The 113,181-nt window shown below is 71.1% G+C and carries 103 protein-coding genes, 1 tRNA gene and 1 pseudogene (2 of these 105 running past the window's edge); 54 read left to right on the top strand and 51 right to left on the bottom strand.

From position 1 onward, the window contains the following. The 5 genes from AB1285_RS09230 to AB1285_RS09210 form a co-directional block, all read right to left on the bottom strand. On the bottom strand, window positions 1-635 hold the beginning of the coding sequence (locus AB1285_RS09230) for a DUF58 domain-containing protein (protein WP_370428734.1). It extends 673 nt beyond the left edge of the window; 635 of the gene's 1,308 nt are visible here — the first part of the coding sequence; its start codon is at window positions 633-635; its stop codon lies off the left edge, out of view. Further along, window positions 636-1,559, bottom strand: a complete 924-nt coding sequence (locus tag AB1285_RS09225; RefSeq protein ID WP_259953275.1) for an AAA family ATPase — start codon at window positions 1,557-1,559, stop codon at window positions 636-638. A gap of 97 nt (window positions 1,560-1,656) precedes the next feature. Further along, window positions 1,657-2,844, bottom strand: coding sequence for a DUF4350 domain-containing protein (locus tag AB1285_RS09220; protein ID WP_259953236.1), 1,188 nt, complete (start codon window positions 2,842-2,844; stop codon window positions 1,657-1,659). Further along, window positions 2,841-3,482 (bottom strand): DUF4129 domain-containing protein, encoded by a 642-nt coding sequence (locus AB1285_RS09215; protein WP_259953237.1) that lies wholly within the window; start codon window positions 3,480-3,482, stop codon window positions 2,841-2,843. Before AB1285_RS09215 ends, AB1285_RS09220 begins: the two co-directional genes overlap by 4 nt. Then, window positions 3,479-4,789, bottom strand: a complete 1,311-nt coding sequence (locus AB1285_RS09210) for a glycerophosphoryl diester phosphodiesterase membrane domain-containing protein (RefSeq protein ID WP_259953239.1) — start codon at window positions 4,787-4,789, stop codon at window positions 3,479-3,481. Before AB1285_RS09210 ends, AB1285_RS09215 begins: the two co-directional genes overlap by 4 nt. Window positions 4,790-4,884: 95 nt before the next feature. Here AB1285_RS09210 and mtrA point away from each other — a divergent pair, with 95 nt between their 5' ends. The 5 genes from mtrA to hpf all read left to right on the top strand — a co-directional run bounded on the left by mtrA (window position 4,885) and on the right by hpf (window position 10,494). Beyond that, window positions 4,885-5,565, top strand: a complete 681-nt coding sequence (gene mtrA, locus AB1285_RS09205; protein ID WP_025103044.1) for an MtrAB system response regulator MtrA — start codon at window positions 4,885-4,887, stop codon at window positions 5,563-5,565. Between the two features lie 7 nt (window positions 5,566-5,572). Continuing rightward, window positions 5,573-7,252 carry an MtrAB system histidine kinase MtrB gene (gene mtrB, locus AB1285_RS09200; RefSeq protein WP_280566175.1) on the top strand — a complete coding sequence of 560 codons (1,680 nt, stop codon included), beginning with the start codon at window positions 5,573-5,575 and terminating at the stop codon, window positions 7,250-7,252. After that, complete coding sequence (locus AB1285_RS09195; protein ID WP_370428735.1) at window positions 7,249-8,967, top strand: LpqB family beta-propeller domain-containing protein; 1,719 nt, start codon at window positions 7,249-7,251, stop codon at window positions 8,965-8,967. The genes mtrB and AB1285_RS09195 overlap by 4 nt, the downstream gene beginning before the upstream one ends. Before the next feature lie 91 nt (window positions 8,968-9,058). After that, window positions 9,059-9,706 (top strand): ComF family protein, encoded by a 648-nt coding sequence (locus tag AB1285_RS09190; RefSeq protein ID WP_366236525.1) that lies wholly within the window; start codon window positions 9,059-9,061, stop codon window positions 9,704-9,706. Window positions 9,707-9,837: 131 nt separating this feature from the next. Next, on the top strand, window positions 9,838-10,494 hold the full coding sequence (gene hpf / locus AB1285_RS09185) for a ribosome hibernation-promoting factor, HPF/YfiA family (protein WP_085607163.1): 657 nt from the start codon (window positions 9,838-9,840) through the stop codon (window positions 10,492-10,494). Window positions 10,495-10,558: 64 nt separating this feature from the next. On the opposite strand, the gene AB1285_RS09180 is transcribed toward hpf, so the two are convergent. Together AB1285_RS09180 and AB1285_RS09175 are read right to left on the bottom strand one after the other, a co-directional pair. Then, the gene (locus AB1285_RS09180) at window positions 10,559-11,884 is read right to left on the bottom strand and encodes a hypothetical protein (protein ID WP_259955246.1); all 1,326 of its coding nucleotides are present in this window, start codon (window positions 11,882-11,884) and stop codon (window positions 10,559-10,561) included. 72 nt (window positions 11,885-11,956) lie between these two features. Next, complete coding sequence (locus tag AB1285_RS09175) at window positions 11,957-12,589, bottom strand: PadR family transcriptional regulator (RefSeq protein WP_268776531.1); 633 nt, start codon at window positions 12,587-12,589, stop codon at window positions 11,957-11,959. A gap of 190 nt (window positions 12,590-12,779) precedes the next feature. On the opposite strand from AB1285_RS09175, the gene secA reads away from it, so the two are divergent. Further along, on the top strand, window positions 12,780-15,584 hold the full coding sequence (gene secA / locus AB1285_RS09170; RefSeq protein WP_187663732.1) for a preprotein translocase subunit SecA: 2,805 nt from the start codon (window positions 12,780-12,782) through the stop codon (window positions 15,582-15,584). Window positions 15,585-15,651: 67 nt separating this feature from the next. Further along, window positions 15,652-16,878 (top strand): pyridoxal phosphate-dependent aminotransferase, encoded by a 1,227-nt coding sequence (locus tag AB1285_RS09165; protein WP_268776529.1) that lies wholly within the window; start codon window positions 15,652-15,654, stop codon window positions 16,876-16,878. On the opposite strand, the gene AB1285_RS09160 is transcribed toward AB1285_RS09165, so the two are convergent. Both AB1285_RS09160 and AB1285_RS09155 read right to left on the bottom strand, forming a co-directional pair. Continuing rightward, window positions 16,769-18,049: an AAA family ATPase gene (locus AB1285_RS09160; protein ID WP_370428736.1), complete on the bottom strand. Its 1,281-nt coding sequence runs from the start codon at window positions 18,047-18,049 to the stop codon at window positions 16,769-16,771. The two genes, AB1285_RS09165 and AB1285_RS09160, sit on opposite strands and share 110 nt — an antisense overlap. Further along, window positions 18,046-18,666 (bottom strand): SAF domain-containing protein, encoded by a 621-nt coding sequence (locus tag AB1285_RS09155; protein ID WP_370428737.1) that lies wholly within the window; start codon window positions 18,664-18,666, stop codon window positions 18,046-18,048. The genes AB1285_RS09160 and AB1285_RS09155 overlap by 4 nt, the downstream gene beginning before the upstream one ends. A gap of 98 nt (window positions 18,667-18,764) precedes the next feature. On the opposite strand from AB1285_RS09155, the gene AB1285_RS09150 reads away from it, so the two are divergent. Continuing rightward, window positions 18,765-19,043 (top strand): helix-turn-helix domain-containing protein, encoded by a 279-nt coding sequence (locus AB1285_RS09150; protein ID WP_259955251.1) that lies wholly within the window; start codon window positions 18,765-18,767, stop codon window positions 19,041-19,043. A gap of 3 nt (window positions 19,044-19,046) precedes the next feature. Here AB1285_RS09150 and AB1285_RS09145 read toward each other — a convergent pair whose 3' ends face one another. Continuing rightward, window positions 19,047-19,661, bottom strand: a complete 615-nt coding sequence (locus tag AB1285_RS09145) for a hypothetical protein (protein ID WP_366244532.1) — start codon at window positions 19,659-19,661, stop codon at window positions 19,047-19,049. A 185-nt stretch (window positions 19,662-19,846) separates the two neighbouring features. Here AB1285_RS09145 and AB1285_RS09140 point away from each other — a divergent pair, with 185 nt between their 5' ends. Beyond that, window positions 19,847-20,233, top strand: coding sequence for an Rv3235 family protein (locus tag AB1285_RS09140; RefSeq protein ID WP_370428738.1), 387 nt, complete (start codon window positions 19,847-19,849; stop codon window positions 20,231-20,233). Window positions 20,234-20,257: 24 nt separating this feature from the next. After that, entirely contained in the window at window positions 20,258-21,742 is a 1,485-nt protein-coding gene (locus tag AB1285_RS09135; RefSeq protein WP_187663738.1) for a sensor histidine kinase, read from the top strand. 59 nt (window positions 21,743-21,801) lie between these two features. Here the strand turns inward: AB1285_RS09135 and AB1285_RS09130 are convergent, their stop codons facing one another. Further along, a complete protein-coding gene (locus AB1285_RS09130; protein WP_017203224.1) occupies window positions 21,802-22,050 on the bottom strand; it encodes a WhiB family transcriptional regulator in 249 nt (82 codons plus the stop codon). Window positions 22,051-22,279: 229 nt separating this feature from the next. Between AB1285_RS09130 and AB1285_RS09125 the strand changes: the two genes are divergently transcribed. Further along, the gene (locus AB1285_RS09125; protein WP_370428739.1) at window positions 22,280-22,666 is read left to right on the top strand and encodes a hypothetical protein; all 387 of its coding nucleotides are present in this window, start codon (window positions 22,280-22,282) and stop codon (window positions 22,664-22,666) included. Window positions 22,667-22,681: 15 nt separating this feature from the next. On the opposite strand, the gene bcp is transcribed toward AB1285_RS09125, so the two are convergent. From bcp to aroA, 3 genes are read right to left on the bottom strand one after another with little or no spacing between them, the layout of a single operon-like run. Further along, complete coding sequence (gene bcp / locus AB1285_RS09120) at window positions 22,682-23,155, bottom strand: thioredoxin-dependent thiol peroxidase (RefSeq protein ID WP_259955259.1); 474 nt, start codon at window positions 23,153-23,155, stop codon at window positions 22,682-22,684. A gap of 9 nt (window positions 23,156-23,164) precedes the next feature. Beyond that, window positions 23,165-24,235: a ribosome small subunit-dependent GTPase A gene (gene rsgA / locus AB1285_RS09115; protein WP_370428740.1), complete on the bottom strand. Its 1,071-nt coding sequence runs from the start codon at window positions 24,233-24,235 to the stop codon at window positions 23,165-23,167. A gap of 3 nt (window positions 24,236-24,238) precedes the next feature. Further along, entirely contained in the window at window positions 24,239-25,555 is a 1,317-nt protein-coding gene (gene aroA, locus AB1285_RS09110) for a 3-phosphoshikimate 1-carboxyvinyltransferase (RefSeq protein WP_259955261.1), read from the bottom strand. A gap of 66 nt (window positions 25,556-25,621) precedes the next feature. Here aroA and AB1285_RS09105 point away from each other — a divergent pair, with 66 nt between their 5' ends. From AB1285_RS09105 to AB1285_RS09095, 3 genes are read left to right on the top strand one after another with little or no spacing between them, the layout of a single operon-like run. Beyond that, window positions 25,622-26,284 carry a sigma-70 family RNA polymerase sigma factor gene (locus AB1285_RS09105; protein WP_025103063.1) on the top strand — a complete coding sequence of 221 codons (663 nt, stop codon included), beginning with the start codon at window positions 25,622-25,624 and terminating at the stop codon, window positions 26,282-26,284. Continuing rightward, window positions 26,281-26,526 (top strand): zf-HC2 domain-containing protein, encoded by a 246-nt coding sequence (locus AB1285_RS09100; RefSeq protein WP_025103064.1) that lies wholly within the window; start codon window positions 26,281-26,283, stop codon window positions 26,524-26,526. The genes AB1285_RS09105 and AB1285_RS09100 overlap by 4 nt, the downstream gene beginning before the upstream one ends. A gap of 50 nt (window positions 26,527-26,576) precedes the next feature. Then, a complete protein-coding gene (locus AB1285_RS09095) occupies window positions 26,577-27,878 on the top strand; it encodes a GNAT family N-acetyltransferase (RefSeq protein ID WP_370428741.1) in 1,302 nt (433 codons plus the stop codon). A 66-nt stretch (window positions 27,879-27,944) separates the two neighbouring features. On the opposite strand, the gene AB1285_RS09090 is transcribed toward AB1285_RS09095, so the two are convergent. Then, window positions 27,945-31,628 carry a multifunctional oxoglutarate decarboxylase/oxoglutarate dehydrogenase thiamine pyrophosphate-binding subunit/dihydrolipoyllysine-residue succinyltransferase subunit gene (locus tag AB1285_RS09090; RefSeq protein WP_187663744.1) on the bottom strand — a complete coding sequence of 1,228 codons (3,684 nt, stop codon included), beginning with the start codon at window positions 31,626-31,628 and terminating at the stop codon, window positions 27,945-27,947. 161 nt (window positions 31,629-31,789) lie between these two features. On the opposite strand from AB1285_RS09090, the gene AB1285_RS09085 reads away from it, so the two are divergent. From AB1285_RS09085 to AB1285_RS09075, 3 genes are all read left to right on the top strand, one after another. After that, window positions 31,790-33,244: a GuaB1 family IMP dehydrogenase-related protein gene (locus tag AB1285_RS09085; RefSeq protein WP_363444560.1), complete on the top strand. Its 1,455-nt coding sequence runs from the start codon at window positions 31,790-31,792 to the stop codon at window positions 33,242-33,244. 112 nt (window positions 33,245-33,356) lie between these two features. Next, window positions 33,357-34,676, top strand: coding sequence for a hemolysin family protein (locus tag AB1285_RS09080; RefSeq protein WP_060923227.1), 1,320 nt, complete (start codon window positions 33,357-33,359; stop codon window positions 34,674-34,676). Further along, a complete protein-coding gene (locus tag AB1285_RS09075; RefSeq protein WP_187663746.1) occupies window positions 34,673-35,734 on the top strand; it encodes a hemolysin family protein in 1,062 nt (353 codons plus the stop codon). The genes AB1285_RS09080 and AB1285_RS09075 overlap by 4 nt, the downstream gene beginning before the upstream one ends. A 59-nt stretch (window positions 35,735-35,793) precedes the next feature. Here AB1285_RS09075 and AB1285_RS09070 read toward each other — a convergent pair whose 3' ends face one another. Beyond that, complete coding sequence (locus AB1285_RS09070) at window positions 35,794-36,861, bottom strand: NADH:flavin oxidoreductase/NADH oxidase (protein WP_370428742.1); 1,068 nt, start codon at window positions 36,859-36,861, stop codon at window positions 35,794-35,796. Window positions 36,862-36,917: 56 nt separating this feature from the next. On the opposite strand from AB1285_RS09070, the gene AB1285_RS09065 reads away from it, so the two are divergent. From AB1285_RS09065 to AB1285_RS09045, 5 genes are read left to right on the top strand one after another with little or no spacing between them, the layout of a single operon-like run. Further along, window positions 36,918-37,748, top strand: a complete 831-nt coding sequence (locus AB1285_RS09065) for an ADP-dependent NAD(P)H-hydrate dehydratase (RefSeq protein WP_370428743.1) — start codon at window positions 36,918-36,920, stop codon at window positions 37,746-37,748. Continuing rightward, on the top strand, window positions 37,745-38,983 hold the full coding sequence (locus AB1285_RS09060; protein ID WP_370428744.1) for a hypothetical protein: 1,239 nt from the start codon (window positions 37,745-37,747) through the stop codon (window positions 38,981-38,983). Before AB1285_RS09065 ends, AB1285_RS09060 begins: the two co-directional genes overlap by 4 nt. A gap of 4 nt (window positions 38,984-38,987) precedes the next feature. Then, complete coding sequence (locus AB1285_RS09055; protein WP_187663750.1) at window positions 38,988-39,320, top strand: thiamine-binding protein; 333 nt, start codon at window positions 38,988-38,990, stop codon at window positions 39,318-39,320. Window positions 39,321-39,329: 9 nt separating this feature from the next. Further along, on the top strand, window positions 39,330-40,559 hold the full coding sequence (locus AB1285_RS09050) for an MFS transporter (protein ID WP_315637094.1): 1,230 nt from the start codon (window positions 39,330-39,332) through the stop codon (window positions 40,557-40,559). Window positions 40,560-40,568: 9 nt separating this feature from the next. Beyond that, entirely contained in the window at window positions 40,569-41,174 is a 606-nt protein-coding gene (locus tag AB1285_RS09045; protein WP_366236535.1) for an NUDIX domain-containing protein, read from the top strand. Window positions 41,175-41,180: 6 nt separating this feature from the next. Here the strand turns inward: AB1285_RS09045 and metX are convergent, their stop codons facing one another. After that, entirely contained in the window at window positions 41,181-42,386 is a 1,206-nt protein-coding gene (metX, locus tag AB1285_RS09040) for a homoserine O-acetyltransferase MetX (protein WP_370428745.1), read from the bottom strand. Window positions 42,387-42,492: 106 nt separating this feature from the next. Next, entirely contained in the window at window positions 42,493-43,815 is a 1,323-nt protein-coding gene (locus AB1285_RS09035; RefSeq protein ID WP_259955127.1) for a bifunctional o-acetylhomoserine/o-acetylserine sulfhydrylase, read from the bottom strand. A gap of 159 nt (window positions 43,816-43,974) precedes the next feature. Between AB1285_RS09035 and AB1285_RS09030 the strand changes: the two genes are divergently transcribed. Genes AB1285_RS09030 through AB1285_RS09020 form a run of 3 tightly spaced genes read left to right on the top strand, consistent with a single transcriptional unit; the run spans window position 43,975 to window position 46,092 of the window. Beyond that, the gene (locus tag AB1285_RS09030; RefSeq protein ID WP_259955126.1) at window positions 43,975-44,757 is read left to right on the top strand and encodes an SDR family oxidoreductase; all 783 of its coding nucleotides are present in this window, start codon (window positions 43,975-43,977) and stop codon (window positions 44,755-44,757) included. After that, window positions 44,754-45,473 (top strand): uracil-DNA glycosylase, encoded by a 720-nt coding sequence (locus AB1285_RS09025; protein WP_268776514.1) that lies wholly within the window; start codon window positions 44,754-44,756, stop codon window positions 45,471-45,473. The genes AB1285_RS09030 and AB1285_RS09025 overlap by 4 nt, the downstream gene beginning before the upstream one ends. A 4-nt stretch (window positions 45,474-45,477) precedes the next feature. After that, window positions 45,478-46,092 carry a GNAT family N-acetyltransferase gene (locus tag AB1285_RS09020; RefSeq protein ID WP_370428746.1) on the top strand — a complete coding sequence of 205 codons (615 nt, stop codon included), beginning with the start codon at window positions 45,478-45,480 and terminating at the stop codon, window positions 46,090-46,092. Between the two features lie 79 nt (window positions 46,093-46,171). On the opposite strand, the gene AB1285_RS09015 is transcribed toward AB1285_RS09020, so the two are convergent. The 6 genes from AB1285_RS09015 to AB1285_RS08990 form a co-directional block, all read right to left on the bottom strand. Further along, window positions 46,172-46,960 carry an ABC transporter ATP-binding protein gene (locus AB1285_RS09015; protein ID WP_268776512.1) on the bottom strand — a complete coding sequence of 263 codons (789 nt, stop codon included), beginning with the start codon at window positions 46,958-46,960 and terminating at the stop codon, window positions 46,172-46,174. Further along, on the bottom strand, window positions 46,957-47,748 hold the full coding sequence (locus AB1285_RS09010; RefSeq protein WP_187663759.1) for an ATP-binding cassette domain-containing protein: 792 nt from the start codon (window positions 47,746-47,748) through the stop codon (window positions 46,957-46,959). Before AB1285_RS09010 ends, AB1285_RS09015 begins: the two co-directional genes overlap by 4 nt. Next, window positions 47,745-48,614 carry an ABC transporter permease gene (locus AB1285_RS09005; protein WP_187663760.1) on the bottom strand — a complete coding sequence of 290 codons (870 nt, stop codon included), beginning with the start codon at window positions 48,612-48,614 and terminating at the stop codon, window positions 47,745-47,747. The genes AB1285_RS09010 and AB1285_RS09005 overlap by 4 nt, the downstream gene beginning before the upstream one ends. Further along, window positions 48,611-49,561 (bottom strand): ABC transporter permease, encoded by a 951-nt coding sequence (locus AB1285_RS09000; protein ID WP_259955117.1) that lies wholly within the window; start codon window positions 49,559-49,561, stop codon window positions 48,611-48,613. The genes AB1285_RS09005 and AB1285_RS09000 overlap by 4 nt, the downstream gene beginning before the upstream one ends. A gap of 16 nt (window positions 49,562-49,577) precedes the next feature. Then, window positions 49,578-51,095 (bottom strand): ABC transporter substrate-binding protein, encoded by a 1,518-nt coding sequence (locus AB1285_RS08995; RefSeq protein WP_187663762.1) that lies wholly within the window; start codon window positions 51,093-51,095, stop codon window positions 49,578-49,580. 92 nt (window positions 51,096-51,187) lie between these two features. Next, on the bottom strand, window positions 51,188-52,105 hold the full coding sequence (locus tag AB1285_RS08990; RefSeq protein ID WP_268776510.1) for an alpha/beta fold hydrolase: 918 nt from the start codon (window positions 52,103-52,105) through the stop codon (window positions 51,188-51,190). 177 nt (window positions 52,106-52,282) lie between these two features. Here AB1285_RS08990 and AB1285_RS08985 point away from each other — a divergent pair, with 177 nt between their 5' ends. The 3 genes from AB1285_RS08985 to AB1285_RS08975 are packed head-to-tail and all read left to right on the top strand — an operon-like array spanning window position 52,283 to window position 53,994. Then, window positions 52,283-52,759, top strand: a complete 477-nt coding sequence (locus tag AB1285_RS08985; RefSeq protein WP_370428747.1) for a carboxymuconolactone decarboxylase family protein — start codon at window positions 52,283-52,285, stop codon at window positions 52,757-52,759. Beyond that, window positions 52,756-53,490 carry a tyrosine-protein phosphatase gene (locus AB1285_RS08980; RefSeq protein WP_313366677.1) on the top strand — a complete coding sequence of 245 codons (735 nt, stop codon included), beginning with the start codon at window positions 52,756-52,758 and terminating at the stop codon, window positions 53,488-53,490. Before AB1285_RS08985 ends, AB1285_RS08980 begins: the two co-directional genes overlap by 4 nt. Window positions 53,491-53,523: 33 nt before the next feature. Continuing rightward, entirely contained in the window at window positions 53,524-53,994 is a 471-nt protein-coding gene (locus tag AB1285_RS08975) for an SIP domain-containing protein (RefSeq protein WP_370428748.1), read from the top strand. Between the two features lies 1 nt (window position 53,995). Here AB1285_RS08975 and AB1285_RS08970 read toward each other — a convergent pair whose 3' ends face one another. From AB1285_RS08970 to AB1285_RS08955, 4 genes are all read right to left on the bottom strand, one after another. Beyond that, on the bottom strand, window positions 53,996-54,439 hold the full coding sequence (locus AB1285_RS08970) for a Fe-S oxidoreductase (protein ID WP_259955110.1): 444 nt from the start codon (window positions 54,437-54,439) through the stop codon (window positions 53,996-53,998). Beyond that, window positions 54,436-55,239, bottom strand: coding sequence for an arginase family protein (locus AB1285_RS08965; protein WP_370428775.1), 804 nt, complete (start codon window positions 55,237-55,239; stop codon window positions 54,436-54,438). Before AB1285_RS08965 ends, AB1285_RS08970 begins: the two co-directional genes overlap by 4 nt. Before the next feature lie 62 nt (window positions 55,240-55,301). Then, window positions 55,302-56,045 (bottom strand): PspA/IM30 family protein, encoded by a 744-nt coding sequence (locus AB1285_RS08960; protein ID WP_187663768.1) that lies wholly within the window; start codon window positions 56,043-56,045, stop codon window positions 55,302-55,304. A gap of 59 nt (window positions 56,046-56,104) precedes the next feature. After that, window positions 56,105-58,135: a TPM domain-containing protein gene (locus AB1285_RS08955; protein WP_370428749.1), complete on the bottom strand. Its 2,031-nt coding sequence runs from the start codon at window positions 58,133-58,135 to the stop codon at window positions 56,105-56,107. A 122-nt stretch (window positions 58,136-58,257) separates the two neighbouring features. Here AB1285_RS08955 and AB1285_RS08950 point away from each other — a divergent pair, with 122 nt between their 5' ends. The 4 genes from AB1285_RS08950 to AB1285_RS08935 are packed head-to-tail and all read left to right on the top strand — an operon-like array spanning window position 58,258 to window position 61,828. Next, window positions 58,258-59,097, top strand: a complete 840-nt coding sequence (locus AB1285_RS08950; protein WP_268776506.1) for a DUF3097 domain-containing protein — start codon at window positions 58,258-58,260, stop codon at window positions 59,095-59,097. A 41-nt stretch (window positions 59,098-59,138) separates the two neighbouring features. Then, window positions 59,139-59,864 carry a tRNA (guanosine(46)-N7)-methyltransferase TrmB gene (gene trmB / locus AB1285_RS08945; RefSeq protein ID WP_268776505.1) on the top strand — a complete coding sequence of 242 codons (726 nt, stop codon included), beginning with the start codon at window positions 59,139-59,141 and terminating at the stop codon, window positions 59,862-59,864. Next, on the top strand, window positions 59,861-60,712 hold the full coding sequence (locus AB1285_RS08940; protein WP_370428750.1) for a CPBP family intramembrane glutamic endopeptidase: 852 nt from the start codon (window positions 59,861-59,863) through the stop codon (window positions 60,710-60,712). Before trmB ends, AB1285_RS08940 begins: the two co-directional genes overlap by 4 nt. Before the next feature lie 39 nt (window positions 60,713-60,751). Next, complete coding sequence (locus AB1285_RS08935; protein WP_370428751.1) at window positions 60,752-61,828, top strand: DNA polymerase IV; 1,077 nt, start codon at window positions 60,752-60,754, stop codon at window positions 61,826-61,828. Window position 61,829: 1 nt separating this feature from the next. On the opposite strand, the gene AB1285_RS08930 is transcribed toward AB1285_RS08935, so the two are convergent. The 3 genes from AB1285_RS08930 to AB1285_RS08920 are packed head-to-tail and all read right to left on the bottom strand — an operon-like array spanning window position 61,830 to window position 63,534. Then, complete coding sequence (locus AB1285_RS08930) at window positions 61,830-62,231, bottom strand: RidA family protein (protein ID WP_259953782.1); 402 nt, start codon at window positions 62,229-62,231, stop codon at window positions 61,830-61,832. Between the two features lie 44 nt (window positions 62,232-62,275). Beyond that, entirely contained in the window at window positions 62,276-63,109 is an 834-nt protein-coding gene (locus AB1285_RS08925; protein ID WP_259953783.1) for a mechanosensitive ion channel family protein, read from the bottom strand. A 38-nt stretch (window positions 63,110-63,147) separates the two neighbouring features. Beyond that, window positions 63,148-63,534 (bottom strand): SHOCT domain-containing protein, encoded by a 387-nt coding sequence (locus tag AB1285_RS08920; RefSeq protein WP_187663776.1) that lies wholly within the window; start codon window positions 63,532-63,534, stop codon window positions 63,148-63,150. Window positions 63,535-63,714: 180 nt separating this feature from the next. On the opposite strand from AB1285_RS08920, the gene AB1285_RS08915 reads away from it, so the two are divergent. From AB1285_RS08915 to AB1285_RS08905, 3 genes are all read left to right on the top strand, one after another. Next, the gene (locus tag AB1285_RS08915; RefSeq protein ID WP_187663777.1) at window positions 63,715-65,385 is read left to right on the top strand and encodes a SulP family inorganic anion transporter; all 1,671 of its coding nucleotides are present in this window, start codon (window positions 63,715-63,717) and stop codon (window positions 65,383-65,385) included. A gap of 103 nt (window positions 65,386-65,488) precedes the next feature. After that, on the top strand, window positions 65,489-66,472 hold the full coding sequence (locus tag AB1285_RS08910) for an FUSC family protein (RefSeq protein WP_370428752.1): 984 nt from the start codon (window positions 65,489-65,491) through the stop codon (window positions 66,470-66,472). A 90-nt stretch (window positions 66,473-66,562) separates the two neighbouring features. Continuing rightward, window positions 66,563-69,148, top strand: coding sequence for a LuxR C-terminal-related transcriptional regulator (locus AB1285_RS08905; RefSeq protein ID WP_429977464.1), 2,586 nt, complete (start codon window positions 66,563-66,565; stop codon window positions 69,146-69,148). A gap of 23 nt (window positions 69,149-69,171) precedes the next feature. Here the strand turns inward: AB1285_RS08905 and AB1285_RS08900 are convergent, their stop codons facing one another. From AB1285_RS08900 to AB1285_RS08885, 4 genes are all read right to left on the bottom strand, one after another. After that, complete coding sequence (locus AB1285_RS08900) at window positions 69,172-71,514, bottom strand: arylsulfatase (RefSeq protein WP_268776501.1); 2,343 nt, start codon at window positions 71,512-71,514, stop codon at window positions 69,172-69,174. A 121-nt stretch (window positions 71,515-71,635) separates the two neighbouring features. Continuing rightward, on the bottom strand, window positions 71,636-72,307 hold the full coding sequence (locus AB1285_RS08895) for a GAP family protein (RefSeq protein ID WP_370428754.1): 672 nt from the start codon (window positions 72,305-72,307) through the stop codon (window positions 71,636-71,638). Beyond that, window positions 72,308-73,987 carry a SulP family inorganic anion transporter gene (locus AB1285_RS08890; protein WP_370428755.1) on the bottom strand — a complete coding sequence of 560 codons (1,680 nt, stop codon included), beginning with the start codon at window positions 73,985-73,987 and terminating at the stop codon, window positions 72,308-72,310. Between the two features lie 123 nt (window positions 73,988-74,110). Next, window positions 74,111-75,247 (bottom strand): AI-2E family transporter, encoded by a 1,137-nt coding sequence (locus tag AB1285_RS08885; protein WP_232089217.1) that lies wholly within the window; start codon window positions 75,245-75,247, stop codon window positions 74,111-74,113. A gap of 127 nt (window positions 75,248-75,374) precedes the next feature. Here AB1285_RS08885 and AB1285_RS08880 point away from each other — a divergent pair, with 127 nt between their 5' ends. Next, window positions 75,375-77,882 (top strand): LuxR C-terminal-related transcriptional regulator, encoded by a 2,508-nt coding sequence (locus tag AB1285_RS08880; protein ID WP_429977463.1) that lies wholly within the window; start codon window positions 75,375-75,377, stop codon window positions 77,880-77,882. 13 nt (window positions 77,883-77,895) lie between these two features. Here the strand turns inward: AB1285_RS08880 and AB1285_RS08875 are convergent, their stop codons facing one another. After that, window positions 77,896-78,321, bottom strand: a complete 426-nt coding sequence (locus tag AB1285_RS08875) for a DUF6325 family protein (protein WP_187663785.1) — start codon at window positions 78,319-78,321, stop codon at window positions 77,896-77,898. A gap of 145 nt (window positions 78,322-78,466) precedes the next feature. Between AB1285_RS08875 and AB1285_RS08870 the strand changes: the two genes are divergently transcribed. The 5 genes from AB1285_RS08870 to AB1285_RS08850 all read left to right on the top strand — a co-directional run bounded on the left by AB1285_RS08870 (window position 78,467) and on the right by AB1285_RS08850 (window position 83,948). Further along, the gene (locus tag AB1285_RS08870) at window positions 78,467-78,901 is read left to right on the top strand and encodes a DUF6325 family protein (RefSeq protein WP_280565924.1); all 435 of its coding nucleotides are present in this window, start codon (window positions 78,467-78,469) and stop codon (window positions 78,899-78,901) included. A gap of 1 nt (window position 78,902) precedes the next feature. Continuing rightward, a complete protein-coding gene (locus AB1285_RS08865; protein ID WP_187663787.1) occupies window positions 78,903-79,244 on the top strand; it encodes an SHOCT domain-containing protein in 342 nt (113 codons plus the stop codon). Between the two features lie 29 nt (window positions 79,245-79,273). Beyond that, window positions 79,274-80,608 carry a hypothetical protein gene (locus tag AB1285_RS08860; RefSeq protein WP_187663788.1) on the top strand — a complete coding sequence of 445 codons (1,335 nt, stop codon included), beginning with the start codon at window positions 79,274-79,276 and terminating at the stop codon, window positions 80,606-80,608. 78 nt (window positions 80,609-80,686) lie between these two features. Beyond that, on the top strand, window positions 80,687-83,020 hold the full coding sequence (locus AB1285_RS08855; protein WP_370428756.1) for an arylsulfatase: 2,334 nt from the start codon (window positions 80,687-80,689) through the stop codon (window positions 83,018-83,020). 34 nt (window positions 83,021-83,054) lie between these two features. Further along, window positions 83,055-83,948, top strand: coding sequence for a formylglycine-generating enzyme family protein (locus AB1285_RS08850; protein WP_187663790.1), 894 nt, complete (start codon window positions 83,055-83,057; stop codon window positions 83,946-83,948). 19 nt (window positions 83,949-83,967) lie between these two features. Here AB1285_RS08850 and AB1285_RS08845 read toward each other — a convergent pair whose 3' ends face one another. Further along, entirely contained in the window at window positions 83,968-84,900 is a 933-nt protein-coding gene (locus tag AB1285_RS08845) for an HAD family hydrolase (RefSeq protein WP_187663791.1), read from the bottom strand. 157 nt (window positions 84,901-85,057) lie between these two features. On the opposite strand from AB1285_RS08845, the gene AB1285_RS08840 reads away from it, so the two are divergent. The 4 genes from AB1285_RS08840 (at window position 85,058) to AB1285_RS08825 (ending at window position 90,063) form a co-directional block, all read left to right on the top strand. Continuing rightward, a complete protein-coding gene (locus tag AB1285_RS08840) occupies window positions 85,058-85,267 on the top strand; it encodes a heavy-metal-associated domain-containing protein (RefSeq protein ID WP_370428776.1) in 210 nt (69 codons plus the stop codon). Then, a complete protein-coding gene (locus AB1285_RS08835; RefSeq protein WP_370428757.1) occupies window positions 85,267-87,522 on the top strand; it encodes a heavy metal translocating P-type ATPase in 2,256 nt (751 codons plus the stop codon). The genes AB1285_RS08840 and AB1285_RS08835 overlap by 1 nt, the downstream gene beginning before the upstream one ends. 23 nt (window positions 87,523-87,545) lie before the next feature. After that, window positions 87,546-87,806, top strand: a complete 261-nt coding sequence (locus tag AB1285_RS08830) for a YHS domain-containing protein (RefSeq protein WP_370428758.1) — start codon at window positions 87,546-87,548, stop codon at window positions 87,804-87,806. Window positions 87,807-87,873: 67 nt separating this feature from the next. Next, window positions 87,874-90,063, top strand: coding sequence for a heavy metal translocating P-type ATPase (locus AB1285_RS08825; protein WP_370428759.1), 2,190 nt, complete (start codon window positions 87,874-87,876; stop codon window positions 90,061-90,063). 29 nt (window positions 90,064-90,092) lie between these two features. On the opposite strand, the gene AB1285_RS08820 is transcribed toward AB1285_RS08825, so the two are convergent. The 6 genes from AB1285_RS08820 to AB1285_RS08795 form a co-directional block, all read right to left on the bottom strand. Continuing rightward, a complete protein-coding gene (locus AB1285_RS08820; RefSeq protein WP_268776495.1) occupies window positions 90,093-90,659 on the bottom strand; it encodes a hypothetical protein in 567 nt (188 codons plus the stop codon). Between the two features lie 2 nt (window positions 90,660-90,661). Beyond that, the gene (locus tag AB1285_RS08815; RefSeq protein ID WP_280565918.1) at window positions 90,662-91,810 is read right to left on the bottom strand and encodes a zinc-dependent alcohol dehydrogenase; all 1,149 of its coding nucleotides are present in this window, start codon (window positions 91,808-91,810) and stop codon (window positions 90,662-90,664) included. Window positions 91,811-91,910: 100 nt separating this feature from the next. Then, a complete protein-coding gene (nhaA, locus tag AB1285_RS08810) occupies window positions 91,911-93,197 on the bottom strand; it encodes a Na+/H+ antiporter NhaA (protein ID WP_363444464.1) in 1,287 nt (428 codons plus the stop codon). A gap of 61 nt (window positions 93,198-93,258) precedes the next feature. Continuing rightward, window positions 93,259-93,432: a hypothetical protein gene (locus tag AB1285_RS08805; RefSeq protein WP_164498170.1), complete on the bottom strand. Its 174-nt coding sequence runs from the start codon at window positions 93,430-93,432 to the stop codon at window positions 93,259-93,261. Between the two features lie 97 nt (window positions 93,433-93,529). Then, window positions 93,530-93,602 (bottom strand) — tRNA-Arg (locus tag AB1285_RS08800). A gap of 16 nt (window positions 93,603-93,618) precedes the next feature. Then, window positions 93,619-94,428 carry an SGNH/GDSL hydrolase family protein gene (locus AB1285_RS08795; protein WP_280565916.1) on the bottom strand — a complete coding sequence of 270 codons (810 nt, stop codon included), beginning with the start codon at window positions 94,426-94,428 and terminating at the stop codon, window positions 93,619-93,621. Window positions 94,429-94,521: 93 nt separating this feature from the next. Here AB1285_RS08795 and argS point away from each other — a divergent pair, with 93 nt between their 5' ends. Beyond that, entirely contained in the window at window positions 94,522-96,186 is a 1,665-nt protein-coding gene (gene argS / locus AB1285_RS08790; protein ID WP_366236550.1) for an arginine--tRNA ligase, read from the top strand. A 7-nt stretch (window positions 96,187-96,193) separates the two neighbouring features. Next, window positions 96,194-97,036: an LmeA family phospholipid-binding protein gene (locus AB1285_RS08785; RefSeq protein WP_366236551.1), complete on the top strand. Its 843-nt coding sequence runs from the start codon at window positions 96,194-96,196 to the stop codon at window positions 97,034-97,036. Between the two features lie 15 nt (window positions 97,037-97,051). On the opposite strand, the gene AB1285_RS08780 is transcribed toward AB1285_RS08785, so the two are convergent. The 4 genes from AB1285_RS08780 to AB1285_RS08765 are packed head-to-tail and all read right to left on the bottom strand — an operon-like array spanning window position 97,052 to window position 100,378. After that, window positions 97,052-97,786 carry an alpha/beta fold hydrolase gene (locus tag AB1285_RS08780; protein WP_187663803.1) on the bottom strand — a complete coding sequence of 245 codons (735 nt, stop codon included), beginning with the start codon at window positions 97,784-97,786 and terminating at the stop codon, window positions 97,052-97,054. A gap of 1 nt (window position 97,787) precedes the next feature. Further along, window positions 97,788-98,369, bottom strand: coding sequence for a TetR/AcrR family transcriptional regulator (locus AB1285_RS08775; protein WP_370428760.1), 582 nt, complete (start codon window positions 98,367-98,369; stop codon window positions 97,788-97,790). Next, a complete protein-coding gene (locus AB1285_RS08770) occupies window positions 98,362-99,252 on the bottom strand; it encodes an alpha/beta fold hydrolase (RefSeq protein WP_370428761.1) in 891 nt (296 codons plus the stop codon). The genes AB1285_RS08775 and AB1285_RS08770 overlap by 8 nt, the downstream gene beginning before the upstream one ends. 52 nt (window positions 99,253-99,304) lie before the next feature. Beyond that, window positions 99,305-100,378, bottom strand: a complete 1,074-nt coding sequence (locus tag AB1285_RS08765) for a YihY/virulence factor BrkB family protein (RefSeq protein ID WP_292796638.1) — start codon at window positions 100,376-100,378, stop codon at window positions 99,305-99,307. Window positions 100,379-100,524: 146 nt separating this feature from the next. Between AB1285_RS08765 and lysA the strand changes: the two genes are divergently transcribed. From lysA to prfA, 5 genes are all read left to right on the top strand, one after another. Beyond that, complete coding sequence (lysA, locus tag AB1285_RS08760; RefSeq protein ID WP_259954977.1) at window positions 100,525-101,943, top strand: diaminopimelate decarboxylase; 1,419 nt, start codon at window positions 100,525-100,527, stop codon at window positions 101,941-101,943. Window positions 101,944-101,964: 21 nt separating this feature from the next. Next, complete coding sequence (locus tag AB1285_RS08755) at window positions 101,965-103,269, top strand: homoserine dehydrogenase (RefSeq protein ID WP_370428762.1); 1,305 nt, start codon at window positions 101,965-101,967, stop codon at window positions 103,267-103,269. A gap of 5 nt (window positions 103,270-103,274) precedes the next feature. Next, the gene (thrB, locus tag AB1285_RS08750; protein ID WP_292796784.1) at window positions 103,275-104,240 is read left to right on the top strand and encodes a homoserine kinase; all 966 of its coding nucleotides are present in this window, start codon (window positions 103,275-103,277) and stop codon (window positions 104,238-104,240) included. A 164-nt stretch (window positions 104,241-104,404) separates the two neighbouring features. Further along, window positions 104,405-106,354, top strand: a complete 1,950-nt coding sequence (gene rho, locus AB1285_RS08745; RefSeq protein WP_363332875.1) for a transcription termination factor Rho — start codon at window positions 104,405-104,407, stop codon at window positions 106,352-106,354. Between the two features lie 8 nt (window positions 106,355-106,362). Beyond that, window positions 106,363-107,442, top strand: coding sequence for a peptide chain release factor 1 (gene prfA / locus AB1285_RS08740; protein ID WP_268776475.1), 1,080 nt, complete (start codon window positions 106,363-106,365; stop codon window positions 107,440-107,442). Between the two features lie 16 nt (window positions 107,443-107,458). Here the strand turns inward: prfA and AB1285_RS08735 are convergent. Together AB1285_RS08735 and AB1285_RS08730 are read right to left on the bottom strand one after the other, a co-directional pair. Further along, a pseudogene (locus tag AB1285_RS08735) lies at window positions 107,459-108,114 on the bottom strand (response regulator). Next, window positions 108,111-109,577, bottom strand: coding sequence for an ATP-binding protein (locus AB1285_RS08730; RefSeq protein WP_429977462.1), 1,467 nt, complete (start codon window positions 109,575-109,577; stop codon window positions 108,111-108,113). Before AB1285_RS08730 ends, AB1285_RS08735 begins: the two are co-directional and overlap by 4 nt. Before the next feature lie 328 nt (window positions 109,578-109,905). On the opposite strand from AB1285_RS08730, the gene AB1285_RS08725 reads away from it, so the two are divergent. Next, the gene (locus AB1285_RS08725; RefSeq protein WP_370428764.1) at window positions 109,906-111,450 is read left to right on the top strand and encodes a CitMHS family transporter; all 1,545 of its coding nucleotides are present in this window, start codon (window positions 109,906-109,908) and stop codon (window positions 111,448-111,450) included. Between the two features lie 27 nt (window positions 111,451-111,477). On the opposite strand, the gene epsC is transcribed toward AB1285_RS08725, so the two are convergent. Both epsC and cysK read right to left on the bottom strand, forming a co-directional pair. Further along, window positions 111,478-112,047, bottom strand: a complete 570-nt coding sequence (epsC, locus tag AB1285_RS08720; protein ID WP_292797914.1) for a serine O-acetyltransferase EpsC — start codon at window positions 112,045-112,047, stop codon at window positions 111,478-111,480. 8 nt (window positions 112,048-112,055) lie between these two features. After that, window positions 112,056-112,994 (bottom strand): cysteine synthase A, encoded by a 939-nt coding sequence (gene cysK, locus AB1285_RS08715; RefSeq protein WP_370428765.1) that lies wholly within the window; start codon window positions 112,992-112,994, stop codon window positions 112,056-112,058. A gap of 98 nt (window positions 112,995-113,092) precedes the next feature. Here cysK and prmC point away from each other — a divergent pair, with 98 nt between their 5' ends. After that, window positions 113,093-113,181, top strand: the start of a protein-coding gene (prmC, locus tag AB1285_RS08710; RefSeq protein ID WP_187663816.1) for a peptide chain release factor N(5)-glutamine methyltransferase. It continues 772 nt past the right edge of the window; 89 of the gene's 861 nt are visible here — the first part of the coding sequence; its start codon is at window positions 113,093-113,095; its stop codon lies off the right edge, out of view.

Genomic DNA, 113,181 nt, shown 5'->3' with positions numbered 1-113,181 from the left:
CGCCAGTCGATGGAGCGGACGTCGTCCCCTCGCACGTACTCCCGCAAAGAGTCGAACTCGGTGCCCTGTCCCCGGACCTGGATGCTGGTGTTCCCATCGAGCTCCCGCAGCCGCGCCAGCCGCGAAGGCAGATGCTTGCGCGAGGAGAAGGCGGGCAGCACACGGATCGCGCCACGGACGGGGTGCAGTGCCTGTCGGCCGGCGAGCCCCAGGGGACCGCGGGAACGAAGCACGACGAAGGCGCTGACGAGCTCGCCACGGCGTCTCGGGCGGAGGGGGATCTCCACGCGCCGCCGTTCCCCGGGCGGAATGCGCAGGTGCTGCCGTTCCGACGGCGCTCCCGCGGTGGGCTGCCACGCGTCGCGGAGCAGGACGTCGAGCGTCCGCGTCCCCCGGTTCTGCACCGCCACGCTGACCGGCACCTGCTCGCCGAGCCGGGCGCGCGACGGGACGCGACGGGTGACGGTCGCCGCGCGCGGGTCGCCGGCCAGGAGGACGTCGACGGCCACGAGGAGGAGGCACAGCCCGACCCACCCGCCCAGCACCGCGTACGGCGGAAACCCCGCCAGCCCGGTGAGGACCAGCGGCACGATGCCGACGGCGAGGGCGACGGCGAGACGGCCCGAGACGAACACCTAGATCGGCACCCGGGTCTGCTGGACCACCGATGTCAGCACGGCGTCCGCGGACACGCCCTCCATCTGCGCGTCAGGACGGAGCTGGAGACGATGCCGCCAGACCGGGACGAGCATCGTCTGCACGTGGTCCGGCGTCACGGCGGTGGAGGCGTTGAGCCAGGCCCAGGCCTTGGCCGCGGCGAGCAGTCCCGTCGAGGCGCGGGGGCTGGCACCGAGCTCGACGGAGGGGGAGTGGCGGGTCGCGCGGGCCAGGTCGACCACGTAGCCGAGTACGTCGTCGGTCACCTCGACCCGGGCCGCGGCCCGCTGGGCGGCGCGGATCTCGTCGGCGCCGATCACGGCCTCGACGCCCGTGAGCTCGCGCGGCGAGAAGCCCTGGGCATGGCGCCGGAGCACGGACACCTCGGCATCGCGTTCCGGCATGCCGACGACGAGCTTCATCAGGAAGCGGTCGAGTTGGGCTTCGGGCAAAGAGTAGGTCCCCTCGTGCTCGACGGGGTTCTGCGTCGCGGCGACGAGGAACGGGTCGGGCAGCGCGCGGCTCACGCCGTCCGCGGAGACCTGACGCTCCTCCATCGCCTCCAGGAGCGCCGCCTGGGTCTTCGGGGGCGTGCGGTTGATCTCGTCCGCAAGCAGGATGTGCGTGAACACGGGGCCCGCGCGGAAGTCGAACTCCCCGGTCCTGGCGTCGTAGACGAGGGACCCCGTGACGTCGCCGGGCATCAGGTCGGGCGTGAACTGGACGCGTTTGGTGTCGAGCCCGAGAGCCCGGGCGAACGACCGCACGACCAGGGTCTTCGCCACGCCGGGAACACCCTCCAGCAGCACATGGCCGCGCGCCAGGAGCGACACGAGCAGGCCGGTGACCGTGCCGGCCTGGCCGACCACCGCCTTGTCGACCTCGGTGCGGACGCGGTGCATGGCCTGGCGCAGCGCGGCGTCGTCGGCGGGACTGTTCTCGTCGGTCACGGGGTCTCCTCGGCTTCGGTCGGAAAAGGGGTGTGGGGCGGACGGATGGTCATGTGCCGCTCCGCGGGGACTGCGCGCTCGTCTCCACGGCGGTCTCGAGCTCGTCGAGGCGACGGGCGAGCGCGACGAGGGCGGCGTCGTCGGTGGGTGGAGGTCCCGACAGCAGGCTCTGCAGCGTGCCGCGCGGGATCCGGAGACGGTCGGCGGCGGCGTCGGCGATCTCGTCCGCGTCCGCGTGCACAGCCAACCCGAGTCGTCGGGCCAGTCGCCTCCGGGTGCCCTCCCGCAGTGCGTCCGCGGCGTGTGGGGCGTCCGCGGCCCTGGCCGTCAGCCGCGCGCGTCCGTGCATCGTCTCCGACGCGCGGACGGTCACCGGAAGGGTCTCCGCCACGAGCGGGCCGAAACGTCGGCCGCGGGCGAGGGCGACGGCCAGGCCCGCGGCGAGGAGCAGCAGGATCGCCGGGGTGACCCAGTCCGGGGTGAGGCTCCCGAGCGTGTCGGGGGTGGTGCCCTCGATGTCGGTGTCCTCGAACGACGGGACGTACCAGACGACCCGGTCGGTCTGCCCGAGCAGGGCGAGTCCGAGCGCGGCGTTGCCGTCCTCGGCGAGGGCCGCGTTGCTGAACAGCTTCACGCCCTCGACCACCGCGCGGTATCCGTCCCTCTCGTCGACGAGCACGGCCGCGGCATCGTCCTCGCCGAAGCACCCGGTCACGTCGTCCGCGGGGGAGAAGAGCCGATCAGGGCGGATGGCGCCGACTTCGGCGAACTCGGGGACTGCGCAGGTGGCTGTTCTCGGCGCGGCCGAACCCGACGCGTTCTCGCCGATCGCGAGTTCGGCCAGCAGATGCGTGCCTGTGGAGAGGAAGACGACGCGGTCGGCCGGCGCGAGGAGATCCGCCAGCGCGTCGTCGGAGAGCGTGTAGGGGTTGGTCAGGGCCAGCGTGGTGTCCTCGTCGAGGGCGGCGGCTGCCGCGGCCCGCGAGCGGACGACCTCGACCTCGACTCCCTGGTCCCGCAGCAGCTCGGCCAGGGCCAGGGCGCCGGTGCCGGACCGGCTCTCCGGATCGAGGGTGCCCCGCGCGCCGGGGCCGCTCGCCGCGAGTTGGGAGGCTGCGAGGGCGACCGCGACCACGAGCGCCGCGACGAGGAGCCACCCGAGGAGAGAGGCGGTCCGACGCCGCGGGCGCTCGGCGGTGGTGTCGACGGCGATCTCGTCCGATGCGATCGTCGTCACGCGGGCACCCCCTCGGGGCGGTGGGCGCGGAGGCGCTCGTCCGTCGCGGCGAGGTGCCGGTAGTCGTCCTCCGTGGCGGGATGCCGTAGGTAGCGCACGTCGTCGAAGGACGCGGCGGCCCGCCGCAGGGCGTCCGCCTCGTCGGTGAAGACCGCGCTCGCGGAGCGGGCGAGGGACTGCGCCGTCGCTCCGGGCGCCGGATCGATGAGGTCACGCTCGAGCAGGCTGCGGGCGATCGCGCGGTAGCGGAGCACGACCGCGGCGTCCCAATCGCTCTGGCGTGCGCTGCGCTCGGCGTCGGCGCGGAGCTGTGCCGCGCTGCGGTCGTCGGCGGCGCCGAGGAGGTCGCCGTGCGCGCGCCGGATCGCTCTCGAGCGTCGGGGGCGTCCCCACACGATCAGCGCGGTGACCAGAGCCGCGGCGATGAGCACCGTGACCACGATGAGTGCGGTCGGGCCGACGCTCGCCCCGTTCTCCCCGCTGAAGAGATCGGTGAGGAAGCGCATCACGTCGCGGGCGAGAAGGTCGAACCACGTGGGCTTCGCGTCCGCGTACCGCGGATTGGACAGCTCCTCCTCGGCCCAGCGTCGCGCTTCGTCCCCGTCCGGGACGAAGACGTCGTCGAACCGTCGCATCATGACGGCGGGGTGCTGCCCGGCGCCGTCCATCCGGCTGCGTCCTCGGCGGACGGCGGGGCGGGAGGGGCCGGTGCGGGCGGCGGCGGAGGGGCGAACGCGGTCGGCGCGGGAGAGGTCGGAAGAGGACCCGCCGCCCCCGGGAACGGCATCGGCGCCACGGGGGGCCCGCCATACGCCGGAGAGCCGTAGCCCTGGGACATCATCACGTGCTCCGGCACCTGCCGGGGCGGGGGAGCGCTGGTGACGGCACGGGCGGGATCGATCGCGAACGGGTCGCCGAGCTGGTCTTCCGGCACACCGAGGTCGCGGCGCTCCACGTGGGAGAGGAGCGTCTGGTCGAGTCCCTCGTAGCGCATCCGGCAGTCGAGGTAGACGAGCACGCCGCCGGTGCTCTGCACGACGATGGTGATCGCCTGCAGGATCAGCAGCAGCATCTGCGGGGCGAGGAGGGCGAAGACATACGCGATGACGGCGCTCGGCTCGCTGGACCCGGTCGGGGCGATGACCGTCCCGAGGAACGAGGAGAACATGGCGGTCGGGATGCTGACCACCTGCATCGCCAGGCCCATGATGAGGCTGATGAGGAAGGTCACGCCGAACGCGACCCAGAACCGGCCGCGGGTCAGGCGCCACGACCGCACGAACGCCTCCCGGAAGCGGGCCCGCTCCAGCACGAGGATCGACGGGACGAGCAGCAGCTTGGTCGACAGCCAGACCGTGAGCGGGATCGCCGCCAGGGCCAGGAGCACCACGACGAGCACGACGATGCCGATCATCTCCGGGGTGCCCCCGAGACCGCCGGCGATGAGAGCGGCGATGACGGCCGCGACGATCGCGAGGCCGCCGAAGAGCGCGAGCACGGAGAGGGAGGCGAAGCCGGCGAGCCGCCAGAAGGCCGGGGCCATGCGGCGCCACAGCATCCGCAGCGTGGCCTTGACGCCGACCGTCGCGTAGCCGACCTCGGCGGCCACCACCCCCTGCATGATCGCGGTGAACGCGACGGAGGCGAGCCCGACGACGAGGCCGGCGATGAGGTTGATGGCGATCGTGCCGGCGAACACGGCCTCGAAGTCGGGGGAGGAGGGGGAGACCGTCTCCAGCCGGGAGAACGTCGAGAACAGGACGAGCCCCATCACCCCGGCGGTGGCGACGACGACGATGAGCTGGATGACGACGGCGAACCCGAACAGGACCTTCGGGTTGTGCCGCAGCGCCGCGAAGGCCTTGCCCAGCAGCATGCCGAACGTCAGCGGATGAAGGGGGATGATGCCCTTCCGGGGAGCTGGGGTCCACGTCTGGCCGCTCACGGGCCTCCCTCCGTCGTGCGCTCCCATCGTGTCATATCCGGGCACTGAGGCGCAGACCTGCGGAGGGCGGGACTCGGTGCCATAAGGTAACAGTTATGACCTCACGCATCCTTGTGGTCGACGACGACACCGCGCTCGCCGAGATGATCGGCATCGTGCTGCGCACCGAGGGATTCGAGCCGGTGTTCTGCGCGGACGGTGCGCGCGCGGTCGACGAGTGGCGCGCGCAGCGCCCCGACCTGGTGCTCCTGGACCTGATGCTCCCCGGAATGGACGGCATCGAGATCTGCACGCGCATCCGCGCCGAGTCGGGCGTGCCGATCATCATGCTGACGGCGCGCAGCGACACGGCGGACGTCGTCCGCGGCCTCGAGGTCGGCGCCGACGACTACATGGTCAAGCCGTTCAACCCGAAGGAGCTCGTGGCCCGCATCCGCACCCGGCTGCGCCCGACGCCGCAGGCCTCCAGCGAGCAGCTGCGGATCGGCGACCTCACCGTCGACGTGGACGCGCACGAGGTGCGCCGCGGGACGACCCCGATCGCCCTCACACCGCTCGAGTTCCAGCTTCTCGTGGCCCTCGCTTCCAAGCCGCAGCAGGTGTTCTCCCGCGAGATGCTCCTCGAACAGGTCTGGGGCTACCACTACAAGGCGGACACCCGGCTCGTGAACGTGCACGTGCAGCGGCTGCGGGCGAAGGTCGAGCTCGACCCGGACAACCCCAAGATCGTCATGACGGTCCGCGGCGTCGGCTACCGCGCCGGCAGCGTCACCTAGGGACCCCATGGCCGCGACGACTGCGACCACGGCCGTCGCCGTCCTCCGCGACTGGCGCGGCTGGCCGGACGTGCTGGCGGCGCTGTGGCGGCGCTCACTCCGGTTCCGCACCCTCGCGATCACCCTCGTCGCCACGTCGCTGGCGATCCTCATCACGTGCGTCACGATGGCGCTGGTCATCCAGAACGACCTCTTCGTGTCGCGGAAGAACGTCGCGCTGGAGGATGCCCGCCGAGCGGTGGACCAGGCGCAGTCCCTGCTGGACGTGGCGGAGGTGGGCGATGACCCCGCCGCGCTCACCGATCTGTGGAACGGCATCCCCGACACCCTCTCGCGCACGTCGAGCGCCGACCTGCTCGCCGGCTTCAAGATCCAGGACGGCTCGGGGACGGTCCGGCTCAACGGCTTCACCGCCGGGCTCACGCCGGATCTGCTGAGCCCCGAGCTGCAGGCCAGGGTCCGCGAGTTCGACGACCGGCAGGCCTGGCAGTCCGTCGCCCTGCCCACGGAGGACGGCGGCGTCGTGCCGGGCATCGTCGTGGGGCAGCAGCTCCAGGTGCCGCAGGCCGGGACCTTCGAGATCTACTTCGCCTACGACCTCGCCGACGCCGACCAGACCCTCGTGTTCGTGCAGCGCACCCTCTGGATCGCCGGCATCGGGCTGGTGGCCATCGTCGCGGCCATCTCCTGGATCGTGCTGCGGACCGTGTCCACCCCGATCGTCCAGGCGGCCGAGACGAGTGCGCGGCTCGCGGCGGGCGATCTCGGCGTGCGGCTGGAGGTGCACGGCGAGGACGAGCTCGCGACGCTGGGGCGCTCCTTCAATGCCATGGCCGACAGCATCGAGGCGCAGATCAAGGAGCTCGGCGAGCTCTCCATGGTGCAGCAGCGCTTCGTGTCCGACGTCTCGCACGAGCTCAGGACCCCGCTGACGACGATCCGCCTCGCCGCCGACATGCTCAACGACCAGCGCGACGAGTTCGACCCCACGACCGCCCGCACCGCCGAGCTCCTGCACGCGCAGGTGCAGCGGTTCGACACGCTGCTGGCCGACCTGTTGGAGATCAGTCGGTACGACGCGGGGTCCGTGCAGCTCGAGCTGGAGGCGACGAGTCTCGCCCAACTCGCAGAGGACATCATCGAGCAGATGCGACCTCTTGCGGAAGGGCATGGCACGGAGATCCGCTTGGTGGCGCCCGGCGGCTACTCGCCGGTGGATATGGACCCGCGTCGTGTGCGGCGCGTGCTGCGGAACCTGATCGGCAACGCGATCGAGCATGGAGAAGGGCGTCCGGTCGTCGTCACGGTCGACAGCAACCAGCACGCGGTGGCCGCGGGCGTGCGCGACTTCGGGCTCGGGATGGACCCCGGAGACGCGGAACGCGTGTTCGATCGCTTCTGGCGCGCCGACCCGTCGCGGCAGCGCACCATCGGGGGTACGGGGCTCGGCCTGTCGATCGCCCTCGGCGACGCCACCCTGCACGGCGGCACCCTCGCCGTGTGGTCGGAGCTGGGGGTGGGCTCGCACTTCGTGCTGACCATTCCCCGCCACGACCGGGTGCTGGACGGCCCGAGCCCGATCTCGGTGGAGCCGCAGGAGCCCCTCACAGAACTCGGCGACGCGACGCAGCCGATCTCGATCGCCGAGACCTATTCCGATCTGCTCGACGGGAAGGACCAGTCATGAGCCCGCGCGCGAGGAGCCGATTCGTCCGTGGCGCCGCACTGGCGCTGGTCGCGCTGCTGCTTCCCGCGTGCGCCGGTCTGCCGACGAGCGGCGACGTCGCGGTCGGTCTCCAGCTGGGGGAGTCCCCGGACGACGTCGACGTGCTCCCCGTGGCTTCCGGTCCCGTTGCGGGGGCGGGCCCCGAGGAGATCGTCGAGGGGTTCCTCGAAGCCGGCATCACGACATCGGACAACTGGGCGACGGCTCGGGAGTTCCTGGCGCCTTCTCTGCAGCGCAGCTGGCGACCATCGGCGGGGGTCTCCATCGACGCTGGTCCCGAGGCCCGCACCCTCAGCTCGAACGTCCCCGACGACCAGGTGGAGGACGCTGAGGAGGCCGAGGTGCAGGTCCTCCTCGAGCTGGTCGCCAGCGTGGACGACTCCGGGGCGTACAGCGGTGCCCCCGGCGACTCGAGCGTGCCGTTCGCGCTCGCGAGGGGGGAGGACGGCGAGTGGCGGATCACCGAGGCGCCCGACGGCGTGGTGATCGACCAGAGCCGGTTCCCGAATGTGTTCGAGGGGTACTCGCTGCAGTGGTTCGACGCGCGCTGGTCCCGACTCGTCCCGGATATGCGGTGGTTCCCGCGACGCCAGAGCCCGGCGACGACCGTGACGCAGGCCCTCGTCAGCGGTACTCCGGCGGAGTGGCTCGATCCGGCCGTGCAGACGGCGTTCCCCGCCGACGTCCAACTGGCACAGGACGCGGTGCTCATCACGGGGCAGGCGGCCGAGGTGGCGCTGACCCGACCCGCGGCGAGCCTGGACGAGACCACGCTGGCCCGGATGCGCACCCAGCTGCAGGCCACGCTGAAGGCCGCGGGCGTGAACGTCACGCAGGTGCGTTTCAGCGTCGACGGCCGCGCGCTCGACGCGGGCGTCGTCGATGTCATCAGCACCCCGTCGGAGCCGGGGACGCTCGTGCTGAAGGACGGCAGGTTCGGTCGCATCGTCGGTGACGAGATCGCGTCGATCCCCGGGATCAGCGCGCAGATCCAGGCGGTCACGCAGCCGATCGAGGCGATCGACCTGGCCGCGGACGACGCGACCGCAGCGCTGCAGCTCGACGACGGCCACGTGTACCTCGCGACCGAGAACGGACGCAACGAGCTGGATGCCCGGTCCGGCCTCGTGCAGCCGTCCCTCGACCCCTACGGCTACGTGTGGTCGGTGCCCGCGTCAGCCCCGCAGGCGGTGCTCGCCGTCGGCCCCGATGTGGTCGGACACGAGGTCGCCGGCGCGTGGCCGAACGCCTCGTCCATCTCCGATCTGCGGGTCGCCGCCGACGGCGCCAGGCTCGCGGCTGTCGTCCGGGTCGGCGGCCAGCTCTGGGTGGTCGTCGCGGCGGTCGTCCGGGACGGCGCCGGTGTGCCCACAGAGCTCGGTGAGGTGCGACAGCTGCTCCAGCTCACCGAGCCGTCGACGGGGCTCGTCTGGCTGGGGCCCGATCGGCTGGCCGTGCTCACAGACTCCACGACGCCCCGTCTGATCGTGCAGCCGGTCGGCGGACCGGGCTCGGCCGAGAGTGCACCCAGCAATGCGGCGTCGATCGCCGGTGCCCGCACTCCGGCGGGTGTGCGCATCCTGGACACCTCGGGGCAGCTGTTCGCGCACGCGGGATCGGCGTGGCGGGAGGTGACGGAAGGCGTCTCCGTCCTGGCCACACGAGCCGGCGAATGACCTCTCCTGCACGGAACGGCCTCGGCGCCGATCGAGTCCCGCCACAAGGGGATGGCTCTCAGGAGCACGCGCCTGACGGCAGGATCTCGACATGGGGTTCACGACACGAGTGGGCGCGCTCGTCGCGGAGACCGGGGCGCTGCTGCTCGCGGCGAGCTGTGCCGGATGCGACCGGCCCGGCATCGTGCTCTGCGACAGCTGCCGGGTCGCGCTCACCCCGAGGCCGCGCGACGTGCGGACCCCGGGCGGGTTGCGGGTCCGCGCCGCCCTCGACCTGGACGGTCCGGCCGCTTCCTGCATCCGGAGTCTGAAAGGAGCGGGGCAGACCGCGTTGGGACGACCGCTGGGCGCCGCCCTCTCCGCCGTCCTCCTCCCTGCGGTCGGACCGGGAGTCTGGGTGATCCCCGTCCCGACCTCGCGGGCAGCCTTCCGTCGGCGCGGCTACCGCGTCCCTGAGCTCCTCGTCCGGTCCGCCGGTGCGGAGCCGCAGCGCGTCCTCGCTCTCACCCGTCAGGTGCGGGACCAGCGGGAGCTGTCTGCCGTCGCGAGGGCCGACAATCTCCGGGGCGCGATGCGCGCACGCCGACGAGGGCTCGGCGCACCCGCGGTCGTGGTGGACGACGTCGTGACCACGGGGGCCACGCTCGACGAGGCCAGCCGCGCCCTCGTCGCCGCCGGATTCGTCGTCGCCGGGGTCGTCGCGCTCGCCGCCACGCCGATGTCGGCCCGATCCGGATGAGGTTCATTGCAGACTCACCGGAGACACAGGGCCTCGGGCCGTGACATCGGCCGCGGGTCGGACTACGGTGGGGTGTCACAAGGCGACCACGGTCCGCCCTTGGCCGGGTGGACCGGGACAAGGAGGCAGCAATGGAAACGAGCATCGTGGGCGTCGGAGTGGGCATCACCGATCGCTTCCGCACCGTCGTCGAAGAGAAGATCGCCAAGATCCAGACACTCGCCGCCAAGGCGCAACGCCTGGACGTGAAGGTCACGCACCGGGTCTACCGCAACGGTCGGGTCCCGGACGAGACGGTCGAGTTGACGCTCGTCGGGAAGGGCCCCGTGGTCCGTGCCGAAGCGGTCGACGGCGACAAGTTCGTGGCGCTCGACCTCGCGATCGACAAGATGACCGAGCAGCTGCGCCGCGCGAAGGAGAAGCGCGTCGACGGACGACAGCATCCGCGAGGCCCGCACTTCGAGAAGGGCAGCGGTTCGCTCGAGGGCATCGACGTGCAGCCCGCCTCCGCCGAGGTGCTGCACGCCGTGGCGACGGGGAGCATCCCCGTGCAGAGCGAGGAGGAGGAGGACTACTCCCCGGTCGTCATCCGCACGAAGAGCTTCGAGGCGGAGTGGATGACGGTGGAGGAGGCCGTCGACCGGATGGAGCTCGTCGGGCACGACTTCTTCCTCTTCGTCGATGCGCGCACCGACCACCCGAGCGTGGTCTACCGCCGCAAGGGCTGGGACTACGGTGTCATCGCCCTCAGCACGCAGGCTCCGCCCGCTGAGGCGCTCGCCTCCTGACAGGACCGAGAACGGCCCGATCCCTGCGGGGATCGGGCCGTTCCCGTGTGAAGCTCGGGGGGCGTCAGTCGAAGATGCCGTCCAGGAGGCTGCCGATGACGAGCCCGCCGAGGATACCGGAGGCGAGGTCGCCGCCGCCCATGCCGCCGCCGCGACGGGGACCGCCGCCCCAGCCCCCGCCCCAGTCCTGGTCCTGCGGGCGCGAGGAGTCGATGTCCCGCTGTGCGAGCTGGAGAGCTTCCGCGGCGAGGTGGGCCACCCTGCGGGCCTGCGCCAGGGCCGCCTCGCGCGTCTCCTCGGCGGGCAGGAGAGCCGGCAGGTCGACCCGGAGCCGCTCGGCCTCGGCCAGACGCGTGCGGGCGTCGGCGCCGATCCATCCGCGGTGGCCGGCGATGAGGCCGCGGGCGACGCCGAGCTGCCGGTCGGCGTCGTCCATCGCGTGTTGCACCTGTGCGATGGACGGCAGGGGGTTCTCGGCCCGGTGTCGCGCCGTGGCGATGGCGTGGTCGAGGCCCGCGTTCGCTTCGCGCAGCTGGGAGAGCTCCGCGAACGGATCGTTGGGCTGCCCCGAGGGGGTGAGCGCGGCCAGAGCCGCCTGCAGCCGCGCGACGGCTTCTGCCACGGCGGGCGTGGAAGGAGCGGTCCGCGCGGCGATGAGGTCGTTGCGGGAGTCGGCGATGACCTCGGCCAGCGTCGACTCGGCGCGCAGCGCCTCGATCTCGAAGTCCTCGACGGCATCGAGCAGGGCACCGGCGCGGCGCGTCGCCTCGGTGGCCGTCTCCAGTGCGAGGTTCGCCTCCTCGTTCTGCTTCGCGGCACGGCGGCGCTCCGAGATGTCGGCGCTGTGGGTGGCGAAGCGGATCAGCTGCTCCGCCTCGGCGGCGCTCGCGGTGATCTGATGCATGGCGGAGTCGGAGTAGCGGGCGGACAGCCGGGATACGGTCTCGTCCGTCTGTGGGATGCGGGCGCTCAGAGCCTCCGCGTCGGCGCGCACCTGCGCGATGATCTCGGGCGCTCGCCGCACCTTCGCGACCGACTCCGCGAGCACGGTGGTCTTCTCATCGAGCAGGTCCTGGGCCCAGTCGCAGAGCTGCAGGATCCGCGCGTTCCGCGTGCGCAGTTCCTCATCGGTGTCCGGGATCTCGTCGTGGTTGAGCTGGTGGAGCTGGAACGCCTCCCGCAGGTGCGTCCGGACCGACAGCAGCGCGGCCTTGAGGTCGGACGTCAGGGACTCGCCGAGCTCGGCCTCCGCGAAGACGAGCTCGTCGGAGGTGGTACGGATCCGCTCGTCGGCGGCGACGAGTGCCTGCTCCGCGCGTCGGGCGAGGTCCGCGTCCTGCGCGGCGAGTTCTTCCTGTTCGCGTTTGCGTCTACCCCAAAATCCAGCCATGTGCTGATCCTAGTTTCCCCGGCACCCGCGCGGGCTGAGCATCCGCTCCAGGCGAACGGCCCGCCGCGGAGCTCAGGCGGGCACCGCGATGGCGTCCTCGCCGCCGACGGCCAACGGCGTCGCCTTCGCCGGACGTCCCCTCTTGGGCCGTTCGGTGGTCAGTTCCAGCGCCATCTCGGGGTGCGGGTGCTGCGCGAGCCGGGCCTCCGCCTGATCGAGCCAGCGGAGCTCGGCTTCCGCCGCGCAGATGAGGGAGTCGAGGACGAGCGACCACGCGAGGTCCTCGGGGCTGCCCGCCGCGAGCCCGGGGGAGGGCGTGCGGCGCAGCTCGTCCAGCCGCTGCTGTGAGGCGTCCCGCTGGCTGCGGAGGATGGTCGCGGCATCCACTCCGGGCAGCGTGGCGGCGACCGCGAGTTTCACGGCGAGCTCCTCGCGCGTCGCCGGAGCGCGGAGCACCGGGGCGGCGAGCCAGCGCGCCGCCTCGGCCGAGCCCGCTGCGGTGATGTGCCAGTAGACATGGCCGTGGTCGTCGGCCTCCCCGCGCTGGACGAGGCCGTCGCGCTCGAGTCGCTCCAGGGTGTTGTAGATCTGGCCGACGTTGAGGGGCCAGGTCGACCCGGTCCGGCGGTCGAACTCGTGGCGCAGCTGGTAGCCGTAACAGGGGCCCTGATCGAGGATGGCGAGCAGGCTCTGGCGTACGGACATGGCCGGTCTCCCGAGGATGGTGGATGGAAAGCAGTGCCGAGTATATGCATACCCGGCAATTTCACTGACGCGGCGCGGCGGCCGCCCTTGCAGGCGACGTGGAGGTCACAGCCCGGTAACATGGCAAAGCATGCCTGTCGCTCGCCTCGCGACGACCGGCGAATGACCCAATGACAGGGAGATGACATCCGTGGCGAATCCTCTTGAGAAGCTGCTGCGTGCAGGTGAGGGGCGGATCATCCGCCGTCTGAACCAGGTGGTGAAGGCGGTGAACGCCCTCGAGGAGGACATCTCCCAGCTCACGGACGACGAGCTGCGCAACGAGACCGCCGAGCTGCGCGCCCGGTACGAGAAGGGCGAGACGCTCGACCAGCTCATGCCGGAGGCGTTCGCCGCGGTGCGCGAAGCCGCGAAGCGGACGCTCGGCATGCGCGCGTACGACGTGCAGATCATGGGTGGCGCGGCCCTGCACCTCGGCAACATCGCGGAGATGAAGACCGGTGAGGGCAAGACCCTCGTCGCGACCTTCCCCGCCTACCTGAACGCGATCGCGGGCGAGGGCGTGCACGTCATCACCGTGAACGACTTCCTCGCGAGCTACCAGGCGGAGCTCATGGGTCGTGTCTACCGCGCGCTCGGCATGACGACGGGCATCATCGTGTCCGGGCAGACACCCGCCGTGCGCCGCGAGCAGTACGCCGCCGACATCACCTACGGGACGAACAACGAGTTCGGCTTCGACTACCTCCGCGACAACATGGCCTGGCGCAAGGAGGACCTCGTCCAGCGCGAGCACTTCTTCGCGATCGTCGACGAGGTGGACTCCATCCTCATCGACGAGGCACGCACGCCTCTGATCATCTCCGGGCCGTCGTCCGGTGAGGCGAACCGCTGGTTCGCCGAGTTCGCCAAGATCGCGCGCACGCTCGTCGCCGGTGAGGACTACGAGGTCGACGAGAAGAAGCGCACCGTCGGCGTCCTGGAGCCCGGCATCGAGAAGGTCGAGGACTACCTCGGCATCGACAACCTCTACGAGTCGGCCAACACGCCGCTGATCTCGTTCCTGAACAACTCCATCAAGGCGCTCGCGCTCTTCAAGAAGGACACCGACTACGTCGTCATGAACGACGAGGTCATGATCGTCGACGAGCACACCGGCCGTATCCTCGTCGGCCGCCGCTACAACGAGGGCATCCACCAGGCGATCGAGGCGAAGGAGGGCGTGCCGGTCAAGGCCGAGAACCAGACCCTCGCCACCGTCACGCTGCAGAACTACTTCCGCCTCTACGACAAGCTCGCCGGCATGACCGGTACGGCCGAGACCGAGGCCGCCGAGTTCATGTCGACGTACAAGCTCGGCGTCATCCCGATCCCCACGAACAGGCCGATGATCCGCAAGGACCAGCCGGATCTCGTGTACAAGAACGAGGCGGCGAAGTTCGCGCAGGTCGTCGAGGACATCGCGGAGCGCCACGCGAGCGGTCAGCCCGTGCTCGTGGGCACCACCAGCGTCGAGAAGAGCGAATACCTGTCGCGGCTGCTCGCGAAGAAGGGCGTCAAGCACGAGGTCCTCAACGCGAAGAACCACGCGCGCGAGGCGGAGATCGTCGCCCGCGCCGGTCGGCTCGGTGCCGTGACGGTCGCGACGAACATGGCCGGTCGAGGCACGGACATCATGCTCGGTGGTAACGCCGAGTTCCTCGCGGTGCAGGAGCTGAAGGCGAAGGGGCTCGACCCGGTGGAGACGCCGGAGGAGTACGAGGTCGCCTGGGACGAGACCTACGAGGCGATGAAGAAGGTCGTCGAGGAGGAGGCCGAGAAGGTCATCGAGGCCGGTGGCCTCTATGTGCTCGGCACCGAGCGCCACGAGTCGCGCCGCATCGACAACCAGCTGCGCGGTCGTTCCGGCCGTCAGGGCGACCCGGGCGAGAGCCGCTTCTACCTGAGCCTCACCGACGACCTCATGCGGCTGTTCCAGTCGGGTGCCGCCGAGGCGATCCTGGCCCGCACGAACTTCCCGGACGATGTGCCGATCGAGTCGGGCCTCGTGTCCCGCGCGATCCGCAGCGCGCAGTCGCAGGTCGAGGCCCGCAACGCCGAGATGCGCAAGAACGTCCTCAAGTACGACGACGTCCTCAACCGTCAGCGTGAAGCGATCTACGCCGACCGTCGTCAGATCCTCCAGGGCGACGACATCGCCGACCGGGTGCAGCACTTCATCGAGGACGCGATCAGCGGCGTCGTGCGCGACCACACCGGCGAGGGACACAACGAGAGCTGGGACTTTGACGCCCTCTGGACCGAGCTGAAGACGCTCTACCCGGTGAGCGTCACGATCGACGAGGTTGTCTCCGAGGCCGCAGGCCGCAAGGGCGGCATCACCGCCGAGGGTCTCACGCGCGAGCTGCTCTCGGACGCGAAGATCGCGTATGAGAAGCGCGAGGAGTCGCTGGGCGAGGCCGCGACCCGCGAGCTGGAGCGTCGCGTGGTCCTGCAGGTGCTCGACCGCCGCTGGCGCGACCACCTGTACGAGATGGACTACCTCAAGGACGGCATCGGCCTGCGGGCGATGGCGCAGCGTGACCCGCTCATCGAGTACCAGCGCGAGGGCTACGCGATGTTCCAGTCGATGATGGGCCAGATCAAGGAGGAGTCGGTCGGCTACCTCTACAACCTCGAGGTCGAGGTCCGTCGCGCGGGCGACGCCGAGACCGCGGAGGTCGAGGCGAAGGGCCTCGCCAACGACGGCGGAGAGCAGCGGCTGGAGTACTCGGCCGCCAACGACGCCGGAGAGGTCGAGGTCCGCAACGACCGGGGCCAGGTGCAGCAGGCCGCGACCGACCGGATGCGTCAGGCCGCCGCGCGCGCTCAGGCACCGCAGGCGGCCGAGCCCGAGGAGGCTCCGCGCGGGGCCTTCGGGCAGCGCACGGAGCAGAGCGCCCCGGCCGCGGGCAACCGCGAGCAGCGCCGCGCGCAGAGCAAGAAGAAGAAGTAGCCCCCGGGTGAGAAGGAGGGCCAGTCCGTGCGGATTGGCCCTCCTTTCGTCCCTGTAGGCTTGATCGATGACACCATCGCGCACCTTCGACCAGTCGTCGAAGCTCAAGAACGTCCTGTACGAGATCCGCGGAAACGCCCTCGTCGAGGCGGCGCGACTGGAAGCAGAGGGCCACCGGATCCTCAAGCTGAACACCGGCAATCCGGCGATCTTCGGGTTCGACGCCCCGCATCAGATCGTGCACGACATGCTCGCCGCGCTCCCCACGGCCCACGGCTACAGCGACAGCAAGGGCATCATCTCGGCTCGCCGCGCGGTCGTGAGCCGGTACGAGGAGATCGACGGGTTCCCGCGTTTCGATCCGGACGACGTCTACCTCGGCAACGGCGTCTCCGAGCTGATCACCATGACCATGCAGGCGCTGCTGGACGAAGGGGACGAGGTCCTCATCCCCGCCCCCGACTACCCGCTCTGGACGGCCATGACGAGCCTCGCCGGCGGCACCCCCGTGCACTACCTCTGCGACGAGGACGACGACTGGCAGCCCGATCTCGAGGACATCCGGTCGAAGATCACCCCGCGCACCAAGGCGCTCGTGATCATCAACCCGAACAACCCCACCGGCGTGGTCTACTCGCGGCAGGTGCTGGAGGGACTCGTGCAGATCGCGCGGGAGCACCAGCTCCTCATCCTCTCCGACGAGATCTACGACCGGATCCTCTTCGACGACGCGGTGCACATCCCGACGGCGACTCTCGCCTCTGATCTGCTCTGCCTCACCTTCAACGGACTGTCCAAGACCTACCGCGTCGCCGGCTACCGCTCCGGATGGATGGTCGTCACGGGTCCCCAGGACCATGCCAAGGGGTTCATCGAGGGGATCACCCTGCTGGCGTCGACCCGGCTCTGCCCGAACGTCCCTGCCCAGCATGCCGTGCAGGCGGCGCTGTCCGGAGTCCAGTCGATCGACGCCCTCATCGCCCCGACGGGGCGTCTTCACGAGCAGCGCGACATCGCCTGGGAAGGGTTGGAGGCCATTCCCGGCGTCTCCTGCGTGAAGCCCCAGGGCGCTCTCTACGCGTTCCCCCGACTGGACCCGAACGTGCACGAGATCCGCGATGACGCCAAACTCGTCTACGACCTGCTCGTCTCGGAGCACATCCTCCTCGTGCAGGGCACCGGGTTCAACTGGCCGACGCCTGATCACTTGCGGCTCGTGACCCTGCCAGAGCCGCGAGTGCTGAGCGAAGCCGTCGAGCGCCTCGGGAACTTCCTGTCGAGCTACCGCCAGTAGTCGCCGGAGGGGCGGACGGCTCGAGACCGGCCGCGAGCCGACGGACGGCAGCGACGAGCGCCGACCGCGGCGCGACGTCCGAGATCGGCCGGGCATGGAGGAGAGCCGCGTCGACGGCGCGCCGATCCATGGGAAGGAAGACGATGTCGGTGAGCCCGGCGAAGCGCTCCAGCGTGCGACGGATCTGCCTCCGGGCATCGAGGCCGAGGGGGCCGGGACGGACCTGGTTCACGACCACCGTCACCGGCGTCTGGCCCACGAGGCGCCGGAGCTCGGCGTGGTCGCGGAGGAATCGGCTGATCCCCAACGGATCCGCTGCCGCCACCGCCACGACCCGGTCCGCCTCGCTCAGTGCTGCGACGGTCGCCGCGTGCCGCCGCGGGCCGACCACGTCGTAGGTCGCCTCCTCGTCCGCGTCGACGGCGGCCGAGACGTCCACGACGGTCTCCTCCGTCCATGTCCGGCAGAGGGAGAGCGTCGCCCGGACCCGCGCATCGGACAGCTCCGGCCAGCGGTTGGGGCGGTTGAGCCCGGCCAGCACATCGACCTCGGCACCTCCGGCTGCGAGGCGGGTGGAGAGGCGGGTCAGTTCCGCCGGATCGAGCGCGCCGGCCTCGGCGCGACGGCAGGCGGCGGCGAGGCCCGGGGCATCATCGTCCATCCCGAGGAGCAGCGCGAGAGCGGGGGCCACGGTGTCCGCATCGACCAGCGCCGTCCGGCGTCCGCGGCGCGCCAGCTCCACGGCGAGCTGGACGGCGACCGTCGACCGCCCCGGCGCCCCGTGCGGACCCCAGACGGCGATGACCCGGGGCCGAGCCGACGGAGCCGGGGCGACGGGCTGAAGGTCGGCGGACAGTGCCGCCGCGATCTCCCACCCCGCTGCATCCGCGCGCAGGGGAGGGGCGAGGCCCATCCGTATCGCGGCGCGACCGTCCGCGCCTCCGAGTGTGAGGACGCGGATGCCGGCGCGGTCGCACGTGGACAGCAGGTCGGTGGTCAGCACAGCCCTGCTCGCGGGAACGACGACGGCCTCCACCTCCGGATGCAGACGAGATGTGATCATCGCCGCGGAGGCGGAGGGGATGCTGGCGGCCGAGACGCCCTCCCACTCCAGCTCGGCGACCAGCTCGTCGGCCCGCGGCGCGGCCACCGCGATGAGGACGACGCTCACGACCCTGCCCCGACCGGGACCACGGAGAGTGCCGCACCGCCGGTGACCGCGGCGAGGACCGCCGCGACATCGCTCCGGTCGATCACGATCTCCAGCTCCGCGGTGGTGTCCGCCAGGAGCCCCTCCCGATCGAGGACGGCACGCACGACGACGTCTCCGACGAGGATGCGGGGCTCGTCATAGGAACGCCCGTCCTCGCGCAGGGGCGCCTGCCAGATCTCGACCTCGGTTCCGGCCTCCACGTCTTCGGGAAGGCCCACGCTGCTCGCGACGACGACCGTCGTCGTGCGGCTGTCCACTGCCGTCGTCGTCGCCGTCCTGGGCACCAGCTCGCCCTCCGACAGCGTCCGGGCCGCGACCTGGCCCGTATCGAGCTGGCCTGGCCGGAGGTACTCGTCGGACACGGCCCCGAGTGCCACATCGACGGTCGCGAAGTCGGAGGCGCGGAGGACTTCTCCGCGGACGATCGTGCGCTGCGCCTGGAGCACCGGCGTCGCCTGATCGGATGAGGTGAGCACGAACCAGACGCCGGCCATCGACGCCAGGACGAGCACGATGCCCACCGCGAAGCGGGCATCTCCGCGGAAGCGACGAGGGGAACGGGAGAGCGGGGCCATGGCGTTATGGTCACAGAAGCGGCCACCAGGGCCGTCGAGTTATCCACAAGCTCTCGCCACCCCGCACCTCCTCCGCCCTGCGCGCCCAGAATGAGGGCATGACACCCCCGCACCCGCACACCCCCCGTTTCCTCGCGCCTGCGCAGGTGGCAGAGCTGCTGAGCATCGATGTGGACGAGGTGATCGCGCTCGTCCATGCCGGAGACCTTCGCGGCGCCCCCCTCGGTGCGCCCGCGCGCTGGCGCATCGAGGAGTCGAGCATCGAGGAGTACCTGGCCGCGCAGGTGGAGGAGGCGCGGCGGATGGCCCTGTGGCGGCAGTCGCAGGCCGCGAGCTTCCCCGAGCTGTGGGGACCCGCCGCGTCACGGCGTCCCTGAGCGTCAGAGAGTCGGAGCTCCCTGCACGCGGATCGCGGCGAGGGCGGCGTACGGCACGATCCGGAAGCCCCGTACCGCGTCGGCCCGGCGGGTGGCGCCGCTGTCGTGCTCGGCGAGATCGAGGTGGTCGGCGGCGGCGCGATCGATGGTCCCGTGGAGATCGTCGCCGACGAGGAGGCGGAGCTGCACCGGAAGACGGCGACGCGCGAGGTCGCGGAGGGCGAACCCCAAGGTCATCCGTTCGCGGAGCGTGGTCGCTCCACCGTTCGTGTCGTCGGCGAGGCTGCCCAGCATCGATCCGTGGTCGAGCGTGAGTCCGAGCACGGATGTCATCGGGATCAGCAGCATGGAGCCCGGCACGCGCGCGCCCTGCGGCACGCGCGAGACGGCGGCGAGCCAGTCCACGCCCAGGGACCGCAGGCCCACAGGCAGGTGGGCCCCGTCGACGAGGTGGAGCGTCGCTTCGATGTTCGCGGCGCACAGATGGCGCAATCGAGCGCGCAGGTCGAGTCGAGCGATGCGGAGTCGCTCGGACTCGGCGTCGCGGGCGGCGCGCTCCGCCTCCCACTCCGCGGCGAGCTGTCCTTCCAGGTCGTCGAAGAGGGAATCCCAGTGCACCCGACCGAGCGTAGGGGCGGACATCGTGTCGTCCGAGTTATCCACATCCGCGCTGACGGCCGCCCCGCCCCTCGCCCGAAGCGCGGAATCTACGGGTTGTCCACAGACCTCCTCCTGCGCCGACCGTGCCGTACCGGGAACGTGTTCTACTGACGGCTCGCCGACGCCTCCGAGGGGAGATCGAGATGATGCTGGCCGAGTACTTCGGACCGCAGCCCACTCCGGCCGATGAGCTTCCGGACCCCGCGCTCCTCGTGCGGAGCCTCACCCAGGGGGCGCTCGAGGCGCTCGCCGGAGTGCGGGAGGTGGATCAGCTCGCCCGCTGGTTCAGCGAGGAGGCGTACCGCAGCGTCGTCGCCAGGGCCAACCTCGCCGCCCGTGCGCGCAGCGCTCGCGGCGTCACGCCGACCCGACCCACCTTCGTCATCCGGACGGTGCGGGTGACGCACCCGCGGGACGGCATCGTCGAGGCGGTCGTCGTGGTCGCGGGCCCGGGGCGCACCCGTGCCGTGGCCATCCGACTCGAGGGGCTGGACCGACGGTGGCGCGCGACGTCGCTCGCCATCCTCTGAGGCGGGGGAGCCTAGGCTGGTGAGGTGTCAACCCTCAGTGATCTCGCCCAGGCCCAGGGCCTTCTGACCGACGACGACGTGGAGTGGCTGCACCGGCTCGCCGGTGACGGACAGCTCCTCGCGGACCTCGCCTCCGCCGATATCGTCCTGTGGATCCAGACGGACGACGGCTCGTTCGTCGCCGTCGCTCACGCGCGACCGAGCGGTGCGGCGACGCTCTTCTACCGGGACATCGTCGGGGAGCGGGTGCGCCCGCAGTGGCGCACGCAGGTGCACGGCGCTTTCGAGTCGGCGGAGATCGTCGATTCGTCCTCGCCCGACTGGTTCGAGGAGACACCGACCAGGGTGCGCGCGGTCCCGATCGTGATCGAGCGGCGCGGCGAGGACAAGGCTCCGCGCGTGATCGGGGTGGTGACGCGGCACACCAACCTCGGGGAGGTCCGCACGCCGTCGCGTCAGCAGATCACCTTCGACGAGTGCGCCAACGACCTGTTCCGCATGATCGCGGACGGCAGCTTCCCCGACCCTGCAGCGCCGACATCGCCGCGCCGCGGTGCGCCTCGGGCATCGGACGGTCTCATCCGGATCGACGTGGACGGCATCACGACCTTCGCCAGCCCCAACGCCCTGTCCGCGTTCAATCGGATGGGCTTCGACGACGAGCTGGAGGGCGAGTCCCTGGCCGAGGTGACCACCCGGCTCGTACCGCCGTCCCGCCAGGTGGACGAGTCGCTGCCCGTGGTGGTCACGGGGCGGGCGCCCTGGCGGACCGACATCGAGGCGCGGGGGGTGACGGTCTCCCTCCGTGCCATCCCCCTGAAGGATCACGGCACCCGCATCGGGGCGATCGTGCTCTGCCGCGACGTCTCGGAGCTGCGCCACCAGGAGCAGGAGCTCATCACCAAGGACGCGACGATCCGCGAGATCCACCACCGGGTCAAGAACAATCTGCAGACGGTGGCGTCCCTGCTCCGGATCCAGGCGCGACGCACGCACTCCGACGAGGCGCGGGATGCTCTCACGCAGGCCATGCGCCGCGTCGATGCGATCGCGGTCGTCCACGACACCCTCGCTCAGGGCCTCACGCAGAAGGTCGACTTCGACGAGGTCTTCCATCGTGTCCTCAAGCTCGTCGCCGAGGTGGCGTCGGCTCCCAACACGCGGGCCCGCACGCAGTCGACGGGACACTTCGGCGTGCTCCCGAGCGAATACGCCACGCCGCTCGCCCTCGCCCTGACGGAGGTGGTCACGAACGCGGTGGAGCATGGCCTCGCCGGGCAGGAGGGCGTCGTCACGATCGACGCGAAGCGCACCGAGGACAACCTCCGGGTGACGGTTCGCGATACCGGCCACGGGCTCCCGGAGGGCCGGATCGGTCAGGGCCTCGGCACGCAGATCATCCGCACGCTGATCCAGGGCGAGCTCGGCGGCACGATCGACTGGCGGGGGAGCGAGGGTGAGGGGACCGAGGTGGTCATCGACATCCCGCTGCGCTGGCTCGAGCGCTGACGCCTCGTCGGAACACGCAGAAGCGGCCTGAGACGGTGTCTCAGGCCGCTTCGTGAGTCTCAGGAGGCGCGGCGGGCGCGGGCGGCGCGGCGCTTGAGCGCGCGGCGCTCGTCCTCGGACAGGCCGCCCCAGACGCCCGAGTCCTGGCTCGTCTCCAGGGCGTACTGCAGGCAGATCTCGGTGACCGTGCACGTCGCGCAGACGGTCTTCGCCTTCTCGATCTGGTCGACGGCCGGGCCGGTGTTGCCGACCGGGAAGAACAGTTCGGGGTCGACGGTCAGGCAGGCGGCCTTGTCACGCCAGTCCATGGGGGCTCCTCGGTGTGGATTTCATGAGATGTCGCGATGCGACCTCTCGATTCGGGCGACGGTTCGGGTTCCGCTACCCTGTTGAGATACGGGCGGATGCCCGCTGATTGTGATGCGAACGCGAACGTTCGCCCCACGCCGCTGTGGGAGCACATGACTTTCTCTATTCTGTTACATGAATACCCTGAAATCAAGGGTTTTCTCGTCATTCGATCCCCGGGAGGACCACGTGCGCGCACCGGGAATCGCCCGCGCCGCCGCCGCCGTCCTGGCCGTCGAAGCGGTCGCCCTGCTCGTCTTCGCGGCCATCGAGATGGCGGGACTCGGGGCAGGGGACGCCGCATCGCTGCCGACGGCCATCGCTCTCATCGTCCTGACCCTGATCGGTGCCGCGGCACTGGGAGCCTTCGCCGTCGGCACCCGCGCCGGGCGCTCCTGGGCGCGATCGGGCGGGGTGGTGTTCCAGGTCCTCGCGATCGCCCTGGCGCTCGGCGCCCTCACGCTGCCGCCGATCCCGTGGGTGTTCGTGCTCGGCCTCGGGGTTCCCGCCGTCGCCGGCTTCGCCCTCCTCATCGCGAGCGCACGCCGTGAGGGGACGAGGCGCGAAGCGGAGTGACTCCGCCGCGACGCGTCAGGCGTCGATGCCGAGCTGCTTGCGCAGACGCGCGACGTGGCCGGTGGCCTTCACGTTGTACTGGGCACTCGTGATGATGCCGTCCTCGTCGAGGACGAAGGTCGAGCGGATGACGCCTTCGACGACCTTGCCGTAGTTCATCTTCTCGCCCCAGGCGCCGTACGCCTCGTGCACTGCGTGGTCGGGGTCGCTGAGCAGCGGGAAGGTGAGACCGTCGCGGTCGCGGAAGGCGGCCAGCTTCGCAGGCTCGTCCCTCGAGACGCCGACGACCTGGTACCCGGCGCCCTGGAGCGAAGAGATGCTGTCGCGGAAGTCGCAGGCCTCGGTGGTGCACCCCGGGGTCATCGCCGCGGGGTAGAAGTACAGCACGGTCTTCGTGCCACGCAGATCGGCCAGCCGGACGGTGTTCCCGTCCTGGTCGAGCAGAGCGAAGTCGGGGGCGGCGGTTCCGGTTTCCAGGCGTTCGGTCACGCCCCCAGCCTACCGTCCGGGCGGCTGCTCCGCCTTGTCGGCGAAGGTCTGCAGCAGCCGCTGCAGCGAGTCCAGCCGCGCCCGCCCCGTCTCGCTCAGCTCGCCGCGCTCCGCTGCCTCGATGAGGGCGCAGTCCGGCGCGTCCGGCAGGTGCGTGCAGCCGCGCGGGCAGTCCTCCGCGATGACGGCGAGCTCGGTGAAGGCGGCGAGGATGTTCGCGGGCTCGACGTGCCCCAGCCCGAAGGAGCGCACGCCGGGGGTGTCGATGACCCAGCCCGTGCCGCCTGGACCCTCGTAGCGGAGGGACACGGTGGAGGAGGAGGTGTGGCGTCCCCGGCCGGTGACCTGGTTCACGTGTCCGGTGGCGCGGCCCGCGGTCGGGACCAGGACGTTCACCAGGGTCGACTTGCCCACGCCGGAGTGCCCGACGAAGACGGTCGAGTGGCCGATGAGCGCCGCGCCGATCTCGTCGACGGGCATCTCGTCCTGTGCGCTCGTGAAGACGCGGAGGTCGAGGCCGTCGAAGTGCGCGAGGAAGGGCGCCGGGTCGGCGAGATCGGTCTTCGTCACCACGAGGAGGGGGCGGATCCCGGCGTCGAGGGCCGCCACGAGGTAGCGGTCGACCAGGCGGGCACGCGGCTCGGGATCGGCCGCGGCGACGACGATGAGCATCTGGTCCGCGTTCGCCACGATCACCCGTTCGACCTCGTCGGTGTCGTCGGCGCTGCGACGCAGGAGCGAGGTCCGCTCGACGATCCCCACGATCCGCCCGAGCGTGCCCTCGTCTCCCGAGGTGTCGCCGACGACGCGTGCCTGGTCGCCCGTGACGATCGGCGTGCGCCGCAGCTCGCGGGCGCGGGCGGCGGTGATCGTGCGCTCCTGTGGGGTGTCCTCGTCGAGGAGTACGGAGTACCGGCCCCGGTCCACACCCAGGACGCGGCCGACCTGCGCGTCCTCGTGCGCGGGGCGCCGCTTGGTGCGCGGTCGGTTGGCCTTCGGGTTCGGGCGGGTCCGGATGCTGCTCTCGTCGTAGTCCTCGAAGTCGTCCTCGAGGTCGTCGGCGTCGCTCAGCCAGCTCACCCGTCAGCCTCGCAGCATCCGCTCCCAGAGCGTGGTGAACTCCGGGAGGGTCTTGGCGGTGGTGCCGATGTCGTCGATCACGACGTCGGGGACGCGGAGGCCGATGAGCGCGCCGGTCGTCGCCATCCGGTGGTCGTGGTGCGCCGCCCAGGAGCCACCGCGGAGCGGGCCCGGCACGATGCGGATGCCGTCGGGGAGCTCTTCGGCGGTCCCGCCCAGAGCGCGCAGGTTGCCGACGAGCGCCGCGATGCGATCGGTCTCGTGGAGGCGGATGTGGCCGATGCCCCGGATCGTCGTGGGGCCGTCGGCGAAGGCCGCGAGACCCACGAGGGTCGGCGTCAGCTCGCTGGCGGCGGAGAGGTCGAGATCGAGCCCGCGGATGCCGGAACCGGCGCGCACGGTGAGGACCCCGCCATGACGGCTGACGTGGGCGCCTGCAGCCTGCAGGATCTCGGGCAGCAGCGCCCCGGGCTGGGTCGAGTGCGCCGGCCAGCCGGTGATCGCGACGGAGCCGCCGGTGACGAGCGCGGCCGCGAGGAACGGCGCCGCGTTGGAGAGGTCCGGCTCGATGGGGATCTCCTTGGCGCGGGGGACCCCGGCCTCCACCAGCCACTCGCCGACCGCGGGGCGCTCGATGCGGATGCCACGGCGGCTGAGGGCCTCGATGGTCATGTCGATGTGCGGCAGGCTCGGCAGCCGCTCGCCGGTGTGCACGAGGTGCAGGCCGACGTCGAAGCGTGGAGCGGCCAGAAGCAGCCCGGACACGAACTGGCTGGAGGCCGACGCGTCGATCTCCACGCGACCGCCGCGGATGTGACCGTGGCCGCGGATGGTGAACGGGAGGGCCCAGGTTCCCTCGTCGTCGATGTCGACGCCGAGGTCGCGCAGGGCGCTGATGAGCCCGCCCATGGGTCGGTGCAGAGCCGTCTCGTGCGCGGTGAGGTGGACGTCCTGCTCGGCGAGGCCGGCCAGCGGCGCGATGAAGCGCATGACGGTCCCGGCCTGGCCGCAGTCGATCGTCGTGCCGCCGCGGAGCTTGCCGGGCGTGATCACGAGGTCGGGACCGAACTCGTGGCCGGCGTCGACCTCCTCGATGCCGACGCCGAGCGCGCGGAGGGCCTCCACCATGCGCTGCGAATCGTCAGAGTGCAGCGGCGCGATCAGGCGGCCGGGGCCGTCCGCGATGGCCGCGATGAGGAGCTCGCGGTTGGTGAGGGACTTGGACCCGGGGATCGTGAGCTCGGCGTGGACCGGGCCGTCGATCGTGGGCGCGGGGTAGGCGCCCTGCACACGGGTGGGGGAATACCTTTTGGCGCTCATCGGTTCTCACCTTAGTAAACGCAACGCCGTCCTCGTGAGAGGCGGCTTCGGTGCGAAGGGAAGAGGATGCCTGCGACGCTGGAACGCGAGGTGATCGACCTCAGCCGCCTAGACTGGCCGGTGATGGACGACACCGCAACCGCAGCCACCGTCGGCGACCCTCGGCGCGAGTTCGAGGAGCAGGCGCTCCCCTTCATGGACCAGCTCTACGCCGCCGCGATGCGCATGACGCGCAATCCCGCGGACGCCGCCGATCTCGTGCAGGAGACCTTCGTCAAGGCCTACGGGTCGTGGTCGACCTTCGCGCAGGGAACGAACCTGAAGGCGTGGCTGTACCGGATCCTCACCAACACGTACATCAACATCTACCGGAAGCGGCAGCGCGAACCGTTCCAGGGCACCATCGACGAGCTCGAGGACTGGCAGCTCGGCGGCGCCGAGTCGACGACGGCCTCGCACAGCCGGTCGGCCGAAGCCGAGGCCATCGACCGCATGCCGGCGTCGGTCGTCAAGGACGCGCTGCAGGCGGTCCCGGAGGACTTCCGTCTCGCGGTGTACCTCGCCGACGTCGAGGGCTTCGCGTACCAGGAGATCGCCGACATCATGAAGACCCCCATCGGCACCGTCATGAGCCGTCTGCACCGTGGCAGGCGGATGCTGCGGGAGCTGCTGGCCGACTACGCCGCGGAGCGGGGAATCGCCGCGGCTGACCCGAGGAGCAAGAAATGAGCGACTGCGGCTGCGACAAGGCCCGTCAGGATCTGGAGGAGTACCTCCGCAATGAGGTGTGCAAGACGGAGCACGCCGAGATCCGCGAGCACCTGGAGAACTGCCCGGCGTGCCGGGACGAGGCTCTGGTGGCGACGACCCTCACCGAGGTCATCGCCCGTGCCTGCAAGGAGACCGCTCCCGAGGAGCTGCGCGACCAGGTGTTCGCCCGGCTGCGCGAGGTCCAGGCCGCACAGCACTGAGGCGCTGCGAGCGCGTGCGGGGCGTCGGAGACCGCCCGTAGGCTGTGTGCATGGCCCTCATCGATGCGCGCGGGATCCCCGCTGACCAGACCTCCGTCGACCGCCTCGCGGCACAGGACCTCGACTACCGGGTCCTCGATACGACGGACTCGGCGCGGGTGGCCGCCTTCCAGCGAGCGATGGCGCGCGGGTTCCTCGGCGCCGACCCCTCGGAGGCGGCTCGCGAGGAAGGCGTCGGGAACCTGAGGAGCCGGCGCAACATCGGCGTGTACGAGCCCGACACCCCGGCCGACCGTTTCCCCGTGGCGACCATCGACTCCTGGGTGACTCCGCTGACGATCCCCGGCGGTGAGATCGGCATGTGGGCGATCAGCGGAGTCACGGTGGCCGGCACCCATCGTCGTCGTGGCATCGCGCGGGCGCTGCTGGAGGGGGAGCTGCGCGCCGCCTCCGACGCCGGTCTCCCGGTCGCCGGGCTCACGGTGTCCGAGGCGACGATCTACGGGCGGTACGGCTTCGGCTCTGCCGTCCCGGTGTCGCGGTTCACCGTCGACGTCCGCCGCGCCGGATGGGCGGGGCCCGGTCCCGCGGGCGGCGTCGAGTACCTCGAGCGCGAAGAGCTCGCGGCCGCGCTGGCGGAGGCGCACGAGCGGGTGCGTATCGCCCGATCGGGGCAGGTCCCCGGATGGCCGGCCCGCTGGGCGGGCATCAGCGGGCTCGCGAGCACAGACACCGACCGGGACCGGGTGCGCGGTATCCGCTATCGCGACGAGTCCGGGCAGGTGCGCGGCGTGATGGCGTTCCACCTCGCCGAGCGCGGGGGCACTTTCCGGTTCGCGCTGCACGTGCGTCTGCTCGTCGGCGAGACGGCGGAGGCGACGGCCGCATTGTGGCGATTCGCGCTGCAGCACGATCTCGTGGACGAGGTGACCGCCGACCTCCGTCCTCTCGACGACCCGCTGCCGTGGCTCGTCGGAGACCCGCGTGGGGTCACCCAGGAGGTGCACGACCACGGTTGGCTCCGCGTCCTGGACGTCCCCGCCGCGCTCACGGCCCGGTCCTACGCCGCGCCCCTGGACACGGTGCTCCGCATCGAGGACGCGCTCGGTTTCGCCGCGGGCACGTGGCGTCTGCGCATCGACGCCGAGGGGCAGGCGCGCGTCGAGGCGGCTCCGGATACGGGGGCGGACCTCGTCCTCGACGTCTCCGCGCTCTCGTCGATCTACGCAGGCAGTATCCGTGTCGCCGCGCTGCACGGTGCGGGCCGGATCGCCGGCGCGCCCGCGGCCGTCGAGGCCCTGGACCGCGCGTTCGTCGCCTTCCCGGCTCCGTCCCTCGACATCTGGTACTGATCCCCGGACGACGAGAAGGGCGCCCCGGCCGAAGCCGGGGCGCCCTTCTCGTCGTCCGAGAGCGGATCAGCCGAGGGTGACCGCCGCGCGGATCAGAGCGGCCTGCTCGGTGGCGTGCACCTTGGACGAGCCCGTCGCCGGAGACGCCGAAGCCGGACGCGACACGGGGCGGAAGGAGCGGTCGCCGGGGACATCCGCGAACGCGAGGGCCAGGAACGGCCAGGCGCCCTGGTTCTCCGGCTCCTCCTGCACCCATACGAGCTCGGCGTTCGGGTACGAGTCGGTGATCTTCTTCAGCTCGTCGATGGGTGTCGGGTAGAGCTGCTCCAGACGCACCAGGGCGATCTCCGGGTTCGGGTTCTTCTCCAGCTCGGCGCGGAGGTCCCAATGCACCTTGCCGCTGTGCACGAGGACGCGCTTCACGGCGGAACGATCGAGACCGCGGTCGTCGTCGATGACCGGCTCGAACCGACCGCCGGTGAACGCCTCGACCGGGCTCGTCGCTCCCCGCAGGCGCAGCATCGCCTTCGGGGTGAACACGATCAGCGGCTTGCGCGGGCGGGCATAGGCCTGACGGCGCAGCAGGTGGAAGTGCGACGCCGGCGTCGACGGACGCGCCACGATCATGTTGTCCTGTGCGCACAGCTGCAGGAACCGCTCGATGCGTGCGGAGGAGTGGTCCGGCCCCTGACCCTCGTAGCCGTGGGGGAGCAGGAGGGTGACGCTGGACTGCTGACCCCACTTCTGCTCCGCGGCGGAGATGTACTCGTCGATGACCGACTGCGCGCCGTTGACGAAGTCGCCGAACTGCGCCTCCCAGAGCACCAGGGCCTCGGGAGCCTCCACGGAGTAGCCGTACTCGAAGCCGAGTGCGGCGTACTCGCTGAGGAGGGAGTCGTAGACGAAGAAGCGGCCCTGGGCGTCGGACAGATTCGACAGCGGCAGCCACTCCTGGCCGTTCGCCCGGTCATGGAGCGCGGCGTGACGCTGTACGAACGTCCCGCGGCGCGAGTCCTGGCCGGCGAGGCGCACCGGAGTGCCCTCGACGAGAAGCGACCCGAAGGCGAGCAGCTCGCCGAAGCCCCAGTCGATGTTCCCGTTGCGGCTCATGTCGAGACGCTTCTCCAGCAGCTGCTGGATCTTCGGGTGCACGGTGAAGCCCTCGGGCTTGTTCACGAATGCATCGCCGATGAGGCGGATGACCTCCGCGGGGACACCGGTGACCTCGGGGGCTCCGACCTGGTCCTCGACCTGCGGGGCCTCCTCCGGGGCGATCGGGGTGGCTCCGGTCTCGGCGGCGTGCGTCTCGGCGAAGGCGATCTCCAGGCGGTTCTGGAAGTCGGCCTTGGCCTCGTCGTACTCCTCCTCGGTGATGTCACCGCGACCGACGAGCGACTCCGTGTAGAGGCGGCGGACGGAGCGCTTCGCCTGGATGAGGTCGGTCATCAGCGGCTGCGTCATCGAGGGGTCGTCGCCCTCGTTGTGACCGCGTCGGCGGTAGCAGACGAGGTCGATCACGACGTCGCGGTGGAAGCGCTCACGGTACTCGAACGCGAGCTGGGCCACGTGGATGACCGCCTCGGGGTCGTCGCCGTTCACGTGGAAGACGGGTGCCTGGATCGTCTTGGCGACGTCGGTGGCGTAGACCGAGGTGCGGGCGTCGCTCGGCGTCGTGGTGAAGCCGACCTGGTTGTTGACGACCACGTGGATCGTGCCGCCGGTGCGGTAGCCGCGCAGCTGCGACATCTGCAGCGTCTCGACGACGACGCCCTGGCCGGCGAAGGCCGCGTCGCCGTGGACGAGGATCGGCAGCCAGGCGAAGGTGCCGATGGGCTTGCGGTCCTGCTTGGCGCGGACGATGCCCTCGAGCACGCCGTCGACCGTCTCCAGGTGCGAGGGGTTGGCGGCCAGGTACACGGGGAGCGAGGAGCCGTCGTCGGCGACGAAGGTGCCCTCGGTGCCGAGGTGGTACTTCACGTCGCCGGAGCCGCGCTGGTTGCCGGGGGTCTGCGTGCCCTCGAACTCGCGGAAGACCTGGCCGTAGGTCTTCCCGGCGATGTTGGTGAGCACGTTCAGGCGACCGCGGTGGGCCATGCCGATCGCGGCCCCCTCGAGACCGGCGGTGGCCGCGCCCTGGAGGATCTCGTCGAGGAGCGGGATCAGCGACTCGCCGCCCTCGAGGGAGAAGCGCTTCTGACCGACGAACTTCGTCTGCAGGAAGGTCTCGAAGGCCTCGGCCTCGTTGAGCTTGCGCAGCACGCGCAGCTGCTCGTCATGGCCGGGCTTCTGGTACTTGACCTCGACCTTGTCCTGGAACCAGCGGCGCTGCTCCGGGTCCTGGATGTGCATGTACTCGATGCCGAGCGTGCGGCAGTAGGAGTCGCGCAGCACGCCGAGGATGTCGCGGAGCTTCGCGACGCGGCGCCCGCCGAAGCCGCCGGTGACGAATTCGCGGTCGAGGTCCCAGAACGTCAGCCCGTGACTCTCGATCTCGAGGTCCGGGTGCGAGCGCTGCCGGTACTCGAGCGGATCGATGTCGGCCATGAGGTGACCGCGCACGCGGAAGGAGTTGATGAGCTCCTGCACGCGCGACTGCTTGTCGACGCGCTCGGCGAGGTCGACCGCGATGTCGGGGTTCCAGCGGATGGGCGCGTACGGGATGCGCAGCGCGGCGAAGATGTCGTCGTAGAAGCCGCGCTGGCCGATCAGCAGCTCGTGCACCTTCTTGAGGAACTCGCCGGAGCCGGCGCCCTGGATGACGCGGTGGTCATAGGTGCTGGTGAGCGTGATCGTCTTGCCGATCGCGAGCTCGTTGAGCGTCTTGTCGCTGGCGCCCTGGAACTCGGCCGGGTACTCGAGGGCACCGGCGCCGATGATGCAGCCCTGGCCCTTCATGAGACGCGGGACCGAGTGGACCGTGCCGATGCCGCCCGGGTTGGTCAGCGAGACCGTGGTGCCCTGGAAGTCGGCGGCGGTGAGCTTGTTGGAGCGTGCGCGGGTGACGAGGTCCTCGTAGGCGGCGAGGTACTCGGTGAAGGTCATGGTGTCGGCGCGCTTGATGCTCGGGACCATGAGGGCGCGGGTGCCGTCCGGCTTGGGCAGGTCGATCGCGATGCCGAGGTTGACGTGCGCCGGGGCCACGACGGAGGGCTTGCCGTCGATCTCGGCGTAGAAGACGTTCTGGCTGCGGAACTCGTCGAGGGTGCGGATGAGCGCCCAGCCGATGAGGTGGGTGAAGCTGACCTTGCCGCCGCGGGTGCGGGCCATGTGGTTGTTGATGACGATGCGATTGTCGATCATCAGCTTGGCGGGGACCGTGCGCACGCTCGTCGCGGTGGGGACGGTGAGGGACTCGTCCATGTTCGCGGCGAGGGTCTTCGGCAGACCGCGCAGCGGGGTGACCTTGTCCTCCTCGGAGGGCGGCTGCGCCTCCTTGGATTCCTGCTTCGGCTTCGGCGCCTGGGCGGGGATCGGGGCGGACGCCGCGGGCTTCGCCGTGGTGCGGGCGACGGGCTGCGAGCCGATCACCGGGATGGGCGCGGTCACGGGGTGTGCCGGGGCCGTCGTCGCGGTGGGAGCAGCAGCGCCTCCGCCTGCGGTGGTCTCGGAGTGGTACTTCTCCAGGATGGGCCACCACTCCTTGTCGACCGAGTCGCGGTTCTCCTTGAACTGCTCGTAGAGCTCTTCGACGAGCCAGGAATTGGCTCCGAACCCCCCGTCGCCACCGACGCCGGTCACCTGGTTCGACACGCTCTATCGCCCTCTTTCATCGCTGAAGATCTCCGATGCGGACGCACGACGCAGGATGCGCTCGGGCCCGCACACTCTCGACCACCAAGCCTAACCTGTTTCGACCGGGGAGACGTCGAAGAGAGCGACCCGCGCCGCGCCGATCTGGGTACCGTGGAGGCATGGAGTTCTCAGGTGCGCAGCCGACCGTCGATCTGACCTACTCGGATGTCTTCCTGGTGCCGCGCCGTTCGGCCGTCACCAGTCGGTTGCAGGTCGATCTCGCCCCGCACGACGGCACGCCCGCGACGCTGCCACTCGTCGCCGCGAACATGAACTCGGTGACAGGGCCGCGCATCGCCGCCGTGCTCGCACGCCGCGGGGCGCTGGGCGTGCTCCCGCAGGACCTGCCGCTCCAGGAGCTCGACGCCGCGATCCGCGACGTGAAGGGGCAGCCGGTGCTCTGGGACACGCCGCTCGTGCTGCCCCCGGAGGCGACCGTCGCCGACGCCCTCCGCCTGCTTCCGGCCGCCGTGGGACACGGGATCGTCGTGGCCCACGGCGCGGCGCCGATCGCTGTGGACCGCATCGTCGGCGTCCTTCCGGCGACGCGTCTGGCGACCGCGTTGCCCGATGCACAGCTCGGCGACCTCGTGCACCGGGGGACGCCGTCCATCGACGCGGACGACATCGGCTCCGAGCGTCACGCCTTCGACGTCATCACCGAGGCGGACGTCGAGATCGTCACCGTCGTGCACCACGGCCACCTCGTCGGGACGCTGAGCGCGCGCAGCGCCTTGCGCGCCACCCTGTACCGCCCGGCCGTGGACGCCGACGGCCGCCTCGCGGTGGCCGCGGCGGTCGGCATCAACGGCGATGTGGCGGCCAAGGCGAAGGCGCTCGCGGCCGCCGGCGTGGACGTGCTCGTCGTCGACACCGCGCACGGTCACCAGGAGGGCATGCTCCGGGCGCTGCAGGAGGTCGCGTCCCTCGGCCTCGGGCTCCCGATCGTCGCGGGGAACATCGTCACCGCGGACGGCGTCCGGGATCTCGTCGACGCGGGCGCCTCGATCCTCAAGGTCGGCGTCGGCCCCGGGGCGATGTGCACGACCCGGATGATGACGGCGGTCGGTCGTCCGCAGTTCTCCGCGGTGCTGGAGACCGCCGCGGCCGCCGCCGAGGCCGGAGCGCACGTCTGGGCCGACGGCGGGGTGCGCTACCCCCGCGACGTCGCCCTCGCGCTCGCGGCCGGTGCCGCCTCCGTCATGGTCGGCTCCTGGTTCGCCGGGACGATCGAGGCCCCGGGGGAGCTCCAGCGCGACGCGGACGGGCGGCTGTTCAAGGAGTCGTGGGGGATGGCGTCCACGAAGGCCGTGCAGGCGCGGTTCGGTCGGCTCGACGCGTACGAGCGGGCGCGCAAGGAGCTGTTCGCCGAAGGCATCTCCTCCTCGAAGATCTATCTCGACCCGCTGCGGCCGGGAGTGGAGGACCTGCTCGACATGATCACCTCGGGCGTGCGGTCGTCCTTCACGTACGCCGGTGCTGCGACCGTGCCGGAGTTCCACGAGCGCGCCCTCGTCGGACTGCAGTCCGCGGCGGGATATGAGGAGGGCAAGGCGCTGCCGGTCAGTTGGTGATGCCTGCCGCGTCCACAGTCCGCTTCTGTAGAATCGAGCGCACTATGGACGACCCTCCCAGTTGCCGAACATCGCCCCACCGTCCCGTTCTCTCCCCGGAGAGGAAGATCTGATGGACTACATCATGTTGGGCGTGGGGCTTCTGCTCACGGTCGGCACCGGCCTCTTCGTGGCGAGCGAGTTCGCCCTCGTGAACCTCGACCGCGCGGATCTGGAGGCGCGGCAGGCGCGCGGGGAGTCCCGCCTCTCCCTGACGATCAGCGCTCTCCGGCACACGTCGACGCATCTCTCGTCTGCACAGCTCGGCATCACGCTGACCACGCTGCTGACCGGATACACGATGGAGCCGGCGCTGTCGAACCTCCTGCGTCCCACGCTGGTCGCCTGGAACATCCCGGAAGCCGCCGTCGCTCCCATCGCGACCGTGGTGGCGATGTTCGTCGCGACGGTGCTCTCGATGATCCTCGGCGAGCTCGTCCCGAAGAACTTCGCGCTGGCGCTGCCCCTGGCCACGGCCAAGCTGGTGGTGCCCTTCCAGATCGCCTTCACGACGGTGTTCAAGCCGGCGGTGGTCGTGCTGAACGGCAGCGCCAACGGCGTGCTGCGCAGCATGGGCATCGAGCCCAAGGAGGAGCTCTCCGGCGCGCGCAGCGCGGAGGAGCTGTCGTCGCTCGTGCGACGGTCGGCGAGCGCCGGAGTTCTGGAGGCCGACACCGCCACGCTGCTGGACCGCACGCTCACCTTCTCCCGGCTCACGGCGGCGGACGTCATGACGGCGCGCCCGAGCATGCACGCGATCGCCGCCGGTGACTCCGTGGACGACGTGATCCAACTCGCCCGGCGCACGGGCCACAGCCGCTTCCCGGTGTTCGACGAGGACCTCGACGACATCACCGGCGTCGTGCACCTCAAGGCCGCCATCTCGGTGCCGCGGGAGCGTCGCGCCGAGGTGCCCGTCGGCGCTCTCGCGACCGATCCGCTCCGCGTGCCGGAGACCGCCCATGTCGACGCGCTCATCTCGGACCTCCGCGGCCGGGGTTACCAGCTCGCGGTCGTCGTCGACGAGTACGGCGGGACCGCCGGCATCGTGACCCTGGAGGACCTCGTGGAGGAGCTCGTCGGCGAGGTCTCCGACGAGCACGACCGGACGAGGGCCGGGATCATCCGGAACCGCGACGGGGTGACCTTCCCCGGCGAGCTGCGCCCGGACGAGCTGCGCAGCCGCGCGGGCGTCGAGGTGCCGGAGGGCGATGTGTACGACACGGTCGGCGGCTACGTCATGAGCGTTCTGGAGCGTGTGCCTGTCGTCGGAGACGAGGTGCCCCTGGAGAGCGGCACGCTGCAGGTGGTCCGCATGGACGGACGCCGGGTGGATCGGGTGCGCTACGTCCCGAGACCGGATGCCGTCATCATCGAGGGGGTGTCGCTGTGAGCGATTGGGGAGGCCTCGCCTGGCTCGTCGTCCTGCTGGCGGCGAACGCGTTCTTCGTCGGCGCCGAGTTCGCGGTGATCTCCGCGCGGCGCTCGCAGATCGAGCCGAAGGCGGAGCGCGGCTCGCGTCCCGCCAAGACGGCGCTGTACGCCATGGAGCACGCGACGCTCATGCTCGCGACCTCGCAGCTCGGCATCACGATCTGCTCGCTGCTCATCCTGAACGTCTCCGAGCCCGCCATCCACCACCTGCTCGCCGTGCCGCTGCACGCCGTGGGCTGGTCGGATGGTGCGGTGGACGTCGTGTCGTTCACGATCGCGCTGCTCATCGTGTCGTTCCTGCACGTCGTGTTCGGCGAGATGGTGCCGAAGAACCTCGCGTTCTCGATTCCGGACCGGGCCGTGCTGCTCCTGGCGACGCCGCTGGTGTGGGTGTCGAAGGTGTTCATGCCGGTGATCTGGCTGCTGAACGCGGCGGCGAACGGTGTGCTGCGCCTGTTCCGGGTGGAGCCGAAGAACGAGGCGGCGTCGACCTTCACGCTCGATGAGGTGGCGACGATCGTCAGTCAATCGCGCCGGGAGGGCGTGCTCATGGACACCGCGGGCACGGTGACGGCCGCGGTGGAGTTCACCGACAAGAAGGCCCGCGACGTGGCCGTGCCGCTGAGCGACCTGGTCACACTGCCGCAGACGACCACGCCGGACGACATCGAGAAGGCGGTGGCCCGCTACGGGTTCTCGCGCTACGTGATCGTCGACGACGAGGACGTCCCGATCGGCTACGTCCACCTCAAGGACATCCTGCGGGCCTCCGAGGGACCGGACGCCGAAGCCAAGGTGCTCGAGCCGATCCCCGGCAAGCGCATCCATCACATGGTGCCCGTGCAGGAGGACACCGACCTGGAGGACGCTCTCGCCGTCATGCGACGTGCGGGCCGTCACCTGGCCAAGGTCCGCGACGCGCGGGGGGAGACGACCGCCGTGCTGTTCCTGGAGGACATCCTCGAGGAGCTCGTCGGCGAGGTGCAGGACGCGACCCGTCGCGTCCGCGGTCACTGACGTCGCGACACGCGAAGGCCGCCGGCTCCCACGGGAACCGGCGGCCTTCGTCGTGGGCGTCAGCGCCAGTGCGCCCGCTCGTACTGCGGCGGCCAGGCGACCTCGTCGCCCAGCTCGTGCGCGGCACGGAGCGCGAAGTGCGGGTCGCGCAGCCACTCCCGTCCGGCGAAGATCGCGTCGGCCGCGCCGTCGGCGAGCACCTGTTCGGCCTGCGCGGCCGCGGTGATGAGGCCGACGGCCGACACCGGGATCCGCCCGCCCTGGCGGACGGTCTCGGCCAGCGGGACCTGGTAGCCGGGGGAGACGCTGATGCGCTGGTGCGCGACGAGGCCGCCGCTGGAGACGTCGATGAGGTCGGCGCCGTACGCGGTCGCCCAGGTGCCGACCGTCGCGGCCTCCTCGGGCGTGAACCCGCCCTCGGCGTGATCGGTCGCCGAGATGCGGACGAACAGCGGCACGTCGTCGCCGGCCGTCTCGCGCACCGCGTCCACGACGCGCAGCAGCAGCCGGGCCCGGTTCTCCAGCGAGCCGCCGTACTCGTCCTCACGGAGGTTGGACAGCGGCGACAGGAACTGGTGCAGGAGGTAGCCGTGGGCGCCGTGGATCTCGATGACGTCGAATCCCGCCTCCCGCGCCCGCCGGGTCGCGGCGGCGAACCCGTCGACCACGCGGTCGATGCCCGCCGCGTCCAGCGCGACCGGCGCGGCGAACCCCTCGTAGGCCACGGCCGACGGTGCGGTGGTCGTCCATCCGCCCTCGGCGGCGGGGACCGTGCCGCGCTCGTCCGCCCACGGCCACCAGGTCGAGGCCTTCCGCCCGGCGTGCGCGAGCTGGATGCCCGCTGCCGCCCCTCGGTCGTGGATCGCCCGGACGATCGGGGCCAGGGCGTCGCGCTGCGCGTCGTCCCATAGCCCGAGGTCGCGGGGAGAGATGCGCCCCTCCGGCACGACGGCCGTGGCTTCGGCCACGATGAGTCCGGCGCCCCCCGAAGCGAACTGCGCGAGGTGGGTGTGGTGCCACTCCTGCGCGACGCCGTCGATGGCGCTGTACATGCACATGGGGGACACCCAGAGGCGGTTGCGGAACGTGGTGGACCGGATGGTCAGCGGGGAGAAGAGAAGACTCACCGTTCGACGGTACCGCCGACGCGGACGGGACAGGGCCGTCGGGCTAACGTGGAGTCATGAGCGACGTGCGCGAGTGGTCCCGCAACGACGCGGCGCGGTTCTTCCGCGCTCCGACCGTCGAGGACGACAAGTACTCGCGGGGCGTCGTGGGGGTGCGCACGGGATCGGCCGCCTACCCCGGCGCCGCGGTGCTCGGCGTCGAAGCCGCCTGGCGCACCGGCGCCGGGTTCGTCCGCTACGTGGGCGCGCCGTCGGCGGTCGCGGCGGTGCTCTCGCGGCGCCCGGAGACCGTCGGCGGGCCGGATGCCGGACGCACGCGGATCGGTGCCTGGGTGATCGGCTCCGGGACCGACCCGGACGACCGGAGCGCGACGGAGGCGCAGGCACTGCGGGAGATCGTCGGCGGCGACGTCCCCGTGGTCATCGACGCCGGAGCGCTCGATCTGGCGCCGACCGCACGCGCCCCGTTCGTCGCCACGCCGCACGGCCGGGAGTTCGCGCGGCTGCGGGAGCGCATCGGCATCGACGGGGCCTCGGACGATCTCGCAGACGTCCGCGCCGTGTCCGCCGCGATCGACGGCGTGGTGCTGCGCAAGGGCGCGCGCACCGTGCTCGCCGCACCCGACGGCACGCTGATCGCCGTCGAGGCGGGAACGGGCTGGCTCGCGACGGCGGGCACGGGCGACGTGCTCGGCGGGATCGTCGCCGCCGTGATCGCCGCGAATCCGGGCAGCCCGCTCGTCGAGTCCGCTGCGGCGGCCGTCTGGCTGCACGGGCACGCCGCCCGCATCGCCGCCGCGGCGACCGCGGGCGCGAGCGGCCATCCGATCGTCGCGCTCGACATCGCGGAGACGCTGCCCCGCGCGGTAGCGGACCTCCTGTCGTGAGGACCTCGACCCGGAGGAGCGCGCTCGCCCTGTGGATCGCCTTCCTCCTCGTCCACCTCATGACCGCGTGGCTGGGCTGGGTCTACCCGAGCCAGCCTATGGGGGACGTCGTGCTCGTGTACGAGCCCTGGGCCACCGCGGCGTGGAGCGGCGGGGAGGTCGTGGGCGTCACGGAGTCCTGGGTGTATCCGCAGCTCGCGCTCCTGCCGATGATGCTCGCGGCCGGGCTCGCCGCACCGTTCCTCCCGCTGCTCGGCGTCTCCGGCGCCTACCTCATCGGCTGGGCACTGCTGGTGACGGCGCTCGACGCCCTGGCGTTCGCCGTCCTCGTCGGGCGCGGACGCGTACGGGCGCGTCGGACAGCCGCGTGGTTCTGGTGTGCGGCGCTGCTGCTCCTCGGACCCATCGCGCTGTACAGGATCGATGCCGTGACCGTGCCCCTCGCCGTCGTCGCCGGTCTGTGGTTGGTCACCCGCCCCACCATCGCCGCGGCGCTGCTGACCATCGGCGCCTGGATCAAGATCTGGCCCGGTGCGCTCCTCCTCGCGGCGGTCGTGGCCGGGAGGGCGCGGCTGCGGATGCTCCTGACCGCCGCGGGGGTCACCGCCGGTGTGGTGGTGGCGCTCCTGCTGCTCGGCGCCGACACCGAGATCCTCGGCTTCCTCACCGCACAGACCGGCCGGGGGCTCCAGATCGAGGCGGTCGCCGCGACGCCGTTCCTCTGGATGGCCGTGACGGGGGCCGCCCGCATCGAGTACAGCTACGACATCCTCACCTTCCAGATCGTCGCGCCGGGAGCGGAGGTCGTCTCCACGGTCCTCACCCCGCTCCTCGCCCTCGCCGTGGTCGTCGTCGCGCTCGCCGGCGGGGTCAAGGCCGCCCGCGGCGCGTCGTTCGCGCGACTCTTCCCGCCGCTGGCCCTGCTCCTGGTGACGGTGCTCATCGCTCTGAACAAGGTCGGCTCGCCGCAGTTCCAGACCTGGCTGCTGGCGCCCGTGATCCTGTGGCTCGTGCTCGACCGCCGCCGCGCGCGGGCCGCCGCGGCGCTCGTGCTCGCGCTGTGCCTGCTCACCTGTCTCGTGTATCCGCTGAGCTACGACGGGCTGCTGCGGGCCGAAGCCGCCCCCGTCCTGCTGCTCACGATGCGGAACGTCCTGCTCGTCATCCTCGCCGTCGTGAGCGCCGTCGCGCTCGCGCGTGTCCCCGTCGTCCGCCGTCCCCGAACCCAGGAGTGAACCCATGTTGATCGCCTTCTCCGTCGCCCCCAGCGGCACGCCCGCCGATGGCGCCGACCGCAGCGATGCCTCCGTGCACGATGCCGTGGCCGCCGCGGTGCGCGTCGTCCGTGCTTCCGGGCTCCCGCACCGCACGACGAGCATGTTCACCGAGATCGAGGGGCCCGACTGGGACACCGTGATGGACGTGGTCAAGCGGGCGACCGAGGCGGTCATGCCGTACGGATCGCGGGTGTCCCTCGTCCTCAAGGCGGACATCCGTCCCGGCTACACCGGGGAGCTCGACGCCAAGGTCGAGCGCCTGGAGGCGGCGATCGAGGAGTCCGACGACCGGTAAGCTGAACCGGTGAATCCCTCGACACCTTCGAGGGGTGCGGCGAAGTGGGCGCTCCTCTCCCTCGCCATCGGCAGTTTCGGCATCGGCATGACCGAGTTCGTCGTCATGGGCCTGTTGCCGAACATCGCCGCCGACCTCCTCCCGTCCGTCTGGGCGTCGAGCCAGGAGGAGGCGCTGAGCCAGGCCGGCTGGCTGATCTCGCTGTACGCGCTCGGCGTGGTCATCGGCGCCCCGACCATCGCCGGCTTCGTCGCCCGCTATCCGCGGCACCGGGTGATGATCGTGCTCGCCCTGGCGTTGACGGTGTTCAATGCGCTCACCGTGGTGCTGCCGACGTTCGAGCTCGTCGGGGTATCGCGCTTCCTCGCCGGGCTCCCGCACGGTGCGTATTTCGGCATCGGCGCGCTCGTCGCCGCCGACGTGATGGGACCGGGCAACCGTGCCAAGGGCGTCGCGTTCATCCTCACCGGACTCACGGTCGCCAACGTCATCGGGGTGCCGCTGGGCACCTTCCTCGGCCAGGAATGGGGCTGGCGCGCGGCCTTCGCCGTCGTCGCGCTCGTCTTCGCGCTCGCCACCGTCTTCATCGCGCTGTTCGTGCCCGCGCACCCGGGGAACCCCGGGCGCACGATGCGGGCCGAGCTCGGGGTGTTCCGCATCGGTCAGGTGTGGTTCACGCTCGGCGTCGGGGCGATCGGGTTCGGCGGGTTCTTCGCCGTCTACAGCTACATCGCCCCGCTCGTGACGGAGGTCGCCGGATCGCCGGACTGGGTCGTGCCGATCGTGCTCGTGCTCATGGGGCTCGGCATGACCGGCGGGAACCTCGTCGGCGGTCACCTCGCCGACATCGACCTCCGCCGCACACTGCTGCTCGGTCTCGCCGCGATGGCGGTCGTGTTCGCTCTCCTCGCGGTGCTCTCGTTCTGGATCGTGAGCCTGAGCCTCGTCGTCGTGCTCGTCGGGTTCGTCTCGTCCGTGCTGAGCCCGACGATCCAGACCCGGCTGATGGACGTGGCCGGCGACAACCAGTCCATCGCGGCGGCCATGAACCACTCCGCCCTGAACATCGGCAACAGCCTCGGCGCCTTCCTCGGCGGCATCGTGATCGCGGTCGGCTGGGGCTTCACGGCGCCGGCGTGGACCGGCGCCGTGCTCGCAGTGGCCGGTCTCCTCATCGCACTGGTGTCCTACCGCGTGGAGGCGCGGCGGGTCGCGCAGACGCCGGTCCTCGCATCGTAGAGTGACGGGGTGACCACCCCCGACGAGGACCTCCCGCTCGCCGGCACCGTCGTGCTGCTGCGGCCCGTCGCCGACGGCTTCCAGGTGCTGCTGCTGCGCCGTCCGTCGCGAGGCTCGTTCGCAGACGCCTGGGTCTTCCCCGGCGGGAAGGTCGAGCAGGGGGACCGTCAGCCGGGCGCTGCAGAGGTCGACGACGCGCGTCGCGCCGCCGCCAGGGAGACCGCGGAGGAGGTCGGACTGACGGCGCGCGATCTGGTGCCGCTGTCGGAGTGGCGGCCGCCGGCGGAGGCGCCGGTCCGGATCCGCACCTGGTTCTTCCTCGCCCTCGCGCCGGACGCCGAACCGTCGCCGTCCGCCGACGAGGTCGTCGAGCTCGCCTGGGTGTCACCCGCCGAGGCTCTCGCCCGTCACGCGTCAGGAGAGTGGCGACTCTTCCCGCCGACTTGGCTCACATTGCACCGACTCTCCGCCTTCGCCGATGTCGATGCGGCGCTGGCCTCCGGCGGGGCTGTCGAGCTGTTCCAGACACAGGTGCGCGATGAGGGCCGGGCGTTCGGCTGGGCACAGGGGACCCTCCACGCCCACACCCTGCCGTGGCGGTTCGATCCGGTGTGACGCGGCTCAGGCGTCGAGCAGACGCCGTAGGTGCGCGCCGACGGCCTCGGTCTCGATGAGGAAGCCGTCGTGGCCGAAGTCGCTCGTGAGCACCACCGCTTCGCCGTCGAGCACGTTCGCGATGCTCCGCGCGATCCGCTGCTGCCCGTCGACGGGGAAGAGGCGGTCGCTGTCGATGCCGAGGACGAGGGTCGTCGCGGTCACCGCCTTCAGGGCCTCCTCGACGCCGCCGCGGCCACGACCGACGTCATGCGAGTTCATCGCCTCGACGAGGGTGACGTAGCTGTTCGCGTCGAAGCGCCGCGTGAACTTGTTGCCGTGGAAGTCGAGGTACGACTCCACCGCGAAGCGCCCGCCGTGGCCGAGCGGCGACACGTCGGACTGCCAGGAGCGCTGGAACCGCTGGTTGAGCTCGATCGGGCTGCGGTAGTTCAGCAGAGCCATGCGGCGGGCGAGGGCGAGGCCGCGATGCGGACCGTCGCCGTCCGCGAGGTCGTAGTACTCGCCGCCCTGGTAGCGCGGGTCCATGCGGATGGTCTCCAGCTGCACGGTGTTGAGCGCGATCTGGTCGGCGGTGGTGACCGGGGGAGAGGAGAGCACCGCGAGCCGCTGCACCCGGTCGGGCTGCGACACGGCCCACTCGAGCGCATGCATGCCGCCCATCGAGCCGCCGATCACCGCCGCCCAGCTGTCGATGCCGAGCGCTTCGGCCAGACGCACCTGCGCGGCGACCTGGTCGCGGATGGTGAGGTAGGGGAAGCGCGACGCCCACTCGTAGCCGTCCGGGGCGATGCTCGCCGGCCCCGTCGATCCCTGGCAGCCGCCGAGCATGTTCGGCGCGATCACGAACCACTCGTCGGTGTCGAGCGGCGCACCGGGGCCGACGACGTCCTCCCACCAGCCGGCGGTCGGGTGGCCGGCGCCGGCCTCGCCGCGCACATGGCTGTCGCCGGTGAGGGCGTGCAGGACGAGCACCGCGTTGTCGCGGGCGGCGTTCAACTCGCCCCAGCTCTCGTAGGCGAGGCGGATGCCGGGAAGCTGTGCTCCGCTCTCCGCGGTGAAGGCGCCGAACGCGGCGAAGCGGCGGCCGCCGACGGGATCGCCGTCCCGCCAGGCGCCGGTGGCCGGCGGGCGGGCACGGAGCAGCCGGACGTCGGCCTCCGTCACCGGTGCCGACGGCACCGTGTCCTCGGAGGTCGTCTGCCAGTCCATGTCTCCATTCTCGCCTGGCCGGTGGGTCTCGGCCCGCAGGTTACGACACGGGCACGACGAAGGCCCCGAGCCGTGCGGTCCGGGGCCTTCGTGGAGGGCGTGCGGGTCAGGCGCGGGCGGCCTCCGAGACGGCACGCGCGGCGGCGAGCGCCTGGTCCAGATCCGCCTTGAGGTCCTCGATGTTCTCGAGGCCCACGGACAGGCGCACGAGGCCGGGGGTCACACCCGCGGTGAGCTGCTGCTCAGGCGTGAGCTGGGCGTGCGTCGTGGAGGCCGGGTGGATGACGAGCGAGCGCACGTCGCCGATGTTGGCGAGGTGGCTGAACAGGGAGAGGCTGTTGACGAACTCCCGTCCGGCTTCGACACCGCCCTTGAGCTCGAACGACAGCACGGCGCCGACACCCTTCGGGGCGTACTCGTTCGCCGTGGCGTACCAGGGCGAGGACGGAAGGCCGGAGTAGTTGACCCCGGCCACGTCGTCGCGGCTGTCCAGCCACTCGGCGATCTCCTGGGCGTTCTGCACGTGGCGCTCGATGCGCAGCGACAGCGTCTCGACACCCTGGATGAGGTTCCACGCGCTCTGCGGGGCGATGGCCGAGCCGAGGTCGCGGAGCAGCTGCACGCGGGCCTTGATGATGTAGGCGAGCGGGTCGCCGACCGCGGCCGTGTAGCTGGCGCCGTGGTACGACGGGTCCGGCTCGGTGAGCCCGGGGAACTTCTCGACGTTCTCCGACCACGCGAACGAGCCGCCGTCGATCACGACGCCGCCGATCGTGGTGCCGTGGCCGCCGAGGAACTTCGTGATCGAGTGGACGACGATGTCGGCGCCGTGCTCGAACGGACGGATCAGGTACGGCGTCGCGATGGTGTTGTCGACGATCAGCGGGACGCCGTTCTCGTGGGCGATGTCGGCGACCGTGCGGATGTCGAGCACGTTGATCTGCGGGTTGCCGATCGTCTCCGCGAAGAAGAGCTTCGTGTTCGGACGGACGGCGCGGCGCCACTCCTCCGGGTCGTCCTGGTTCTCGACGAAGGTGACCTCGATGCCGAGCTTGGCCAGGGTGTACTTGAACAGGTTGTAGGTGCCGCCGTAGATCGAGCTCGACGCGACGAAGTGGTCGCCGGCCTGCGCGATGTTGAGGATCGCGAAGGTCGAGGCGGCCTGGCCGCTGGAGAGGACGAGGGCGCCGGTGCCCCCTTCGAGCGCGGCGAGGCGCTGCTCCAGGACGTCCTGGGTCGGGTTCTGGATGCGGGTGTAGATGTTGCCGAACTCGGCGAGCGCGAAGAGGTTCGCGGCGTGGTCGGCGCTGTCGAACACGTAGGACGTGGTCTGGTAGATCGGTGTCGCCCTGGCCTTGGTGACGGGGTCGGGGGCGGCGCCCGAGTGGATCTGCTTGGTCTCGAAACGCCAGGTCTCGGGTGCGGACATGTGTTCCCCCTGGAACGGTCGGAAGGTCGGATGGGCTGGTGCCCTTGCAGCGAGAGTACGGAATATCGCGCCGTGTCAACAGTGACCGGGAAATGTGACGTAACACGGCGTGCGGCCCGGAACGGGCGGAACCCGCGCGGACATCGTACGGTGGAGGACATGGCCAACAGACGTGCAGTGGTGACAGGTGCGAGTTCCGGGATCGGTCAGGCGACGGTACGGGTGCTGCGGGCGCGGGGGTGGGACGTCGTCGGCGTCGCCCGCCGTGCGGACCGCCTCGCTGCGCTCTCCGCCGAGACGGGGGCATCGACCATCGCCTGCGACCTGACCGACGATGCGGCGGTGGCGGCGCTCGTCGGAGAGCTGGAGCGCACGGGCCCGGTGCACGCCCTCGTCCAGGTCGCCGGTGGCGCGCGGGGGACCGACCGCGTCGAGGACGCCGCGCTCGCCGACTGGCAGTGGATGTACGACGCGAACGTGCTCGCCACGCAGCGCCTCGTGGCGGGGCTGCTGCCGCTGCTGCGTCGCACCGCGGATGCGGACGGTCACGCCGACCTCCTCTTCGTGACCTCGACGGCTGCGCAGACCGCCTACCCGGGTGGTGCGGGGTACAACGCGGCGAAGGCTGCCGAGGCGATGCTCGTCCGGGCGCTGCGCCAGGAGCTGAACGGCGAGCCGCTCCGCGTGGCCGAGGTCGCTCCGGGCATGGTGCACACCGAGGAGTTCACGCTGAACCGGCTCGGGGGCGACGCCGTCGCGGCGGAGGCCGTGTACTCGGGCGTCGAGGCGCCCCTCCTCGCCGAGGATGTGGCGGACGTCATCGCCTATGCCCTGGAGGCCCCCGCTCACGTGAACCTCGACCTCATCACGATGCGGCCGGTCGCCCAGTCGGCGCAGCACCTGCTCGCGCGGGGACCGCTGCGGGTCCGGCCCGTCGAGTGACCGGAGGACGTGCCCTCGCCGAGCTCGCGGAAGAGGGACTGATCGACGCGGGGTGGGCGGAGGCGCTGGCCCCGGTGCAGGACACCATCACGGCGCTCGGGGAGCGGCTGCGCGCCGAGCAGGCCGCGGGTCACGGGTACCTTCCCGCGGGACCGAACGTGCTGCGGGCCTTCCAGCGACCGCTCGCCGATGTCCGGGTGCTCATCACGGGTCAGGACCCCTACCCGACCCCCGGCCACCCGATCGGGCTGTCGTTCGCCGTCGACCGCGACGTGCGCCCCTTGCCGCGGAGCCTGATGAACATCTACAAGGAGCGCGAAGCAGACCTCGGGCTGTCGCCCGCGCCGCACGGCGACCTCACGGCGTGGAGCGATCAGGGCGTGCTGCTGCTGAACCGGGTCCTGACGGTCCGCCCCGGAGCCGCGGCCTCCCACCGCGGCTGGGGGTGGGAACAGGTGACGGAGCTCGCGATCCGCACCCTCGTCGCGCGCGACCAGCCGCTCGTCGCGATCCTCTGGGGGCGTGACGCGGCGAATCTCCAGCCTCTGCTCGGCGACACCCCGGTGATCGCTTCGGCGCATCCGTCCCCGCTCTCCGCCAGCCGCGGCTTCTTCGGGTCCCGCCCCTTCTCCCGCGCGAACGCGCTCCTGGAAGAGCTCGGCAGCGCTCCGGTGGACTGGAGGGTGGAGGGTGAGGGGCCCGGCTCCCTAAGCTGAGCCCATGCAGTTCGAGCCCGGGGACCGTCGTCGCGTTCTCCCGCGTCATCTGCGACCGGCCGCCGCACCGGACACGTTCTCGTACGCGATCCGCCCCGCCAGGGCCGCAGACCTCCCGCACGTGCGCGAGATCTACAACCACTTCGTCAGCAACTCGGCCGTCACTCTGGACGAGCGCCGCAGCAGCATCCCGTACTGGAGAGACAAGTTCGAGCTCCTGGAGCGGCTCGGGCTGCCTTTCCTCGTGGCGGTGTCGCCCTCCGGCGCGATCCTCGGCTATGCCCTCGCGCAGCCATGGGCCGGGAAGAACGCCTACCGGTACACGGTGGAGGACTCCATCTACCTCGGGCCGGGCGCGGCGGGGAAGGGACTCGGCTCCGCTCTCCTGCAGGCCCTGATCGGCGCCTGCGAACAGCGCGGGCTCCGCGAGATGGTCGCCGTCGTCAGCGATCAAGGGGCGGACGCCTCGATCCGGCTGCACGAGAAGCTCGGCTTCGTGGAGGCCGGGCGCATGGGGCGGGTCGGCCGGAAGTTCGGTCGTGACCTGGGCACCGTCTACCTGCGCCGAGCCCTGCGCCCGTCCCGCCCCCGCCGTCGCCTCTCGCTCTTCCCGCGCTGACCCACCCCTTTGTGTGCGCCCCGGCCCCTTGCGGACGCGCGCAACGGGGTGGGAGGCACGCAAGGGGGTGGGTCGACGATCAGGCGTCGGGGATGACGGGGATCGCGGAGAGCAGCGTGCGGGTGTAGTCCGCCGACGGGTGGAGAAGGACGTCACGGGTCGGACCGCGCTCGACGATGCGGCCGTCCTTCATGACGACGACCGTGTCGCAGAGGTTCTGCACCACACCGATGTCATGGGACACGAGCAGCAGCGTGAACTCGTCCGCGACCCGCAGCTCCGCGAGGAGCTCGAGGATCTGCGCGCGCACCGTGACGTCCAGCGCCGACAGCGGTTCGTCGCCGACGAGGATCCGCGGACGATGGACGAGCGCGCGGGCGAGGGCGATCCGCTGCCGCTGCCCGCCGGAGAACTCGTGCGGGTAGCGGTCGCCCATCTCGGGGTCGAGGCCGACCTGGGCGATGACCTCTCGTACCCTGGCGCGATGATCTCCGTCGATGCCGAGCGCCCACAGCGGCTCCCGCACGATCTGCCCGGCCGTCATCCGGGGGTCGAGCGAGGCGTAGGGGTCCTGGAAGACGAGTCCGGTCTGCCGGCGCAACCAGTGCAGCGATCGTGCGGAGGCAGTGGCATCGACGGTCCGGCCGTCTATCGACACGCTCCCCGCGGTCGGACGGTCGAGCCCGAGCAGGAGCCGCACGAGGGTCGACTTCCCGGATCCGGACTCGCCGATGATCCCGACGGAGGCGCCCTCGGGGACGTCGAGGTCGGTCGGCTCCAGCGCCGTCTGCCGCCGTGTGCGCTCGAACGCCGTCCGCTTCGGCAGGACGAAGTCCCGCCGCAGCCCTCGTGCTTCGATCAGGCTCATGCCGTGCCTCCGTCGGGACGCCAGAGAGTCGCGGTCGCGTCCCGCAGCAGGCCCTGCGTGACCGGTGAGGAGGGCGCGGTCAGCAGCCGCGACACCGGGGCGCTCTCGACGACGCGACCGTGCTCCAGCACCACGCCCGCGGTCGCCACCTGGGACAGCACCGCGAGGTCGTGCGTGATGAACAGCAGCGACATGCCCTCGTCGGCCACGAGCCGGAGCAGCAGCGACAGGATCTCCGCCTGGATCGTCACGTCCAGGGCGGTCGTGGGTTCGTCCGCGATCAGCAGCCGCGGACGGCAGGCGAGGGCCATCGCGATCGCCACGCGCTGCCGCTGACCCCCGGAGAGCTGGTGCGGGTACCGGTCGACGATGGTCTCCGGGTCGGGAAGCCGCACGCGGGCGGCTTCGGCGATCGCCCGGTCGCGCGCCTCGCGCCGCCCGAGGCCCTCGTGGATGCGGATGGATTCCGCGATCTGGCGGCCGACGGTGCGGATCGGGTTGAGCGCGGTCCGCGGCTCCTGGAAGACGATGCCGATGTCGTCGCCGCGCAGCCGGGCGAGATCGCGGTCCGGCATCCCGATCAGCTCGGTGTCGTCCCACCGGATGCTCCCGTGCGCTGTCGCCCCGTCCGGCAGGAGCCCGAGGACGGCGAGCGCGGTGAGGGACTTGCCGGAGCCCGACTCGCCGATCACGCCGAGGCGCGCGCCGTCGGGCACCTGGAACGACACGCCGTCGACGACGCGCCGTCCGTCGATCTCGATGACGAGATCCTCGACCGTCAGACTCATGCGACCACCGCCGGTGTGTGCGTCTCGGCGGCGCGGTGCCGCAGCGTGGGATCCGTGGCCTCGCGGAGCCCGTCTCCGAGCAGGTTGAGGGCGAGCACGGTGAGGGTGATGGTGAGTCCGGGCCAGATCACCGTGAGGGGATGCACACCGATGTAACGCTGCAGATCGGCGAGCAGCAGCCCCCAGCTGGGCTCCACGACCGAAGCGCCGAACCCGAGGTAGGACAGGCCGGCCTCCGCGAGGACGGCCACGGCCATCGACCACGACAGCTGCACGATGAACACCGGCGCCACATTCGGGAGGAGGTGACGGACGAGGTTCTGCGCGGGGGTGAGGCCGGACGCGCGCGCCGCGAGCACGAAGTCGCTCTGCTGTACGCGGCGCAGCTCCGGACGCGTGACCCGCGCGATGTTCACGCCGAACCCGATCCCCACCGCCCAGATCACGACCCAGAGCGAACCGCCCCACACCGACGAGATCATCATCGCGATCAGCAGCACGGGGAAGGCGATGAGGATGTCGACGAGCACGGCCACCGTCTCCCGGACGAGGCGGGTGGTCAGGGCGCCGAGGGCGGCGAGGGCGATGCCCACGAGCGTCGCGACGAGTCCGGCACCCACGCTGACGAACACGGTCGTCCGCGCCCCGGCCATGAGCAGGCTCAGGATGTCGCGACCGGTGTCGTCCGTGCCGAGGAGGTGCGGCCAGCTCGGCGGCAGCCAGCGGTCGCCGATGTTCGAGGCCCGCGGGTCGAACGGCGTCCAGAAGAGCGACACGACGGCCGCCAGCGCGACGATGGCGATGACGATCAGCCCGAAGCGACCGGTCGAGGTCCGCCACAGCCGGGGGAACCAGCGCGCGCTCATGCGGCCTCCCGCTGTCGAGGATCGATCGCCCGGTGCAGCAGATCCACGAGGAAGCCGACCACCAGCACGAAGCCGGTCAGCACGAGCAGCTCGCTCTGCACCTTGACGAGATCCCGGGTGCCGACGTCGGTCACGAGCATGCGGCCGATGCCCGGAAGCGTGAACAGCTGCTCGATAACGACCGAGCCGACGATGATCCCGGCGACCTGGAGGCCGAGGACCGTGATGATGGAGAGCCCGACCGCGGGGATGCCGTGCTGGATGAGGGCGCGGGTCTTGGTCAGTCCCTTGGCGGCCGCGGTGCGGACGAAGTCCTGCCCGGCCGCCTGCAGGGTCGCGCTGCGCACGAAGCGCATGAGCATGGCCCCCTCGACGATGCCGATGGTGAGGGCGGGCAGCAGCAGCGCCTCGATCGCCCTGCCCGGCGTGGACCATCCGGTGCGGGGGAAGCCCTGGGGCGGCAGCCAGCCGAGCCACACGGAGAACACCACGATCAGCATCATGCCCGCCCAGACGACGGGCACCGCCGCGAGCGCCTGCGCGCCGACGCTGAGCGCGGTACCGTCGCGATGGCCGCGCCGCAGGGCGGCGAGGATCCCGAAGGGGACGGCGATCAGCACGGCGATCGCCAGCGACATGATCCCGAGCGGGACGGTCACCTGCGCCTTCAGCAGGAGCTCCTCGCCGACGGACGCGCCGGACAGCAACGACGTGCCGAGGTCGCCGCGGAGGATGCCGGCGATCCAGTCGGTGTACTGCACGAGCAGGGGCTGGTTCAGGCCCAGTGACTCCCGCAGGGCCTCGACCTCGGCGGGCGAGGCCTGCGTGCCGGCGATCAGCTGCGCGACGTCGCCGGGGAAGACCCGCAGCGTGAGGAAGATGAGCGCGCTCGACACGAGGAGCCCCGCGATCAGCAGGGCCCCTCGGACGAGCGCGTAACGCAGCACGGGGAGTCGGCCGTCGTCAGCTCGCCGCGGAGACGGTCACACCCGCGAGGTCGATGCGCGAGTTGATCGAGTCCTCAGGGAAGCCGCTGACGAGCGGGCTCACGGCGGTGATCGTCTGGCCGTTGTAGAGCCAGTCGGCCGCGTGGTCCTCGGAGACGATGCGGGCCGCCTCGGCGAGGAGCTTCGCGGAGGCGTCCGCGTCGACCTCCGCCATCGCCTGCGCGTAGAGGTCCTGCACCTCGGCGTTGTCGTAGCCGAAGTAGTAGTCCGGATTGGCGAAGTTGCCGAAGTCCCGCGGCTCGACGTGCAGGACGAAGCTGAGGTCGTAGTCCTTGTTGGTGTAGACGTCCTCGAGCCAGGTCGGGAACTCCACGGAGTCGACCTCGAGGTTCACACCGACCTTGTCGAAGTCCGAGATGAGGACCTTCGGCACGGTGGTGCCGTAGAACGACGGGATCGTCAGGGTGAGGTCGAGATCCTCCTGGCCGGCCTCGGCGAGCAGCTCCTTCGCCCGGTCGGGGTCGTAGGAGATGACGTCGGAGAGGTCCTCGTAGCCGGGGTCGAGCTCGGGGATCGGACCGTACAGCGGGGTGCCGGCGCCGACGGCCTCGATGAGCGCGTCGTGGTCGATCGCCAGGCGCAGAGCCTCTCGCACCCGGACGTCGTCCAGCGGGGCTTTCTTGTTGTTGAAGGCGAGCGTGGCCTTGTCGGTCGTGCGGCCCGTCGTGAGTGTGAAGTCGCCCGAGTCCTCGAGCTGGGGAGCAAGGTTGGGGTCCACCGCGGTGAGCACGTCGACGTCGCCGGCGAGAGCGGCGTTCACTCCGGCCGTGAAGTCGGGGATGTACTGGAACTCGACCTCGGCGACGCCGGCCGGCTCGCCCCAGTACTCGTCGTTGCGGGCGAAGGTGATCGTGCTGCCCTTGTTCCAGCGCGTGAGCGTGAAGGGCCCGGTGCCGTTCTCCGCGGTCTTGAGGTCGGTGGTGTCGCCCTTCTTGAAGACGAGGCCGGCCGGGCCGGTGAGCGAGAAGAGGAAATTCTGGTTCGGCTCCGACAGCACGATCTGGACGGTCGTGGCGTCCGGGGCCGAGATCGAGGCGACGGACGCGAACTCCGCGTTGCCCTGCACCGTCGTGTCGGTGCGGACGGTCTCGTACGACGCCACGACGTCGGCGGAGGTGAGGGGCGAGCCGTCGTGGAAGGTGATGCCGTCGTTGAGGGTGAACGTGTAGGTGAGGCCGTCGTCGGACACCTCGTAGTCCGAGGCGAGCCGCTCGACGATCTCGTTCTCCTGCGTGCGGCTGACCAGTCCTTCGTAGATGTTGTCGATGAGGACCTGCTCGAGAGCGGCGCCGCTGGTGTGCCGGATGTCGAGGTTCGTGGGTTCGAGCACGAGACCGACGTGCAGGGTGGCGTCGGGGTCGGGCTCGCCGCCCGCGGACGGGGCGGGCTCGGCGGAGCCGGAGCAGGCGCTGAGGATCACGGCGGTGGCCGCGAGCGCGGAGATCAGCGCGAGGCGTCGATGACGTCGGAACATGGGTGTTTCCTCTCGGTGCGGCAGGTGCTGTGTGCCGGTGGGACGAGCCTAGGGTCGGGCAGAGGTATGCGGGGCGGGTGCGGAACGGAACGTCATATTCCGGCCGTGACCGCGGAGGCGACGAGTGCCGCGAGGTCACGGGGTGCCGTCTCCTGCACGTTGTGCGTGGCGTCCAGCACCACGACGCGGGCGTCGGGGAGCCGCTGCTGGAACTGCTCCGCATCGGCAGCGCTGACGAAGCCGCGCTCGGCGCGGACGAGCGTGACGGGCGCTGCCACGGCCGCCAGATCATCCCAGCCGGTCTCGTGCAGCACCGAGGGGGCCGCCGCGGTGCCGGGGTCGTGAGCGGCCAGCGCGGCCGCCGCGAGGTGCGCGAAATGGTGCTTCCACTCCACGCGCCCGTCTGCACGCACGCGCGTGTTGAGGAAGACGCCGCGCTCCGTCTCGGGGCGGGTGCCGCCGAATCCGAGGGCCATCGCCTTGTCGACGAGCTCCGCACGGCTGGCGAAGTCCGTCGGGCCGGCGTAGAACTCGCGCAGGGCGGCGGGGCCGGCGGAGACATCGATGCCGGGGGTGATGTCCACGACGACGAGCGCGGCCACCAGGTCGGGTCGGGCCGCGGCGACAGCGGCGCCGGTGAGACCGCCGAGAGACTGTCCGACGAGCACCTGCGGCCCGGACGTCCATGCGTCCAGCGCGGCGACCACGTCCGCGGCGAGGGTGCGGGGGGAGTAGTCCGCATCGTCACGCCAGGCGGAGTCGCCGTGGCCGGCGAGGTCGATCGCGAGGAGCGGCTGTCCGAGCGCCAGCGCCGTCGTGTCCCACGTGTGGGCGTTCAGCCCCGCGCCGTGCAGGAGCGTGATGCGCGGGGCGTCGGTGCCGAAGCGCAGCGCGCTGACGGACCGGCCGTCGGGAAGGGGGAGGGTCAGTCGCTCCACCGTCGGGAGCGGGACGCCGAGAGCATCGGCCTGTGCGGGAAGATAGGAGAACTCGCTGCTGTCGATCGCCACGCGGCTATTCTGCGCCCGAAATCGCCGCCACGGGAAATGCGAGAGCACATCGACAATTCAGCACCGGTATTCGGTGTGCGTTCAGCTCGGATTTTGCGCAGCATGCTTGTCGATCTGCATTTCGACCTCCCTTCGGGGTGCCGCTCTCCCGCGCACTCGCCGGAATATCATGGGGGTATGAGCGAACAGCGCGTGCACCTGTCCAAGACGGAGCCTGCGGCCTATCAGGCCCTCGACGCCTTCTCGAAGACGGTCGGCAGCATCTGCGCGGCGAACGGGATCGATGATCGGCTGAAGGAGATCGTCATGATCCACTGCTCGCAGCTGAACGGGTGCAGCTACTGCACGCGGATCCACGTGGACCGCGCGGTCGCCGCCGGGCTGGATGTCGACACGATCAGCCAGATCGCCGTGTGGCGTGAGAGCGGTGTGTTCAGCGATCGCGAGCGTGCCGCGCTCGAGCTGGCCGAGGCCTTCACCTTCATCGCGGAGGATGGCATCTCGGACGAGGTCTACGACCTGGTGGGGAGCGTCTTCACCGAGAAGGAGTACGCCGCGCTGAGCTGGGCGTGCGTGTCGATCAACGCCTTCAACCGCATCGTCATCGCCGGGCGCTACCCGGTGCCCCCGCGCGGCTTTCAGGCGGGCGCGTGACGGTCCTCGACGTCGAGGGCGTGACCAACGTCCGGGACGTCGGCGGGATCCCCGTGGCGGGTGGACGCATCCGCCACGGCGTTCTGCTGCGGTCAGGTCAGCTCTCCACGGCGACGACGAAGGGCGCCGCGCGCCTGCGGTCGGCGGTGCGCCACATCGTCGACCTCCGCGACGGCGAGGAGGTCGCCGCGGAACCGAGCGAGATCGAGGGCCCGGAGACGACCCACCTTCCGCTGTTCCTCGGGTCGGTGCGCTCCTTCTTCGAGTCCGACACGAGTCTCGACGACCTGTACCTGCATCTTCTGGAGGAGAGCGGCGAGCGGCTGGTCGCCGCCGTCCGGGTGATCGCCGCGGGGGAGCCGACGCTGGTCCACTGCACCGTGGGCAAGGACCGCACGGGGGTGACGGTCGCGCTGGCGCTCTCGGCGGTCGGCGCCGACAGGGAAGCCGTCATCGCCGATTACGCTCTCACCGAGTCGCAGCTGCCGGCCGAACGGTCACGGCGCATCGCCGCGTACCTGCGGTCGCAGCATCCCGAGGCGGTGCACGCCGTGGATCTCGCCACCCGCTCACCGGCCGAGGTGATGCGTCGGCTGCTCGCGGAAGTGGACGAACGGTGGGGGTCGGCCGCCGGCTATCTGCACGCGAACGGCATGACGGATGACGAGCTCGCCGCTCTGCGCGATGCGCTCGTCGAGCCCGTGTCGGAGGATGCCGCCGCCGAAGGTTAGGCAAGCCTTCGCTTGGTGTACGATGGGATCACCATGGACACCACGCTCGACACCCGGGGCACGCGTGCGGCACGCCGCGCGGCGCGCCGTCGCGCACACTACCTGGTCACCGCCGACGAGCATTCGCTGCTCGACCTCGAGGCGTTCCTCGCGACTCTCCCGCTCTGTGCGTCCGGTCGCATCTTCATCGAGGTTCCCGATGCCTCCGACATCGGCGTGATCCATGCGCCGGGCCGCATGACGGTCACCTGGCTCGCGCGTTCCGCGCGCTCCGGAGCCCCGGGCAGTGGGCGCGGCTGCACCCCGGGTCAGGCGCTGGCCCGAGCCACGTGCGCATGGGCTGACGAGATGCTGCTGGATGACGAGGTCGAGACGCACGTCACACTGCTCGGCGGCTACCTCGGCACGGCCGACATCGTCGAGCACCTCACCGACCGCCTCGGCGTCGCCGCGCACCGCATCCGCGTGCCGGAGCGCTTCGGTCTGCTTCCCGTCGAGAACTGAGTCAGCGGGTGCGGCGCACGTAGTTGCCGTCTTCCAGTCCTGCTTCGATCTCGAAGCGGTTGCGCAGCGGGTCCCGTCCCGCGAACAGGTAGAGCACCGGCATCAGGAAGCCGTAGCGCAACCACTGCTGCTTGTGGACGGCCTCGTGGCGCAGCACCGCGTCCGTCGGCCGCGCGTCGCCGGTGAGGAAGCACCCGCCGACGCAGACGCCGCCGCGGTGGAAGGTCCACCGCGGCATGCCGCGGAAGACCCAGAGTCCGCCGCGCCGTTCGATCGGACCGGTGCTCCACAGCGTGCCCCAGATCCAGCCGACGGCCGTTCCCCAGAGGTAGCCCAGTCGGCTGATCGGCGAGCGCAGCAGGAACGAGGGGATGCGGCGATCCGTCCGGCGCCCGCGGGCGAGGCGTTCCGCCGCGATCGTCTCCCAGCCCGCCCTGGGACTCATGCGACGGCTCCGACGAGGCGCAGGATCGCGCCGAGATCGTCGACCGCGTCGGCGGGCGTACGGGGCGCGAAGCCCGCGATGGTCGCCCCCGCCAAGGGGACGCGGGCCCGCAGTTCTCTGATCGCTGTGCTCAGAGACGTCGGGGTGACGCCGAAGGGGACGGCAGCGGAGACCCCGGTGAAGGTCGCGGGATCGAGGACGTCGACGTCGATGTGCACCCAGACGCGCTGGGCGCCCGTGTCCTGCACGGCATCGGCGAGCGCGCCCGGATCGTCCAGATCGGTCACCGCGAGGTTCCGGAGGCGGCCCCAGTCGTCGGTCTCGGCGTCGTCCACGTTCCGGACGCCCACGGTGACGACGCGGTCCCGGCGGATGCCGGGGGAGAGGGCGAGCTGCGGTTCTCCCTCACCGAGGACGGCGCGCAGCGCCATGCCGGAGAACGCACCGGAGGGTGATGTGTCCGGAGTGTGCAGGTCGGCGTGCGCATCGCACCAGACCACCGCGAGGTCGTCAGTGCCTCCGGGGAGCGTGTCGAGTGCGGCGACGGTGATGCTGCAGTCGCCGCCGATCAGCACGGTTCCGGCTTCGAGATGCCCGGCCACGAGCTCCCGGGTCCGCGCGAGCGCGCTGAGTCGTCGGACGCCTGTACCCAGCGATTCCCCCGCCTCGACGGGGACGTCGAGGACGGTCGTCGCCGCACGCGGCAGATCGCCCGCGATGGCCGACGCGCCGTCGACGAGGAGCATCGCGCGGGCGGCGGGTGAACCCTGCCACTGCGGCACGACGAGGAAACGCACCATGGAGACCTCCCGGAGACGGAACGGCGGATGCCCGGGCGTGCGCCCGGGCATCCGCGACGGTGTCAGTTGCCTTCGAGCGCCTGCCGCGGCGCGCTGCCGCCGGCCTTCAGCTCGGCGAGGCGCGCCTCGACCTCGGTGAGCTCCCCGAGGTCCTCGAGGCTCTCGAACTGGGCGTCGAGGCTCGAAGCGGCCAGTTCCGCCTTGCCCTGGGCGAGAGCCTCCTGGCGGCGGACCTTGTCCTCGAACCGTCCCAGCTCGCTGGTGGGGTCGAGCACGTTGATCGAGCTGACCGCGTCCTGCACCTTGGTCTGCGCCTCGGCGACCTTGGCGCGGGCGAGGAGCTCGCTGCGCTTGTTCTTCAGCTCGTTGAGCTTGTCCTTCATGCCGTTCAGGCCGCTCTTGAGCTTGTCGACGATCTCGGTCTGAGCCGCGATCTGCGGCTCGGCGCTCGTCGCCTCCCGCTCGGCGCTGATCTGGCGCTGCAGGGCGATCTTCGCGAGGTTGTCGAACTTGTCGGCGTCAGCGCTGTTGCCCGAGCCGCGCATCTCGTCGGCCTTGCGGCTGGCGGCGAGGGCCTTGTTGCCCCACTCGGTGGCCGCCTGCACGTCTTCCTCGTGGTCGCGCTCCAGCAGCCGCAGGTTGCCGATGGTCTCCGCGATCGCGGACTCGGCGTCGGCGATGCTGTTGGTGTAGTCGCGGACGAGCTGGTCGAGCATCTTCTGCGGGTCTTCCGCAGAGTCCAGGAGGGCGTTGATGTTCGCGCGGACGAGGGTGGAGATCCGTCCGAAGATGGACTGCTTGGTCATGCGTGGTTCCTTTCAGAGGGGCGTCTTCGAGAGCTTGGCGTATGTGTCTGTGCGAGGGATCAGAAGCGTCGACCTCCGGACCGTCCTCGTCCGCCACCGCGGGATCCGCCGCCGCCGAACCCGGAGCTGCGGAAGCCGCCCGAGGAGCGCCAGCCGCTGCTGCGCCGCGAGGAGCCGCCGCCCCCGCCGCCGGCGAGCAGTCCGCCGATGATCCCGCCGAGGATGTCCCCGCCGATGCCGGAGCCGGTGGAGCGGGACCCGGAGCCGCCGAAGACTCCGCCCCAGCCGTCGTCCGCGTAGGCGCCGGGGGAGTACGCGCGCAGGTCGGCCTCCGCCGCGGATGTGGCCTCGCGCGCGAGACCGAGGGCGCGCTGCGCCTCGGCGAGGGCGCGCTCCACCTCGGTCGTGCGCAGGGTGAGCGCCTGGGTGAGGGCGGCGTCCGCCGCAGCGAGCCGGGTGCGGGCGGTGGAACCCACCGTCCCCCGACGCGTTTCGATGAAGTCGCGCGCAGCGCGGATCTCCGACCCGGCCTGGGCGAGCGTCTGCTCGAGGAGCTGCTGTGCGCGACGCGCGCGGTCCACGGCTTCCCGCCCCTGGGCGATCGCGCCGTCGATCTGGGCGTTCGCAGCGGTGAGCGCGTCCAGGGCCCGCTGCGGGTTCCGCGGCGGGCCGAGGAGATCCTGGTGCGCCGCCCGCACCTGCGCGGTGACAGCGCCGGACGCGGCGGCCAGAGCGCCGGTCGGATCGGGGAGCTGCGAGGCTGCGGTGACATCGGCCTCCAGCTCCGCCACGAGGGCCTGCGCCTGCGCTTCGATGGCGGACAGCTCGGCGCCGAGGGCGGTGATCGCCTGGACGAGCTGCTCGGCCTGTGCGACCGCCTGTTCGGCGGTGCGGATCGCGAAGGCGGCCTCTCCGCTGCGGCCGGCGGCCAGGGCCTGAGCCGCCGCATCGATCGAGCGATCCGCCAGTGCCGCACGTTCCTGAGCCTGCGCGGGGTTGTCCGCCACGGTGGCCAGCGTGCTCTGGTCGTACGTTCCGGAGAGAGCAGCGAGCGCGGGTGCGGCGGAGGCGAGGAGCGGCATCAGCTGGTCGCGCTCCCGACGCACGCGCTCCAGCTCCTGCGGCGCGTTCTCTTGCAGCTTGCGCAGTTCGTCGAAGGCCTCGGTGTTGTCGTCGAGGATGTCGTCGATCTCGTCCGCCAGCCGGATGATGCGGATGTGCCACGCGCGCCGGTCGTGGATGGAATCCTCGATCTCGTCGTCGAGCTTCTGCCGGAGGTCGAACGCCTCGGCGATCTTCGCCTTCGCCTCGTCGATGGCGCGGGAGAACTCCGCGGTCGCGCCCTCGCCGTACTGCGCCACGGCGAATCCCAGCTCCTCCCGGCTCGAGGTGATGGCGTCGTCGGCGCGGACGAGCGCGGCGCCGGCCTGCTGCTCCACCTGCGCATCGGTGAGCGTGGAGAACGGATCGGCGGGGTCCGGGGTCTCCGGCATGGCGCCCCGCTCGCGGATGGCTGCGTTGCGGCGCGAGCGACGGACCAGGGCCACGACGAGCCGGATCAGCAGGGCGGCCGCGACCACCCCGACGATGATCAGCGTGACGCGGAGCGCTCCGGCTCCGCCGTCCCCCTGGATCTCGTCCGCGGCCAGTGTGATGGCGCCGACCCAGTCGCCGCTGCCGGCGAGCGGGGCGATGGCGTCCTCGATGGCGGCGAGCTGCCCGTCGCTCAACGGTCCGGAGGAGTCCGCGGAGATGTAGAGGCTGCGGCCTTCGACGGCGATCGCGAGCAGGTACTGTTCGGGGCCGAGCCGGTTGTCGTTCGCGACCTGATCGGCCCAGTCGACGCTGTCGCTCGGGTCGGTGAAGTCGTCGACGAGGACGACGAAGAGGTCGGCGGAGGAGTTGTCGGTGAGCTCCTGCAGGCGCGACTCGACCTGTTCCTCCTCGGCGGGGGAGAGGACGTCGGCCTGATCGGTGACGTACCCGGAGTCGAGCGTGAGCGGATCGGTCGCGGACGCCGCCGAGGCGGACAGCGCACCCGTCGCGACCGCGAGGGCCAGAGCACCCAGCGTCAGCCACCGTTTCGTCATCGTGTTCCCTCCGACCGGCAGCCGAGCCCCATGTGTCGAGTCTATGCACTGGGTACGACACGCGACAGCACTCGCGCGCGTCTCGGCGTTCGCCCTCAGCGGAGGCACATACGCTGGAAGGCATGGACGACAGGTACGGATCGGACGTGCTGGCGGCGGGCTGGCGCGAGCGCGGCGCGAAGCCGGTGCCGCAGGTGCCCGCGGAGGTCGATCTCGTGGTCGAGGTCGCGGCGGACGGGTTCTGCGGCGCCGTGACGAAGGTGCAGGGCGGCACCGTGGAGCTCGAGGACCGGCTCGGGCGGCGGCGCCTGTTCCCCCTCGGCGGCGGCTTCCTCATCGACGGAGCTCCGGTCCGCCTCGCCGCCCCGGCGGCGTCCGCACAGGGACCCCGTCGCACGGCCTCCGGATCTTTCGCGGTGGCGGATCAGCGGGCGCGGACGGCGCTGCCCAGCCGCATCCTCGTCGAGGGGCGGCACGACGCCGAGCTCGTCGAGAAGGTGTGGGGCGCCGACCTGCGCGTCGAGGGCGTCGTCGTCGAGTACCTGCAGGGCGTGGATCTGCTCGACGAGCTCCTCGCCGCTGAGCCGCCGAGTGCGCGACGGCGGTACGGAGTCCTCGTCGACCACCTCGTGCCGGGGTCGAAGGAGTCCCGCATCGCCGAGGCGGTCGCCCGCGGCCCGCACGGCCGGCACGTCCGCATCGTGGGCCACCCGTTCGTGGACGTCTGGCAGTGCGTCACCCCTCGGGCACTCGGCGTCGCGGCATGGCCCGAGATCCCGCGCGGCGTCGACTGGAAGACCGGCATCTGCCGAGCGTTCGGCTGGCCGCACGAGACCCAGGCCGACACGGCGAGGGCCTGGCAGCACATCCTGTCGAAGGTCACGACCTACCGCGACCTCGAGCCCGCGCTCCTCGGGCGGGTGGAGGAGTTGATCGACTTCGTCACCGCGCCCGCGGGGTGACCGCGTCCGGCCGCGGGACCGCCGGCGACTACCCTGGATCCATGCCCGAACCGCGTACCTTCCGCGACGAACCGGTGTCCTTCGTGCGTCGGAGCGGCCGGATGTCCGAGGCGCAGGAGCGCGCCTTCACCGATCTCGCCCCGCACTATGTGCTGGATGTCCCGCGCGCGGTGGCATGGACCTCCGTGCACCCCGAGGCGCGGCTGGACGTCGCCGCCGAGTACGGCCGGGAGGCCGATCTCTTCGTCGAGATCGGGTCAGGCCAGGGGCATGCCATCGTCGCCGCCGCGTCGAGCCGTCCGCACGACGACTTCCTCGCGGTGGAGGTCTTCCGTGCGGGGCTCGCCCGGACCATGCTCGACGCCGACCGCGCGGGTGCACAGAACCTCCGCGTCGTGGAGGCCAATGCGCCGGAGGTGCTCTCCTCGTACCTGCCGGAGGCAGCGGCGGCCGAGGTGTGGATCTTCTTCCCCGATCCCTGGCACAAGAAGCGCCACACGAAGCGTCGCCTGGTGCGCCCGGGATTCGGGGACACGGCCGCCAGGGCGCTGCGCGACGGCGGCCTCCTCCGGCTCGCGACCGACTGGGAGGACTACGCACTGCAGATGCGGGAGGTGCTCGACGCCGAGCCTCTGTTCGAGCGGGCCTTCGAGGGCGACTGGGCCGAGCGGTTCGACGGCCGCGTCATGACCGCGTTCGAGCGGAAGGGCCGTGCGAAGGGCCGCGACATCCGCGATCTCGTGTACCGCCGACGGGATCGTGCATGACGGAGGCCTCTCCGAGTGCGCCCATGGGGGTGCGCCTCGTCCCCGCGGCGCTGGTGTGCGCGGCCGCCCCGGCCTTCTTCGTCGTGGCGCTGCCCTGGCTCGGCTGGCTGCTGCTGGCGCTGGGCGTCGGTGCCGCCCTGCTCGTGGAGCGCCGCGGCGAGCCGCTGACCGGGGCCGACGGATCCCGGCGGCCCTCGCTCACCCGTGACCTCTCGCTGATCGCGCTCGGCATGCTCATCGTGAGCGTCATCCCGCTCGCGGCGGAGCTCGACAACCCGGCCATGCTGCGCTTCACCCTCGCGCTCGGCTGTGCGGTGCTCGTGCCGTATCTGCTCTCGCGGTTCGCCTTCCGCGACCGGGCGATCCGGTTCCCCTGGCGGACCGGGCAGCGCTGGGGACTGCTCCACTGGGGCTGGCTCGTCGCGGTGCTGGTGCTCGGCTGGCTGATCCTGCCCTTCTACTTCATCACCAGCGGCGTCTATCAGAACTGGCCCGTGGTGGACACGCCCGACCTCATCGCGCGGCTGTTCGTCGGCGTCGGCGCGGTCGGCATCTGGGATGAGCTGTTCTTCATCTGCACCGTCTTCGCGCTGCTGCGTCGCCATTTCCCCGATGCGCTGGCGAACGTGCTGCAGGCCGTCGTCTTCGTCTCCTTCCTCTGGGAGCTCGGCTACCGGGAGTGGGGGCCGCTGCTGACCATCCCGTTCGCGCTGCTGCAGGGGTTCATCTTCCTCCGCACCCATTCGCTGGCCTACGTCGTCACGGTGCACCTCCTCTTCGATGCGGTGGTCTTCGCCGTCCTCGTCCACGCCCACAACCCCGGGCTCCTGCCGATCTTCCTGGTCTGACGGGGTGACTTTGCGGTCGTCAGCGGTCACACTCGATGCATGACCGAGTGGGTGCTGCACGTCGACATGGATCAGTTCATCGCGGCAGTCGAGGTGCGGCGCCGTCCGGAGCTGGCCGGCCGTCCTGTCATCGTCGGGGGACGCGGTGATCCGACCGAGCGGGCCGTCGTCTCGACGGCGTCGTACGAGGCCCGCGCGTTCGGCATCGGGTCGGGCATGCCGCTGAAGATCGCGGCGCGGAAGGCGCCGGAGGACGCGGTGTTCCTGGCCGTCGATCACGCGGAGTACGAGCGGGCGTCGGACGAGGTGATGGCCGCGCTGCGTGCACTGCCGGACGTGGTGCTCGAGGTGGTGGGGTGGGACGAGTGCTTCCTCGGAGTCGCGACCGATGATCCGGAGGGCGTCGCGCGGGCCGCCCAGCGGGCGGTGGAGGAGGCCACCGGCCTGCACTGCTCGGTGGGCATCGGCGACAACAAGGTGCGGGCGAAGATCGCGACCGAGTTCGGCAAACCGCGGGGGGTCTTCCGGCTGACCGCCGACAACTGGTTCGCGGTGATGGGCGACCGGCCGACGCGTGACCTGTGGGGCGTGGGGCCGAAGGTGCAGAAGCGGCTGGCGACCCACGGTATCGCGACGGTGCGCGAGCTGGCGGCCGCGGACGAGGAGACGCTGGTCGCGGAGTTCGGTCCGAAGATGGGGCGGTGGTATCTGGGTCTGGGCTCGGGGCTGGGGCCACGGATCGTCGACGACACCCCGTGGGTGGCCCGGAGCCACAGTCGGGAGACCACATATCAGCAGAACCTCACGACACGCGACGCGGTACAGGATGCGCTGCGGGAACTCGCGGGACACGCGTTCGACGACTGCGCCGCCGAGGGGCGCCCGGTCACGCGGGTGCACCTCAAGGTGCGGTATGCGCCGTTCGAGACGAAGACCTTCGGCCGGAAGCTCCCGGCCCCCACGACGGAACGAGAGGACGTGGTCGCGATGGCACTCGCTCTCGGCGAGACCCTCGACGCCGACCGGGAAGTGCGGCTGCTCGGTGTCCGTGCCGAGATGACCATGCCCGCCGAGCCGGACGGCGCGGAACGCACCCCCGTGCGCGGTCGCATCTGACTCAGTCGCGGACCATTGCGGCGATCGCGCTCACCTCGATGAGCGCTCCGGGCACGCCGAGGCCCGCCACCCGTGCGGCGGTCACCAGGGGCGGGGCGCCTTCTCTGGCGAGCGTGGCGGCCACGGCGCCGTACGCCGCGCGCAGATCTGCCTCCTGATCGATGAGGATGGTCCAGCTCACGACCTCGTCGAGCGTCGCCCCCGCGGACTCCAGTGCGACTCGGGCGTTGTCGAGAGCGCGGAGGGACTGCGCGGCCACGTCGGGGGAGACGACGGCACCGGAGGCATCGACGCCGTTCTGCCCTCCGATGTAGACGGTGGTCGCCCCGGGCGGGACGACAGCGGCGTGACTGAAGGCAGGGCTGCGGACGAGGCCGTCCGGTTGCAGGAAGGTGATGTCCATGCGCAGATCATGCCCGAGGGCACCGACATCGCGCACCCCTGGTCTCACACGGGGTCGGACGGGACGAGCGGTGGTGGGGCCGGGACGCTGGTCACCGTGCCGGTCGTGCCGAGGTTGCCGAGGGCATCGAAGACCGCGATCACGACCGCGGCACTCACCACGGCACCGTGCAGCGGGTGGTGCCAGAACTGCAGCCGCGCGGTCAGCCGGTCTGCGCTCACGCTGACCACGAGTGCCCGCACCCCTTCGTGCCGGTGCACGCCCTCCGCCGTCCCGGCCGCGTCGACGAGCGGCGCGAGCAGATCATCGATCCCGGTCGTCCCGTCCCGCCGGACCCGCACCTCCACCTCGCTGCGCCGGGCGCCATGGGTGGAGTCGTTGACGACGGGATCCGAGAGCAGGCGCGCATTGGGGATGTGGAGGGTGCGCCCGTCGACGGTGTGCAGGATCACCGCGCGGGCGTTGAGCTCGGTCACGGTCCCGGCGATGACCGAATCCAGGGCCTCCACGACGATCTCGTCGCCGATGCGGACCGTCTGCCGTGCCTGCAGCAGCACACCGGCCGCGAAATTGTCGGCGACGCCGCGGAGGACGAGGATCGCCACGATGCCGAGGATGACGACGATCGCGAGCAGAGGCTGGACGTTGGCGCCGAGCATCGCGAGCGCGATGCCGAAGCCCAGCAGGAGGATGGCGTAGCCGACGAACTGCGCGATCGCCGTCCCGACGGCGGCGGAGATCCCGGGGGCACGCCGGAGCAGGGCTGTGGTGCCCCGGCGTGCGAACCGCGAGATGATCCAGGTCGCGAGGGCGACGAGCAGGGCGAGCAGCAGCTGCCACCAGTCGATGTCGGTGGGCAGCAGATCCTGCAGGTCCATGCCGCGGGCTCCTCGCGATGGTGGGGGTCGGCCGCGGCCTACTGCAGCGCCTTCGCCTTGATGAGGGAGTACTCGTCCGGCGTGATGGTGCCGGCGTCGAGGAGTGCCTTGGCCTTCGCGATCTCCTCGCTCGGACTGCTGCCGGCGACCTGCTGGATGTAGGCGTTCGCGGCCTCCTGCGCCCGACGCGCCTCGGCGCTGCTGCGTTCGGCCATGCCGTTGCCGCGGGCGATGAGGTAGACGAGGGCGGTGAGGAACGGCACGAAGATCAGGAAGAGGATCCACACGGCCTTCCACCAGCCGCTCAGCTTGTGATCGCGGAACAGGTCTCCGATGATCGCGAACAGAGCGAAGAGGTACGCGGTGAAGGCGAAGATCCACAGGAACCACCAGATGATGTCCCAGAACGATGCCCAAAATCCCATGACTGCTCCTTTCTCGGTGCCGCCGTCGCCGGGGCACGCTCGGAACATACCGGCGGCCGTGATCCTCCGCACCGGTTCCGTGGGGAGTTCACCCGGGTGACTCGGGTCCGCGACGCGTCCTCGGCCGGACGCCGCCGGAGCGTCGGCAGTACGCTTCCCTCGACGGCGGAGGGAGCCCCGATGAGCGCAGTGCGCAGACCGTCCTGGCTGCTGAGCACTCTGGACGGCTACCAGCGCGGGTGGATCGTGCGGGACGTCCTCGCCGGCCTCTCCGCGGGTGCGGTGGTGGTGCCGCAGGCCATGGCCTACGCGACGATCGCCGACCTCCCGGTGCAGGTCGGCCTCTACACGTGCATCGTGCCGATGCTCGTCTACGCTCTTCTGGGCGGCAGCAGGGCGATGAGTGTCTCGACGACCTCGACCATCGCCACCCTCACCGCGACGACGCTGGTCTCGGCGGGCGTCGCTGCGGGGTCGGACGACGCTCTCGGCGCGCTCATGATGCTCACCCTCCTGGTGGGGGCGGTGCTGCTGCTCGCGCGGGCGTGCCGCCTGGGCTCGCTCGTCGAGAACATCAGCGGAGCCACCGTGCTCGGACTGAAGATCGGGGTCGGGGCGACGGTGGCCGTGGGCCAGCTGCCGAAGCTCCTCGGAGAGTCGTTCGACTTCTCCGGCCACGGCTTCCTCCGGTCCCTGGTCGCCGTGGGAGGGGCGTTCGACAGCGTCAACGTGCCCACGCTGCTCCTCTCGACCGGATCCATCGCCACCCTCCTGCTCCTCAAGCGCTTCGCTCCGCGGGTGCCGGGCACCCTCGTCGTCGTCGCGGCCGGCATGCTGCTCGTCGGGGTCGGCGGGATCGATGAACTCGGGGTCGACCTCATCGCCCCGGTGGCCGGTGGTCTGCCCGTTCCGGGCATCCCTGACCTGTCAGAGGCCGCGGCCCTCGTGCCGGGAGCGCTCGCCATCGCCGTCATGGCCTTCCTCGAGTCCGCTGCCGTCGCGCGCAGCCTGCGCCAGGCGACGGAGCCGCAGATCGACAGCGACCAGGAGCTCTTCGCGACCGGGGCGGCGAACACCGTCGGCGCATTCTTCGCGGCCATGCCCGCAGCAGGCGGATTCTCGCAGAGCGCGGTCAACCAGGGAGCCGGCGCCCGCTCCCAGCTGGCGACGCTGACGACGGTCGCGCTGGCCGTCCTGGTCGCGCTCTTCCTCGCTCCTGTGCTCAGCCTGCTGCCGGAGGCGACGCTGGCCGCCATGGTCTTCACGGCGGTGGCCGGACTCATCAACATCCCCGAGCTCGTGCGGTGGGCGCGCATCAGCAGAGTGGACTTCTGGGTCGCGACCGCGGTCGCGGCGATCGGCCTCACGGCGGGACTCCTCCCTGCGGTGGCCGTCGGGGTCGTGGTGACCCTCGTCCTCGTCTTGCGGGAGCTCAACATCCCCCGGGTCCGGGTCGTGGGGCGGAGGGGGAGTGCTCTCGGTCTGGAACCGGAACGGGGGCTGTACACCGCGAACGCGCTGGCCAACCAGCGGCTCATCGTCCAGACGGTCGCGGCTCAGGCCGAGCCGGTGCGGACGCTCGTGCTCGGGCTGCCGCAGCAGGTGGTGATGTCCATCACCGTGCTCGACACCCTGGAGGCGCTCGACCGGGAGCTGGCTCAACTCGGTGTGCAGCTCCACCTCGCGGCTCTGCCGGAGGAGGCGTCCGTCGTCGCGGCGCGGACCCCTTGGTACGCCGGGCTGGTGGAGGCGGGCCGCGTGCACCCTGCCGTCGATGTCGGGCTCCGGGCCGCGGCGGACCGGGAGGAGCGCGGGGGCGTTCACCCGGGTGAAGTGCCCGACGAGCGGTGACGCGCGGTCATCGCCTGCCTAGGCTGACGGCACGAGGGATCCGTGGGGCGATCGATACCGGGGAGAGCATGCCCGACCGCAGCCGGAACCGGAGAGCGAGACGATGATGGCGGCGCGCGGGGGACTGACGTGGCGGTGGTCGCGGTTCGGTCTCGGCGTCCTGTACGCCGTGCCTCCGATCGCGGTCGCACCGTTCGACCCCGCTCTCGCGCTGGCGCTGAGCATCGGGGTACTGCCCGCGGCCGTCATCGGACTGCCCCCGCGGCGGCGGGCCCGCTCGGCGATCCCGGTGCTGGGGGCGCTGGTGGCGCTGGGGCTCCTGCTCGGCGCCACCCTCTCCCTCGTACCGATCTTCGCCGTGCTCGCCCTGGCCGTGCTGGCGGTGCTGGCCAGCATGCTCGCCGCGCGGGAGCGCGCCGGACAGCTCGCTCTGACCCTTGTCCTGCCCATGGTCGGGATCGGTCTGAGCTTCCCCCTGTCTTCGACGACGCTCCTTCTGGCGGGCGCGATCGTCACGGGTTCGATCTACGCGTGGCTCATCGCGCTGCTGTGGCCGGAGCACGGGGCGGGTGCGCGCGCCCCGGCGGCCATGCCCAAGGGGCGAGCCCTGCTGATCTACGGGATTCTCCTGGGCGCCGCCGCGGGGACGGCGGCCGCCATCGGCTTCGCGACCGGGGTCGAGCACGTGGGCTGGGCGACGGGCGCCGTGCTGCTCGTGATGCGTCCCGTGCGCGGGCAGCTCGTCCTCCGCAGCGTCGGTCGGGCGGCGTCGGTGCTCATCGGAGCGCTGGCGGCCGCCGGTTTCGCGTTGCTGTCTCCGAGTGGTGCGGTGATCGGTCTCGCGATCGGCGTCGCGCTGGGGTGTCTCGGCGCGGTGCAGGAGAGCCGGTGGTACGTCGCCCCCGCCTTCACGACCTTCCTTGTCCTCACCCTGCTGCTGTCGACATCGGCCGAGTCGCCGACCGCGCGCTTCCTGGAGCGGACCCTCGAGACGTTCCTGGGCGTGGCCCTCGCGCTGTTCTTCGGGGCGCTGGTGCCGGCGTTGTTGGCGATCCGACGGCCGGTGCGCGCCGGCGTCACCGAGTGAGCCCGGTCCGCGATACCTCTTGCGGGACCGCTCCCACCTTGCAATAGACTGCCCGCGAGGGGGAGCAAGATCGAAATCGGGGGGTTTCGAGTGCTGCACGATGTACGGAGGGCGGGAACGGACGAGAGTCCCCTACCTGCTGCGGTGAAGGGCGAGGTCCGTCGAGAGCGCCTGCTCTCGCGATTGACGGCCGCGATGGACGGGCCGTGGACGCTCACGCTCGTGAGCGCGCCGGCAGGATCAGGGAAGACCAGGCTGCTGTTGCAGTGGGCGCAGGATCTCCGCGCCGATGCGGAGATCGCGCTCGTGTGGGTGGCGCTGGAGCGCGGGGAGGCGGACCTGCCGCTCGTGCGTGCGGCCCTCGAGCGGATCGACGATCCCGGCTTGCAGGACGCGCTGTCCCAGGTGTCCTCCCTGCGGTCCGCGGCCACGGCGCGGGCGCTCGCCCGGGCCCTCAGCGAGGCGAGGGGGCGCATCGTCGTCGTCGTCGACGACGTGCACCGTGTGGAGGACGAGGAGACCGCGCAGCTGATCTCGACGTTCGTGCAGAACGCCCCGGGCAACGTGCACGTGGTGCTCTCCGGACGAGGGACGAGAGCCATCCCTCTGGCGCGTCGACGCATCGCGGGGGTGGCGCTCGAACTGGACGCCCGCGCGCTCGCGTTCGACCCGACCGAGGTCAGGGCGTTCTTCCGCACGCGGGGTATCCGGCTCTCCCAGGGGGAGATCAGCTCCGTGCTCTCCCGAACCGAGGGATGGGCGACCGGCCTGCAGCTCATGATGCTCGACGCCGCGGGGGCGCAGACCGTGCTCTCCCGTCCGCTCCGCGGAGACGCCCCCGAAGTCGCGGACTACTTCGTCGAGGAGGTCCTCGGCGACCTGGACGGCGAGCTCCGGTCTTTCCTGGAGGCGACGGCGGTCGTGGAGACCTTCACCGCCGAACTCGCCGCAGTGCTCTCGGAAGCCGGGGCCGTGACGGCCCTGATCGACCGGCTGCTCCGCCTCACCGTGCTCGCGGGACCCGACGCCGCGGACCCGCCCCGCTACCACTATCCGCCACTGCTGCGGGAGTTCCTCCTCGGCCGGCTGCGGGAAGGCGGCCCCGACCGAGAGGAGCAGCTCCACCGTCGGGCGGCGGACTGGTTCGCCGCCCGACAGGAGCCTCTCCTCGCGTTGCGGCACGCGGTCCGCGGTGGGGAGACGGCCTGCACGACCGGCGTCCTGCGGCGCTGTGGGATGCAGCTCGTGCTGGACGGCCGCGCGGACGCGGTGCGGCAGGTGATGGGGGAGCTGCCGGCTGCCCTGCGATCGGTGCCGACGGTGCGGATGCTGATCGCCGCGGCGGAGTTGTCCTGCGGGGACCCGTCGGCCGCCGTGATCGTGCCGTCCGTCGACGCGGGGGAGTCCGACGTCGACCGTCGGTGGCGGCACGGGATCGAACTCCACACCGCGTTGTGCCGGGGCGGGATCGCCGAGGCGCTCGACGGGGCGGGCGCCGCCCTCCGCGGCCTCAGCGAAGAGGAGCAGCTCGACACCTACGCCCTCCTGGAGGCCGCGACGGCGGAGCTCTACATCGGACGGCTGGATCAGGCGGAGGCGACCGCGCGACTCGCGGGGGATCTCGCGCGAGCGATCGGGGCGCGCGCGGCGGAGCTGCAGGCCGAAGCTGTCCTCGCCACCAGCGTGCTGTTCCGCGGGAGGCTCCGCGACGCCATCGTCGCGGGAGCCGCTCTCGAGCACCGCTGGCACGAGTTCGACGAGCCGGACAATCCCTTCTTCGAGGTGACGCGGGTCTGGCGTTTCTGGGCACCCTACGAGGGCATGCAGACCATCGACGAGGCGCAGACCCTGCACACGGCGGCGCGGGTGATCGCCGACGGCGGAGAGACCGCGATCGCGCGGGGCCTGCAGGGGATGCGCGGGCTGCTCGAGGCGGACCGGTCCGCGGATCCCCGCGAGGCGGCCGTGCGGCTCCTGGACACCCTGACCCCCCGTGATGATCTGCCGCTTCCGCCGCACTGGTACGCCATGATGGCGCCCTTCGCCGTCCATGCCTTCGACCGGCTGGGGGAGCCGACGCTCCGCGACCGTTTCATCACCGACATGGAGGACGCGCTCGGGGATACGGGGGATGTGCTCGTGCTCCGCGCGATCGCCGCCGTGCACGACCGCCGGGACGGCATCGCCCGGGGTGCGCTGGCGTCGGTGCTGGAGGGGGCGACCCCGTGTCTGCTTCCTGCGTCGATGATCGACGCGTGGCTGGTGGAAGCCGAGCTCGACGTGCACGACGGGGAGCCGGATCGGGCGCAGTTGGCGCTCGCGACCGCCCTCGCCCTCGCGGAGCCGGAGGACCATGTGCGCCGCATCGCCGAAGCGGGACCCGTCGTGTCGCGGCTGCTCGCGGCCCGGGCGACGGTCGGGGCGCGCACGCACTTCGCCGATCGGGTGCGAGAGCGGCTCGCCGCCGCCGGGGTCCTCGTCGAGGAGGAGCTGACGCAGCGCGAGCGCATCGTGCTGAGCGCCTTGAGTCGCAACGCCACGCTGCGCCAGATCGCACAGCAGGAGTACATCTCGCCGAACACGGTGAAGACGCACGTGCGCAACATCTATCGCAAGCTGGGCGTCTCGGACCGCGACGGGGTGACGGCGGCCGCCCAGGCCCTCGGACTGCTCTGAGGACCGGGGCGGCCGCCGGGTCGTCAGTCGCGGGCCATGGCGGCCGCCAGGTGCGCCTCCAGGTCGAGATAGGCGTCGTCGGCGATGTCGAACACGACCTGGGCGATGCTCCCGCCGCGGAAGTCGAATCCGTATCCGTACAGGGACGAGACCGGGTCGGCGCTGTCCCGTCCGATCGTCAGGCCCTCCCCGCAGAGCGAGAAGTGACCGAGGACCGTGCGGATCTGCTTCTCGTCGACCTTCTCCTCGTCGATGTAGAGCCGCGCGGGCCCGACGCCCTCCCGGTACTCGCCCATGCCCTCCTTGACGAAATCGACCCCGATGATGTGCTTCCCGGAAGTGGGGGCGGGGCCGGAGATGCGGTCCTCCGGCGGGATCCCGAGGAAGTTGTAGACGTAATGGATCTGACCGTCCTTGACCACCAGAGCGTGGCCGCCGAACCGGGAGCCGTGCGCGAAGATGACGCCCTCGGTGTCGGGCGTGAACTCGACCTCCGCCGCGATCTTGAAGGAGACGCCGTGGGTGTTCGCCGCCGACCGCTCCGGCACCTCGCTGGTCCCCGGATAGTAGACGAACCGGCCGGAGGGCGGCGCGGGCTGATGGAACTCCATCGCCACGAAGGTCTCGAAGTCCTTCGGGTTCCCGATGATCTGGAGGTCGTTCAGCGGGAGCACCGCGTTGGCCTTCGCCTCTTCCATCCAGAGCGCCTTGAGCTCCTCGAGCTTGTCCGGGTGCTCCGCGGCGAGGTTGACGGCCTCGGCGCGGTCGACGTCGGTGTGGTACAGCTCCCATTCGTCCTCGTCGAAGTGCCCCGTGCCGCTGATCGGGCCGTGGACGGTGACGGCCTTCCAGCCGTGGTGCCAGATGCCGCGCTGCCCGAACATCTCGTAGTACTGCGTCTCCTTCTCCGTGGGTGCCTCCGGCGCCGCGTCGAACGAGTACGCCATCGAGACGCCGGACAACGGCGTCTGCTCGATGCCGTTGTACACCTCTGGGAACTCGACGCCGCAGGCCTCGAGAATCGTCGGCACGATGTCGGTGGAGTGGTGGTACTGATGACGGACCTCTCCACGTGCGCTGATGCCGGCCGGCCAGTGGATCACCAACGGATCGCAGACGCCGCCCTGGTAGGTATAGCGCTTGAACATCTTGTAGGGCGTAGAGAAGGCGGCGGCCCAGCCCGTCGGGTAGTGGTTGTAGGTGTCGGGGGAGCCGAGCTTATCGACCATGCGCAGGTTCTCGGCCTCGTCGTCCGGGTACCCGCCGAAGATCTTGCCCTCGTTGACCGAGCCGTTCGGGCTGCCCTCTCCGGAGGCGCCGTTGTCGGCGCAGTAGATGATGAGGGTGTTGTCCAGCTGTCCCGACTCCTCGAGGTAGTCGACGATACGGCCGACCTGGGCATCGGTGTACTCGCTGAATCCGGCGTAGACCTCGGCCATGCGCGAGAACATCGCCTTCTCCTCGGCATCCAGGGAGTCCCACGGGCGTACTTCGTCGGCGGCCGAGAACGAGCCTTCTGGCATCGGGTTGAGCGGGGTGAGCTCGGTGCCCTCCGGGACGATGCCCTTCTCGATCATCCGGGCCAGCACCCACTCGCGGTACGCCTCGTAGCCGTCGTCGAACATGCCCTTGTACTTGTCGATGTATTCCTGCGGGGCGTGGTGCGGGGCGTGGTTCGCGCCGGGGCAGAACCAGAGGTACCAGGGCTTGTCCGGCTCCGTCTGCTTGACGTCGCGGATCATCGACAGCGCCTGATCGGCGAGGTCCTTCGACAGGTGGTAGCCGTCTTCAGGGAGGGCGGGCTGGTCGATGTAGTGGTTGTCCTCGGCGAGGGAGGGGTACCAGTTGTTGGTCTCACCGCCGATGAAGCCGTAGAAGCGGTCGTAGCCCTGCGCCAGCGGCCAGTGCTTCTTGGAGGCGCCGGCCGTCCACTCGTCGATCGGGACGTTGTGATTCTTGCCCACCCAGAACGTCGACCAGCCGGCGTCGCGCAGGACGTGGGCCATGGTCGTGTTCGAGTCGGGGATGTGGGAGTTGTATCCGGGGAACCCCGTAGACGACTCCGAGATCGTCGCGAAGCCGTTCAGGTGGTGGTTGCGCCCGGTGAGAAACGTCGAGCGGGTCGGCGAGCAGAGCGCCGTCGTGTGCCACTGGGAGTAGGTCAGACCGTTCTGCGCCAGGCGATCCATGGTCGGCATGTTGATGCGTCCGCCGTACGGGGACCACGCCGCCATGCCGGTGTCGTCGTACAGGACGACGAGAACGTTGGGTGCTCCCTCTCGTGGCTTCGCCGGGAGGAAGGCCTCCCAGTCGGCCTCCGAATCGCGGACGTCGAGTTCGATCCTGCCCTGGAAGTCACGGGCCATGTCCATCTCCTTCATCTCTGCCGAACCGCCTTCCCCGCACAGTACTGCCGCGCCGGCGCCGTGGTCACGGATGCGAGCCGCGTTCATCCGGGTGATCTCCTCTGCCAGCCGGACGCTGTGCTCAGAAGCTGCCGATGCCCTTGCCGATCATGGACACGCCGATGACGAGCAGCAGCACGGCCATGATGACCGCGTTCTCGGCGGCGAGCCAACCGCGCAGGGCGTCGAGCGGCGCGCGAAGTCGTGCGGCGGCGATGAGATAGCCGATGACGGGAACGAGGACCGTCGATGCCCCGATCAGCGTGAAGACGGCGATCACGAGGATCGTGGAGCCCCCGTCCAGCGACGCGCTGCCGATGTCGACGCCGGCGCCGGCCGCCAGGAGGAGGTTCTTCGGGTTCACCGCCGACAGCAGGAGCCCGAGACCGAGGGCGGTGCCGAACGACATCGTGTCGATCGCCTTCATCCATGACGGCAGGGCCGCGGACTGCCCCGCTTTCGGGCGTTTGCGCCACTGACCGACGGCCAGGACCAGCAGCAGGAGGCCGAGGATGAGCTGGATGACGCCGCGGATCGGCCGGGAGGCGTCGGGATCCTCCTCCGGAAGCACGGCGGAGAGCAGGGTGAAGACGGTGACCGCGGCGACGATGCCCACGATCCATCCCAGGAGGAACCCGATGCTCGTGACCCGCGCCTTCGGGGACAGGAGCATGAGGATCGCGGCGATGATCGGCACGGGGCTGATCGCGACACCCACGGCGAGGGGGAGGATCTCCCCGATGACGGCACCCATTCAGCTGCCCTTCCTGTGCGGAGCCGGCGAGGCGGCATCGGTCGGCGAGAGGTCGGTGATCGCCGCGCGGTTGGTCGCGTAGACGGTCTCCCGGTCGAGGAGGCCCAGGGTGCGGAGGCGGCGGAGAGTGTTCGGACGGACGCGGCTGAAGGCCAGCGAGATCGACTGGGTGTCGAGCCACTCCCGGAGCGCCTGGAAGGCCTCAGCTCCGGTGACGTCGACGTCCGTGACGGCTTCCATGTCGATCACGACATGCTGGACGGCGGAGGGGCCCGCGGTGCGGACCGCGTCCTTCACGGCCGCGGAGAACACAGCGCCGTTCGCGAAGAACAGCGGGGCCGCGAGCCGGACGACGATGACCCCCGGTGCGGTGGTCGTGCCGGTCGGAGCATCCTCCAACAGGGATTCCCCGGGGTCGCCCGAGGTCTCCAGCACGTCGATCGCCGGATGGGAGGCGCGTTGCGCGAGATTGATGAGGGCGAGCACGAAGGCCACGACGATTCCCGCGATCGACCCGACGAACAGTGTCACGAGGAAGCAGACGGCACCGATGACGAACTCGAACCGATCCAGCCGCCACAGCCGGATGAAGTCGCGGATGCCGAGGAGCGGGATGATCGCCACGCCGACGATGGCGCCGATCGCCGGGGAGGGGATGTCGGCGAGGAGCGCGGTGCCGAAGAGCAGCAGCAGGAGTGTCCCGACCGCGAGCACGAGCGCCGGGAGCTGCGTGCGCGAGCCCGCCTGGTCCATCGCGGCGGTGCGCGAGGTCGAGGACCCGACCGCGAAGCTGCCCTGAGCGCCGGCCGCGACGTTCGCGACGCCGAACGCCAGCAGATCGCGGTTGGCGTGGAACGGGTAGCGGTGCTTCTCGGAGTACGAGCGCGACACGAGCAGGCCCTCCGCCGTGGTCACGAGGGTCAGGGCGATCGCGGAGGGGATGAGGGCGAGCCACAGCGACCAGTCGATGACCGGCCAGGTGAGCGCGGGAGGGCCGGCGGGGACCTCGCCGAGCACATCCACGCCCCGTCCGTCGAGGCCGGTGAGGACGACCACGACGGTCGTCGCGACGAGCACGATCAGCGCCCAGGGGACGGCGCGGAGGTAGCGCTGTCCGACGAGCAGCACCGCGACGGAGACGGCGGCGAGGAGCACGGACCAGCCATTGAGCGAGGGGAGACCTGTGACCAGCGCGACGACCTTGTCCACGAACTCCGCACCGGAGTCGATCTTCACGCCGAGCATCTTCGCGATCTGGCTGACCATGATGTCCAGCGCCAGGCCTCCGACGAAGCCGACGAGGATCGGCTTGGACAGGAAATTCGCCAGGAACCCGAGCTTGAAGACGGCGAGCAGCAGGAACATCCCGCCGCAGAGGATCGCCTGGGCGAGGGCGAGGGTGGCGTAGTCGGCGCTCCCGGCGACCGCGAGCCCGCCGATGGAGGAGGCCACCAGCGCGGCGGCGGCGGCATCGGGGGAGGCGACCAGCTGACGCGACGACACCACGAGCGCATAGACGACGGTCGGGATGATCAGCGCGTACAGTCCGGCGGTGGCGGGGAGCCCCGCGATCTGCGCGTATCCGATGTTGAGGGGGATGGCGATCGCCAGAAGGGTGACTCCCGCGGTGAGCTCGGTCGCGAGGTTGCGTCGGGTCAGGCCCGCGAGCGGACGCGGCATCCGGTCTCCCTTCCCGCCCGATGGATGGTTCCGGCTTCAATATGGCATCGACGGCAGCCGACGACCAGAGGGACGAAGAGCCTCGCCCTGGTGATTTCGGATGAAAGAGTCGCCCGCGCCGCGTCAGCGTCGTCGGAAGCGGCGTCGGGTGGGCACCGCGGAGGGCTCAGGGGTCGGAGCCGGCGCCGGGAGGGCGGTGCGGTCGCCGCTCACCCAGCGCACCCACGTGGAGCCCGGGTCGCCCTCCAGGACGAGGGCGCGCACGAGCAGGGTGAGCGGGATGGAGAGGATGGCGCCGAGCGGCCCGATCACGAAGGTCCAGAAGATCACGGAGAAGAAGCTCAGCGTGAGGCTCAGGTCGACGGCGTCGCTGACGAACTTGGGCTGGACGAGCACCTGGAGCACGACGTTGACCACGCAGTACACGGCGATGACGCCGAGCAGCAGCGGCCAGCCGCCCACCACGAAGGCGAGGATCGCGGGCGGGATGAGTCCCAGCACGAAGCCGATGTTCGGGATGAAGTTCGTCACGAAAGCGAGGATCGCCCAGACGACCGGGGCGGGAACGCCCATCCACCAGAGCGCGAGGCCGTCGACGATCGCCACGACGGCGCCGAACGCGGCATTGACGACGTAGTACCGGCGGACCCCCGTCTGCAGGCGGGCGATGCGCTGCAACGCCGGGCCGTGCGTGGCGCCGAAGAGTGCAGGTGCCGTCCGGTAGCGAGCGGCGTCCGCCGCGAGGAAGATGATGTAGGCGCAGACGAAGAACAGGGCGGTGGCGACTCCGAGCACCGCGCTGCCCAGGCTCCCCGCCACACCGAGCAGGGTCTCGGGGTCGAGGACCGAGGCTGCGGCATCCGCCGCCTCCTGATCGAGTCCGAGGGACTGCAACCAGGCGACGATCTGATCGGCGGCGCGCACCAGCCCGTCCTGAGACGCGAGGTCGCCGACCAGACGGGCGAACTGGGTGCCGGCGAGCCACAGCAGCGCCGCCATCGCCAGCAGGATCACGTAGGCGAGCACGATCACGGCGGTCGTCCCCACCCAGGCGGGCCGACCGGGGCGCTGGAACGGACGGCGGATCGGTTCGCAGATCACCACGATGACGATCGCGAGGGCCAAGGGACCGAAGACCTCACGCGCCAGCGAGACGCCGGCGAGGACGATCGCGCTCGCCGCCAGGATCAGCAAGGTCCGCAAGGCGGGCGAGGACGCGCGGTCTGCCGCGGGGCCGGAAGGAGTCGGGAGCGAGGTCACGCGGCCAGCGTAGTCCCCGGCACTTTCATCCGGGTGATTGCGGGCCCACCCCCTGGAAGGGCGCTCGGGCCCGTGGTTTCGTGTTGCCATGCCGCCTCCCGTACGTTCCACGAGGCCGGGACCGGCGATGCGTTTCCGGCCGCCCGCCCCGCCCATCGGCGTCCTGCCGCGGGAACGCGTGACCGCAGCGATCACGGCGGCCGTGGAGGCCGACGGGGTGACGGTTCTCAGCGCGCCCAGCGGCTACGGCAAGACGACGGCGGTCATGGCCTGGGCGGTGGCGCGCGACGACGTCGCCTGGCTCACGCTGAGCGCCTCGGACGACGATCCCGCGCTGCTGACGTCCGGGGTGGTGAATGCGCTGGCGCTCGCCGCCGAGCGCACGGGGCGCGCGTTCGCCGTCCGCCGCGATATCGAGGATCCGGTGCGCGCCTACCGGCAGATCTGCGCGGCGCTTCAGGACGCCGAGCATCCGATGCACCTCATCGTGGACGACGCGCACCGTGCCGGCGAGTCCTGGCGGGAGGGACTTCTGGGGCTCCTCGCCGATCAGCCTCCGGACGGACTGCACCTCGTCCTCGTCGGGACCACGTTGATCGAGGTCACCCTGTCCCGACATCGACTCATGCATCCCGGATCGTTCGTCGGCGTGGAGACGCTCCGGTTCTCGACGGACGAGATCCGTCGTCTGCTGCGGTCGGCGCCCCGAGGTCTCGATGCGACCGCCGTGCGAGAGGAGACCGGCGGGTGGCCCATAGCGGTACGGCTCGTCCTCGTGGGAGGTGCGCTGCCGTCGACGGCCGCGTCCACGGCCGCGTCGTTCCTCGGCGAGTACGTCCGCGAGCACGTGCTGGACGCGTTGCCGCCCGCGCTCGCCGACTTCGTGCTCGACGGCACCGCCTGCGCGGAGCTCACCCCGGAGACCGCCGCACTCGTGACGGCGAGGGAGGACGCCGCCGACCTCCTGGAGAGCTGCGTCCGACTCGGCCTCTTCCTTGACCGGTTCGACGGCCCGAACGGCCCGACGTACCGGTGGCACCCCGCGTTCGCGCGTCGGTGCGCCGACCTCGCGCGGACGGATGCCGCCCGTTTCGCCACCGTGCACCGCCGGGCCGCCCGTGCTCTGGAGCACACGGATCCGATCGCCGCCGTGACGCACGCGCGGCGCGCCGGGGATCGCGCCGGTGCCAGGGCCATCCTCCTCCGGCACTGGTTGGGCCTCGTGGTCGGCTCCTCGGCCGGCGACGTGGAGCGGACGGCGACGACTCTCCTGCGCGACAACCCGGACGATCCGCACCTGCTGCTCGTGCGAGCCGGGGCCAGCGATGTCCTCGGGGACCATCGTGTCGCCCGGGAGCTGTGCCGACGGGCCGAGGCCCTCCTCGACCGCACGCCGGGGGAGGCCGCCCCTGCCGTCCTCCTCATCGTCCGCCTGCTGCTCGCGGAGTCGTCCGTCGAGGTGGCGGTGTCCGGTCCCGAGATCCGCGCGCTGCTCGATGCCGAGGACGACAGGATGTACGGCGGTCGGGTGGCGCTCAACCACCTGCTGGGGTGGACCGCGCTGCGCAGTCGCGAATCGCCGGACCTCGCGATCGAGTACTTCTCTGCAGCGGCGCGCGAGGCGCAGGAAGCGGGCGACCGGGAGCTCACGTCCCGCGCTGTCGGACATCTCGCCTATGGCCTCGCCACCTCCGGTCGGCTCACGGAGGCCGCGACCGTGCTCGCCGAGGCCGAGAGCACCCGCGAGACTCTTCTTCCGCGGAACACCTTCGCGCGCGGCAGCGCCATGGCCGCCGCGGGGTGGGTCGCGTACTGGTCCGGCGAGGCGGAGGAGGCGGTCCGGATCTTCGACGCGGCACGGGAGGAAGCCGCATCCGGCCGCGACCTCGCCGGGCATGCACGCATGATGGGCGCCTATTCGGCCGCGCTCACAGGAGACCCCGCGATATGTCGCCGGGCGGCCATCGGCGTGCAGGAACTCCCTATCGACGTCGTGCAGGGGGTGGCGTGGCCGGCGTTCCGAGAGTCGTCGGTGGCCCTGCTCGAAGAGGCGGTGGGGCGGAGGGAGCGCGCACTGCGCATCGCGAAGAAGTACGCGAGCGGTACCGACCTCCCGCTCGTGGGCGTCGCCCTGTCCGGAATCCTGCGTCGCGCCGAGGATCACGCTGCGGCGCTGGAGATGCTGCGATCGTTGCGGGGCGCCTCCGAGCTGTCGTACGTCAAGGCCGCCACCTTGATCACCGCGGCTGCGCTGCGGAGGGCGACCGGCCACCAGGAGGACGCGCATGACCTGTGCGAGGCCGCACTCGCCGTCGCGTCAGCGGAGAACCTCGTCGTGCTCTTCGGTCCGCGGGAGGTCGCGGTGCGCCGGCTGCTGCAGGCGCATGTGCATCACGGCACGCAGTTCGAGGAGTTCATCGAGACATGCCTCGCCGTCGACGCGGTCGGATCCGTGACCGATCGGCTGTCGGAGCGGGAACGCGACGTCTTCCACCAGATGCAGACGGCGCGCACGCTGCCGGAGATCGCGCAGGAACTCTCCGTGTCGGTCAACACGGTGAAGACGCATCAACGCGCGATCTACCGCAAGCTCGGGGTGTCGTCCCGGCGGGAGGCCGTCCACGCCATGGTGTGAGCGGTGAGCCGTCTCACGACGCTGCGCCCAGGGTCGCCGCCAGGGCGGCGTTCGCGACCGCGGAGGGGATCGCCTGCGTCGCCAGGATCCGATCGCCGCCGTCCTCGACCTCGCGGACGAACCGGACGTCCCAGCACTGTTCGACGAGGATCACGGCGGCGACCGAGCCGACGGGGACCCAGGGGAGGAAGTGTCCGACGTCTTCGACGCAGATGAGTCCGGGCGCATACAGGCGGAGACCGGCGAGCGCGAAGTCGTCGCCGTCGATCTCCGTGATGCGGTGTGCGTCGGCGTCCCGCCGCACCACGAGGAAGTCCAGCACGCGCAGGGTGCCTGCTTCGACCTGCCGCAGGAGTGGCTCGAGAACCGGTGGTCCCGGGTGCTCGCGGCGGAGCTCGATCACGACGAACGCGACGTCGCCCAGCACCCGGCTTCTCATGACCGCCCTCGATCCTCCATCGCTCCGTCCTTGATGGTGACAGCCGCGCGAGAGCCCGAGTACCCCCTCTCACCCGGAGCGGGTGAGAGGGGTTACGCGCCCCACGGTCGCGGTGCCATCCTGGTGCCGGACGAAGGGTGGCGACATGAAGGAGTTCCGATTCGGGCCCGTCGAGTTCTACCTCGTGGGCTTCGACGGCGACCGGCCGGACCCGGCGACGTTCGGGGCGCTGACCGACCTCGTGTCGAGCGGCGTCGTGCGCGTGCTGGATTTCGTGCTGGTGACGAGGACGGCGGGCGGGGAACTCGACATCCTCGAACTGGACGAGGGCGACGGGTCCCCGGCGCTCGGCGGGCTCGAGCCGATCGTCGCCGGACTCGCGAGCGAGGACGACGTCCTCGCCCTGGCGGAGGTCGTGCCACCGGGACGATCCGCGGCCGTGGTGGTCCTGGAACTCCTGTTCGCCCGGACCCTGGCCCAGGATGTCGCCGCCGCGGGAGGCCAGGTGCTGCGCACCGAGCGCATTCCGGCTCCCGTCGTGAACGCGGTGATGGACATCCTCGAACAGGAAGGTGAATGACATGCCCTTGCGGAGATTCGGCCGGCCGGGGCTCATCGGTCTCGCCGCACGGACCGCGGTGGTCGCCGGAACGGCGACCGCGGTGCAGGGAGCCGCCATGCGGCACCAGGAGCGCCGCGCGCAGAGCGAGTACGAGCAGCAGCAGTATGAGGCCGCCCAGCAACAGGCCCAGATGGACGACGCGGCCCGCACCGCGGCTGCGCAGTATGCGCCGCCGGCGTCCCCGCCGCCCGCACCGGCGGACGACCTGATCGCCAAGCTGCAGGAGCTCGGGTCGCTGAAGGCCTCCGGTGTGCTGACGGAAGAGGAGTTCACCGCGGCGAAGCAGAAGCTGCTGGGCTGAGCGCCCGCGACGATCGAGACGAGGCGCCCATGAGCGAGATCGACGATCTGCGGGAACGATTGCGCGCGCTGGAGCAGGAGAACGAGGAGCTGCGTCGCCCTCGACGCCGGGTCTCGGCCCGGAGCATCATCGCCGGGATCGTGCTCGTCGTCGCAGTGCTCCTCGCACCGATCGCGGCGATGGGGACGTGGGCGCGGCTGCAGCTCGTCGATGCGGATCGGTTCGTCGCGACGTTCGCTCCACTGGCCCAGGACCCGGACGTCCAGGACTTCGTCGCCGATCAGGTGACGACCGCCATCGATGAGCAGGTCGACCTGGATGCGGTGGTCGGAGAGCTCTTCGATGGGCTGCGCGCCCTCGATCTGCCGCCCCGTGCCACAGCCGCCCTCGGGCTCCTGGAAGCACCGGCCGCGTCCGGGCTGTCGTCGCTGATCGACGGTGTCGTGCACGAGGTGGTGTCGTCGCCGCAGTTCGCCGACATCTGGGCCGAGTCGCTGCGCTTCACGCACGAGCGTGCCGTCGCGATCCTCCAGGACGACCCGGGCACCGCACTGCAGCTGAGCGACGACGGCGTGCTCTCGGTGGACGTGGGGGCGGTCGTGGAACGCGTCAAGGAGGCTCTCGCCGAGCGTGGGGCCGGCGTGGCCGACCTCATCCCCGTGATCGATCGCACCATCCCGGTGGTGCAGGCGGACGCCCTCGCGTTGGTGCGCACGGTCTACCAGATCGCGGTGGCCGCAGGGTTCTGGTTGCCCTGGGTCGTGCTCGGCCTCGTCGTGCTCGGCGTGCTGCTGGCGGTGGACCGGCCGCGGGCGCTGTTCTGGACGAGCGCGGGCTTCGCCGTCGTCTTCCTGCTCCTCGCCGCGGGGATGGGGATCGGACGCGGGTTCTTCGTCAGCGCCGTCAGTCCGTCCATCATGACGGCTGCGGCGGCCGAATCCCTCTTCGATCAGCTCACGGCGCTCCTCGGGTCCACCATCGTCGCCCTCGCTCTCGTCGGCGTGCTCATCGCGCTCTGGGCCTGGCTGGCCGGATCGAGCCGCAGCGCCTCGACGGTGCGCGGTGCGACCGAGAGCGGCTCCGGGGCGCTGCGCGAGGCGGCGGAGGCTCGGGGGATATCCACGGGACGATTCGGGCGGGCGGTCGACCGCTATCGGGGCGCGATCCTCATCACGGGGATGGCGATCGGTGTGCTCATCCTCGTGGCGACGCGCCCTGTGACCTTCGGTGCCGTCGTGGGCGTGGCGATCGGCGTCCTCGTGCTGACGGTCCTCGTGGAACTGCTGCGCCGCCCGGACTCCGCAGCGGATGAGACGGACGAGCCGGTCGAGGATGACGCCACTGAGATCACCCTTCCCGGGTGAGAACCGTTGTCCACACGGACGCCGGCTCGGAAGACTCGTGCCGAGGAGCGCGGACGCGCCCTGAACGAAGGAGAGACGATGTCGGAATTCAACGCAGACTTCTCGGGCGAGATCACGCTGGACGTCCGCGACTCCCGTCCCGACTGGTCGCCGTACGAGCTGCGGAAGGCGCCGGACGGAGCACCGAACGTCCTCGTCGTGCTCTACGACGACACCGGGCTCGCCTCCTGGTCGCCGTACGGCGGTCGCATCGCGATGCCGACCATGGATCGTCTGGCCGCCGGGGGCCTCACCTACACGCAGTGGCACACCACGGCGCTGTGCTCGCCGACGCGGTCCACCATGCTCACGGGGCGCAACCACCACGTCAATCGCGCCGGCGTGATCATGGAGGGCACCAACGGCTTCCCGGGCTTCGCGGGACGGCTCCCGGCGGAGTGCGCGACGATCGGGCAGGTGCTGCAGGAGAACGGCTACAGCACGTTCTGGCTCGGCAAAGACCACAACGTCCCGGAGGAGGACATCGCGCCGGGAGGCAGCCGCTCGATGTGGCCGCTGCAACTCGGGTTCGACCGGTTCTACGGCTTCCTCGGTGGCGAGACGAACAACTGGTACCCCGATCTCGTCGAGGACAACCACTTCATCGAGCAGCCGTACCGCCCGGAGGACGGGTATCACCTGTCGAAGGATCTCGCCGACCAGGCGCTCGCGATGATCCGGAACCAGCAGGCCTCGAACCCCTCAAAGCCCTGGTACATGTGGTTCTGTCCCGGCGCGAACCACGCTCCGCACCACGCGCCGCAGGAGTACATCGACAAGTACAAGGGGGCGTTCGACGACGGCTACGACGCCTATCGCGAGTGGGTGCTCGCCCGCATGATCGAGAAGGGCGTGCTGCCGGAGGGCACGCAGATGACGCCGTTCAACCCGTTGCCGGACGAGGCGGCGAACCCGGCCGACTACGTGCGCCCGTGGGCGGAGCTGAACGACGACGAACGGAGGCTGTTCGCGCGGATGGCCGAGGTCTTCGCCGGCTTCTCCGAGTACACGGATGCCCAGGTCGGTCGGATCGTGGACTACCTGGAGGAGACGGGGCAGCTGGACAACACGATCATCTTCTACTGCGCCGACAACGGCGCCTCGGGGGAGGGATCACCGGACGGCTCCGTGAACGAGAACAAGTTCTTCAACGGCTACCCCGACGATCTCGCCGAGAACCTCGCGATGATCGACACCCTCGGCTCCGCGGACACCTACAACCACTATCCGACCGGGTGGGCGGCCGCGTTCTCCACGCCGTTCCAGATGTTCAAGCGCTACTCCCAGTACTCCGGCGGCACCTGCGACCCGATGGTCGTGCACTGGCCGAAGGGGATCGCGGCGAAGGGGGAGCTGCGCCACCAGTACCACCACTCGGTGGACGTCGTGGCGACAGTGCTCGACGTCATCGGCATCGAGATGCCGGAGTCCTACCGTGGGGTGCCGCAGAGACCGCTCGACGGCGTCTCGATGAAGTCGTCCTTCGACGCGGCGCCGGACGGTCCGACGCAGAAGACGGTGCAGTACTACTCGATGCTCGGCACGAGGGGCATCTGGAAGGACGGCTGGAAGGCCGCCGCCGTACACGCGCCGCTGAGCGGCAAGGGCCACTTCGACGACGACGTGTGGGAGCTGTATCACGTGGCGGAGGACCGTTCCGAGTCGAACGACCTCGCCGCGACCCACCCGGAGAAGCTGCAGGAGCTCATCACCGCATGGTTCGCCGAGGCGGAGGCGAACTTCGCCCTTCCGCTCGATGACCGCTCCGCCCGCGAGATCCTGACGGTCCCGCGGCCCCAGGCCGAGTCGCCCCGGGATCGCTATGTGTACTTCCCCGGCACCGCGGCGGTACCGGAGAGCGTCGCGGTGAACGTCCGAGGGCGCTCCTACAAGATCATCGCCGACGTCGTGCTCGACGAGGGTGCCGAGGGCGTGCTCTTCGCGCACGGCTCGCGCTTCGGCGGGCACTCCCTGTTCCTCAAGGGCAACAGGCTCGTCTACGTGTACAACTTCCTCGGCATCCCGCCGGAGCAGTCGTTCACCTCGGACGAGCTCACCCCCGGCCCGCATACCCTCGGCGTGGAGTTCGTCCGCGAGGGGGCGGGGGAGCACGGCGAGTCCGTCGGCACGACCACGCTGTACGTCGACGATCGTGCGGTGGCGTCAGGTCCGATGCGGGCGCAGGTCGGGAAGTTCACGCTCTGCGGCGACGGACTCTGCGTCGGGTGGGACAGCGCCGACCCGGTGAGCGCGCAGTACCGCAACCCGTTCCCGTTCACCGGCGGCAAGCTCCTGGGCGTGGCGGTGGACGTGAGCACGGAGCAGTATCTCGATATGGAACTCGAGGCAGCGGCGATGCTGTCGCGCGAGTGATCGACCGGAGCGGGCCGAGGCCTAGCATGAGGGCATGACGGCGATGATCGAGGTCCCCGGCGGCACGCTCCTCATGGGGTCGGACGAGTTCTACCCGGAGGAGGGGCCCGTCCACGAGCGGCGCGTGGAGCCGTTCACGCTGGACGAGCATCCCGTGACCAATCGCCAGTACGCGGCCTTCATCGAGGACACCGGCTACGTCACGATCGCCGAGCGGCCGATGGACCCTGCCGACTACCCAGGCGTGCACCCGGACGACCTCGTCCCCGGGGCCATGGTCTTCACGCCGACACGCGGTCCCGTCGACCTTCGCGACTGGCGTCAGTGGTGGCGGTGGGAGCCCGGGGCGTCCTGGCGGCACCCCTTCGGGCCGACCTCGTCGATCGATGACCGTCTCGATCATCCGGTCGTGCAGGTCGCGTACCCCGATGCCGTCGCCTACGCCGCGTGGGCCGGCAGGCGCCTGCCCACCGAGGCGGAGTGGGAATGGGCGGCGCGCGGTGGCCTCGTCGGTGCCCGCTTCGCCTGGGGGGAGGACACGAAGCTGGACGGCACCCTCATGGCGGATACCTGGCAGGGTGCCTTCCCGTACCGGAACGATGGCGCCGACGGGTGGATCGGCACCGCTCCGGTGGCCTCGTTCCCCGCCAACGGCTACGGCCTGCACGACATGATCGGCAACGTGTGGGAATGGACGGCGGACTACTGGACGCACCGACATGTACCGCCGGGAGCCGTGGGCGTCGAGGCGGGACATCGCGCGAGCCTGCTGTCCTCCGAGCCCGGGTCGCCCATCCCGCGCCGCGTGCTCAAGGGCGGCTCGCACCTCTGCGCTCCGGAGTACTGCCTCCGCTACCGCCCTGCGGCGCGATCGGCGCAGGCAGAGGACACCGCCATGACCCACATCGGCTTCCGCTGCGCCCTCTGACCGCCCGGCACTGCCGGACTCAGGCCGGGTCGGGGAACACGGACGCCCAGTCGTCCTTGACGCTGACCACGGTGTAGCCGCGGTCGTCGGCTGCGCGCAGGGCCTTCTCGGCTCCCGTGTCGTAGGGGGTGTCGTCGCGGCCCGCGTCGTCGTGATGGATCAGCAGCGCGAGTCCGCGGCGTGGGCCGCCGTGCGCGAAGTCGAGCATGGGCATGTCCCCGTTGGAGTTGCCGGCGGCGAGCAGCGGACGCCGACCGATCCGGCTCCAGATCCGCACCGGTTTCTCCGGACCGTCGTCGAAGAACGCCAGGGCGGACGAGTAGCGGACGCTGGCATCCTTCTCGTCGTAGGTGAGCCCGAGCGCCGAGCCGATCACGCGCTCAGGAGGGACGCCGTAGTTCGCCTGGGTCATCGGCCGCATGAAGTCGCGCTCGCCGCCGGAGACGATGTAGCAGGTGAAGCCATGGGCTTCGAGGTAGCGCAGCAGCTCCACCATCGGCGTGTACACGGAATCCGCGTACGGGCGACCGAGGATCGGGTGCTGCGCGGAGCGGTAGAACTCCGTGACCGAACGGGCGTAGTCCTCCACGCTGACACCGTCGGTCAGCCCCAGGAGCGCCTGGATGATGACGCCGAGGTCGGAGTCGTCGCCGGCGTAGTGCTTGTCGATCGCGGTGCCGAGCCAGGCGAGGTCACCGGTCACCGCCGCGCGGTACGGCTGGTTTTCGGCGAGGGACGGGTCGCGGGTGGCCGCCTCGCGCCAGCGCTCGACCACGTAGTGCAGCTGGGTGGGCATGGGCTTCTCCGACCACAGTGTGCCGTCGTTGTCGAACACGGCGATCCGTTCTTCGACGGGGACGGTCTCCGGGCCTGTGGTCGCGGCGGCGACGAACGCCTCGATGGCGCGGCGCGTGGTGGTGTCCCGCCAGGATGACAGGGGAGTGGAGTCCATGACCGCGATCCTCCCAGGCGCGGCGTCGGATGCCGAGCGTCCCTCACCCGGAGCGGACGAGTCCCGTTGCCGCCCGGGCGTGCGGGAATACCCGCGGAGGGTATAAGGTTGTGCCGAAGGAGTACCCCAGGGGGGTATCCCGAGGAAAGGAAACATGATGAGCACGAGCGAGTATCAGGTCGCCGGAATGACGTGCGGCCACTGCGAGATGGCGATCCGCGACGAGGTGTCGCGCATCCCCGGTGTCGAGGGTATCGATGTCAGCGCGCAGAGCGGGAGACTCGTGGTGCGCAGCTCCGCCCCCGTCGACGACACGGCCGTGCTGGCCGCCGTGGACGAGGCGGGCTACCAGGCGGTCCGGTCCTGATGGACACCCCATCCGCGACCAGCGTGGAGCTGGAGATCGGCGGCATGACCTGCGCGTCGTGCGCGATGCGGATCGAGAAGAAGCTCAATCGTCTCGACGGCGTCACCGCCACCGTGAACTACGCGACCGAGAAGGCGAGCGTCACGGTGCCGGCGGGCGTCGACACCGCCCTGCTCATCGCCGAGGTCGAGAAGACCGGCTACACCGCCGTCGTCCCTGCGCCTCCCGCGCCGGAGGGTGCGCAGCCCGACGGAGAGCAGCCGGATCCGGAGCTCACCGCGCTGCGGCAGCGGCTGATCGCCGCCGTCGTGCTCACCGTCCCGGTCATCGCGATGGCGATGATCCCGGCGCTCCAGTTCACGTACTGGCAGTGGCTGTCGCTCGCGCTCGCGGGACCTGTGATCGTGTGGGCGGCCTGGCCGTTCCACAAGGCGGCCTGGATCAACCTCCGGCACGGAGCGGCCACGATGGACACGCTCATCTCGATGGGCACGCTCGCCGCGCTGCTGTGGTCGCTGTACGCGCTCTTCTTCGGCACCGCCGGGGTGCCAGGTATGACGCACCCGTTCGAGCTGACCGTGGCGCCCAGCGACGGTGCTGCCAACATCTACCTCGAGGTCGGAGCCGGGGTGACCACGTTCATCCTCGCCGGGCGCTACTTCGAGAAGCGCTCGAAGCGGCAGGCCGGTGCGGCGCTCCGCGCGCTGCTGGAACTCGGCGCGAAGGAGGTCGCCGTGCTCCGCGACGGCGTCGAGACGCGGATCCCGACGAGCGAGCTGCGGGTCGGGGACCAGTTCGTCGTGCGTCCAGGGGAGAAGATCGCCACCGACGGTGTCGTGGTCGGCGGCACGTCCGCGGTCGACGCCTCCATGCTCACCGGTGAGTCGGTGCCCGTGGAGGTCGGCGCGGGCGATGCCGTCACCGGAGCCACCGTGAACGCCGGCGGACGGCTGGTGGTCCGTGCGACCCGGGTCGGCGCCGACACCCAGCTCGCGCAGATGGCGCGGCTGGTGGAGGACGCGCAGACCGGGAAGGCCGAGGTCCAGAGGCTCGCGGACAAGGTCTCCGGGATCTTCGTGCCGATCGTGATCGTCATCGCCCTCGGCACGCTGGTGGCCTGGTTGGCGGCCGGATTCCCTGCGTCCGCCGCGTTCACCGCCGCGGTCGCGGTGCTCATCATCGCCTGCCCCTGCGCGCTGGGTCTGGCCACGCCGACCGCCCTGCTCGTCGGCACCGGTCGCGGCGCCCAGATGGGCATCCTCATCAAGGGCCCCGAGGTGCTGGAGTCGACCAGGAAGGTCGACACGATCGTGCTCGACAAGACGGGGACGGTCACCTCCGGTCGCATGACGCTGACCGCGGTGCACACCGACGACGGGGCGGAGCGCGAGGAGCTGCTGCGGCTGGCCGGCGCCCTCGAAGACGCCTCCGAGCACCCGATCGCTCAGGCTGTGGCGGCCGCGGCCACCCGCGAACTCGGCGCCCTGCCGGCCGTCGAGGAGTTCGGGAACATCGAGGGCAAGGGTGTCCAGGGCATCGTGGACGGTCACGCCGTCGTCGTGGGACGCACCTCGCTGCTCGCCGACTGGTCGCAGCACCTGTCCGCAGGGCTGAGCGCGGCCACGGCCGAGGCGGAGGCTCAGGGCACGACCGCGATCGCGGTGGGCTGGGATGGCCGGGCCCGCGGAGTGCTCGTCGTCGCCGATACGGTCAAGGCCACGAGTGCGGAGGCGGTGGCGCAGCTCCGCGCACTGGGGCTGACCCCCGTCCTGCTCACCGGTGACAACCGCGCGGTGGCGGAGCAGATCGCACGCGGGGTCGGGATCACCGAGGTGATCGCCGAGGTGCTGCCCCAGGGCAAGGTCGACGTCGTGCGCCGGCTTCAGGACGAGGGCAAGGTCGTCGCGATGGTCGGGGACGGCGTGAACGACGCGGCGGCCCTCGCGCAGGCGGACCTCGGGATGGCGATGGGGACCGGAACCGACGCGGCGATCGAGGCGAGCGACATCACCCTCGTCCGCGGCGACCTCCGCAGTGCCGCCGACGCGATCCGCCTGTCCCGCCGCACGCTCGGCACGATCAAGGGCAACCTGTTCTGGGCCTTCGCCTACAACGTCGCGGCGATCCCGCTCGCGGCGCTCGGCCTGCTCAACCCCATGCTCGCCGGTGCGGCGATGGCGTTCTCCAGCGTCTTCGTCGTCGGCAACAGCCTCCGCCTGCGGTCCTTCCGCAGCAGGGCGGTGGACACCCCGTGAACGAACGACAGAGGAGCACCGACATGTCCGATTCCCCCGCAGGATCCTGCTGCAGCGTCCCGCGCCAGAGCGGCGTCTCCGCCGACGGGCGCACCGACCTGCTCGCCGTGCCGGCCGAGGGCATGGCCGAATGCCCGGTGATGGCCGGAACACCCGTGGTGATCGCGACCGCTGAGGCCGCGGGCCTGTACCGCGGCCACGAGGGCACGCGCTACTACTTCTGCTGCGCGGGCTGCGGGCCGGCGTTCGACGCCGATCCCGCGAAGTACACCAGGGCGGCCTGAGCCCCCATCCGTGCGGGGCCGCGACAGAATCGGCCCCGCACGGCATCATCGACGTTGGAGGGAAGACATGAGCACCTCGCACCACGACCATTCCGCGCACGGCCACCCCGCGGCAGCCGGGACCGGGACGCAGACGAGCCACTCCGGACACGCGGACCACACCGCGCACGGAGACCACACGGACCACGCAGGACACACCGGGCACACCGGGCACGAGGGACACGAGGGACACGAGGGACACGGAGGTCACGGGGGCCATGGCGGTCATGGCGGTCATGGCGACCACGTCGCCCAGTTCCGGCGGCTGTTCTGGATCATGCTCGTCCTCGCGGTCCCCACCGTGCTGCTCTCGGGCATGTTCGCGATGATCCTCGGCTACCCGCTCCCCGACATCCCGGGCCTGGCATGGGTGTCGCCGGTCCTCGGCACCGTCATGTACGTGTGGGGAGGGAAGCCGTTCCTCACCGGCGCCGTCAGCGAGATCCGTGCGCGCAAGCCCGGGATGATGCTGCTCATCGGTCTCGCGATCACCGTGGCGTTCGTCGCCTCGTGGGGAGCGAGCCTCGGCCTCCTGCACCACGAGCTCGACTTCTGGTGGGAGCTCGCCCTGCTGATCGTCATCATGCTGCTGGGGCACTGGATCGAGATGCGGTCGCTCGCGCAGACCACCTCCGCCCTCGACTCGCTGGCCGCCCTCCTGCCGGACGAGGCGGAGCGCGTCGAGGGCGATCAGGTCGTGCGCGTCTCTCCTTCGGACCTCCGCGTGGGAGACGTCGTGGTGGTGCGCCCCGGCGGCAGCATCCCCGCGGACGGTCGCATCGTCGACGGCCGCGCCTCGATGGACGAGTCCATGGTGACGGGGGAGTCCCGTACGGTCACCCGTGCGACCGGCGACCCCGTGACCGCGGGCACCGTCGCCACCGACTCCGGGCTGCGCGTGGAGATCACCGCGACCGGCGACGACACGACGCTCGCGGGGATCCAGCGGCTCGTCACGGAAGCGCAGAACTCCTCGTCTCGCGCGCAGCGCCTCGCCGACACGGCCGCGGGTTGGCTGTTCTGGTTCGCGTTGGGCGCCGCCGTGATCACCGCCGTCGTGTGGAGCGCCGTCGGTCTGCCGGATGACGCCGTGATCCGCACGATCACCGTCCTCGTGATCGCCTGCCCGCACGCACTGGGGCTGGCCATCCCGCTCGTCGTGTCGATCGCGACCGAGCGTGCGGCGCGCGGCGGCGTCCTCGTGAAGGACCGGCTCGCCCTGGAGAGCATGCGCACCGTCGACACCGTGCTGTTCGACAAGACCGGCACCCTGACCAAGGGCGAGCCCGTCGTGTCCGAGGTGTCGGTGGCCGGCGCGGAGACCGCGGACGAGGTGCTGGCGCTCGCCGCGGCCGCCGAGGCCGACAGCGAGCATCCGCTGGCGAAGGCCATCGTGCGCGCTGCGCGCGACAAGGAGCTCCCGGTGCCGGCCAGCCGCGACTTCTCGTCTTCTCCCGCGGTCGGTGTGACCGCGACGGTGGACGGAGCCGTGATCCGGGTCGGCGGCCCGCATCTGCTCACGGAGGAGGACGCCCAGGAGCTCCCCGTCGCGGAGGGCTGGCGTGCAGACGGTGCGATCATCCTGCACGTGCTGCGGGACGGCCAGGTCGTCGGGGCGCTCAAGCTCGCGGACGAGGTGCGTCCGGAGTCGCGGGACGCGGTCGATGCGTTGCATGCGCTCGGCGTCCAGGTCGTGATGATCACCGGTGACGCGGAGGCCGTCGCGCACACCGTCGCGGCGGACCTCGGCATCGATCGCGTGTTCGCCGGCGTCCGGCCGGAGGACAAGGCGGCGAAGGTGCAGGAGTTGCAGCGCGAGGGCCGCAAGGTCGCGATGGTGGGAGACGGCGTGAACGATGCGCCCGCCCTCGCCCAGGCCGACGTGGGTCTCGCGATCGGCGCAGGGACCGACGTGGCGATCGCGTCCGCGGGGGTCATCCTCGCGGGCGACGACCCCCGCGCCGTGCTGTCGGTCATCGAGCTGTCCCGTGCCTCCTACCGGAAGATGAAGCAGAACCTCTGGTGGGCGGCGGGGTACAACCTGCTCTCCGTGCCGCTCGCCGCGGGGGTGCTCGCGCCGATCGGCTTCGTGCTGCCGATGTCCGTGGGTGCGGTGCTGATGTCGCTGTCGACGATCGTGGTGGCCCTCAACGCGCAGCTGCTGCGGCGGCTCGACCTCCGTCCGGAGGTCGTCACCGCCGAGATCCTGCAGCGCTGAGCCTCACACGCCGCCGTCTCGGTCCCGGCTCAGTGCCGGCGGCCGAGGCGGCGGAGAGCGCGGACGCCCAGGACCGCCGTCAGCACCCAGGGCCCGACGACGATGATCGGGTCGAGCCACGTGTGCCGGAGATCGATGCGGCCTCGTCCGAACCGTGATGCGAGCGGACGGTGACGGGGCTCCGCGAGGACGCCGGTCTGGGTGATCGGATCGTCCGGTCGCCGGGTCACCAGGGAGCGGGCGTGCGCCGTCACGGCGTCCACACGGTCTCCCAGGACGAGCAGCAGCCAGCGGGTGTTCTTCGTCTCGCTGAACCGATCGTAGGCCACGCGCCGGATGGCTCCGGACACGCCGTGCAGCGGCTGCGCGGTGCCCCAGACCGGGGGCAGCATGCCGTGTTCGATCGAGCGCTCGCGGCCGCGGTCGGGGCCCTGACGCTCCGGGAGGTCCCAATGGGCGCCCGTGTCGCCGACATCGTCCACCTGCTGCCAGGTGCGGCGGTGCTCGGGGGCGAGGTCGGCGCCCCAGCCCGGGATCCGGGCGCGCAGCTCGTCGGGGGTCGGCGCGGGGACGGGTCGAGATCCTTCGTACGGCATGGTCATTCCTCTCCGACGACGATGAGCGGCTTGATGCAGTCGTCGAGCTTGGACGAGAACACGTGGTAGGCCTCGGCGATGTGCTCCAGGGGGAAGCGATGGGTGAGCAGCTCGGACGGGCGGATGTGCCCCGCCTGGATGTGTTCGAGCAGTCGCGGCCACTGCCTCTTCACGGGAGCCTGATTGCCGCGCACAGTGAGTCCCTTGTTGACGATGTCCCCGAGACGGACGGAGGTGACCAGCGGCCCGTAAGCCCCGAGGATCGAGACCGTCCCTCCCTTGCGCGCGCTGTCGATGGCCCAGTTCAGGGCGACGGGGGAGCCGCCCTGCAGCTTCAGTTTCGCGCCGGTCACGTGCTGGACGACGCTGCCGTCCGCCTCCGCGCCGACCGCGTCGATCACCACGTCGGCGCCGAGGTAGCCGGTCGCCTTCTTCAGGGCGAGGACGATGTCACCGACCTCGTGGAGGTGCATCGTCTCGGCGAAGGCGAACTGCCTGGCCTTCTCGAGCCGGTAGTCGAGATGGTCGACGACGATGACGCGTCCCGCGCCGAGGAACCAGGCCGAGCGCGCGGCGGCGAGGCCGACGGGACCGGCGCCGAACACGACCACCGTGTCCCCTTCGGTGATGTCACCCTGCTGAGCACCGAAGTAGCCCGTGGAGAACGCGTCGGTGAGCAGCAGCGCATCCTCCGAGGCGAGCCACTCCGGGATCACCGACGGGCCGACATCGGCGAACGGCACACGGACGCGCTCGGCCTGCCCGCCGTCGTACCCGCCTGTCGTGTGCGAGTAGCCGTAGATCCCGCCGACGGCGGTCGCGTTCGGGTTCACGTTGTGGCAGTTCGAGAAGAGGCCGCGGCGGCAGAAGTAGCACGACCCGCAGTAGATGTTGAAGGGCACCATCACCCGGTCGCCAGGGCGCAGCGTCTCCACCGAGGAGCCCACCTCCTCCACCACCCCGACGATCTCGTGACCGAAGGTGTGCCCGATGCGGGTGTCGGGCATCATGCCGTGGAAGAGGTGGAGATCCGATCCGCAGACGGCAGCCCTCGTGACCCGCACGATGGCGTCGTTCGGATGCTGGATCGTCGGATCGGGTTTCTCCTCGACCCGGATCTTGTACGGTCCGCGGTAGGTCATCGCCTTCATCGGGTGCTCCTTCGCTGCGTCGGGGTGACCGACGCTAAGCACCGCCTCGAGGATCACTCAGGGCGTTGACGAACGGCGCAGGAGAGCGTAGAGCGGGTGCTCACCTCTCGGGGAGGGCTCCGGTCTCCGCACGCGCACGACGGCTGCGGGCCGCGAGCACCAGGCCACCGAGGACAGCGGCGAGGAGCGAGCCGACGAGGACGCCGATCTTCACGTGATCGTCCGCGACGCTGCTGCTGCCGTACGCGAGTTCTCCCACCAGCAGCGAGACCGTGAACCCGATGCCCGCGAGCAGGGACATGCCCGCGAGATCCGGCCAGCGCAGCGACTCATCGAGGCGCAGGGTCGGCACTCGGCTCAACAGGAAGGTCGTGAGCAGGATGCCGATGGGCTTCCCGAGCACGAGCCCCACGATGATCCCGATCGTGATCGGATCGGTCAGCGCCGAGACGAGGCCGTCCATGCCGCCGATCTCGACCCCGGCCGCGAAGAACGCGAACACCGGCACGGCGACGAGGGTCGCGACGATGCCCCAGCGGTCGGCGAAGTGCGCGGCGAGCCCGTCGTACACCGGGGCACCGTCGCCGTCCGTTCCGGTGCGCACCCGCGCGCGGTCCGTCGGGCGCACCGGCACCATGAAGCCGAGCAGCACGCCGGCGACCGTCGCGTGCACCCCCGAGGCGTGCACGAATGCCCACACGGCGAGAGCGAGGGGGAGCAGGATCCACCAGGATCGGATGCCGTTCTGCACGGCGAGCGCGAAGCCTGCGAGGGGGAGGAGCGCGAGGATCAGCCAGGGGAAGCTGATGGTCTCGGTGTAGAAGGTGGCGATGATCGTGATGGCGATCAGGTCGTCGATGATCGCGAGGGTCAGCAGGAACACCCGCAGGGCCGGCGGGAGGAAGCGGCCGACCACGGCGAGCACGGCGATCGCGAACGCGATGTCCGTGGCCGTGGGGATCGCCCACCCGCGCAGCACGTCGGCGCCCGAGGCCGCGTTGATCGCGACGAACAGCAGGGCAGGGACGACCACGCCGCCGACCGCGGCGGCGATCGGAAGCGCGGCACGGCGCGGATCGCGCAGGCGCCCGGCCACGAACTCCTCCTTCAGTTCCAGACCGACGACGAAGAAGAACACCGCGAGGAGGCCGTCGGCGGCCCAGGCACCGACACTGAGCTCGAGGTGCCACTCCGGGATACCGAAGCGGAAGTCCCTGATCGCCTCGTACCACGGGGCGGCGGGGGAGTTGGCGAGGATCAGGGCGGCGAGCGTGGCGGTCAGCAGCAGACCGCCGCCGAGCACGTCGCTGCGGGCGGTGGAGCGGATGCCGCGCCAGAGCTCATGCGGCGCGAGACGGAAACGGGCAGGGGACGGCGAAGAAGACACAGGGATACCTCACGGCAGATGGATGGGTGACGCGATGTCGCCGCACCCGTCCGGGTGCGGCCTATCCCTGTGGCGGCGGGCAGCCCGCGATCTCGCCGTGCGAGAGGGTGCCCCAGACGCTCGTCCACCCGTTCGTGCCGGGGTGCAGGACCACGCGCATCCACTCCGTCATCGGCGTCGCGGACGACAGACGGCGCGGAGCGCGCGTCGAACCGGCGATGAGGAGGGAGGGCACGGATCCAGGCTACCGGTCCGTGCGTCGGGGCTGCTGACGGGACCCTGGGCGCACGAGAAGAGGGACCGTCCGTCTGGACGATCCCTCTTGCTGTACGTGCCCCCGACAGGAGTCGAACCTGCGACCTACGGTACCGGAAACCGGCGCTCTATCCACTGAGCTACGGAGGCGTACCGATCGACAATATCACTCGTCGGGGGTGGTCTCCGACCCACCGGCCTCCGTGACCGGCGCGGCGCGCAGTTCGTCGAGCGCTGCGGCCAGCTTCTCCGCGAGGTAGCGGTGGCCATCGGTGGACGGATGCTTGCGCCCGACCTCCACGTCGATGACGGCGAGATAGTTCTCGTCGGTGATCCAGTCCCGCTCGATCGGGGAGATGTACCACCAGCCGCGGGCCGAGGCGAGAGCCGCGAGGTCCCGATCGATCCGTGCCGTCTGCGCCCCGACCGGGAGCTCGTGCGGCGCGGGCCCGAGCACGACGATCGCCGCCTCCGGGTAGCGCGCCGTCAGCGCGTCCCATGCGGCGGTCACGGCGTCGCGATAGCCGGCCTCGCCCTGCGCCCGGTCGTTGATGGAGCCTTGGATGATGACGAGATCCGGGTCGAGGGTCGGGTCCAGTGCCGCGATGCGCTCGCCGAAGGTGGGGCCGTCGATGCCGGGCTTGAGGTAGCCGCTGCCCCGGACGCCGTCCACGATGGTCGTGCCGCGCAGGAGGTCGGCGAGCACGTACGCATACCCCAGGGTGGGGTCGGAGGCGGCCGAGCCGTAGGTCCAGGAATCACCGAAGACGAGGACGGTCGGCTCCTCCGGGAGCGCGAGCGGCGCGGGAGCGATCACCGCGATGGACTCGTCTCCGGCTGCCGCGCCGACGGGGAGGGACGACGGCGCCGGAACCCAGGGGCGCCAGACTCCGAGGACCCCCGCGGCGACGGCGACGAGAAGAGCGGTGGCGACGCCCGCGATGCGCAGTCGACGAGAGGCGGCGGGGGCGTTCATGGCACGAGAGTAGATCACGGAACGCGGAACGCAAACTCTTCGCGACGAGGGGCGGCGGAGAGGGGTGGCGCGCCCCCGTAAACTGGGGAGTCTATGAATCCTGAAACGCTCGCCCACGCCCTCCTCGCCGTCCTCGCCCCCATCGCCGAGGAACGACGTCCGGGCGAGCCGTTCGACCTCTCCGCCGCCGACATCGTGCTGGAGCGCCCGCGCAACCGCGACCACGGCGACTGGGCCTCGAACATCGCCATGCGCCTGGCCAAGCCCTTCGGCACGAACCCGCGTGAGCTCGCCCAGCAGATCGCCGACGGACTGGTCGATGTGGACGGCATCGCGAGCGTGGAGGTCGCCGGTCCGGGCTTCCTCAACATCCGTCTCGACGCCGCCGCCGCCGGTGCGCTCGCGAAGGTCATCGTCGACGCCGGTCCCGCCTACGGGACGAACTCCTCGCAGGAGGGCGTCAGCGTGAACGTCGAGTTCGTCTCGGCCAACCCCACCGGTCCTCTCCACATCGCGCACACGCGCTGGGCCGCCCTCGGCGACGCGATCGTGCGCCTGCTCCTCGCGAGCGGTGCCCGCGCGGTGCGTGAGTACTACATCAACGACGCGGGCGTGCAGATGGACCGCTTCGCCGCGTCCGTGCTGGCCGCGGCCAAGGGGGAGCCCACGCCGGAGGGCGGCTACCCGGGGCAGTACATCGCGACGCTCGCCGGTCGCGTGCTCGACGCGCGTCCCGACCTGCTCGATCTCCCGGAGGAGGAGCAGCTCACGGTCGCCCGCGAGCTCGGCTACGAGTACCAGCTCGCGGAGATCAAGAACTCGCTCGAGCGCTTCAACGTGCCGTTCGACGTGTGGTTCTCCGAGCGCACCCTCCACGCGAAGGACGCCTCGGGGTCGAGCCTGATCGACCAGGCCGTCGACCGTCTGCGCGAGCAGGGGCACGTGTTCGACGAGGACGGCGCCGTCTGGGTGCGCACGACGGACTTCGGCGATGACAAGGACCGTGTGATCCGCCGCTCGAACGGCGAGTACACGTACTTCGCCGCCGACGCCGCCTACTACCTGAACAAGGGCGACCGCGGCTTCCGCGACAAGATCTACCTTCTGGGCGCCGACCACCACGGCTACGTGCACCGTCTCAAGGCGGTCGCGGGGGCGGCGGGGGACGACCCCGCGAAGAACATCCAGGTGCTGATCGGCCAGATGGTCTCGATCAACGGCGCCCGCCTCAGCAAGCGTGCCGGCAACATCATCGAGATGGACGACCTGCTCGACTGGCTCGGCACGGACGCGCTGCGCTACTCGCTGGAGCGCTCGCCCGCCGACTCGCCGCTCGACCTCGACCCGGAGCTGCTGCAGAAGCGCACGAACGACAACCCGGTGTTCTACGTGCAGTACGCACACGCCCGTACCCACAACGTCGCGCGCAATGCCGCCGACTCCGGCGTCGACCGCTCCGTCTTCGCCCCGGAGACGCTCACGCACGAGACCGAGGCGGCGCTGCTGGGCGCGCTCCAGGAGTTCCCCCGCATCGTGGCGTTCGCGGCCGAGGTGCGGGAGCCGCACCGCGTCGCGCGCTATCTGGAGGAGCTCGCCGGCCTGTACCACCGCTGGTACGACAACTGCCGGGTGATCCCGCTGAGCGAGGCCCCGGTGGAGGACGTGCACCGCACGCGCCTGTGGCTGAACGATGCCGCCGGCCAGGTCTTCCGCAACGGACTCGACCTGCTCGGCGTGTCCGCGCCCGAGCGCATGTAGGAGCGCCATGAGCGACGACAACCACACCCTCCCGTATCCGAAGCCCTCGGACGAGCACCCGACGCTCGTGGTCCCGGACGCGGCGGACGGTCGGGGCGGCGCCGCACGTCGTCGCCGGCGGTGGCCGTGGGTCGTGCTCATCGTCGTGGTCGTGCTCGCCGCCCTCGTGGTCGCGGCCGAGTTCGTCGCCCGTGCGGTGCTGCCCGGTGTCGTCCGATCGATCGTCATCGAGCAGCTCGACCTCCCTGCCGACCAGCAGCTGGACGTCGAGACCGAGGGGATCCTCCTCCCACAGCTCCTCGCCGGTCGTCTCGACACCCTGCGCCTGTCGACGGAGGCCGTCACGCTGCAGGGCATCACCGGTGCCGCCGACGTCACGGCGACGGGCGTTCCGCTGCGGGGCGGCGACCTCGACGGCGCGGACGGCACCATCCGCATCGACCAGGAGCAGTTCACCGCTCTGCTCGCCGACTCGGAACTCCCTGTCGACACCGTGGAGTTCGTGGCGCCGAACGCGACCCTCGGCGGCTCGTTCGACGTGCTCGGCACCGCGGTGCCGGTATCCGTGACCCTGACCCCCGGGGCTGTCGAGGGCGACCTCGAACTCACTCCGGTGGCGGCGAGCATCGGCGGCGTCGACATCGATCTCGATCGTGTGGGCTCGTCCCTCGGATCCCTCGGCGAGGGGATCACCGAACCGCGGCGCGTCTGCATCGCGGACCAGCTGCCGGCCGGCCTCACCCTGACGGGAATCGAGATCGTCGAGGACCAGGCCGTGATCGACATCGACGTGGACGGGGCGATCGTCACGGACGAGACGCTCCAGGAGAAGGGGACCTGCGACCGCTGAGCGGTCACGCACCGGTCAGGTGGCCAGGCGCTCCTCCAGACGCGCGGCGAGCTCCGCCGGCCGTTGCAGGGGGATGCCGTGTCCGCACCCCTCGGCGACCTCGAGGGTGCTGCGGGGATGCACCCGGTCCAGCAGCGCGGCGGAGCGGCGCATCATCGGCTTCTCCTCCGCACCGACCAGGATCAGGGCGGTGCCGGGATGCGCGCGCCACGCGGGCGGAGGCGTGAAACGGAGGTTCTCCTCTACCGCGCGCAGCAGGGTCGTGCGCGAGATGGCCGCGGAGGTCTCCAGATAGCGGGGGAGCAGCGCGTCGGGAATGAACAGCTCGCGGGCCTGAAGGCGGGCGAAGCGCTCGTTCCTGGCGAGCCCTGCCGTGAGGCGGAGCAGCGCGAGGGTCGGGCCGACGGCGCGCAGCGGTTCCGCCTGAGCGCTGATGACCACGGCGTCGGCGACGAGGTCCGGTCGTCGTGCCGCGAGCAGGACGGCGAGCTGGGCGCCGAGGGAGAACCCGACGACGGTCGCCGGTTGCGTCTCCTGCTCCAGCAGCGGGACGAGCGCCGCGACCGTCTCCTCGTGCGACACGTAGTCCGCTGTCGCGCTGCCACCGTGTCCCGGAAGATCCGGGAGGATGACCCGCCGTGCGGGGTCGAGGTGACTGCGCAGCGGCTCCCACATCCAGCCGGCGACCCCGCCCCCGTGCAGCAGGAGGAGGGGAGGGGTTCCTGCGGAGCCTGTCGTCTCGTGATGCATGTCACTCCGTCTCGAAGCTCGCGGCCATGCGGCCGACCGTGTCGATGGCGCTCTCCAGCGTCGCGCGATCGAGGGGCCCCAGGGTGCGGGCCGCGGAGAGCAGGCCGAGCGTGGCACCGGACAACGCGAGAGCCAGGGCCTCGGGCTCCACGTCCGGCACGATCCGGCCCTGCTCCTGCAGCTCACGGATCCCGGCGACGACCTGTTCGTGACGCCTCCGGTACCGGGCGGGTGGCTGCGCGGCGACGTGCGCACCGAGCATTCCCGCGTCGTCGAGGAACGCGGCCGTCATGAGCTCGTCGCCGAGCAGGGCAGCAGCTGTGGCGCGGTAGAGGGCACTGAGCGAGGGCTGCGGTCCTGCGGTACGGGCGACCGCATCGGCGATCCGAGACGTGCCGCGCTGGAGCAGCGCGTCGAGGATGTCGCGCTTCGCCGCGAACTCCAGGTAGACCGCGCCCTTGCCGATGCCGGCCGCGCGTGCGATCGCGGCGACGCTCATGGCATCGAACCCGTCGGTCAGCACCATCCGCTCCGCGGCATCGAGGATGCGGGCGCGCCGGTCGGGCACGAGCGGCCTAGGCATCGGAGCCTCGGGCGAACCAGTCCCGGAGGGCGGGGATCACGAGGTCGGGGCGGTCGCGTTGCACCCAGTGTCCGGCTCCCGGTGCCACCAGGAGCCGGCCGGCCGGCAGCGCGTCCGCCGCCTCCTCGATCCTCCGAAGAGGCACGCCGGAATCCCGGTCGCCGTGCACGAGCAGGACGGGGACCCGGATCTCGGCGAGCCGGTCGCGGTAGTCGGTGCGGAGTCGCAGCGGTCGCACCTGATCCCGCTGCCAGTCGCCGAACGTCGTGAGACCCGATCCTGTCGCTGCCTCGGCGAGCACCGCATCGACGAGAGCCGGGTTGCGGGCGTCCGGGGAGTGCACGAGATCCTGGAGGCCGCGCATCATCGCCTTCCGGTCGCGCGCGTAGGCGCGTGTCATGGCGCCGAGCAGCCCCGAACGCAGGAGCAGGAATGTCGACAGGTGCGAGAGGGCACCGAGGCGTCCGTCCGTCAGCTGTGGCATCAGCCCGTAGCTGCCGAGGAGGGCGGCGGAGAGCGCAGCGTCCGGGCGGTCGAGGAGGTGGCCCAACGCCAACCCGGCACCCAGGGAGAGTCCGCCGACGACGTAGGCCTGCAGGTCGAGGGCATCGACGAGGTCGCCGACGTACTGCACCAGGCGCTCCTGCGTCAGCGGCGCTTCGAGGCGCGGACTGCGTCCGAACCCGGGGTGGTCCGGTGCCACGACGCGGTGTCCGGCGGCCGCCAACGCCGGTCCGACCTCGCCCCAGGAGAGTTCTGCACTGTCGGCGCCGCCGCCGTGCAGAAGGAGCACGGGCGGCTGCGTCTCCGCCGCGGGGCACCATTCCGCGACCGACACCCGCGCGCCGGGAACGGTCACGGTGTGCCGTCGTGGTGCGGACATGCGCCCCCTCTCGTTGTGACCACCATATCGATTGCGGTCACAACGAGGAAGGTCACTTTTTCTCGGCGGTGCCGTTCTCCTCGGCCGCCGCGCGCTGGGCGTCGCGCAGCTCGGCCGTGGCGATCTTGACGTCCACCTCGGCGCGCTGCAGCCGCCGCTGGACGAACGTGCGTGCGCCGAACCGCTCGTGCAGGCGGTCACCGCGCTCCTCCTCGGCCGTGACGATGTAGGCGCACGAGACGAGGATGACCTGGGTGGACAGCTGGAGCCAGATCAGCAGCGCGAGGAGCGAGGCGAACGAGGCGAGCAGGGGGTTGCTCGTCGCACCGCCGACGAAGAGCCCGGAGAGCTGCTGCAGCACGATCAGGCCGAAGGCGCCGAGGAAGGCGCCGCTCCACAACGACCGCGCAGCGGGTCGGACGCCGGACAGCAGGAGGAAGGCGCCCACGATCAGGGCCGCGTCGAGGATGAACACCACGAGGAGCGACAGGATCCGGACCGTCCAGGCGAGCAGAGGGGAATCCGACGGCACCCCGAGCAGGTCGCCGATCCAGGTCACCCCGAGCTGTCCGATGAAGGTGATCCCGGCGGCGAGCACGAACGCGAGGCCGATGCCGATGCCGAGAAGCAGGTTGCGGACGATGACCCAGATCCACAGGATGTCCGCCTGGATCGTGCCGGCGATGGTCCGGATGGCCGTGCGGAGCGAGCCGATGGCGCCGAGCGCGGCACCGACCAGCGCGACGAGGGAGATGATGCCGGCGATCGAGAACGACGCCGGAGTCCGGAGGTCCTTCGTATCGATGACACCGCCCTCGCCGATGAGCCCGGGGACCGCGGACTGCACGGCGTCGATGATCGCGCGCCAGGCCTCCGGGTTTCCGGAGAGCCAGAGGGCCGCGAGGGAGAAGCCGAGGAGCACGCCGGCGAAGACGCTGAACAGGGCCCGGTAGGTCACGCTGTCGGCGAGCATCGGACCGCGGCGCTCGGAGTACAGCAGCACCGCCCTGACCGGGCGCCGGGCCAGGGCCCAAGCGATCACCGGTCCCGTGATGCGGGCGACGAGTCCCGGTCGGGCCGGGGCTGCGGAACGGTTCTCGGAGTCTCGCGTGTCGGTGTCTGCCACGCCCCCACCCTATGAGCCGCTCGGCACCCCTCCCCAGGGGGTTGACGCGGCGTGTCACCATGACCAGGCGGGGACAGGGGGTGCCCTAGAATCGGGGCAACTCGATGTGCGCCTCCGCCCGAGATCCGTCCCACGATTGGTGTTCCGTGCTCGACTCTGCCGCCACGCTCGCTCCGGATTGGCTCGTCGTCCCCGACGACCCGAACGATCTCGCGGTCGGGGTCTGGCCGTCCTCCACGGAGCGCGACGAGGACGGAGCCCTCGTGCTGGCGGGTGTGACGGCGCCGGAGCTCGTCCGGGCCTACGGCACGCCGCTCCTCGTGCTCGACGAAGACGAGGTGCGCCGCCGCGCCAGGGCCTTCCGCGACGCTTTCGACCGCGCCGCCTCCGCCCACGGCACGACCGCGCAGGTGTACTACGCGGGCAAGGCGTTCCTGTGCACGACGGTCGCCCGGTGGGTCGTCGACGAGGGGCTCCGCATCGACGTGTGCACCGGCGGCGAGCTCGAAGTCGCCCTCGCCGCGGGGGTCGCTCCGGCCTCGCTCGGCTTCCACGGCAACAACAAGTCGGTCGCCGAGCTCGAGCGCGCGGTCGCCCTCGGCGTGGGGACGATCGTCGTCGACAGCGCGATCGAGATCGAGCGCCTGGCCGCCATCACCGCCCGCACCGACGCCGTGCAGCGCGTCATGGTCCGGGTCATCAGCGGCGTCCACGCCGAGACCCACGACTTCCTCGCCACGGCGCACGAGGACCAGAAGTTCGGCTTCCCGCTCGCCGAGGCGGAGGTCGCCGTGGCACGGATCCGCGAGATCCCCGGGCTGGAGTTCGCCGGACTGCACTGCCACATCGGCTCCCAGATCTTCGGCGTGGCCGGCTTCCGCGAGTCCGCCTCCCGCGTGCTCGAACTGCACGCCGCCCTCCTCGAGGACGGCCCCGTGCCGCAGCTGAACCTCGGCGGCGGGTTCGGCATCGCCTACACCCGCATCGACGACCCCACCCCCATCGACGAGCTCGCCGGCGGCATCGTCGCGGCGGTGGCCGAGGGCTGCGCGGCGCGCGGCATCCCCGTGCCGGCGCTGTCGTTCGAGCCCGGGCGCGCGATCGTCGGCACCGCGGGCGTGACGCTCTACGAGGTCGGCACGACGAAGGACGTCACGGTCGCCTCGGGGGCGACCCGGCGTTACGTCAGCGTCGACGGCGGGATGAGTGACAACGCCCGCACGGCCCTCTACGGCGCCAGCTACTCCGCCCGCCTGGCCTCGCGCGCGGGAACGGGCGACCCGCAGTTGAGCCGGGTGGTCGGCAAGCACTGCGAGTCCGGCGACATCGTCGTCGATCACGAATATCTGCCCGGCGACGTCACCCCGGGGGACCTGCTCGCGGTGCCCGCGACGGGCGCGTACTGCGCCTCTCTCGCGAGCAACTACAACCACGTCCCGCGGCCGCCGATCGTGGCGGTGCGCGAGGGCCGCTCGCGGGTGATCGTCCGCGGAGAGACCGTCCACGACCTGCTGGCCCGCGACGCGGGCATCGACGGGGCGCACGCCCCCGAGGGAGCACGATGACCCACCCCAGAAGGAGCACCCATGACTGACTACAGACGACTTCGCGTGGCGCTGCTGGGCGCCGGAGCCGTCGGCTCCCAGGTGGCGGCCCTCCTGCTCCGCCACGGCGACGAGCTGGCCGACCGCGCGGGTGCCGCGCTGGAGCTGGCGGGCATCGCGGTGCGCAACCTCGACGCGCCCCGCGACGTCGAGCTGCCGAAGGAGCTCTTCACGACCGATGCCGAGTCGCTCATCCTCGGCGCCGACATCGTGATCGAGCTGATCGGCGGGATCGAGCCCGCCCGCACCAACATCCTCCAGGCCGTCGGCTCCGGCGCCGACGTGGTCACCGCCAACAAGGCGCTGCTGGCGACCCACGGGCCGGAGCTGTTCGAGGCCGCGGATCGCGTCGGCGCATCGGTGTACTACGAGGCGGCGGCCGCCGGCGCCATCCCGATCATCCGTCCGCTGCGCGACTCGCTCGCCGGCGACCGCGTCGTGCGCATCATGGGCATCGTCAACGGCACCACGAACTACATCCTCGACCGGATGGACACCGAGGGCGCCGACTTCGCCGACGTGCTCGCCGACGCGCAGCGCCTGGGGTATGCGGAGGCCGACCCCACCGCCGACGTGGAGGGCTACGACGCCGCGCAGAAGGCCGCGATCCTCGCCAGCCTCGCTTTCCACACCGCGGTGCCGCTGGAGGCGGTGCATCGCGAGGGCATCACCTCGATCACCGCGTCGATGATCGAGGAGGCCCGCGCGGCCGGCTTCGTCATCAAGCTGCTCGCCGTCTGCGAGCGGATCGAGGCGAACGGCGCCGAGTCCATCTCGGTGCGGGTCTACCCGGCACTCGTCCCCGTGTCCCACCCGCTCGCCTCCGTGCACGGTGCCAACAACGCCGTCTTCGTCGAGGCGGAGGCCGCCGGCTCTCTCATGTTCTACGGGGCGGGCGCCGGCGGCGTGCAGACGGCCTCGGCCGTCCTCGGCGACGTCGTCTCCGCTGCGCGTCGGCATATCGCGGGCGGCGTCGGCGTGGGCGAGTCCACCCGGGCGAATCTCCCCGTCGTGCCCATCGGCCACGTCACCACGCGGTACCAGATCACCCTCGAGGTCTCCGACGCCCCCGGCGTGCTCGCGACCGTGGCGGGCATCCTCAGCGACGGCGGAGTGTCCGTCGCGACCGTCGTCCAGACCGTCGAGGGTGAGGACGAGCCGACCGCTCGCCTCATCATCGGCACGCACCGTGCGACCGAGCAGGCCCTCAGCGACACGGTGGACGTGCTGGGCGACAGCGACGTCGTCGCCCGTGTGGTGTCCGTCCTCCGGGTGGAAGGCGAGTGACCACGGTGACGGCTACGGCTCCCGCTCCCGAGGAGCACGGCGCCCGCATCGGCCGCACGGTCGAGGTGACGGTGCCGGCGACGAGCGCCAACCTCGGCCCCGGCTTCGACACGCTCGGCCTGGCGCTGAGCATCTACGACCGTCTCGAGGTGACCGCTCTGCCGGAGGGGGAGCTCGAGATCGAGGTCTCCGGTTCGGGCGCCGCCGACATCCCCCGGGATGCGTCCAACCTCATCGTCCGGACGATCGCCTACGTCTTCGCGGACGTCGGCAGGCCGATGCCCGGCCTGCGCATCGTGGCCGAGAACGCGGTCCCGCACGGCCGCGGCCTGGGGTCCTCCGGTGCGGCCGTCGCTGCCGGCGTGCTCGCGGCGAAGGGGCTGCTGGCCGGCGACGTCGACCTCTCCGACACCGATCTGCTGCGCCTCGCGACCGAGCTCGAGGGCCACCCGGACAACGTGGCGCCCGCGCTGTTCGGCGGGCTCACGATCGCGTGGATGGGGGAGCGGGGTCCGCAGCACAAGAAGCTCCTCGTGCATCGGGGCGTCTCGCCCCTGGTCCTCGTCCCCGCGTACACGATGTCGACCTCGCAGGCCCGCTCGCTGCAGCCGCCGCACGTCTCCACGGCCGACGCCGTGTTCAACGTGTCCCGGTCGGCTCTGCTCATCGCGGCGCTGATGCAGAGCCCGGAGCTGCTGCTGGACGCGACCGCCGACCGCCTGCACCAGGACTACCGCGCCGGCGCCATGCCCGAGACGCAGCGCCTCGTGCAGGCGCTGCGGGCCGCCGGATTCGCCGCCGTCGTCTCCGGCGCCGGCCCCAGTGTGCTCGTCCTCGCGGACGGTCCGGGCAGTCGCCTGGACGCCGTCGAGGTGGCCAATCGGGTGACCGACACCCCGTGGGAGGCGCTCCTGCTCGCCGTCGACGTCCGTGGTGGTACAGTGGGGGATCGAGCGGAGGGCTCCACGTAGCATTCGTGAATCTGGCCCCATTGCATCTCTTGCAAGACCCGCACGCAAACCCCTGAGGCCCAAGTGCCGAGGCTGGCTGACGCCGAGCGTCAGCCCGTGCGATCGTGCGCAGCACCCGTTGTGCGCGTTCACGCTCATTTCCCATGACCTATAAGGGAGTACTCGTGGAGAACCTCTCCGAGACCCAGAACGATCAGGCGGCTCCGACCGCCGACGCCCCCGTCGCCGCGCAGGCGACCGAGTCCGCTCCGGCCAAGAAGCGCGCGCCGCGCCGGGCGAGCACCGCGACGGCCGCTGCCAAGGCCGCCAAGGCGGAGGAGTCCGGCACCGCCGATGCTCCCGCCGCTGCCGGCGACTCCGCCGAGGGGGCAGAAGCCGCGCCCAAGGCGAAGGCTCCGCGCCGCACCCGCGCGAAGAAGGCGGACGCCGAGGCCCCCGCCGAGACCGCCGCCGCCGAGCCGGCGCCTGCTGCCGAGGCCGCCGAGGCACCGGCCGAGGCCCCGAAGTCCGGACGCGGCCGTCGCACGAAGAAGGCGGACGCCGAGGCCCCCGAGGCGAAGACCGAGAAGGCCGAGGCGGCACCGGCCGACGGCGCGACCGAGACGGCCGACGCGGGCACCGCCCAGGGCGGCCGCACCAAGAACGACGCGGCGAAGAACGAGCCGAAGAACGACGGCGCTGCCGCGAAGAACGAGGCCGAGGCGGACGCCCCCGCGAAGGACGCGTCCGGCGAGGGAGACAACGGCGACGAGCAGGGTGGTCGAGGCCGCAGCCGCAACCGCAACCGCAACCGCGGCCGCGGGCAGGGCGGCGGTCAGGAGCAGGCGCAGAACGCACCGGCCGACGACGACCAGTCCGGCAACGGCAACGGGCGCAACCGTCAGCGCAACAAGCGTCGCGGCGCCGGCCCTGTCGACGAGTTCGAGACCGAGATCACCGAGGACGACGTCCTCATCCCGATCGCCGGCATCCTCGACGTGCTCGACAACTACGCCTTCGTGCGCACCACCGGCTACCTCGCCGGGCCCAGCGACGTCTACGTCTCGCTCGGCCAGGTCAAGAAGTACAACCTCCGCAAGGGCGACGCGGTCGTCGGCTCCATCAAGCAGCCGCGCGAAGGCGAGCAGCAGGGCCGCCAGAAGTACAACGCCCTCGTCAAGGTCGACTCCATCAACGGCCTCTCGGTCGACGACGCGGCCACCCGCGTGGAGTTCGGCAAGCTCACGCCGCTCTACCCGCAGGAGCGTCTGCGCCTGGAGACGGCTCCGGAGAAGCTGACGCAGCGCATCATCGACCTCGTCGCACCGATCGGCAAGGGCCAGCGCGGCCTGATCGTCGCGCCGCCCAAGGCCGGCAAGACGATCGTCCTGCAGCAGATCGCCAACGCGATCGCGCAGAACAACCCCGAGGTGCACCTCATGGTCGTACTCGTCGACGAGCGCCCCGAAGAGGTCACCGACATGGAGCGCACGGTGAAGGGCGAGGTCATCGCCTCCACCTTCGACCGTCCCGCGGAAGACCACACGACGGTCGCCGAGCTCGCGATCGAGCGCGCCAAGCGCCTCGTCGAGCTGGGCCGCGACGTGGTCGTGCTGCTCGACTCGATCACCCGCCTCGGACGCGCGTACAACCTGGCCGCTCCGGCGTCCGGCCGCGTCCTCACCGGTGGCGTCGACGCATCCGCGCTCTACCCGCCGAAGCGCTTCTTCGGTGCCGCCCGCAACATCGAGAACGGCGGATCCCTCACGATCCTCGCCACCGCGCTCGTCGAGACCGGCTCCAAGATGGACGAGGTCATCTTCGAGGAGTTCAAGGGCACCGGCAACAGCGAGCTGCGCCTGTCCCGCCAGCTCGCCGACAAGCGCATCTTCCCGGCGGTGGACGTGAACGCGTCCAGCACCCGCCGCGAGGAGATGCTCCTCTCCGCCGACGAGGTCAAGATCACCTGGAAGCTGCGCCGCGCTCTCGCCGGCCTCGACCCGCAGCAGGCGCTGGAGGTCGTGCTCGGCAAGCTCAAGGAGACCCACTCCAACGTGGAGTTCCTCGTTCAGATGCAGAAGTCGATCCCGACGCTGCCCTCGGGCGCCCACGGGCACGACAACAACATCCGCTGAGGCCCGACGTGTTCGAGTCCGTCCAGACTCTGATCGACGAGCATCGCCGGGTCCAGGAGGAACTCTCCGACCCGGCGGTGCACGCCGACGCGGCCCGCGCCAAGCGTGTCAACCGTCGGTACGCCGAGCTGTCACGCATCGTCGCGGCGCACGAGGCGTGGACGGGCGCCGTCGATGATCTGGAGGCGGCACGCGAGCTCGCCAGGGAGGACGAGGCGTTCGCCGCCGAGGTCCCCGCGTTGGAGGAGGGCGTGCAGACCGCGCAGGAGCGCCTCCGACGACTCCTCATCCCGCGCGACCCCGACGACGCCCGCGACGTGATCATGGAGATCAAGGCGGGGGAGGGCGGCGCCGAGTCGGCGTTGTTCGCGGCGGATCTGCTGCGCATGTACGTGCAGTACGCCGCGTCCAAGGGGTGGAAGACCGAGCTGCTCGAGCGCAACGAGTCCGACCTCGGCGGCTACAAGGACGTCCAGGTCGCCATCAAGGGCTCCTCGTCTGACCCTGCACAGGGCGTCTGGGCGCACCTGAAGTACGAGGGCGGCGTGCACCGCGTGCAGCGGGTGCCGGCCACGGAGTCGCAGGGACGCATCCACACGTCCACGACCGGCGTGCTCGTGTTCCCCGAGGTGGACGAGCCCGAGGAGATCCAGATCGATCAGAACGATCTGAAGATCGACGTGTTCCGTTCATCGGGCCCCGGCGGCCAGTCGGTGAACACCACCGACTCCGCGGTCCGGATCACCCACGTGCCGACCGGCATCGTCGTGTCGATGCAGAACGAGAAGTCGCAGTTGCAGAACCGTGAGGCCGCGATGCGCGTGTTGCGCGCCCGACTGCTCGCCAAGCAGCAGGAGGAGCTCGACGCAGCAGCCTCCGACGCGCGCAAGTCGCAGATCCGCGGCATGGACCGCTCGGAGCGCATCCGTACCTACAACTTCCCGGAGAACCGGATCGCGGATCACCGGACGGGGTTCAAGGCGTACAACCTCGATCAGGTCATGGACGGTGCGCTCGACCCCATCATCGAGAGCGCCATCGCCGCCGACGAAGAAGCGCGCCTCGCCGCCGTCGGCTCCGAGGGCTGAGCGGCCGCCCACCGCGTCACGTGCGCGTCGCGTACCGGTGCTCGGGCCGTCCGGTCGATCCGTACCGCAGCCGCACCTCGACGATCGTCCGTGCGGCGAGTGCCGCGAGGTGCCGTTGCGCGGTGGCCCGTGAGATGCCGACCCGCTCGGCGACCTCCGCGGCCGAGGCCTCGCCGTCTCCGAGCGCTGCGAGCACGCGCTGCTCGGTGGCCGAGCGCGATAGGGACACCGGCTCACCGCCGCCGTGCAGGATCGCGAGCGCCCGGTCCACGTCCTCCTGCGTGAGGGGCCGCTCACACCCGCGAGCAGGTTGCGATAGCGCAGGTACCGGTCGAGGAGGCCGGTCAGTCCGCGACGGTCGAACGGTTTCACGAGATAGCCGATCGCGCCGGCCCGCAGGGCTCGTCGCACGGTGGGCGCGTCGTCCGCGGCGGAGATGAGGATCGCGTCCACCCCGACCTCGCGGACGAGTCCGATGCCGTCGCCGTCGGGGAGGTAGACGTCGGCGAGCAGCAGGTCGGGGCGTGTCGAGCGCACGAGGTCGCGAGCCTCGCCACAGGACCGCGCGGTCCCGGTCACGGTGTATCCGGGATGGTCGTCCACGACCGCCCGATGCAGGTCGGCCACCCGGAAGTCGTCGTCGAGGATGAGCGCCCGCAGCGGTTCCGTCACAGGTCCTCCTTCGAGAGATGCGGAGTGGGGTCGACGGCATCTCCGATGCGGGCGGCGAACACCGCGCCGTGGCCGGTGCCGCCGGGGTCGATGATCCAGAGGTCGCCGCCGCTCCGACGGGCGATCTCCGTGGCCAGGGGCAGGCCGATACCGTGCCCGTGCACGCGATCCTCGCTTCCCGCGTCGTCGGCGGGCGCTCGGAGGTCGGGCTCCCGGATACCGGCGCCGGAGTCGGAGACGGTGACGACGAGCGCGCCGCCGTCGCTCAGCGCGGAGACCTCGACCCACCGCGGGTCCCTCGTGCCCGTGACGGCGGCGGCGATCGCGTTGTCGACGAGATTGCCGAGCACGCTCGCCACGTCCTCCACCCGACGCACGGTGCCGATCAGCTGCGTGTCCTCCGCGATCCGCAGGGCGACGCCCCGTTCGGCGGCCTCCACGCCCTTGGCTCCCAGGAAGGCGTGCAGGAACGGATCGCCCACGAGGTCGAGGCCGGCGACGGGGAACGACACGGGACCACGGCTCACCAGCTCGTCGAGGAAGGCGCGCGCGTCGGCGACACGGCCGGCGTCGATGAGGCCCGCAGCCACGTGCAGGCGGTTGGCGAACTCGTGGCGCTGGACGCGCAGTGCTGAGGTCATCGTGCGCACGGCCTCCAGCCGCTCGGTCAGGGCGATGAGGTCGGTGCGGTCGCGCACGATCAGCACGTCACCGAGTTCCTGCCCGTCGCGCCGCACCGCGCTCGACTCGAGATAGAGCACCCGGTCGCCGACGACCGCCTCCGCACGCTCGCGGGCTCCCGTGGCCGTGTCCCGTACGACGGGTGGCAGCGGGAGCTCGCCCACGCGGCGGCCGACCGGGTCGTGGAGCCCGAGGAGCCGATCCGCCGCGGCATTGCTCACCCGCACGACACCGTCCTGATCGACCGCGAGCACGCCGTCGCCGACACCGTTCAGCACCGCCGTCTGGTTCTGCACGAGGGCGACCAGCTCCTCGGGCTGCACGCCGAGGGTCAACCGCTCCCAGCGGCGGCGGAGGAGAAGGAAGGTCGCGAGCGCGAGCGCGAGCGCGCCGGCGGCCGTCAGCCCGATCGCGGCGAGCACGGGCGGGAGGTCGTCGAAGACCCCGGTGCGCTCGAACCCGACGCTGATCTCGCCGACCGGCGTGCCGGTATCGTCCCGCACCGGCACCTTCGCGCGTGCCGACTCGCCGAGCGTGCCGGTCTGCCAGTCGACCACCTCGTGGCCCGCCAGCACCTCGGCGAACGGGGTGCTCACCACTTCGCCGATCCGCGACGGCAGGGGGTGGGCGAGGCGGATGCCGTGGTCGTCCGTGATCACCACGAACAGAGCCCCGGTGCGCGCCATGACGGCGGCGGAGACCTGCTGCAGCTCCCCGTCGCGCAGCGCGGCCGCATCCGGCTCGTCGTCCGACGCGGAGATGGCGGTCACCGTCTCCCGCACCTGCGCGTCCTCCGCCAGGGTCCTGGCGATGCCGAGTGCCGTCGACTCCGCCTCGGCGCAGCTGCTGGACCGCGAGCGCGAGATACACGCCCGTGCACAGCGTCACGACGAGGGCGACGGCGGCGAGATGCAGCAACAGGGCGCGGGTCGCGAACCGGACCCGCTTCTCCGTGGACATCGTCACCTCGCTCCCGACGCGCAATATGCGCAGAAGTCACGGTACGCGCACAACAGCCGGGAATGCGGCATACCGCGCTCCGCGTCTCCGGATTGCCTAGCCTCGTCAGGATCCGTCAGCGATGACGGAGCGACGACGAAGGAGTCACGCATGTTCCACGCATCGACCGCGCTGATCGCTGCCGCCGAGGAGGCACCCACCTACGACGTGGCCTTCGTGCCGCCGGAGGGGGTGCTCGTCATCCTCGGCTTCACGATGGTCCTCGTGTTCATGACGCTGATCATGACCAAGCGCCTCACGCCCATGGTGGCGCTGATCCTGGTGCCCACCGTCTTCGGGCTGTTCGCGGGGGCGGGTCTCGGCCTGGGCGACATGATCCTCGACTCGATCGGCACCATGGCGCCCACGGCGGCGCTGCTGATGTTCGCCATCATGTTCTTCGGCATCATGATCGACGTCGGCCTCTTCGACCCGCTCATCCGGTTGATCACGCGGTTGCTCGGCGATGACCCGGCGAAGGTGGTGCTCGGGACCGCGATCCTCGCCGGCGCCGTGTCCCTCGACGGCGACGGCTCGACGACCTTCATCATCACGACCTCCGCGATGCTGCCCATCTACCTGCGCCTCGGCATGAGCCCCGTCGTCCTCACCTGCGTCGCCGGCCTCATGAACGGCACGCTCAACATCGTCCCCTGGGGCGGACCGACCGTGCGCGCCGCGACCGCGCTCGGCGTGCAGCCGACGGAGATCTTCGTGCCGATGCTTCCGGCGCTGGGCGCGGGCATCGTCGTGACGCTCGGCTTCGCCTGGCTGCTCGGCCTGGGGGAGCGGCGTCGTCTGGGGCGGATCGATGCGGACGGGCGGCTCACCGGAGCCGACGGCGGTGTGCTCGCCTCCGTGCCCCGCATCTTCCGCGGCGCCGAGCTCAAGCCGGGCGCGCGCGCCTCGCTGCGCACCGGCAACCTCGTCGTCGTCGCCGGCGGGCACGCCCCGGTCGCGGCCGGGAGCGTCGACCCCGCGGACACGGCGATGGCCGACACCATGCTCGATCCGGCCCGCCCCACCCTGCGCCCGCGGCTGATCTGGTTCAACCTCCTGCTGACCGTCGCCGTCATGGTGCTCCTGGTCGTCGACATCCTTCCGCTGCCCTACGTGTTCATGGTCGGGGCCGGCGTCGCCCTCGTCGTCAACTTCCGCGGCATCAAGGATCAGGCGGCGGAGATCGTCGCGCACGCCCCGAGCATCGTCGGCGTCGTATCGATGGTCATCGCGGCCGGCGTCCTCGTGGGAGTCCTCTCCGGCACCGGAATGGTCGACGCGATGGCGACCTGGATCACCACCGTGCTGCCACCCGCGCTCGGACCGTTCCTCGCCCCGATCACGGGCGTGCTGTCCATCCCGTTCACGTTCTTCATGTCGAACGACGCCTTCTACTTCGGCATCCTCCCCGTGCTCGCACAGAGCGCCGCGAACTTCGGCATCGATCCGGTCGAGATGGCCAGGGCCTCGATCACCGGGCAGCCGGTGCACCTGCAGAGTCCGCTGGTCCCCGCGATCCTGCTGCTGGTCTCGCTCGCCGGGGTGAACCTCGGAGACCACCACCGGAAGGTGCTGTGGCGCGCGGCCATCGTGTCGCTCGTGATGCTGGGGATCGGCATCCTGGTCGGCGCCGTCCCGTTCTTCGTCGCGCAGTGACGAAGGTCACCGGCCGCGGGGCGAGCGTCAGATGGAGTAGTCCGGGGCGGTCAGCAGGGCCCTGGTGTCCTCTCCGGCGGTCCGCTGGCGCGGCTTCGCGGGAACGCCGACGAGCACGCTGTCGGCGGGTGCGTCCTTGGTGACCACGGCGTTGGCGCCCACGACGGAACGGGCTCCGACCGTGACGGCGCCGAGGATCTTCGCCCCTGCGCCCACGGCGACGCCGTCCTGCAGGGTGGGGTGCCGCTTGCCGACGTCCCGTGTCCGGCCCCCGAGCGTCACGCCGTGGTACATCAGCACGTCATCGCCGATCTCCGCTGTCTCGCCGATGACGACGCCCATGCCGTGGTCGATGAAGAAGCGCCGGCCGATCCGGGCTCCGGGGTGGATCTCGACGCCGGTCAGCCACCGGGAGATCTGCGACCCGGCGCGCGCGAGGAGCCGGAGGCGCCGCCGCCACAGCGCGTGCGAGACGCGGTGCGCCCAGATGGCGTGCAGGCCGGGGTAGAGCAGTGCCACCTCGATCGCCGTGCGCGCGGCCGGATCGCGAAGGCGCGCGGCGGCGATGTCCTCGCGCATTCGCCCGATCATGCCCATCGGCGACCTCAGTCCTCGCGCAGGCCCTCGAACAGGGCGGTGGAGAGGTACCGCTCGCCGGTGTCCGGGATGATCACGACGATGGTCTTGCCGGCGTTCTCCGGGCGCGCGGCGACGGTCAGGGCCGCCGACACGGCGGCACCGGACGACATGCCGACCAGCAGACCCTCCTTCGCCGCGAGCTCGCGGGCAACGCGCAGCGAGTCCTCGAACTCCGCCGTGATGATCTCGTCGAGCACCTCGCGGTCGAGCACGTCGGGCACGAAGTTCGGGCCGATGCCCTGGATCTTGTGCGGTCCGGGGTGCCCCTCGGTGAGGACGGGGGAGTCCTTCGGCTCGACGGCGATGACCTGGACCTCGGGTTTCGCCGCCTTCAGCGCCTGGCCTGTGCCGGTGACCGTCCCGCCCGTGCCGACGCCGGCGATGAAGATGTCGACCGCGCCGTCGGTGTCCCGGAGGATCTCCTGCGCCGTGGTCTCGCGGTGGATCTGCGGATTCGCCGCGTTCTCGAACTGGCGGATCCAGACCGCGCCAGGGGTCTCGTCGACGATGCGCTTGACCTCCTCGATCGCGCCCTTCATGCCCTTGGTGGGGTCGGTGAGGACGATCTCCGCGCCGAACGCCTTGAGCAGCACACGGCGCTCCTTCGACATCGAGGCGGGCATCGTGAGGATGACACGGTAGCCGCGGGCGGCGCCGACCATGGCGAGGGCGATGCCGGTGTTGCCGCTCGTGGACTCCACGATGGTGCCGCCGGGGGAGAGCTCACCCGCGGCCTCCGCCGCATTGATCATGGCGATGCCGATGCGGTCCTTCACGCTGGACGCAGGGTTGTAGTACTCGAGCTTGGCGAGCACGGTGGCGCCGAGGCCCTCGGTCACGCGGTTGAGGCGGACGAGCGGCGTGTTGCCGAAAGCGGTGGTGATGTCGGGGTGGATGCCGGACATGGGGGAGCCCTTCCTGTGCGGGTGCGCTGCCGATCCAGCCTAGGCGAGCCCGAGGGGGGACGGGGCATTGTGACGTGCGCGCACTCTACGCTGGAGCCATGCCCGACCTCTCCCTCGCTGCGGCCGTGCGCGCCGCGGCGCAGCGTCTCGCCGACGCCGGCGTGCCCGACCCCCTCGTCGACGCCGA

It is taken from the genome of Microbacterium sp. NRRL B-14842, from assembly GCF_050470785.1.
Note: the sequence above shows the minus strand (reverse complement) of the source record. Positions and strands in the feature narration are given on the sequence as shown.

Bases quoted from the DNA above. Each gene is read 5' to 3' on its own strand.
- AB1285_RS08850 (WP_187663790.1), top strand. From the start codon at position 83,055: ATGACGGCGATGATCGAGGTCCCCGGCGGCACGCTCCTCATGGGGTCG.
- AB1285_RS09095 (WP_370428741.1), top strand. From the start codon at position 26,577: ATGGCCCTCATCGATGCGCGCGGGATCCCCGCTGACCAGACCTCCGTC.
- AB1285_RS09010 (WP_187663759.1), bottom strand. From the start codon at position 47,748: ATGAGTCTGACGGTCGAGGATCTCGTCATCGAGATCGACGGACGGCGC.
- AB1285_RS08975 (WP_370428748.1), top strand. From the start codon at position 53,524: ATGGACACCACGCTCGACACCCGGGGCACGCGTGCGGCACGCCGCGCG.
- AB1285_RS08970 (WP_259955110.1), bottom strand. From the start codon at position 54,439: ATGAGTCCCAGGGCGGGCTGGGAGACGATCGCGGCGGAACGCCTCGCC.
- AB1285_RS08825 (WP_370428759.1), top strand. From the start codon at position 87,874: ATGAGCACCTCGCACCACGACCATTCCGCGCACGGCCACCCCGCGGCA.
- AB1285_RS08725 (WP_370428764.1), top strand. From the start codon at position 109,906: ATGTTCCACGCATCGACCGCGCTGATCGCTGCCGCCGAGGAGGCACCC.
- AB1285_RS08775 (WP_370428760.1), bottom strand. From the start codon at position 98,369: ATGCCTAGGCCGCTCGTGCCCGACCGGCGCGCCCGCATCCTCGATGCC.
- AB1285_RS09165 (WP_268776529.1), top strand. From the start codon at position 15,652: ATGACACCATCGCGCACCTTCGACCAGTCGTCGAAGCTCAAGAACGTC.
- AB1285_RS08965 (WP_370428775.1), bottom strand. From the start codon at position 55,239: ATGGTGCGTTTCCTCGTCGTGCCGCAGTGGCAGGGTTCACCCGCCGCC.
- AB1285_RS09180 (WP_259955246.1), bottom strand. From the start codon at position 11,884: ATGGCTGGATTTTGGGGTAGACGCAAACGCGAACAGGAAGAACTCGCC.
- AB1285_RS09155 (WP_370428737.1), bottom strand. From the start codon at position 18,666: ATGGCCCCGCTCTCCCGTTCCCCTCGTCGCTTCCGCGGAGATGCCCGC.
- AB1285_RS08950 (WP_268776506.1), top strand. From the start codon at position 58,258: ATGGACGACAGGTACGGATCGGACGTGCTGGCGGCGGGCTGGCGCGAG.
- AB1285_RS08830 (WP_370428758.1), top strand. From the start codon at position 87,546: ATGTCCGATTCCCCCGCAGGATCCTGCTGCAGCGTCCCGCGCCAGAGC.
- AB1285_RS09020 (WP_370428746.1), top strand. From the start codon at position 45,478: ATGCAGTTCGAGCCCGGGGACCGTCGTCGCGTTCTCCCGCGTCATCTG.
- AB1285_RS08820 (WP_268776495.1), bottom strand. From the start codon at position 90,659: ATGCCGTACGAAGGATCTCGACCCGTCCCCGCGCCGACCCCCGACGAG.
- AB1285_RS08865 (WP_187663787.1), top strand. From the start codon at position 78,903: ATGCCCTTGCGGAGATTCGGCCGGCCGGGGCTCATCGGTCTCGCCGCA.
- AB1285_RS09015 (WP_268776512.1), bottom strand. From the start codon at position 46,960: ATGAGCCTGATCGAAGCACGAGGGCTGCGGCGGGACTTCGTCCTGCCG.
- AB1285_RS08785 (WP_366236551.1), top strand. From the start codon at position 96,194: ATGAGCGACGACAACCACACCCTCCCGTATCCGAAGCCCTCGGACGAG.
- AB1285_RS08835 (WP_370428757.1), top strand. From the start codon at position 85,267: ATGGACACCCCATCCGCGACCAGCGTGGAGCTGGAGATCGGCGGCATG.
- aroA (WP_259955261.1), bottom strand. From the start codon at position 25,555: ATGAGCGCCAAAAGGTATTCCCCCACCCGTGTGCAGGGCGCCTACCCC.
- AB1285_RS09175 (WP_268776531.1), bottom strand. From the start codon at position 12,589: ATGTCCGTACGCCAGAGCCTGCTCGCCATCCTCGATCAGGGCCCCTGT.
- mtrA (WP_025103044.1), top strand. From the start codon at position 4,885: ATGACCTCACGCATCCTTGTGGTCGACGACGACACCGCGCTCGCCGAG.
- cysK (WP_370428765.1), bottom strand. From the start codon at position 112,994: ATGTCCGGCATCCACCCCGACATCACCACCGCTTTCGGCAACACGCCG.
- AB1285_RS08900 (WP_268776501.1), bottom strand. From the start codon at position 71,514: ATGGCCCGTGACTTCCAGGGCAGGATCGAACTCGACGTCCGCGATTCG.
- AB1285_RS09140 (WP_370428738.1), top strand. From the start codon at position 19,847: ATGATGCTGGCCGAGTACTTCGGACCGCAGCCCACTCCGGCCGATGAG.
- AB1285_RS08855 (WP_370428756.1), top strand. From the start codon at position 80,687: ATGTCGGAATTCAACGCAGACTTCTCGGGCGAGATCACGCTGGACGTC.
- AB1285_RS08815 (WP_280565918.1), bottom strand. From the start codon at position 91,810: ATGAAGGCGATGACCTACCGCGGACCGTACAAGATCCGGGTCGAGGAG.
- AB1285_RS09130 (WP_017203224.1), bottom strand. From the start codon at position 22,050: ATGGACTGGCGTGACAAGGCCGCCTGCCTGACCGTCGACCCCGAACTG.
- AB1285_RS08860 (WP_187663788.1), top strand. From the start codon at position 79,274: ATGAGCGAGATCGACGATCTGCGGGAACGATTGCGCGCGCTGGAGCAG.
- hpf (WP_085607163.1), top strand. From the start codon at position 9,838: ATGGAAACGAGCATCGTGGGCGTCGGAGTGGGCATCACCGATCGCTTC.
- AB1285_RS09085 (WP_363444560.1), top strand. From the start codon at position 31,790: ATGGAGTTCTCAGGTGCGCAGCCGACCGTCGATCTGACCTACTCGGAT.
- AB1285_RS09035 (WP_259955127.1), bottom strand. From the start codon at position 43,815: ATGTCCGCACCCGAGACCTGGCGTTTCGAGACCAAGCAGATCCACTCG.
- AB1285_RS09055 (WP_187663750.1), top strand. From the start codon at position 38,988: ATGTTGATCGCCTTCTCCGTCGCCCCCAGCGGCACGCCCGCCGATGGC.
- AB1285_RS09030 (WP_259955126.1), top strand. From the start codon at position 43,975: ATGGCCAACAGACGTGCAGTGGTGACAGGTGCGAGTTCCGGGATCGGT.
- argS (WP_366236550.1), top strand. From the start codon at position 94,522: ATGAATCCTGAAACGCTCGCCCACGCCCTCCTCGCCGTCCTCGCCCCC.
- AB1285_RS09105 (WP_025103063.1), top strand. From the start codon at position 25,622: ATGCCTGCGACGCTGGAACGCGAGGTGATCGACCTCAGCCGCCTAGAC.
- AB1285_RS08920 (WP_187663776.1), bottom strand. From the start codon at position 63,534: ATGGGATTTTGGGCATCGTTCTGGGACATCATCTGGTGGTTCCTGTGG.
- AB1285_RS08755 (WP_370428762.1), top strand. From the start codon at position 101,965: ATGACTGACTACAGACGACTTCGCGTGGCGCTGCTGGGCGCCGGAGCC.
- AB1285_RS08870 (WP_280565924.1), top strand. From the start codon at position 78,467: ATGAAGGAGTTCCGATTCGGGCCCGTCGAGTTCTACCTCGTGGGCTTC.
- AB1285_RS08915 (WP_187663777.1), top strand. From the start codon at position 63,715: ATGAGCGCAGTGCGCAGACCGTCCTGGCTGCTGAGCACTCTGGACGGC.
- AB1285_RS08890 (WP_370428755.1), bottom strand. From the start codon at position 73,987: ATGCCGCGTCCGCTCGCGGGCCTGACCCGACGCAACCTCGCGACCGAG.
- AB1285_RS08955 (WP_370428749.1), bottom strand. From the start codon at position 58,135: ATGACGAAACGGTGGCTGACGCTGGGTGCTCTGGCCCTCGCGGTCGCG.
- AB1285_RS09225 (WP_259953275.1), bottom strand. From the start codon at position 1,559: ATGCACCGCGTCCGCACCGAGGTCGACAAGGCGGTGGTCGGCCAGGCC.
- AB1285_RS08930 (WP_259953782.1), bottom strand. From the start codon at position 62,231: ATGGACATCACCTTCCTGCAACCGGACGGCCTCGTCCGCAGCCCTGCC.
- AB1285_RS08840 (WP_370428776.1), top strand. From the start codon at position 85,058: ATGAGCACGAGCGAGTATCAGGTCGCCGGAATGACGTGCGGCCACTGC.
- AB1285_RS08875 (WP_187663785.1), bottom strand. From the start codon at position 78,321: ATGAGAAGCCGGGTGCTGGGCGACGTCGCGTTCGTCGTGATCGAGCTC.
- AB1285_RS08845 (WP_187663791.1), bottom strand. From the start codon at position 84,900: ATGGACTCCACTCCCCTGTCATCCTGGCGGGACACCACCACGCGCCGC.
- AB1285_RS09190 (WP_366236525.1), top strand. From the start codon at position 9,059: ATGGGGTTCACGACACGAGTGGGCGCGCTCGTCGCGGAGACCGGGGCG.
- AB1285_RS09100 (WP_025103064.1), top strand. From the start codon at position 26,281: ATGAGCGACTGCGGCTGCGACAAGGCCCGTCAGGATCTGGAGGAGTAC.
- AB1285_RS08910 (WP_370428752.1), top strand. From the start codon at position 65,489: ATGATGGCGGCGCGCGGGGGACTGACGTGGCGGTGGTCGCGGTTCGGT.
- AB1285_RS08795 (WP_280565916.1), bottom strand. From the start codon at position 94,428: ATGAACGCCCCCGCCGCCTCTCGTCGACTGCGCATCGCGGGCGTCGCC.
- AB1285_RS09150 (WP_259955251.1), top strand. From the start codon at position 18,765: ATGACACCCCCGCACCCGCACACCCCCCGTTTCCTCGCGCCTGCGCAG.
- AB1285_RS09065 (WP_370428743.1), top strand. From the start codon at position 36,918: ATGAGCGACGTGCGCGAGTGGTCCCGCAACGACGCGGCGCGGTTCTTC.
- AB1285_RS08895 (WP_370428754.1), bottom strand. From the start codon at position 72,307: ATGGGTGCCGTCATCGGGGAGATCCTCCCCCTCGCCGTGGGTGTCGCG.
- AB1285_RS08935 (WP_370428751.1), top strand. From the start codon at position 60,752: ATGACCGAGTGGGTGCTGCACGTCGACATGGATCAGTTCATCGCGGCA.
- AB1285_RS09080 (WP_060923227.1), top strand. From the start codon at position 33,357: ATGGACTACATCATGTTGGGCGTGGGGCTTCTGCTCACGGTCGGCACC.
- AB1285_RS08940 (WP_370428750.1), top strand. From the start codon at position 59,861: ATGACGGAGGCCTCTCCGAGTGCGCCCATGGGGGTGCGCCTCGTCCCC.
- epsC (WP_292797914.1), bottom strand. From the start codon at position 112,047: ATGGGCATGATCGGGCGAATGCGCGAGGACATCGCCGCCGCGCGCCTT.
- AB1285_RS08770 (WP_370428761.1), bottom strand. From the start codon at position 99,252: ATGTCCGCACCACGACGGCACACCGTGACCGTTCCCGGCGCGCGGGTG.
- AB1285_RS09215 (WP_259953237.1), bottom strand. From the start codon at position 3,482: ATGATGCGACGGTTCGACGACGTCTTCGTCCCGGACGGGGACGAAGCG.
- AB1285_RS08960 (WP_187663768.1), bottom strand. From the start codon at position 56,045: ATGACCAAGCAGTCCATCTTCGGACGGATCTCCACCCTCGTCCGCGCG.
- metX (WP_370428745.1), bottom strand. From the start codon at position 42,386: ATGGACTGGCAGACGACCTCCGAGGACACGGTGCCGTCGGCACCGGTG.
- AB1285_RS08780 (WP_187663803.1), bottom strand. From the start codon at position 97,786: ATGCATCACGAGACGACAGGCTCCGCAGGAACCCCTCCCCTCCTCCTG.
- AB1285_RS09005 (WP_187663760.1), bottom strand. From the start codon at position 48,614: ATGAGCGCGCGCTGGTTCCCCCGGCTGTGGCGGACCTCGACCGGTCGC.
- AB1285_RS08995 (WP_187663762.1), bottom strand. From the start codon at position 51,095: ATGTTCCGACGTCATCGACGCCTCGCGCTGATCTCCGCGCTCGCGGCC.
- AB1285_RS08880 (WP_429977463.1), top strand. From the start codon at position 75,375: ATGCGTTTCCGGCCGCCCGCCCCGCCCATCGGCGTCCTGCCGCGGGAA.
- AB1285_RS08985 (WP_370428747.1), top strand. From the start codon at position 52,283: ATGAGCGAACAGCGCGTGCACCTGTCCAAGACGGAGCCTGCGGCCTAT.
- trmB (WP_268776505.1), top strand. From the start codon at position 59,139: ATGCCCGAACCGCGTACCTTCCGCGACGAACCGGTGTCCTTCGTGCGT.
- mtrB (WP_280566175.1), top strand. From the start codon at position 5,573: ATGGCCGCGACGACTGCGACCACGGCCGTCGCCGTCCTCCGCGACTGG.
- AB1285_RS08925 (WP_259953783.1), bottom strand. From the start codon at position 63,109: ATGGACCTGCAGGATCTGCTGCCCACCGACATCGACTGGTGGCAGCTG.
- AB1285_RS09195 (WP_370428735.1), top strand. From the start codon at position 7,249: ATGAGCCCGCGCGCGAGGAGCCGATTCGTCCGTGGCGCCGCACTGGCG.